This is a genomic window from Crossiella sp. SN42 (assembly GCF_023897065.1).
Classification (GTDB): Bacteria; Actinomycetota; Actinomycetes; order Mycobacteriales; family Pseudonocardiaceae; genus Crossiella.
In genome coordinates, this window is the sequence record NZ_JAMHIV010000002.1 from 288,358 (window position 1) to 396,434 (window position 108,077).

At 70.9% G+C, this 108,077-nt stretch carries 138 protein-coding genes and 2 pseudogenes (3 of these 140 cut by a window edge); 91 read left to right on the forward strand and 49 right to left on the reverse strand.

Features of this window, described 5'->3' with window-relative positions:
• Both M8C13_RS04015 and M8C13_RS04020 read left to right on the forward strand, forming a co-directional pair.
• Positions 1-451, forward strand: the 3' portion of a protein-coding gene (locus tag M8C13_RS04015) for an NAD-binding protein (protein WP_252479075.1). The gene continues 215 nt to the left of window position 1, outside the view; only the last 451 of its 666 coding nucleotides appear in the window; its start codon lies beyond the left edge, outside the window; its stop codon occupies positions 449-451.
• A complete protein-coding gene (locus tag M8C13_RS04020; protein ID WP_252479076.1) occupies positions 451-1,107 on the forward strand; it encodes a TrkA family potassium uptake protein in 657 nt (218 codons plus the stop codon). The genes M8C13_RS04015 and M8C13_RS04020 overlap by 1 nt, the downstream gene beginning before the upstream one ends.
• Before the next feature lie 55 nt (positions 1,108-1,162).
• Here the strand turns inward: M8C13_RS04020 and M8C13_RS04025 are convergent, their stop codons facing one another.
• The 4 genes from M8C13_RS04025 to dut all read right to left on the reverse strand — a co-directional run bounded on the left by M8C13_RS04025 (position 1,163) and on the right by dut (position 3,641).
• Positions 1,163-1,876: a DUF3159 domain-containing protein gene (locus M8C13_RS04025; RefSeq protein WP_252479077.1), complete on the reverse strand. Its 714-nt coding sequence runs from the start codon at positions 1,874-1,876 to the stop codon at positions 1,163-1,165.
• 10 nt (positions 1,877-1,886) lie between these two features.
• Positions 1,887-2,261: an OB-fold nucleic acid binding domain-containing protein gene (locus M8C13_RS04030; RefSeq protein ID WP_252479078.1), complete on the reverse strand. Its 375-nt coding sequence runs from the start codon at positions 2,259-2,261 to the stop codon at positions 1,887-1,889.
• A 230-nt stretch (positions 2,262-2,491) separates the two neighbouring features.
• On the reverse strand, positions 2,492-3,133 hold the full coding sequence (locus tag M8C13_RS04035; RefSeq protein ID WP_252479079.1) for a DUF3710 domain-containing protein: 642 nt from the start codon (positions 3,131-3,133) through the stop codon (positions 2,492-2,494).
• 4 nt (positions 3,134-3,137) lie between these two features.
• A complete protein-coding gene (gene dut / locus M8C13_RS04040; protein WP_252479080.1) occupies positions 3,138-3,641 on the reverse strand; it encodes a dUTP diphosphatase in 504 nt (167 codons plus the stop codon).
• A 25-nt stretch (positions 3,642-3,666) separates the two neighbouring features.
• Between dut and M8C13_RS04045 the strand changes: the two genes are divergently transcribed.
• A complete protein-coding gene (locus tag M8C13_RS04045; RefSeq protein ID WP_252479081.1) occupies positions 3,667-4,161 on the forward strand; it encodes a DUF3093 domain-containing protein in 495 nt (164 codons plus the stop codon).
• Positions 4,162-4,241: 80 nt separating this feature from the next.
• Here M8C13_RS04045 and M8C13_RS04050 read toward each other — a convergent pair whose 3' ends face one another.
• Positions 4,242-4,541: a DUF4193 domain-containing protein gene (locus tag M8C13_RS04050; RefSeq protein WP_252479082.1), complete on the reverse strand. Its 300-nt coding sequence runs from the start codon at positions 4,539-4,541 to the stop codon at positions 4,242-4,244.
• Positions 4,542-4,915: 374 nt separating this feature from the next.
• Here M8C13_RS04050 and cei point away from each other — a divergent pair, with 374 nt between their 5' ends.
• A complete protein-coding gene (gene cei / locus M8C13_RS04055) occupies positions 4,916-5,578 on the forward strand; it encodes an envelope integrity protein Cei (RefSeq protein ID WP_252479083.1) in 663 nt (220 codons plus the stop codon).
• 1,071 nt (positions 5,579-6,649) lie between these two features.
• On the opposite strand, the gene M8C13_RS04060 is transcribed toward cei, so the two are convergent.
• Positions 6,650-7,630, reverse strand: a complete 981-nt coding sequence (locus M8C13_RS04060) for an inositol monophosphatase family protein (protein WP_374213023.1) — start codon at positions 7,628-7,630, stop codon at positions 6,650-6,652.
• Positions 7,631-7,732: 102 nt separating this feature from the next.
• Between M8C13_RS04060 and ppgK the strand changes: the two genes are divergently transcribed.
• A complete protein-coding gene (gene ppgK / locus M8C13_RS04065) occupies positions 7,733-8,491 on the forward strand; it encodes a polyphosphate--glucose phosphotransferase (RefSeq protein WP_252479084.1) in 759 nt (252 codons plus the stop codon).
• Positions 8,492-8,647: 156 nt separating this feature from the next.
• Positions 8,648-9,970, forward strand: a complete 1,323-nt coding sequence (locus M8C13_RS04070; RefSeq protein ID WP_252479085.1) for an RNA polymerase sigma factor — start codon at positions 8,648-8,650, stop codon at positions 9,968-9,970.
• Between the two features lie 82 nt (positions 9,971-10,052).
• Here M8C13_RS04070 and M8C13_RS04075 read toward each other — a convergent pair whose 3' ends face one another.
• Positions 10,053-10,250: a hypothetical protein gene (locus M8C13_RS04075; protein ID WP_252479086.1), complete on the reverse strand. Its 198-nt coding sequence runs from the start codon at positions 10,248-10,250 to the stop codon at positions 10,053-10,055.
• 232 nt (positions 10,251-10,482) lie between these two features.
• On the opposite strand from M8C13_RS04075, the gene M8C13_RS04080 reads away from it, so the two are divergent.
• On the forward strand, positions 10,483-11,100 hold the full coding sequence (locus tag M8C13_RS04080) for a hypothetical protein (RefSeq protein WP_252479087.1): 618 nt from the start codon (positions 10,483-10,485) through the stop codon (positions 11,098-11,100).
• A gap of 19 nt (positions 11,101-11,119) precedes the next feature.
• On the opposite strand, the gene M8C13_RS04085 is transcribed toward M8C13_RS04080, so the two are convergent.
• Complete coding sequence (locus tag M8C13_RS04085) at positions 11,120-11,992, reverse strand: alpha/beta fold hydrolase (protein WP_252479088.1); 873 nt, start codon at positions 11,990-11,992, stop codon at positions 11,120-11,122.
• A gap of 460 nt (positions 11,993-12,452) precedes the next feature.
• On the opposite strand from M8C13_RS04085, the gene M8C13_RS04090 reads away from it, so the two are divergent.
• Positions 12,453-12,632: a hypothetical protein gene (locus tag M8C13_RS04090; protein WP_246492521.1), complete on the forward strand. Its 180-nt coding sequence runs from the start codon at positions 12,453-12,455 to the stop codon at positions 12,630-12,632.
• Positions 12,633-12,839: 207 nt separating this feature from the next.
• On the opposite strand, the gene M8C13_RS04095 is transcribed toward M8C13_RS04090, so the two are convergent.
• The 5 genes from M8C13_RS04095 to M8C13_RS04115 form a co-directional block, all read right to left on the reverse strand.
• Complete coding sequence (locus M8C13_RS04095) at positions 12,840-14,015, reverse strand: ROK family transcriptional regulator (RefSeq protein WP_252479089.1); 1,176 nt, start codon at positions 14,013-14,015, stop codon at positions 12,840-12,842.
• A 72-nt stretch (positions 14,016-14,087) separates the two neighbouring features.
• A complete protein-coding gene (locus M8C13_RS04100) occupies positions 14,088-15,509 on the reverse strand; it encodes a sugar ABC transporter permease (protein ID WP_252479090.1) in 1,422 nt (473 codons plus the stop codon).
• A gap of 53 nt (positions 15,510-15,562) precedes the next feature.
• Complete coding sequence (locus M8C13_RS04105; protein ID WP_252479091.1) at positions 15,563-16,333, reverse strand: ATP-binding cassette domain-containing protein; 771 nt, start codon at positions 16,331-16,333, stop codon at positions 15,563-15,565.
• A gap of 125 nt (positions 16,334-16,458) precedes the next feature.
• The gene (locus tag M8C13_RS04110; RefSeq protein ID WP_252479092.1) at positions 16,459-17,586 is read right to left on the reverse strand and encodes a sugar ABC transporter substrate-binding protein; all 1,128 of its coding nucleotides are present in this window, start codon (positions 17,584-17,586) and stop codon (positions 16,459-16,461) included.
• Positions 17,587-17,982: 396 nt separating this feature from the next.
• Positions 17,983-19,707, reverse strand: a complete 1,725-nt coding sequence (locus tag M8C13_RS04115; RefSeq protein ID WP_252479093.1) for a DEAD/DEAH box helicase — start codon at positions 19,705-19,707, stop codon at positions 17,983-17,985.
• 220 nt (positions 19,708-19,927) lie between these two features.
• On the opposite strand from M8C13_RS04115, the gene M8C13_RS04120 reads away from it, so the two are divergent.
• Positions 19,928-21,151 carry a YihY/virulence factor BrkB family protein gene (locus M8C13_RS04120; RefSeq protein WP_252479094.1) on the forward strand — a complete coding sequence of 408 codons (1,224 nt, stop codon included), beginning with the start codon at positions 19,928-19,930 and terminating at the stop codon, positions 21,149-21,151.
• A 15-nt stretch (positions 21,152-21,166) separates the two neighbouring features.
• Here the strand turns inward: M8C13_RS04120 and M8C13_RS04125 are convergent, their stop codons facing one another.
• The 3 genes from M8C13_RS04125 to M8C13_RS04135 all read right to left on the reverse strand — a co-directional run bounded on the left by M8C13_RS04125 (position 21,167) and on the right by M8C13_RS04135 (position 23,835).
• Positions 21,167-21,967 (reverse strand): IclR family transcriptional regulator, encoded by an 801-nt coding sequence (locus M8C13_RS04125; protein ID WP_252479095.1) that lies wholly within the window; start codon positions 21,965-21,967, stop codon positions 21,167-21,169.
• 59 nt (positions 21,968-22,026) lie between these two features.
• Positions 22,027-22,590, reverse strand: a complete 564-nt coding sequence (locus tag M8C13_RS04130; RefSeq protein WP_252479096.1) for a DJ-1/PfpI family protein — start codon at positions 22,588-22,590, stop codon at positions 22,027-22,029.
• Positions 22,591-22,662: 72 nt separating this feature from the next.
• Positions 22,663-23,835 carry an MFS transporter gene (locus M8C13_RS04135; RefSeq protein ID WP_252479097.1) on the reverse strand — a complete coding sequence of 391 codons (1,173 nt, stop codon included), beginning with the start codon at positions 23,833-23,835 and terminating at the stop codon, positions 22,663-22,665.
• Positions 23,836-23,929: 94 nt separating this feature from the next.
• On the opposite strand from M8C13_RS04135, the gene M8C13_RS04140 reads away from it, so the two are divergent.
• A complete protein-coding gene (locus tag M8C13_RS04140) occupies positions 23,930-24,313 on the forward strand; it encodes a MerR family DNA-binding transcriptional regulator (protein ID WP_252479098.1) in 384 nt (127 codons plus the stop codon).
• Here the strand turns inward: M8C13_RS04140 and M8C13_RS04145 are convergent.
• Both M8C13_RS04145 and M8C13_RS04150 read right to left on the reverse strand, forming a co-directional pair.
• Positions 24,303-25,727, reverse strand: a complete 1,425-nt coding sequence (locus M8C13_RS04145; protein WP_252479099.1) for a S8 family serine peptidase — start codon at positions 25,725-25,727, stop codon at positions 24,303-24,305. The two genes, M8C13_RS04140 and M8C13_RS04145, sit on opposite strands and share 11 nt — an antisense overlap.
• A 24-nt stretch (positions 25,728-25,751) precedes the next feature.
• Positions 25,752-27,272, reverse strand: a complete 1,521-nt coding sequence (locus M8C13_RS04150) for a right-handed parallel beta-helix repeat-containing protein (RefSeq protein ID WP_252479100.1) — start codon at positions 27,270-27,272, stop codon at positions 25,752-25,754.
• A gap of 148 nt (positions 27,273-27,420) precedes the next feature.
• Here M8C13_RS04150 and M8C13_RS04155 point away from each other — a divergent pair, with 148 nt between their 5' ends.
• A complete protein-coding gene (locus tag M8C13_RS04155; RefSeq protein ID WP_252479101.1) occupies positions 27,421-27,681 on the forward strand; it encodes a hypothetical protein in 261 nt (86 codons plus the stop codon).
• Here M8C13_RS04155 and M8C13_RS04160 read toward each other — a convergent pair.
• Together M8C13_RS04160 and M8C13_RS04165 are read right to left on the reverse strand one after the other, a co-directional pair.
• Positions 27,678-27,983 (reverse strand): antibiotic biosynthesis monooxygenase, encoded by a 306-nt coding sequence (locus M8C13_RS04160; protein ID WP_252479102.1) that lies wholly within the window; start codon positions 27,981-27,983, stop codon positions 27,678-27,680. The two genes, M8C13_RS04155 and M8C13_RS04160, sit on opposite strands and share 4 nt — an antisense overlap.
• On the reverse strand, positions 27,980-28,228 hold the full coding sequence (locus M8C13_RS04165; protein WP_252479103.1) for a DUF3039 domain-containing protein: 249 nt from the start codon (positions 28,226-28,228) through the stop codon (positions 27,980-27,982). Before M8C13_RS04165 ends, M8C13_RS04160 begins: the two co-directional genes overlap by 4 nt.
• Positions 28,229-28,280: 52 nt before the next feature.
• Here M8C13_RS04165 and M8C13_RS04170 point away from each other — a divergent pair, with 52 nt between their 5' ends.
• Positions 28,281-29,192, forward strand: a complete 912-nt coding sequence (locus M8C13_RS04170) for a pseudouridine-5'-phosphate glycosidase (protein ID WP_252479104.1) — start codon at positions 28,281-28,283, stop codon at positions 29,190-29,192.
• 1 nt (position 29,193) lies between these two features.
• Positions 29,194-30,093, forward strand: coding sequence for a carbohydrate kinase family protein (locus M8C13_RS04175; RefSeq protein WP_252479105.1), 900 nt, complete (start codon positions 29,194-29,196; stop codon positions 30,091-30,093).
• Positions 30,094-30,413: 320 nt separating this feature from the next.
• On the opposite strand, the gene M8C13_RS04180 is transcribed toward M8C13_RS04175, so the two are convergent.
• The 3 genes from M8C13_RS04180 to M8C13_RS04190 all read right to left on the reverse strand — a co-directional run bounded on the left by M8C13_RS04180 (position 30,414) and on the right by M8C13_RS04190 (position 31,992).
• Positions 30,414-30,977 carry a DUF2017 family protein gene (locus tag M8C13_RS04180; RefSeq protein ID WP_252479106.1) on the reverse strand — a complete coding sequence of 188 codons (564 nt, stop codon included), beginning with the start codon at positions 30,975-30,977 and terminating at the stop codon, positions 30,414-30,416.
• 120 nt (positions 30,978-31,097) lie between these two features.
• Positions 31,098-31,415: a DUF3099 domain-containing protein gene (locus M8C13_RS04185; protein WP_252479107.1), complete on the reverse strand. Its 318-nt coding sequence runs from the start codon at positions 31,413-31,415 to the stop codon at positions 31,098-31,100.
• 19 nt (positions 31,416-31,434) lie between these two features.
• A complete protein-coding gene (locus M8C13_RS04190; protein WP_252479108.1) occupies positions 31,435-31,992 on the reverse strand; it encodes a hypothetical protein in 558 nt (185 codons plus the stop codon).
• 1,381 nt (positions 31,993-33,373) lie between these two features.
• On the opposite strand from M8C13_RS04190, the gene M8C13_RS04195 reads away from it, so the two are divergent.
• A complete protein-coding gene (locus tag M8C13_RS04195) occupies positions 33,374-33,967 on the forward strand; it encodes an ABATE domain-containing protein (RefSeq protein ID WP_252479109.1) in 594 nt (197 codons plus the stop codon).
• Positions 33,954-35,501 carry a CdaR family transcriptional regulator gene (locus M8C13_RS04200; RefSeq protein ID WP_252479110.1) on the forward strand — a complete coding sequence of 516 codons (1,548 nt, stop codon included), beginning with the start codon at positions 33,954-33,956 and terminating at the stop codon, positions 35,499-35,501. Before M8C13_RS04195 ends, M8C13_RS04200 begins: the two co-directional genes overlap by 14 nt.
• A 145-nt stretch (positions 35,502-35,646) precedes the next feature.
• On the opposite strand, the gene M8C13_RS04205 is transcribed toward M8C13_RS04200, so the two are convergent.
• Positions 35,647-36,690, reverse strand: a complete 1,044-nt coding sequence (locus tag M8C13_RS04205; protein WP_252479111.1) for a C45 family peptidase — start codon at positions 36,688-36,690, stop codon at positions 35,647-35,649.
• Between the two features lie 78 nt (positions 36,691-36,768).
• On the opposite strand from M8C13_RS04205, the gene M8C13_RS04210 reads away from it, so the two are divergent.
• The 3 genes from M8C13_RS04210 (at position 36,769) to M8C13_RS04220 (ending at position 39,948) form a co-directional block, all read left to right on the forward strand.
• Positions 36,769-38,277 (forward strand): methyltransferase, encoded by a 1,509-nt coding sequence (locus tag M8C13_RS04210; protein WP_252479112.1) that lies wholly within the window; start codon positions 36,769-36,771, stop codon positions 38,275-38,277.
• Positions 38,274-38,699 carry a D-aminoacyl-tRNA deacylase gene (gene dtd / locus M8C13_RS04215; RefSeq protein WP_252479113.1) on the forward strand — a complete coding sequence of 142 codons (426 nt, stop codon included), beginning with the start codon at positions 38,274-38,276 and terminating at the stop codon, positions 38,697-38,699. The genes M8C13_RS04210 and dtd overlap by 4 nt, the downstream gene beginning before the upstream one ends.
• Before the next feature lie 262 nt (positions 38,700-38,961).
• Positions 38,962-39,948 (forward strand): sigma-70 family RNA polymerase sigma factor, encoded by a 987-nt coding sequence (locus M8C13_RS04220; RefSeq protein ID WP_252479114.1) that lies wholly within the window; start codon positions 38,962-38,964, stop codon positions 39,946-39,948.
• Positions 39,949-40,129: 181 nt separating this feature from the next.
• Here M8C13_RS04220 and M8C13_RS04225 read toward each other — a convergent pair whose 3' ends face one another.
• Positions 40,130-40,840, reverse strand: coding sequence for a tyrosine-protein phosphatase (locus tag M8C13_RS04225; RefSeq protein ID WP_252479115.1), 711 nt, complete (start codon positions 40,838-40,840; stop codon positions 40,130-40,132).
• A 55-nt stretch (positions 40,841-40,895) separates the two neighbouring features.
• Between M8C13_RS04225 and M8C13_RS04230 the strand changes: the two genes are divergently transcribed.
• Complete coding sequence (locus tag M8C13_RS04230; RefSeq protein WP_252479116.1) at positions 40,896-41,783, forward strand: LysR family transcriptional regulator; 888 nt, start codon at positions 40,896-40,898, stop codon at positions 41,781-41,783.
• Here the strand turns inward: M8C13_RS04230 and M8C13_RS04235 are convergent, their stop codons facing one another.
• A complete protein-coding gene (locus M8C13_RS04235) occupies positions 41,784-42,572 on the reverse strand; it encodes an aldo/keto reductase (protein ID WP_252479117.1) in 789 nt (262 codons plus the stop codon).
• Between the two features lie 168 nt (positions 42,573-42,740).
• Between M8C13_RS04235 and M8C13_RS04240 the strand changes: the two genes are divergently transcribed.
• The 3 genes from M8C13_RS04240 to M8C13_RS04250 are packed head-to-tail and all read left to right on the forward strand — an operon-like array spanning position 42,741 to position 46,757.
• Complete coding sequence (locus tag M8C13_RS04240; protein ID WP_252479118.1) at positions 42,741-44,402, forward strand: fumarate hydratase; 1,662 nt, start codon at positions 42,741-42,743, stop codon at positions 44,400-44,402.
• A gap of 30 nt (positions 44,403-44,432) precedes the next feature.
• On the forward strand, positions 44,433-45,470 hold the full coding sequence (locus M8C13_RS04245; protein WP_252479119.1) for a TRM11 family methyltransferase: 1,038 nt from the start codon (positions 44,433-44,435) through the stop codon (positions 45,468-45,470).
• Positions 45,471-45,518: 48 nt separating this feature from the next.
• The gene (locus tag M8C13_RS04250; RefSeq protein WP_252479120.1) at positions 45,519-46,757 is read left to right on the forward strand and encodes a hypothetical protein; all 1,239 of its coding nucleotides are present in this window, start codon (positions 45,519-45,521) and stop codon (positions 46,755-46,757) included.
• Positions 46,758-46,820: 63 nt separating this feature from the next.
• Here the strand turns inward: M8C13_RS04250 and M8C13_RS04255 are convergent, their stop codons facing one another.
• The 7 genes from M8C13_RS04255 to M8C13_RS04285 form a co-directional block, all read right to left on the reverse strand.
• A complete protein-coding gene (locus M8C13_RS04255; protein WP_252479121.1) occupies positions 46,821-47,294 on the reverse strand; it encodes a hypothetical protein in 474 nt (157 codons plus the stop codon).
• Between the two features lie 126 nt (positions 47,295-47,420).
• Positions 47,421-48,569, reverse strand: a complete 1,149-nt coding sequence (locus M8C13_RS04260) for a hypothetical protein (protein ID WP_252479122.1) — start codon at positions 48,567-48,569, stop codon at positions 47,421-47,423.
• Complete coding sequence (locus M8C13_RS04265; RefSeq protein ID WP_252479123.1) at positions 48,566-49,837, reverse strand: glucarate dehydratase family protein; 1,272 nt, start codon at positions 49,835-49,837, stop codon at positions 48,566-48,568. The genes M8C13_RS04260 and M8C13_RS04265 overlap by 4 nt, the downstream gene beginning before the upstream one ends.
• Positions 49,834-50,733 (reverse strand): 5-dehydro-4-deoxyglucarate dehydratase, encoded by a 900-nt coding sequence (locus M8C13_RS04270; protein WP_252479124.1) that lies wholly within the window; start codon positions 50,731-50,733, stop codon positions 49,834-49,836. The genes M8C13_RS04265 and M8C13_RS04270 overlap by 4 nt, the downstream gene beginning before the upstream one ends.
• 53 nt (positions 50,734-50,786) lie before the next feature.
• A complete protein-coding gene (locus M8C13_RS04275) occupies positions 50,787-51,731 on the reverse strand; it encodes a carbohydrate ABC transporter permease (protein WP_252479125.1) in 945 nt (314 codons plus the stop codon).
• Entirely contained in the window at positions 51,731-52,678 is a 948-nt protein-coding gene (locus tag M8C13_RS04280; protein WP_252479126.1) for a carbohydrate ABC transporter permease, read from the reverse strand. Before M8C13_RS04280 ends, M8C13_RS04275 begins: the two co-directional genes overlap by 1 nt.
• Positions 52,675-54,006 carry a sugar ABC transporter substrate-binding protein gene (locus tag M8C13_RS04285; RefSeq protein ID WP_252479127.1) on the reverse strand — a complete coding sequence of 444 codons (1,332 nt, stop codon included), beginning with the start codon at positions 54,004-54,006 and terminating at the stop codon, positions 52,675-52,677. Before M8C13_RS04285 ends, M8C13_RS04280 begins: the two co-directional genes overlap by 4 nt.
• 175 nt (positions 54,007-54,181) lie before the next feature.
• On the opposite strand from M8C13_RS04285, the gene M8C13_RS04290 reads away from it, so the two are divergent.
• From M8C13_RS04290 to M8C13_RS04305, 4 genes and pseudogenes are all read left to right on the forward strand, one after another.
• Positions 54,182-54,988: an IclR family transcriptional regulator gene (locus tag M8C13_RS04290; protein WP_252479128.1), complete on the forward strand. Its 807-nt coding sequence runs from the start codon at positions 54,182-54,184 to the stop codon at positions 54,986-54,988.
• A gap of 64 nt (positions 54,989-55,052) precedes the next feature.
• Positions 55,053-55,877 carry an NAD(P)-dependent oxidoreductase gene (locus M8C13_RS04295; protein WP_308202761.1) on the forward strand — a complete coding sequence of 275 codons (825 nt, stop codon included), beginning with the start codon at positions 55,053-55,055 and terminating at the stop codon, positions 55,875-55,877.
• On the forward strand, positions 55,874-57,388 hold the full coding sequence (locus M8C13_RS04300; protein ID WP_252479129.1) for an aldehyde dehydrogenase family protein: 1,515 nt from the start codon (positions 55,874-55,876) through the stop codon (positions 57,386-57,388). Before M8C13_RS04295 ends, M8C13_RS04300 begins: the two co-directional genes overlap by 4 nt.
• Positions 57,389-57,493: 105 nt before the next feature.
• Positions 57,494-58,306, forward strand: a pseudogene (locus M8C13_RS04305) (RtcB family protein); the annotation flags it as partial.
• Between the two features lie 85 nt (positions 58,307-58,391).
• Here M8C13_RS04305 and M8C13_RS45275 read toward each other — a convergent pair.
• The 3 genes from M8C13_RS45275 to M8C13_RS04320 all read right to left on the reverse strand — a co-directional run bounded on the left by M8C13_RS45275 (position 58,392) and on the right by M8C13_RS04320 (position 60,638).
• The gene (locus M8C13_RS45275; protein ID WP_252479130.1) at positions 58,392-59,615 is read right to left on the reverse strand and encodes a tyrosine-type recombinase/integrase; all 1,224 of its coding nucleotides are present in this window, start codon (positions 59,613-59,615) and stop codon (positions 58,392-58,394) included.
• A 44-nt stretch (positions 59,616-59,659) separates the two neighbouring features.
• Positions 59,660-59,929 carry a hypothetical protein gene (locus M8C13_RS04315; protein WP_252479131.1) on the reverse strand — a complete coding sequence of 90 codons (270 nt, stop codon included), beginning with the start codon at positions 59,927-59,929 and terminating at the stop codon, positions 59,660-59,662.
• A gap of 244 nt (positions 59,930-60,173) precedes the next feature.
• Positions 60,174-60,638, reverse strand: a complete 465-nt coding sequence (locus M8C13_RS04320; protein ID WP_252479132.1) for a helix-turn-helix domain-containing protein — start codon at positions 60,636-60,638, stop codon at positions 60,174-60,176.
• Between the two features lie 169 nt (positions 60,639-60,807).
• On the opposite strand from M8C13_RS04320, the gene M8C13_RS04325 reads away from it, so the two are divergent.
• From M8C13_RS04325 to M8C13_RS04605, 58 genes are all read left to right on the forward strand, one after another.
• Positions 60,808-61,068 carry a helix-turn-helix domain-containing protein gene (locus M8C13_RS04325; protein WP_252479133.1) on the forward strand — a complete coding sequence of 87 codons (261 nt, stop codon included), beginning with the start codon at positions 60,808-60,810 and terminating at the stop codon, positions 61,066-61,068.
• A gap of 101 nt (positions 61,069-61,169) precedes the next feature.
• Positions 61,170-61,292 (forward strand): hypothetical protein, encoded by a 123-nt coding sequence (locus M8C13_RS44340; protein WP_256508536.1) that lies wholly within the window; start codon positions 61,170-61,172, stop codon positions 61,290-61,292.
• Between the two features lie 413 nt (positions 61,293-61,705).
• Positions 61,706-61,918 carry a hypothetical protein gene (locus tag M8C13_RS04330; RefSeq protein WP_252479134.1) on the forward strand — a complete coding sequence of 71 codons (213 nt, stop codon included), beginning with the start codon at positions 61,706-61,708 and terminating at the stop codon, positions 61,916-61,918.
• Position 61,919: 1 nt separating this feature from the next.
• The gene (locus M8C13_RS04335; protein WP_252479135.1) at positions 61,920-62,180 is read left to right on the forward strand and encodes a hypothetical protein; all 261 of its coding nucleotides are present in this window, start codon (positions 61,920-61,922) and stop codon (positions 62,178-62,180) included.
• Complete coding sequence (locus M8C13_RS04340) at positions 62,177-62,461, forward strand: hypothetical protein (RefSeq protein WP_252479136.1); 285 nt, start codon at positions 62,177-62,179, stop codon at positions 62,459-62,461. The genes M8C13_RS04335 and M8C13_RS04340 overlap by 4 nt, the downstream gene beginning before the upstream one ends.
• Positions 62,458-62,655, forward strand: a complete 198-nt coding sequence (locus M8C13_RS04345) for a hypothetical protein (protein WP_252479137.1) — start codon at positions 62,458-62,460, stop codon at positions 62,653-62,655. Before M8C13_RS04340 ends, M8C13_RS04345 begins: the two co-directional genes overlap by 4 nt.
• Positions 62,652-63,101: a hypothetical protein gene (locus M8C13_RS04350; protein ID WP_252479138.1), complete on the forward strand. Its 450-nt coding sequence runs from the start codon at positions 62,652-62,654 to the stop codon at positions 63,099-63,101. Before M8C13_RS04345 ends, M8C13_RS04350 begins: the two co-directional genes overlap by 4 nt.
• Positions 63,098-63,280 carry a hypothetical protein gene (locus tag M8C13_RS04355; RefSeq protein ID WP_252479139.1) on the forward strand — a complete coding sequence of 61 codons (183 nt, stop codon included), beginning with the start codon at positions 63,098-63,100 and terminating at the stop codon, positions 63,278-63,280. Before M8C13_RS04350 ends, M8C13_RS04355 begins: the two co-directional genes overlap by 4 nt.
• Positions 63,277-63,681, forward strand: coding sequence for a hypothetical protein (locus M8C13_RS04360; RefSeq protein WP_252479140.1), 405 nt, complete (start codon positions 63,277-63,279; stop codon positions 63,679-63,681). The genes M8C13_RS04355 and M8C13_RS04360 overlap by 4 nt, the downstream gene beginning before the upstream one ends.
• A complete protein-coding gene (locus M8C13_RS04365; protein ID WP_252479141.1) occupies positions 63,678-63,839 on the forward strand; it encodes a hypothetical protein in 162 nt (53 codons plus the stop codon). The genes M8C13_RS04360 and M8C13_RS04365 overlap by 4 nt, the downstream gene beginning before the upstream one ends.
• Positions 63,836-64,192: a hypothetical protein gene (locus tag M8C13_RS04370; protein WP_252479142.1), complete on the forward strand. Its 357-nt coding sequence runs from the start codon at positions 63,836-63,838 to the stop codon at positions 64,190-64,192. The genes M8C13_RS04365 and M8C13_RS04370 overlap by 4 nt, the downstream gene beginning before the upstream one ends.
• Positions 64,189-64,671, forward strand: coding sequence for a hypothetical protein (locus M8C13_RS04375; protein WP_252479143.1), 483 nt, complete (start codon positions 64,189-64,191; stop codon positions 64,669-64,671). The genes M8C13_RS04370 and M8C13_RS04375 overlap by 4 nt, the downstream gene beginning before the upstream one ends.
• Positions 64,668-65,669 carry a hypothetical protein gene (locus M8C13_RS04380; protein WP_252479144.1) on the forward strand — a complete coding sequence of 334 codons (1,002 nt, stop codon included), beginning with the start codon at positions 64,668-64,670 and terminating at the stop codon, positions 65,667-65,669. Before M8C13_RS04375 ends, M8C13_RS04380 begins: the two co-directional genes overlap by 4 nt.
• Positions 65,666-66,112: a hypothetical protein gene (locus M8C13_RS04385; RefSeq protein ID WP_252479145.1), complete on the forward strand. Its 447-nt coding sequence runs from the start codon at positions 65,666-65,668 to the stop codon at positions 66,110-66,112. The genes M8C13_RS04380 and M8C13_RS04385 overlap by 4 nt, the downstream gene beginning before the upstream one ends.
• Positions 66,105-66,443 (forward strand): hypothetical protein, encoded by a 339-nt coding sequence (locus tag M8C13_RS04390; protein WP_252479146.1) that lies wholly within the window; start codon positions 66,105-66,107, stop codon positions 66,441-66,443. The genes M8C13_RS04385 and M8C13_RS04390 overlap by 8 nt, the downstream gene beginning before the upstream one ends.
• A complete protein-coding gene (locus M8C13_RS04395; RefSeq protein ID WP_252479147.1) occupies positions 66,440-67,315 on the forward strand; it encodes a DUF2303 family protein in 876 nt (291 codons plus the stop codon). Before M8C13_RS04390 ends, M8C13_RS04395 begins: the two co-directional genes overlap by 4 nt.
• Complete coding sequence (locus M8C13_RS04400) at positions 67,312-67,527, forward strand: hypothetical protein (protein ID WP_252479148.1); 216 nt, start codon at positions 67,312-67,314, stop codon at positions 67,525-67,527. Before M8C13_RS04395 ends, M8C13_RS04400 begins: the two co-directional genes overlap by 4 nt.
• Before the next feature lie 103 nt (positions 67,528-67,630).
• Positions 67,631-68,428, forward strand: a complete 798-nt coding sequence (locus M8C13_RS04405; RefSeq protein WP_252479149.1) for a hypothetical protein — start codon at positions 67,631-67,633, stop codon at positions 68,426-68,428.
• Entirely contained in the window at positions 68,425-69,045 is a 621-nt protein-coding gene (locus M8C13_RS04410) for an ERF family protein (RefSeq protein ID WP_252479150.1), read from the forward strand. Before M8C13_RS04405 ends, M8C13_RS04410 begins: the two co-directional genes overlap by 4 nt.
• Positions 69,042-69,458, forward strand: a complete 417-nt coding sequence (locus M8C13_RS04415; protein ID WP_252479151.1) for an HNH endonuclease — start codon at positions 69,042-69,044, stop codon at positions 69,456-69,458. The genes M8C13_RS04410 and M8C13_RS04415 overlap by 4 nt, the downstream gene beginning before the upstream one ends.
• The gene (locus M8C13_RS04420) at positions 69,455-69,733 is read left to right on the forward strand and encodes a hypothetical protein (protein ID WP_252479152.1); all 279 of its coding nucleotides are present in this window, start codon (positions 69,455-69,457) and stop codon (positions 69,731-69,733) included. The genes M8C13_RS04415 and M8C13_RS04420 overlap by 4 nt, the downstream gene beginning before the upstream one ends.
• A gap of 65 nt (positions 69,734-69,798) precedes the next feature.
• A complete protein-coding gene (locus M8C13_RS04425; RefSeq protein ID WP_252479153.1) occupies positions 69,799-70,335 on the forward strand; it encodes a helix-turn-helix domain-containing protein in 537 nt (178 codons plus the stop codon).
• The gene (locus M8C13_RS04430; RefSeq protein ID WP_252479154.1) at positions 70,332-71,294 is read left to right on the forward strand and encodes a MarR family winged helix-turn-helix transcriptional regulator; all 963 of its coding nucleotides are present in this window, start codon (positions 70,332-70,334) and stop codon (positions 71,292-71,294) included. Before M8C13_RS04425 ends, M8C13_RS04430 begins: the two co-directional genes overlap by 4 nt.
• The gene (locus tag M8C13_RS45280; protein WP_252479155.1) at positions 71,291-71,944 is read left to right on the forward strand and encodes an ATP-binding protein; all 654 of its coding nucleotides are present in this window, start codon (positions 71,291-71,293) and stop codon (positions 71,942-71,944) included. Before M8C13_RS04430 ends, M8C13_RS45280 begins: the two co-directional genes overlap by 4 nt.
• Before the next feature lie 250 nt (positions 71,945-72,194).
• Entirely contained in the window at positions 72,195-72,680 is a 486-nt protein-coding gene (locus M8C13_RS04440; protein ID WP_252479156.1) for a RusA family crossover junction endodeoxyribonuclease, read from the forward strand.
• A gap of 36 nt (positions 72,681-72,716) precedes the next feature.
• The gene (locus tag M8C13_RS04445) at positions 72,717-72,929 is read left to right on the forward strand and encodes a hypothetical protein (protein ID WP_252479157.1); all 213 of its coding nucleotides are present in this window, start codon (positions 72,717-72,719) and stop codon (positions 72,927-72,929) included.
• A complete protein-coding gene (locus M8C13_RS04450; RefSeq protein ID WP_252479158.1) occupies positions 72,929-73,249 on the forward strand; it encodes a hypothetical protein in 321 nt (106 codons plus the stop codon). Before M8C13_RS04445 ends, M8C13_RS04450 begins: the two co-directional genes overlap by 1 nt.
• 58 nt (positions 73,250-73,307) lie before the next feature.
• Entirely contained in the window at positions 73,308-74,201 is an 894-nt protein-coding gene (locus M8C13_RS04455) for a hypothetical protein (protein ID WP_252479159.1), read from the forward strand.
• On the forward strand, positions 74,201-74,398 hold the full coding sequence (locus M8C13_RS04460) for a hypothetical protein (RefSeq protein WP_252479160.1): 198 nt from the start codon (positions 74,201-74,203) through the stop codon (positions 74,396-74,398). Before M8C13_RS04455 ends, M8C13_RS04460 begins: the two co-directional genes overlap by 1 nt.
• 45 nt (positions 74,399-74,443) lie before the next feature.
• A complete protein-coding gene (locus tag M8C13_RS04465; protein ID WP_252479161.1) occupies positions 74,444-74,785 on the forward strand; it encodes a hypothetical protein in 342 nt (113 codons plus the stop codon).
• Between the two features lie 2 nt (positions 74,786-74,787).
• Complete coding sequence (locus tag M8C13_RS04470) at positions 74,788-74,982, forward strand: hypothetical protein (RefSeq protein ID WP_252479162.1); 195 nt, start codon at positions 74,788-74,790, stop codon at positions 74,980-74,982.
• A gap of 161 nt (positions 74,983-75,143) precedes the next feature.
• Entirely contained in the window at positions 75,144-75,350 is a 207-nt protein-coding gene (locus M8C13_RS04475) for a hypothetical protein (protein ID WP_252479163.1), read from the forward strand.
• 51 nt (positions 75,351-75,401) lie between these two features.
• Complete coding sequence (locus M8C13_RS04480) at positions 75,402-75,926, forward strand: hypothetical protein (RefSeq protein ID WP_252479164.1); 525 nt, start codon at positions 75,402-75,404, stop codon at positions 75,924-75,926.
• Entirely contained in the window at positions 75,916-77,202 is a 1,287-nt protein-coding gene (locus M8C13_RS04485) for a PBSX family phage terminase large subunit (protein ID WP_252479165.1), read from the forward strand. The genes M8C13_RS04480 and M8C13_RS04485 overlap by 11 nt, the downstream gene beginning before the upstream one ends.
• Positions 77,202-77,450, forward strand: coding sequence for a hypothetical protein (locus tag M8C13_RS04490; RefSeq protein ID WP_252479166.1), 249 nt, complete (start codon positions 77,202-77,204; stop codon positions 77,448-77,450). The genes M8C13_RS04485 and M8C13_RS04490 overlap by 1 nt, the downstream gene beginning before the upstream one ends.
• Positions 77,450-77,665 carry a hypothetical protein gene (locus M8C13_RS04495; RefSeq protein ID WP_252479167.1) on the forward strand — a complete coding sequence of 72 codons (216 nt, stop codon included), beginning with the start codon at positions 77,450-77,452 and terminating at the stop codon, positions 77,663-77,665. The genes M8C13_RS04490 and M8C13_RS04495 overlap by 1 nt, the downstream gene beginning before the upstream one ends.
• Position 77,666: 1 nt before the next feature.
• Positions 77,667-79,259, forward strand: a complete 1,593-nt coding sequence (locus M8C13_RS45285; protein WP_252479168.1) for a phage portal protein — start codon at positions 77,667-77,669, stop codon at positions 79,257-79,259.
• 3 nt (positions 79,260-79,262) lie between these two features.
• Positions 79,263-80,390: a phage minor capsid protein gene (locus M8C13_RS04505; RefSeq protein WP_252479169.1), complete on the forward strand. Its 1,128-nt coding sequence runs from the start codon at positions 79,263-79,265 to the stop codon at positions 80,388-80,390.
• A gap of 65 nt (positions 80,391-80,455) precedes the next feature.
• Entirely contained in the window at positions 80,456-81,001 is a 546-nt protein-coding gene (locus M8C13_RS04510) for a hypothetical protein (protein WP_252479170.1), read from the forward strand.
• A 23-nt stretch (positions 81,002-81,024) separates the two neighbouring features.
• The gene (locus tag M8C13_RS04515; protein WP_252479171.1) at positions 81,025-82,044 is read left to right on the forward strand and encodes a major capsid protein; all 1,020 of its coding nucleotides are present in this window, start codon (positions 81,025-81,027) and stop codon (positions 82,042-82,044) included.
• The gene (locus tag M8C13_RS04520) at positions 82,041-82,316 is read left to right on the forward strand and encodes a hypothetical protein (RefSeq protein WP_252479172.1); all 276 of its coding nucleotides are present in this window, start codon (positions 82,041-82,043) and stop codon (positions 82,314-82,316) included. Before M8C13_RS04515 ends, M8C13_RS04520 begins: the two co-directional genes overlap by 4 nt.
• The gene (locus M8C13_RS04525; protein ID WP_252479173.1) at positions 82,313-82,921 is read left to right on the forward strand and encodes a hypothetical protein; all 609 of its coding nucleotides are present in this window, start codon (positions 82,313-82,315) and stop codon (positions 82,919-82,921) included. Before M8C13_RS04520 ends, M8C13_RS04525 begins: the two co-directional genes overlap by 4 nt.
• 65 nt (positions 82,922-82,986) lie before the next feature.
• Positions 82,987-83,217 carry a hypothetical protein gene (locus M8C13_RS04530; RefSeq protein WP_252479174.1) on the forward strand — a complete coding sequence of 77 codons (231 nt, stop codon included), beginning with the start codon at positions 82,987-82,989 and terminating at the stop codon, positions 83,215-83,217.
• A gap of 3 nt (positions 83,218-83,220) precedes the next feature.
• Positions 83,221-83,724 carry a hypothetical protein gene (locus tag M8C13_RS04535; RefSeq protein ID WP_252479175.1) on the forward strand — a complete coding sequence of 168 codons (504 nt, stop codon included), beginning with the start codon at positions 83,221-83,223 and terminating at the stop codon, positions 83,722-83,724.
• Between the two features lie 3 nt (positions 83,725-83,727).
• On the forward strand, positions 83,728-84,156 hold the full coding sequence (locus M8C13_RS04540; protein WP_252479176.1) for a hypothetical protein: 429 nt from the start codon (positions 83,728-83,730) through the stop codon (positions 84,154-84,156).
• Between the two features lie 2 nt (positions 84,157-84,158).
• Positions 84,159-84,473, forward strand: coding sequence for a hypothetical protein (locus M8C13_RS04545; protein ID WP_252479177.1), 315 nt, complete (start codon positions 84,159-84,161; stop codon positions 84,471-84,473).
• Positions 84,470-84,820 carry a hypothetical protein gene (locus M8C13_RS04550; RefSeq protein WP_252479178.1) on the forward strand — a complete coding sequence of 117 codons (351 nt, stop codon included), beginning with the start codon at positions 84,470-84,472 and terminating at the stop codon, positions 84,818-84,820. The genes M8C13_RS04545 and M8C13_RS04550 overlap by 4 nt, the downstream gene beginning before the upstream one ends.
• The gene (locus M8C13_RS04555) at positions 84,817-85,239 is read left to right on the forward strand and encodes a minor capsid protein (protein ID WP_252479179.1); all 423 of its coding nucleotides are present in this window, start codon (positions 84,817-84,819) and stop codon (positions 85,237-85,239) included. The genes M8C13_RS04550 and M8C13_RS04555 overlap by 4 nt, the downstream gene beginning before the upstream one ends.
• Before the next feature lie 70 nt (positions 85,240-85,309).
• On the forward strand, positions 85,310-85,759 hold the full coding sequence (locus M8C13_RS04560) for a phage tail tube protein (protein ID WP_252479180.1): 450 nt from the start codon (positions 85,310-85,312) through the stop codon (positions 85,757-85,759).
• On the forward strand, positions 85,759-86,232 hold the full coding sequence (locus M8C13_RS04565; protein ID WP_252479181.1) for a hypothetical protein: 474 nt from the start codon (positions 85,759-85,761) through the stop codon (positions 86,230-86,232). The genes M8C13_RS04560 and M8C13_RS04565 overlap by 1 nt, the downstream gene beginning before the upstream one ends.
• A gap of 201 nt (positions 86,233-86,433) precedes the next feature.
• Positions 86,434-88,893 (forward strand): hypothetical protein, encoded by a 2,460-nt coding sequence (locus M8C13_RS04570; protein WP_252479182.1) that lies wholly within the window; start codon positions 86,434-86,436, stop codon positions 88,891-88,893.
• A gap of 6 nt (positions 88,894-88,899) precedes the next feature.
• Entirely contained in the window at positions 88,900-89,787 is an 888-nt protein-coding gene (locus M8C13_RS04575) for a phage tail family protein (protein WP_252479183.1), read from the forward strand.
• A gap of 12 nt (positions 89,788-89,799) precedes the next feature.
• Positions 89,800-91,077, forward strand: a complete 1,278-nt coding sequence (locus M8C13_RS04580) for a hypothetical protein (protein ID WP_252479184.1) — start codon at positions 89,800-89,802, stop codon at positions 91,075-91,077.
• 3 nt (positions 91,078-91,080) lie between these two features.
• Positions 91,081-92,223 (forward strand): hypothetical protein, encoded by a 1,143-nt coding sequence (locus M8C13_RS04585; RefSeq protein WP_252479185.1) that lies wholly within the window; start codon positions 91,081-91,083, stop codon positions 92,221-92,223.
• Positions 92,223-92,957, forward strand: coding sequence for a hypothetical protein (locus M8C13_RS04590; RefSeq protein WP_252479186.1), 735 nt, complete (start codon positions 92,223-92,225; stop codon positions 92,955-92,957). Before M8C13_RS04585 ends, M8C13_RS04590 begins: the two co-directional genes overlap by 1 nt.
• 48 nt (positions 92,958-93,005) lie before the next feature.
• Complete coding sequence (locus tag M8C13_RS04595; protein ID WP_252479187.1) at positions 93,006-93,275, forward strand: hypothetical protein; 270 nt, start codon at positions 93,006-93,008, stop codon at positions 93,273-93,275.
• Between the two features lie 44 nt (positions 93,276-93,319).
• Positions 93,320-94,099, forward strand: coding sequence for a peptidoglycan recognition family protein (locus M8C13_RS04600; RefSeq protein ID WP_252479188.1), 780 nt, complete (start codon positions 93,320-93,322; stop codon positions 94,097-94,099).
• Positions 94,096-94,311 (forward strand): holin, encoded by a 216-nt coding sequence (locus M8C13_RS04605; RefSeq protein WP_252479189.1) that lies wholly within the window; start codon positions 94,096-94,098, stop codon positions 94,309-94,311. Before M8C13_RS04600 ends, M8C13_RS04605 begins: the two co-directional genes overlap by 4 nt.
• A gap of 81 nt (positions 94,312-94,392) precedes the next feature.
• Here the strand turns inward: M8C13_RS04605 and M8C13_RS04610 are convergent, their stop codons facing one another.
• The 6 genes from M8C13_RS04610 to M8C13_RS04635 form a co-directional block, all read right to left on the reverse strand.
• Positions 94,393-94,785: a hypothetical protein gene (locus M8C13_RS04610; protein ID WP_252479190.1), complete on the reverse strand. Its 393-nt coding sequence runs from the start codon at positions 94,783-94,785 to the stop codon at positions 94,393-94,395.
• Between the two features lie 85 nt (positions 94,786-94,870).
• Positions 94,871-95,035, reverse strand: a complete 165-nt coding sequence (locus tag M8C13_RS04615; RefSeq protein ID WP_252479191.1) for a hypothetical protein — start codon at positions 95,033-95,035, stop codon at positions 94,871-94,873.
• Positions 95,032-95,862, reverse strand: coding sequence for a hypothetical protein (locus tag M8C13_RS04620; protein ID WP_252479192.1), 831 nt, complete (start codon positions 95,860-95,862; stop codon positions 95,032-95,034). The genes M8C13_RS04615 and M8C13_RS04620 overlap by 4 nt, the downstream gene beginning before the upstream one ends.
• A gap of 175 nt (positions 95,863-96,037) precedes the next feature.
• Complete coding sequence (locus M8C13_RS04625; protein WP_252479193.1) at positions 96,038-96,268, reverse strand: hypothetical protein; 231 nt, start codon at positions 96,266-96,268, stop codon at positions 96,038-96,040.
• The gene (locus tag M8C13_RS04630) at positions 96,265-96,519 is read right to left on the reverse strand and encodes a hypothetical protein (RefSeq protein WP_252479194.1); all 255 of its coding nucleotides are present in this window, start codon (positions 96,517-96,519) and stop codon (positions 96,265-96,267) included. Before M8C13_RS04630 ends, M8C13_RS04625 begins: the two co-directional genes overlap by 4 nt.
• Positions 96,520-97,308: 789 nt before the next feature.
• Entirely contained in the window at positions 97,309-97,482 is a 174-nt protein-coding gene (locus M8C13_RS04635; protein WP_252479195.1) for a hypothetical protein, read from the reverse strand.
• Between the two features lie 311 nt (positions 97,483-97,793).
• On the opposite strand from M8C13_RS04635, the gene M8C13_RS04640 reads away from it, so the two are divergent.
• Together M8C13_RS04640 and M8C13_RS04645 are read left to right on the forward strand one after the other, a co-directional pair.
• Positions 97,794-98,648, forward strand: a complete 855-nt coding sequence (locus M8C13_RS04640; protein WP_252479196.1) for a helix-turn-helix transcriptional regulator — start codon at positions 97,794-97,796, stop codon at positions 98,646-98,648.
• Positions 98,649-98,664: 16 nt separating this feature from the next.
• Positions 98,665-98,865, forward strand: coding sequence for a DUF397 domain-containing protein (locus M8C13_RS04645; protein ID WP_252479197.1), 201 nt, complete (start codon positions 98,665-98,667; stop codon positions 98,863-98,865).
• A 73-nt stretch (positions 98,866-98,938) separates the two neighbouring features.
• On the opposite strand, the gene M8C13_RS04650 is transcribed toward M8C13_RS04645, so the two are convergent.
• Entirely contained in the window at positions 98,939-99,328 is a 390-nt protein-coding gene (locus tag M8C13_RS04650) for a hypothetical protein (RefSeq protein WP_252479198.1), read from the reverse strand.
• A gap of 132 nt (positions 99,329-99,460) precedes the next feature.
• Between M8C13_RS04650 and M8C13_RS04655 the strand changes: the two are divergent.
• Positions 99,461-99,862: pseudogene (locus M8C13_RS04655) on the forward strand (RtcB family protein); the annotation flags it as partial.
• Between the two features lie 44 nt (positions 99,863-99,906).
• Here the strand turns inward: M8C13_RS04655 and M8C13_RS04660 are convergent.
• The 5 genes from M8C13_RS04660 to M8C13_RS04680 are packed head-to-tail and all read right to left on the reverse strand — an operon-like array spanning position 99,907 to position 103,246.
• Entirely contained in the window at positions 99,907-100,668 is a 762-nt protein-coding gene (locus tag M8C13_RS04660; RefSeq protein WP_252479199.1) for an SGNH/GDSL hydrolase family protein, read from the reverse strand.
• A complete protein-coding gene (locus tag M8C13_RS04665; RefSeq protein WP_252479200.1) occupies positions 100,665-101,072 on the reverse strand; it encodes a type II toxin-antitoxin system VapC family toxin in 408 nt (135 codons plus the stop codon). Before M8C13_RS04665 ends, M8C13_RS04660 begins: the two co-directional genes overlap by 4 nt.
• Positions 101,065-101,310, reverse strand: a complete 246-nt coding sequence (locus tag M8C13_RS04670) for a hypothetical protein (RefSeq protein WP_252479201.1) — start codon at positions 101,308-101,310, stop codon at positions 101,065-101,067. Before M8C13_RS04670 ends, M8C13_RS04665 begins: the two co-directional genes overlap by 8 nt.
• A 32-nt stretch (positions 101,311-101,342) precedes the next feature.
• Positions 101,343-101,990, reverse strand: a complete 648-nt coding sequence (locus tag M8C13_RS04675) for a response regulator transcription factor (RefSeq protein WP_252479202.1) — start codon at positions 101,988-101,990, stop codon at positions 101,343-101,345.
• Positions 101,987-103,246, reverse strand: coding sequence for a sensor histidine kinase (locus tag M8C13_RS04680; protein ID WP_252479203.1), 1,260 nt, complete (start codon positions 103,244-103,246; stop codon positions 101,987-101,989). Before M8C13_RS04680 ends, M8C13_RS04675 begins: the two co-directional genes overlap by 4 nt.
• 157 nt (positions 103,247-103,403) lie before the next feature.
• Between M8C13_RS04680 and M8C13_RS04685 the strand changes: the two genes are divergently transcribed.
• The 4 genes from M8C13_RS04685 to M8C13_RS04700 form a co-directional block, all read left to right on the forward strand.
• The gene (locus tag M8C13_RS04685) at positions 103,404-103,817 is read left to right on the forward strand and encodes a hypothetical protein (RefSeq protein ID WP_252479204.1); all 414 of its coding nucleotides are present in this window, start codon (positions 103,404-103,406) and stop codon (positions 103,815-103,817) included.
• A 283-nt stretch (positions 103,818-104,100) separates the two neighbouring features.
• Positions 104,101-105,675, forward strand: a complete 1,575-nt coding sequence (locus M8C13_RS04690) for a hypothetical protein (protein ID WP_252479205.1) — start codon at positions 104,101-104,103, stop codon at positions 105,673-105,675.
• Positions 105,676-105,691: 16 nt separating this feature from the next.
• Positions 105,692-106,936, forward strand: coding sequence for an aldehyde dehydrogenase family protein (locus tag M8C13_RS04695; RefSeq protein WP_252479206.1), 1,245 nt, complete (start codon positions 105,692-105,694; stop codon positions 106,934-106,936).
• Positions 106,930-108,077, forward strand: the 5' portion of a protein-coding gene (locus M8C13_RS04700; protein WP_252479207.1) for an MFS transporter. The gene runs 1 nt beyond the window's last position; 1,148 of the gene's 1,149 nt are visible here — the first part of the coding sequence; it begins with the start codon at positions 106,930-106,932; only part of the stop codon is in view: it crosses the right edge, with 2 bases visible at positions 108,076-108,077. Before M8C13_RS04695 ends, M8C13_RS04700 begins: the two co-directional genes overlap by 7 nt.
• Positions 108,044-108,077, reverse strand: partial view of an ABC transporter permease gene (locus tag M8C13_RS04705; RefSeq protein ID WP_252479208.1) — the final stretch only. It continues 764 nt past the right edge of the window; the window shows 34 of its 798 coding nt (coding positions 765-798); its start codon lies off the right edge, out of view; the stop codon is at positions 108,044-108,046. The two genes, M8C13_RS04700 and M8C13_RS04705, sit on opposite strands and share 35 nt — an antisense overlap.

Genomic DNA, 108,077 nt, shown 5'->3' on the forward strand with positions numbered 1-108,077 from the left:
CTCCAACGGCGACAACTCCAACATCATCTCCGCCAGGGTGGCCAGCGAGACCTTCGGCGTCGAGCACGTGGTCGCCCGGATCTACGACCCCAAGCGGGCCGCGGTGTACGAGCGGCTGGGCATCCCCACCGTGGCCACCGTGCCCTGGACCACCGACCGGTTCCTGCGGATGCTGCTGCCCGACGGGGTGGCCACCGCCTGGCGCGACCCCTCCGGCACGGTGGCGGTCTTCCAGCTGCCGCTGCACGAGGGCTGGGTGGGCAAGGGCGTGCGCGAGGTCGAGGCGGCCGTCGGCGCCAGGGTGGCCTTCGTGATGCGCTTCGGCACCGGCGTGCTGCCGGACCGGGACACCGTGGTGCAGTCCGGTGACCAGATCTACGTGGCCGCGCTGTCCGGCACCGTCACCGACGTGAGCGCCGCGGCGGCGCAGGCTCCCGAGGAGAACAACTGATGCGCGTCGCCATCGCCGGGGCCGGGGCCGTCGGCCGGTCCATCGCCCGCGAGCTGCTGGACTCCAACCACCAGGTGATGCTGATCGAGCGGGACCGCGACCACTTCGACCCGCACGCGGTCGAGCAGGCCGAGTGGGTGCACGCCGACGCCTGCGAGCTGTCCTCCCTGGAGGAGGCCGGCATGGAGCTGTGCGACGTGGTGATCGCCGCGACCGGGGACGACAAGGTCAACCTGGTGGTGGCGCTGCTGGCCAAGACCGAGTTCGCGGTGCGCCGGGTGGTGGCCAGGGTCAACGACCCGCGCAACGAGTGGCTGTTCACCGAGGCGTGGGGGGTGGACGTGGCGGTGTCCACCCCGCGGATGCTGGCCGCCATGGTCGAGGAGGCGGTCACCGTCGGCGACCTGGTCCGGCTGCTGACCTTCCGCCAGGGCCAGGCCAACCTGGTCGAGGTCACCCTGCCCGAGGACACCCCGCTCTCCGGCCGCGCGGTCAAGGCCCTGCGCCTGCCCCGGGACGCCGCCCTGGTGACCATCCTGCGCGGCGGCCGGGTCATCGTGCCGCAGCCCGACGACACCCTGGAAGCGGGCGACGAGCTGCTGTTCGTGGCCACCAGCGACGTGGAGAACGAGGTCCAGCAGGCCCTGCTCAGCTGACCAGGACACAAGAACGGCCCCGGGTGATCTCCCGGGGCCGTTCTTCTTGGTCTGCTCAGGCCGGGCTTGGTTGCGCCGGGGCGTGTTCGTCCTCGATGCGCTTGGCGCGGCGCACGGCCCAGACGGTGACCAGCAGCGCGATCGCGGTCAGCGGGTAGCCCATGGCCAGGCGGGTGATGCCCAGCAGGGTGGTCTGGTCGCCCTCGTAGAGCCAGTTCTGCACCACGAACCGGGCCGCGAACACCAGCGTCCAGAACACGGTGGCCAGGTCGTAGCCGAAGCGGGCCTTGGGGTGCTCGCGCCAGCCGAAGCCGTGGCCGTTGAGCCCGGACCAGATGACGCCCACCAGCGGCCAGCGCACCAGCAGCGAGACCAGGAACAGGCCGCCGAAGATCAGGCTGACCCAGATGCCGTAGAGGAAGAAGCCCTTGGCCTCGCCGACCCGGTAGGCGATGAACGCGGCGATGCCGACGCCCATCACGCCCGAGATCGCGGGCATCATCTTCTCCTTGCGGACCAGGCGCCACACGCCGATCAGCACGGCCACGCCCAGGGCGCTCCAGATGGCGGGCCACATGCTGGTGGCCCAGTTGACGAAGACGAACACCGCGACCGGCACGGAGGCGGAGATGAAGCCGACCAGGCCGCCCATCTGCTCCCACATGGTCGGCATGGGCTCGACGGCGTCCTCGGCGGGTTCGACAGCCGGGGACTCGGTTTTCTCCAGCTCGGCGGACTGACCGGCCTGCGGAGTGGTGGGTTCGCTCATACGCTCACGATCAGGAGGTGGTCTGTAGCTCGTAGTACGGGTTGTAGAGCACTTTACGCCCGTCCCGCACCGCGATCCGCCCCCGCGCCTTGATCGTGCGTCCCGGCTCGATACCGGGGATGCGGCGCCTGCCGAGCCACACCAGGGTGACTCCTTCGGTGCCGTCGTACAGCTCGGCTTCCAGGGTCGCCACCGCGTCGCGCGGGCACAGCTCGACGCTGCGCAGCCGCCCCAGCACGGTGACCTCCTCGCCGGATCGGCAGTCGCACGCCTTCACGGCGCCCTGTGCCTCGGCTTTTCGGGACAGGTCGTCGGCGTCCAGCTCGCTGACGTCACTCGTCAGCCTGCGGACCATTCGCCGCCAGTAGCCCCCGGTGCCACTCATTCCGGCGCTCCCCATACGAAAGGGGCCCTCGGTTGTGGCCCCGTTTATCGCCAGAGTAACCATCTGGGGGTGGTTTTACTCCAGCTGGTTTGACCGGCGGTTTCACCGTTTAGAACGCCCCAGAAGGGGACAAAGTTCCCGGTCTGTCAGGCCTGTTCGGCGGGGGTGTGCTTGGGCACAGCAGGCCAGATCACACCCGGGTCCGGAGCCGAACCCGGGTGCGCTGTTCTCTAGCCCTGTTCCTGGGCGAGGTGCTTGGCGATCGCCTCCGGCAGCTCCACCGGCAGCGGCGTGCGCACCGGCATCGGCTGGTCGCCCCGGACCACCACGGTGCCGCGCACGATCTCGCGCAGCGCCTCACCCGCGGCGGCGGACTGCTCGGCGGAGGAGGCGGCCACCGCGCGCAGCATCCAGCGCGGCCCGTCCACCCCGACGAAGCGCAGCGACATCTCCGGCGAGGAGGCCACCAGCTCGGTGCCCCAGTCGCCGCCCTCCAGCACCACCCTGGCGCCGTCGCCGCGCAGCTGCTCGGCCAGCTCCTTGCTGACCTCCTGCCACAACCCACCCGATCGGGGGGCGGCGAAGGCGCTCACGGTGAGCCTGGCCACCGGGGTCACCAGGTGCACGGCCTGCACCGCGCCCTCCGGCGCCACCTCGACCTGGAGCTGGGTGCCGTCGGGCACCGGCACCCGGACCGAGCCCAGGTCGAGCCGGGACACCTGGTCGGCGGGCGCTTCCTTCTCGTCGTAGGGCCCGTCGAAGCCGTCCTCGGCAGGCAGGTCGTCGTGCTCGCCGCCCTGCCCCGCGCCGAGGGCGTGCCCCTGCTCGCCTGCCGCCTTGCGCCGCTTGCCGCGACGCCCGAACCCGAACATCCCCTCAGACCTCCGTCACTTCAGGCGAGCCGCCGTTGTGCCCGGCTCGCTGACCGGCCAGTACCGCGGCTCCCCCGGTCGACCCGTAGCCACCCGCGCCGCGCACGGACTCCGGCAGCTCGCCGACCTCGCGGAACTCGGCCTGTTCCACCCGCTGGATGACCAGCTGGGCGATCCGGTCGCCGCGGTGCAGCGTGATCGGCTCGCGCAGGTCGTGGTTGACCAGGCAGATCTTGATCTCGCCCCGGTACCCGGCGTCGATGGTGCCAGGTGTGTTGACCACGCTGAGCCCCGCTCTGGCCGCCAGCCCCGACCTCGGGTGCACAAAGGCGGCGAACCCGATGGGCAGGGCGATCGCGATCCCGGTGCCGACCACCGCGCGCTCCCCCGGTGGCAGCACCAGGTCGCTGGTGGTCACCAGATCGGCGCCCGCGTCGCCGGGGCGGGCGTAGGAAGGGACGGGCACATCCGGATCGAGCCGGGTCAGGAGCACCTCAACGCTGGGCACGGCGGGCGACATTACCCTGGTGCCCGTGAGCAGGAACGCGCGCGCGGTCGATACGACCGGGGATGTCCTCTTCAGTGAGCGGCTCTACGTCCCGTGGTGGGGCTGGCCGCTGCCGCTGGCCGGTGCGGTGCTGCTGGCCGCGGAGATCCACATGGGGTACCCGGGAGTGCGCTCGTGGTTGCCCTACCTGCTGCTGGTGCCGCTGGTCGTGGTGACCATGCTGTGGCTGGGCAGGCAGCAGGTGCAGGTCAAGGGCGGCGAGCTGTGGGTGGGCGAGGCGCACCTGCCGCTGGAGTTCGTCGGCAGGGTCACCGCCCTGGATGTCAACGAGAAGCGCCCGGCGATGGGCCGGGACCTGGACCCGGCCGCGTTCGTGGCGCACCGGGGCTGGGTCGGGCCCGCCGTGCTGGTCGAGCTGACCGACCCGGAGGACCCCACGCCGTACTGGCTGTTCAGCACCAGGCGGGCCGAGCAGCTCGCGGAGCTGCTGCGCGCCGAGGCGGCCAAGCGCGCCAGTTAGCCCTCCCGGTCAGAACCCTTGGTCAGGACACCAGCCGTCCCCGGACTGGTGCCTGACCTCGTTGGCCGTGGAAGCCTTGCTCAGTCGCAATCGCGGCAGATGTACTGCCCGTCCTTCTCCCGGGACAGCCTGCTGCGGTGGTGCAGCAGGAAGCAGCGAGAGCAGGTGAACTCGTCGTCCTGCTTCGGGAGCACCTTGACGGTCAGCTCCTCGCCGGACAGGTCGGCCCCGGGCAGCTCGAAGTTCTCGTCCGGCGCGTCGATGTCGACGTCGACCACCCCGGACTGCGTCTCGTTGCGCCGCGCCTTCAGCTCTTCAAGCGAGTCCTCGGCGAGTTCGTCGGTCTCGCCACGGCGCGGTGCGTCGTAGTCGGTCGCCATCGTGTAGTCACCCCTGCGTTTTACTCAAGATGGTGGTTCGTGCCGCTGGTTAACGTTCCAGCGCACCGATTTGTGCCCGCCGTCCCCAGTGACGGCCGTCTCTTCTCGAGAACCCGGCGCCCCTGGCGAAGTCGATCAGGTAAATCGGCTTACCGGCGGGCCGGAGCGCCGAGAGGGTAGCCCATCGCGGTCCGGTGCGTTCACTGGGTCACCCGGAAGCGCGGTGGATGTGGTCAGTAGCACCCCATCGGCCGACAAAGGAAGACGAATCTGGTCACGCATGCTGAGCCGTTACCGCCTAGGCTGATCGTCGACGTGTGTACAGGCGATGGCGGACAACGCCGGGGAGGGCGGAGGACGTGGCTGCGGGGAGCGTGAGGCAGGGCCTCGGACGTTATCGGAGGCGACGCCCGCTGCCGGCGCTGGTCATCCTGGTCCTGCTCGGCGTGATAGCGACTTTTGTGTGGAGCAAGGTCTTCGGCAACGTGGGCGACGCCGAGGCCGCGGTCCGCTGCGACCCACCGCCCGCGGTGGAGGCCGGCAAGAAGCCGTACGAGGGCGTGGGCCAGCCCAGGGACGCGCTGGACAAGACCGACCCGTGGCCGGCCTCGGACATCAAGCTCCGCGTGCTCAACGGCGGTGGCCTGCGCGGACAGGGCAAGCTGGTCAACGAGGAACTGATGGGCTTCGGCTTCAACAAAGCGGGCGAGCCCAGCGACGACCCGGTCTACGACAGCAAGCTCACTTGCCACGGCCAACTCCGCTACGGCCCCAACGGCGCAGGCGCGGCCCGCACCCTGAGCCTGCTGGCCCCGTGCGTGCAGCTGGTCAGGGACGAGCGCCAGGACTCCACTGTGGACGTCGTGCTGGGCAAGAAGTTCGACGGCATCAAGCCCTCCTCCAGCACCCGCCAACTCCTGGAAAAGCTCAAGGAGTGGGCCGACCAGCAACCAGAACGAGGCGGCCAGCAAGCCGCTCCCCCACCGCCGCAACTCGACGCCGAACTGCTGGCGGCGGCCCGCAACGTGCACTGCTAGGCCGGGACTCGCGCCCGGCGCATTACCGCTCGACTGACGCCCGTCCGGGGATTCTCCGGGCGGGCGTCGGGGTGTGAGTGGTCTGCCACTCATGCTTGGCTGGGTGGGGTCGTTCGGGGTGGCGGAATGGTCGGGGGGCGGGAGTTGCGGGAGACCGCAGTCGCCGGGCGCGTCAGTCAGCGGAGGCGGCAGTTCTCGGAGGCGACAGTTCTCGGCGACAGCAGTTCCAGCAGGCGGCAGTGTTTGAAGGCGGCAGTGCTCGAACGCGGCAGTGCTCGCAGGCGGCGTACTCGAACGCGGCAGTCACAACCATCGGCAGTTGCCTGGCATTGCAGCCCCCGGCGTCACAGCAGCTTGGCCCGCGGTCAATGACATCGCGGCCACCTGACACCGCAGTCGCCAGTGCCATCGCCGACGGCGCATCCGCCGCACCTCGCAACGAATGAGTGGTCAACCACTCACAGCTTGCCGCGCTCGACTTGATCCTTGCCCATGCGATCACCACTACCCACCCCACCCCACCCCGCGCCGCGCGCGCCGCGTGCCGCGTGCCGCGTGCCGCTACAGCCACTTCCCGCATCGGAGTGAGTGGTCGACCAATCACTCCAGGGAACTCGAGCTTCACCAATTCGGGCCTCCGTACCGCTTAGGCTTCCGCACCGTTCAGGACCGCGCATCGTTCAGGACCGCACGCGATTCAGGACCGCGTAGTTCAGGGCCGCACGCAGCCCGGGCTGCACGATTCAGGGCCGCACGGTTCGGGACTGCGGGCGGTCCGGGACTGCGGGCGGTCCGGGACTGCGGGCGGTCCGGGACTGCGGGCAGTTCGGGGCTGCCTGCGGTTCGGGGCCACCTGCGATTCGGGCCGCCTGCGGTTTCCGGGCCGCTCGACTCAGGGCTCCGCGTCTGCCACCACCGTCCGGCCACTCAGCCGTTCGACCCGCCGCAGCGCCACCAGTAAGTGGTCAACCAATCACTCTCCCGCAAGTCGCAGCAGAACCTGCGATGACTGAGTGGCCTACCACTCACAACCTGACAGCCCGAGTCAGCCGACAGTGAGTGGTTGGCCAATCACACCTCTGACGCCCCGGACCGCCGCAGCAGTTCTGTCAGTTCTGCCGCCACCCCGGGCGCAACAGCAAGCGTGATGTCCGCACCCAGGCCGTCCGGATTCGCCGCACGCGGATCCGCCCCACGTCGGTCCGACCCCCGCGGATCCGCTCCAGCCGGATCCGACCCAACCCGATCTGGCCCAACCCGATCTGGCCCAACCGCATCCGGCCCAACCGGATCCGACCCAGTCCGACCGGCCTCAACCCGATTCGCCCCAGCCGAGCTCACCCCATACCCGCTCGGCCGCCGCACCACCGCCCCAGCCTCCTCGGCGATCAACCCACCGCCCGCCCAGTCCCAATGCCCAAGCCCATGCTCGAAATACGCGTCCACCCACCCCGCCGCCACCGAGCACAAATCAATCGCCGCCGACCCGCTCCGCCGCAGATCCCGCACCTCCCGAGCCAGCCGGGCAGCCAAATCGGCCTGCCGGGATCGCCGCTCCACCTGGTACGCGAACCCGGTCGCGAGCAGTGTCAGCGACAGCTCCGTCGTGGCCGAGGCGCGCAGTGGCTCGCCGTCCAGGGTGGCGCCCTGGCCGCGGGCGGCGCTCCATACCCGGCCCGCGGCGGGTTCGACCACGGCGGCGGCCACTGCCAGGCCGTCGACCTCGGCGGCGACCGAGACCGCGTACTGGGGCAGGCCGTAGAGGTAGTTCACCGTGCCGTCGATGGGGTCGACCACCCAGCGCACCCTGGCGCCTGCCGCGTCGTCGCCGGCTTCCTCGCCCAGGACCCCGTCCTCGGGACGCAGTTTCGCCAGGCGGGACCGGATCAGTTCCTCTGCCGCCCGGTCTGCGGCGGTGACCACGTCGGTGGCCGTGCTCTTGGTGTCCACCGCGCCCGAGAACCGGCGCTGACCACCTCTCATGGCCGCGACCAGCTCCCCGGCCTCGCTCGCCACCTCGATCGCCACGGTGCGCAAACGGGACACGTCCACCAACGTCGGTACCTCATCAGCCAGACCCACGGGACCATACGACCACATCAACGTTATGGTCTGCGCACCACGTTTCTGAATCGAACAGGAAGGACCACGGGGATGAGCGCTACCCGAGGGTTCGGAGTCGATATCGGCGGCTCCGGCATCAAGGGCTGTGTCGTGGACCTCGAAACCGGTGTGCTCGAGGGCGAGCGGCTACGCATCCCCACCCCGCAGCCGTCGACGCCGGAGGCGGTCGCCGACGTGGTCGCGGAGATCGTCGGGAAGTTCGGCTGGGAGGGGCCGGTCGGTGTCACCCTGCCCTGTGTGGTCAAGCGGGGTGTCGCGCACAGCGCGGCCAACGTCGACCCCGGCTGGATCGGCACGGACGCGGCCGCCCTGTTCGCCTCCAAGCTGGGCCGCTCCACCGCCGAGGTGGTCGTGCTCAACGACGCCGACGCGGCCGGGCTGGCCGAGATGCGTTTCGGCGCGGGCGCGGGCAAGGACGGCACGGTGGTCCTGCTGACCTTCGGCACCGGTATCGGCAGCGCGGTGTTCCTGGACGGCAAGCTGGTCCCGAACACCGAGTTCGGCCACCTCGAGGTCGACGGGCACGACGCGGAGAAGCAGGCCGCGGCCTCGGTCAAGGAGGACCTGGACCTGTCCTGGGAGGAGTGGGCGCCCAGGGTGACCCGGTACCTGCGGGTGCTGGAGGACCTGGTGTGGCCGGACCTGGTGATCGCGGGCGGCGGGGTCAGCAAGAAGGCGCACAAGTGGCTGCCGCTGCTGGAGGCGCGCACCGAGGTGGTCGCGGCGACGCTGAAGAACGACGCCGGAATCGTGGGCGCGGCCAGCGCCGCGGCCCGGCTGCACGGCTGATTTCCCGGTCCCGGCCCGCAACGGCCGGACCGCTGTCGTCGTTACAATGGTGGGCGCCCGCGGCACTCTGCGCCGTGGGCACTCCCCCGAACACTTCCGGCGGCCTAGGTTCGCGCCCTTGGTCTGCCAGTGAACGAACCCCGCGAAAGGGCGTACGTGGCCACCGCAGACACCGCTACCCGGCCTTCCCCCGCACTCGAGGCCGACGAGCAGGCGACTACCCCGGCCCGCAAGGCCCCGGCGAAGGCGGCGGCCAAGACCGCCGCCAAGAAGCCCGCGGCCCGGACCACCAAGGCCGCGGGCAAGACCGCGGCCAAGGCCCCGGCGAAGAAGACCGCCGCGAAGGCCGGCAGCGGAGCCAAGGCGGTGGCCACCAAGGCCGCCGACGGCGACGAGCCGGTGCTGGAGGACATCGAGGAAGAGATCGACCTGGAGGCCGACCTCGTCGTCGACGAGCCGGAGCCGGTGGCGGAGGAGCCGCAGAAGTCGGGTGACTTCGTCTGGGACGAGGAGGAGTCCGAGGCGCTGCGGCAGGCCCGCAAGGACGCCGAGCTGACCGCTTCGGCCGACTCGGTCCGCGCCTACCTCAAGCAGATCGGCAAGGTCGCCCTGCTCAATGCCGAAGAGGAAGTGGCCCTGGCCAAGCGCATCGAAGCCGGGCTCTACGCCGCCGAGCGCTACCGCCAGATCGAGGAGGAGGGCGAGCAGCTCTCCACCCAGATGCGCCGCGACCTGCGCTGGATCATCCGGGACGGCGAGCGCGCCAAGAACCACCTGCTGGAGGCCAACCTCCGCCTGGTGGTCAGCCTCGCCAAGCGCTACACCGGTCGCGGTATGGCGTTCCTGGACCTGATCCAGGAGGGCAACCTGGGCCTGATCCGCGCGGTGGAGAAGTTCGACTACACCAAGGGTTACAAGTTCTCCACCTATGCCACGTGGTGGATCCGGCAGGCCATCACCCGTGCCATGGCCGACCAGGCCCGCACCATCCGCATCCCGGTGCACATGGTGGAAGTGATCAACAAGCTCGGTCGCATACAGCGTGAGCTGCTCCAGGACCTCGGCCGCGAGCCCACCCCCGAAGAGCTCGCCAAGGAAATGGACATCACGCCCGAGAAGGTCCTGGAGATCCAGCAGTACGCCCGCGAGCCCATCTCGCTGGATCAGACCATCGGCGATGAGGGCGACTCCCAGCTCGGGGACTTCATCGAGGACTCCGAAGCCGTCGTGGCCGTGGACGCGGTGTCGTTCACGCTGCTGCAGGACCAGCTCCAGTCGGTGCTGGCCACCCTCTCCGAACGCGAGGCCGGGGTGGTGCGGCTGCGGTTCGGGCTCACCGACGGCCAGCCGCGGACGCTGGATGAGATCGGTCAGGTCTACGGCGTGACCCGGGAGCGGATCCGCCAGATCGAGTCCAAGACCATGTCCAAGCTCCGGCACCCCTCGCGGTCCCAGGTGCTGCGCGACTACCTGGACTGAGTCCCGGCACAAGCAAGGAGGCCGCCGATCCCGCCCCACGGGATCGGCGGCCTTCGCCGTGCCGGTCTCAGTTCCCGGTTGCTCAGTCCTTGAACGAGCCGTCGGCACGGCGGCGGTGGTTGGCCAGGATGTGGCCGCACTGCGGGCAGTGGCGGCGCAGGAAGTGCTTGAGCAGGTAGAGCAGGCCGAGGGTGAGCAGGTAGGCGGCGGTGATGAACAGCCGCTTCACCAGCCAGACCAGGCCAGGATCGGTGCAGGTGCGGCAGTCACGGCAGGACACGGGCGCTCCTCGGCGGGGCTGGGTTGTTGCTTCCAGGCTGCCGATCGGCGGGCTCGGGTGGCTCGGGAGCGGGACCCGAGGCGTCCCGGATTTGTCCCCTAGGGAATGACTTGGGCGAACGGCGGAAGCCGTACCCCCACTCGGCGGTGCACGAGTGGTGACCGCTACCGTACTCCGCGTGACGAAGCGGAAGACTCAGACTCGGCGGAGTGACCGCCCCCTCGGTAGTTCGGTGTGGCTCCGGCCCGCGCGCCCCGGTGAGGGCCGCCAGGTCGAGCAGCTTCTGGTCTCGGACCCGGTCACCGGGAAGGCGCTGCGGGCCTCGGTGGACGCCGACCGCGCGGACGGCACCGACGGCTCGCACGGGCTGGTGCTGGTGGCGGCCGACCGGCGGCACGAGGAGAAGCTGGTCGGGGTGGCCGCGGCGGGGGTGCCGCGCGCGCTGATCGGCGGGCTGGGGCTGCCCGCGGAGGCCAACCGGCTGCTGGTGCGCTCGATCATCGCGGTGAACGGGGTCTCGGTGCTGCCGGAGACCGTGCAGCACGGGCTGGTCGGGCGGCTGCTCACCGGGATGGCCAAGCACTACCGGACCGCCGGGTTCCAGTGGGTGTTCGGGCAGTGCCGGATGGGCAACGACGCCTGGCTGACCCACCTGCGCGGGCTCGGTTTCACCGTGGGCGCGGCGGGGGTGGACATCCGGCTGAACTCGGCGCTGTGGCCGCACAACTCGACCATCCGCACCCAGTCCGACCTGCACGCCTTCTACCAGCCGCTGACCGAGGAGCCCTCGGTGCGGATGGCCATGATGCCGGTGCCCAACGGCATCGCGCGCCAGCCCGTCGCGGTCTGAGCGGCTCGCAGCCGCCCCTTCAGGGCAGGAAGCGGGTCAGGGCATCGGCGAGCTCCGCCGGGGCCTCCTCGCTCATGTGGTGGCCGCAGTCGATGCCGTGGCCGAGCACGTCCAGCGCCCACTCGCGCCAGACGCCGAGCACGTCGCCGTTGTAGAGCTCGGGCAGGTTGTCCCGCTCCGCCCACAGCACCAGGGTCGGCGCGGTGATCCGGCGGCCGGCCGCTCGGTCGGCCTCGTCGTGCGCGCGGTCGATGCCAAGGCCGGCCCGGTAGTCCTCGCACATCGCGTGCACGGTCGCCGGGTCGTGGATGGCGCGCTGGTAGTCCGGCCAGGCCTCGCCGAGCTGGTCCCGGCCGTGCGCCGGGCCGTAGCGGTCGCCGTACCAGGCGTCCGGGTCGGCGTTGATCACCCGTTCCGGCAGCTCCGGCTGGGCCAGGAAGAACCAGTGCCACCAGGCCGCGGCGAACCGGGCGTCACAGCGGGCCAGCGCCGCGCCGATCGGCACCACGTCCAGCACCGCCAGCGCGGAGACCGCTTCCGGGTGGTCCAGGGCCAGCCTGGTGGCCACGTACGCGCCCCGGTCGTGCCCGGCCACGGCGAAGCGGTCGTGGCCGAGCAGGCGCATCAGGCCCACCTGGTCCAGGGCCTGGGCGCGCTTGCTGTACGGCTCGTGGTCCGGGGTGCTGAGCGGTTTGTCCGACTCGCCGTAGCCGCGCAGGTCCGGGCAGACCACGGTGAACCGCTCGGCCAGCAGCGGCGCGACCCGGTACCAGGTGGCGTGCGTCCGGGGATGGCCGTGCAGCAACAACAACGGCGGGCCCGAACCGCCGTGCCGGACCCGCAACGACACGCCGCCGACCTGGAGCCGCTCCAACTCGAAACCCTCGAACATGCCGCGCACATACCCGAGAGGAATACAACAAAACAGACACACGACGGACTTCGAACCGCATCAGGGCAGGCGTCGCCCACTGGTTGCCCTAGCGCTGACCAGCACCGTTACCCACAGCGACGAGCACACCACCGCAGTTTCACAAGGTCAGCCCTAGCCTGGGCGCGAGTTGTCCCGATGTCACGGTTATTGAGGACGAACGGCGGCAACTTGATAAGGCATCTGGATGTCGATGAGCGATCTTCACAACGGGCCATGGACACTCGTAGTGTTCAACCCTGCGACAACCGGGTAGTTCGGACGTGACCGGCATCGCCACGAGGCCGGGAACACTGACGAACCGCCGGACGTCTGCATAGAGTGGAACCAGCGCGACACCGCGGCAGCAGCCACCGCCTCGGAGTTTCGCTGGCAACAACGGGCACCGGATGAGCCGGTGCCGGGACGGAGGGAGATTCACATGCCTGGAACACTCACCCGCCCCGAGCTGACCGCTGCCGACCGTTGCGACCGTTGCGGGGCCGCTGCTCGAGTTCGTGCCGTTCTGCAGTCCGGGGGCGAGCTCCTGTTCTGCGGTCACCACGCCAGGGAACACGAGACGAAGCTGAAGGAGCTGGCGGCGAACATCCAGGAAGGATGATCGGCGCACAGTCCCTGATCCGACGAGCCCCACGGGCGGAGATCCTTTGACCGGGATCTCCGCCCGTGACACATCTCGGAACTTTTTCAGCTCTCAGCGAACACGCAACGGGCCAACGGCGGCCGACAGCAGGGTTGCCGATGAACGAGCAGGTGTTGACGGACGGCGGTGCGCGGGACTGGCACCGGATCAGCGGAGGCCGCTGGTTCAGCCGTTGGCGAACACCTGCTCGAAGGCCAGTTCGGCCGCGCCGACGAGTGCGGCGTCCGCGCCCAGCGTGGACGTCACCATGCGCAGTCGTCCCGCGGCCCGTCCGACCAGGCTGCGCCGGGACACCGTCTCGGCCACCTCGGTCACCAGCACGGGCGGCAGCGCGGCCAGCAGTCCACCCAGCACCACCAGCTCGGGCGCGACCACGTTCACCACGTTGGTCAGACCAAGGGTGAGCCAGCCGGCGAACCCCTCGAGCCGGTGCCTGGCGTCCTCGGACCGCTCGGCCAGTGAGGCCAGCTCCGCCACGATCTCCGCGCGCGCGGCGCCCGCGGAGAGGTTCAGCGCGCGGCACAGCGCGTCCTCGCCGATCTCGGTCTCCCAGCAGCCCCGGCAGCCGCAGTAGCAGGACCGGCCCTGCGGGTTGACCACCATGTGCCCCAGCTCGCCGACGTAGCCGCCGGTGCCGCGCAGCGGCGCGCCGCCGACGATCACCCCGCCGCCGACGCCGACCTCCGCGGACAGGAACACCATGTCCGCGGCGCCCCTGGCCGCGCCGCGCACGTGCTCGGCCAGCCCGCCCAGATCGGCGTCGTTGCCCACCTGGACCGGCAGCCGCAGCTCGGCGGAGAGCATCCGGCCGAAGGGCACCGCGCTCCAATGCAGGTTGGGCGCCTCGTGCACCAGGCCGTCCGAGCGGCGCACCACGCCCGGCACGGAGACCCCGATGCGCACCGGCGGCCTGCCCAGCTCGGCGGCCAGCTCCCGGCAGGCCGCGGCCACCCTGGCCAGCACCTTCTCCGGCGTGCCGCTGCCCCTGGCCTGGGCCCAGTGCCTGCCGCCGAGCACGGTGCCGCCGATGCCGACCGCGGCCACCGTGACCTGCTCCACGCCCACGTCCACCGCGAGCACCGGCACCGCCCGCGCCTGCGGCAGCACCAGCAGCGAGGGCCTGCCCGCGCCCTGGCGCTGGGTGGGCACCTGCTCGGTGACCAGGCCGAGCGCGGTCAGCTCGTCCACCAGCGCCTTGATCGTGCTGCGGTTGAGCCCGAGCTCGGTGGCCAGTTCGGCGCGGGTGCTCGGGCCGTCCACGTGCAGCCTGCGGAGCAGCGCGGCCCGGTTGTGCCTGCGGACCTCGTCCGGTCTGGTGCCCGCGGTGGGCGCGCTGCTCAACGTCACTCCCCTGCTCGACGCACGCGGGGGACGTCATCGGCCCCCGCCGAACCCGGTCCGATCAGCGTCGGCTCAGCGCACGCCCGCGGGCGCCCGCCGCCGGGACAGCGCGTCCACGCTGGCCGCCAGCAGCAGCACCAGACCGGTGACGATCGAGACCACCGCGGCGGGCTCGCCGAGCAGCCGCAGACCGTTCTCGATGGTCGCGATCACCGCGCCACCCACGACCGCGTCGCGCACCCGGCCCTTGCCACCGAACAGCGAGGTGCCGCCGATGACCGCGGCGCCGACCGCGAACAGCAGGGTGTTGCCGCCACCGGCCTGCGGGTCGACCGAGCCGACCTTCGACGAGTAGATGATCGCACCGATCGCCGCGATGGTGGAGGCGATCACGAACACCGACATCCGCACCTTCCGCACGTCGATGCCGGCCCGGCGGGCGGCCTCGGCGTTGCCGCCGACGGCGTAGACGTGCCTGCCGTAGCGAGTGCGGTCGAGCACAAAAGTTCCCAGGACCAGCAGGAACAACACGATCGGGACCACGTAGGGCACGCCGGAGATGGTGATCGAGTCGTTCAGGCTGCGGTTGAGGGTGAGCAGGTAGGTGCCGATCGCGCCGAAGACGACCACCGCGCCGACCTTGACCAGCACCAGCGAGGTGGGCTGGGCCACCAGCTTGCGCTTGAGCCTGCCGAAGTGCCTGGTCAGCACGACCGCGGCGTAACCACCGGCGACCAGCACCAGCAGCAGCCAGCTCAGGCCGGTGGACAGGTTGCCGTTGGCCACCTCGAACAGCACGCCGTCGCCGACGCCGAGGGTGCCGCCCTCGCCGATGTACTGCAGCACCACGCCCTGCCAGGCCAGGAACAGCGCCAGGGTCACCACGAAGGACGGGATGCCCACCCTGGCGACCAGGAAGCCGGTGAGGCAGCCGATCGCGGTGCCGAAGCAGATCGCGAGCAGGATCTCCACCCACGGGTTGGCCGGCACGCCGATGATCATGATCCCGGCGGCCAGCACCGCGGGGACCGCGGCCACCCACAGCCTGGTCAGCACCGCCATCACCGCGGCCAGCAGCAGCCCGGCGATGGTGATCAGGAAGACCGCCAGGCCCATCTTGCCGAGCAGGTTGCCGCCGGTGGACAGGTGCAGCGCGAAGATCGCCGCGGTGACCCCGGAGGCGGTGCCAGCGGAGAGGTCGATCTCGCCGAGCAGCAGCACGAACACCAGGCCCATGCCGATGACCACGGTGCCCGCGCCCTGGGCGAGCAGGTTGGAAAGGTTCCCCAGCGTCAGGAAGTCACTGGACTGGGTGGCGAAGAAGATGAAGAGCACGGCGAGGCCGCCGAGTGCGGGCAGCACGCCGAGCTGGCCCCCGCGCAGCCGGGCGCCGTAGTCGCCGACGGCCTGGCCGAAGCTGCGCTGGGTGTTGTCGATGCCGAAGTCGGCGACGGCGGTCGAGGTCGAGCCTGGCTCGGCCTGGGTCTCGGTCATCCGGAGTTCCTTGCAGATCAAAAGGTGCGCGGGAAGGAGTCGGTGGCGGATCGCTAGATCGTGGCGGCTTCCGGCTTGGCGATGCCGAGGTCGCCGGTGCGACCGGAGGTGATCAGCTCCACGGCCTGGGCGTGGGTGAGGCTCTTGGTCGGCACCTGCGCGGCCAGCCTGCCCAGGTAGAGCGCGGCCACGGTGTCGGAGACCTCGAACACGTCGTTCATGTTGTGGCTGATCAGCACCACGCCGAGCCCGTTGTCGGCGAGCCTGCGCACCAGGTCCAGGACCTGGCGGGTCTGGGCGACGCCGAGCGCGGCGGTCGGCTCGTCGAGCAGCACCACCTTGCTGTCCCACAGCACGGACTTGGCGATCGCCACCGTCTGCCGCTGGCCGCCGGAGAGCGAGGCCACCGGGGTGCGCACCGACTTCACCGTGCGCACGGACAGGTCGGCGAGCACCTTGCGGGCCGCCTGCTCCATGGCCGCGTCGTCCAGGGTGAGCCCGTTGGTCTTCTCCCGGCCGAGGAACATGTTGTCCACGATGTCGAGGTTGTCGCACAGCGCGAGGTCCTGGTACACGACCTCGATGCCCAGCGCGGCGGCGTCCCTCGGGCTGCCGATGGTCACCGGCTCGCCGTTGAACAGGATCTCGCCTGACTCGGTCGGGTGGATCCCCGCGATGCACTTGACCAGCGTGGACTTGCCCGCGCCGTTGTCGCCGACCAGCGCGGTGACCTCGCCGGCCTTGACCGCCAGGTCCACGTCGTGCAGCACGTGCACCGGGCCGAAGCTCTTGTTCACGCCACGCAGTTCGAGAATGTTGCTCACTGCTGGAACTCCAGATTTCGAGAATGTGCCTGGAAGACATGAGCCGACGGCAGGGCGGGTCGGGGGCGCCGCCCTGCCGTGGCGTTCAAGCAATCGGATCTCTCCGACTGAGTCTCATGGTCGGCTCAGCCGACGGTGATTCCCGCTTCCTTGCACTTCGCGACCAGGTCGTCCTTGCAGAACTCGGACGCCTTGACGAAGCCGGAGTCCACCACGACCTTGACGTTGGCCTTGGTGATGGTCTGCGCGGACAGCAGCACCGACTTCACGTCGCGCTTGCCCTCCGGGTCCTTCTCCACGCCCGTGGCCAGGGCGTCGGCGGAGGCCTTGTCGTTCTTGGCCAGCGCGATCGCGATCTTGGCCGCGTTGGTGGCCTCCTCGGCGATCGGCTTGAACACGGTCATGCACTGGTCGCCGCGCAGGATGTTGGCCAGCGCGGCCGGGTCGGCGTCCTGGCCGGTGACCGGCACCTTGCCGTTGAGGCCGTTCTTCTTCAGCACGGTGATCACCGCGGAGGCCAGGCCGTCGTTGGCGGCGAGCACGCCGTCAACCTTGCCGCCGTTGCGGGTCAGCTCCTGCTCGAAGATGGTGTTGCCCAGCTGGTTGTCCCACTTCTGGACCCACTGGTCGCCGCCGAGCTTGGCCTTGCCGGACTCATACGCCGGCTTGAGCACCTTCTCCGCGCCGTTCTTGAACAGCGTGGCGTTGTAGTCCTCGGGACCGCCGTTGATCTGCACGATGGTCGGGTTCGGCTTGTCCTTGAGGCAGTCCAGCAGGCCCTGCCCCTGCAGCTCGCCGACCTTGGTGTTGTCGAAGGAGACGTAGTAGTCCGCGGACCCGTTCAGGGTGAGCCGGTCGTAGTCGATGGTCGGGATGCCGGCGGCCTTGGCCTTCTTCTGCACCGCGGCGCCGCCCTCGTTGCTCAGGCGGGCGATCATCAGGACCTTCACGCCCTGGCTGATGAACGAGTCGGCGATGGTGGAGAACTTGCCGGGGTCGTTCTCGGCGTTCTGGATCAGCGGGGTGACCCCCGCCTCCTTGAGGGCCTTCTCCAGCAGGGGCCGGTCGAAGCCCTCCCACCGGGCCGAGGACTTGGTGTCGGGGAGGATCACTCCGACCTTGGGGCCGCTGCCTTCGGACCCACTCGCGCCGGTGGTGCTACCGCCACCACCGGCACTGTTCGCGCCACACGCCGAGAGCGCCAGGGCAAGCCCCGAGCCGACGGCGATCAGGCCAAGCGTCTTGCTCCGCATCCGCCCGTTCCTCCTACTGCCGTGGCCGTGACACTCCGCGACGAGCGTCACAGCCCGGAAATGTTGTGGGTCACAACGTATGCCCCGGATAGGCGAGACGGAAGGCTTCTGAATCCTTACAGAAGGCCAGAAGAGACACGATGGTGGCACGGCGAGGTAACCGCCCCGTAACCCTGGTGAGAGCGCATTCACACAGCTAGCAGGCCCTCGCGCCGCGTGTTGGCCGATACTGGACAACGTGTTGGCCGCACTGGTGCCTCCGGTTGGCCGCAGGGATAGCCCGGATGGTGGATCGACGGGTCTGGCGGCTTAGGCCGGGCATGTCAGGAACGGACAAGAGGCGTCCTGGAACGGCCACCGAACCGGGCCGACAGCGGGCCACAGCTCCGCGCGGGGTCACCAGGTGCGCAGGGTGACGATCCGTTCTTCGAGCTCTTCGATGCTGGCCATGGGGGTGGGCGGGCCACCGCACTGGCGGCGCAGCTCGTTGTGGATCACGCCGTGCGGCTTGCCTGTCCGGTGGTGGATCATCGCGACCAGGGTGTTCAGCTCTTTGCGCAGGCTGTGGATGCGTTCGGCGACCGAGACCGAGCGCGGCGGCGGGGGTGCGGCCACCGGCTGGCTGTTCTTGCGCTTGGTCGCGTTGGCCAGCTGCTGCTCCTGGCGCTGGCGGAGCAGGGTGCGCACCTGGTCGGGTTCGAGCAGGCCGGGCAGGCCGAGGTAGTCCTGCTCCTCCTCGGTGCCCGCCATCGCGGCGGTGCCGAAGGACGAGCCGTCGTAGATCACCTGGTCCAGCTCAGCGGAGGCGCCCAGCGAGGTGAAGGCCTTCTCGTCCTCGCCCAGCTCGTCCTGCTGCTGGTTGGCCTGCTGGAGCAGCTCGTCGTCCCAGCCGTCCTTCTCCCGGTGCGGCTTGCCCAGCACGTGGTCGCGCTGCGCCTCCAGCTCGCTGGCCAGGCCGAGCAGCACCGGCACGCTGGGCAGGAACACGCTCGCGGTCTCCCCCGGCCGCCGCGCCCGCACGAACCGGCCGATGGCCTGGGCGAAGAACAGCGGGGTGGAGTGGCTGGTGGCGTAGACGCCCACGGCCAGCCGGGGCACGTCCACGCCCTCGGAGACCATCCGCACCGCGACCAGCCAGCGGTCCTGCGACTCGGAGAACTCGCTGATCCGGCCGGAGGCCTTGGGGTCGTCGGAGAGCACCAGGGTCGGCTCCTGGCCGGTGACCTGGGTCAGGATGTTCGCGTACGCCTTGGCCGTGACGTGGTCGGTGGCGATGACCAGGCCACCGGCGTCGGGCACCACGGTGCGCTTCTGGGTGAGCCGGATGTCGGCGGCCTTGAGCACCGCGGGCATCCACTCGCCGTTGGGGTCCAGCGCGGTGCGCCAGGCCCGCGCGGTCTGCTCCTGGGTCAGCGGCTCGCCGAGCCGGGCGCTGAACTCCTCGCCCGCGTTGTTCCGCCAGCTCGCCTCGCCCGAGTAGGCCAGGAAGATCACCGGCCGGACCACGCCGTCGCGCAGCGCGTCGGCGTAGCCGTAGGAGTGGTCGGCCTTGCTGCGCTGCAGGCCCTCGCCATCCCGTTCGTAGGTGATGAACGGGATCGGCGAGTCGTCGCTGCGGAACGGCGTACCGGTCAGCGACAGCCGCCGCACCGCCGGGGTGAAGGCCTCGCGGACCGCGTCGCCCCAGGACTTGGCGTCGCCGCCGTGGTGGATCTCGTCCAGGATGACCAGCGTCTTGCGATTCTCCGTGCGCACCCGGTGCAGCGTGGGGTGCGCGGCGATCTGGGCGTAGGTGACCGCGACACCCCGGTAGTCCCGCGAGGTGACGCCGGTGGTGTTGCGGAAGTTCGGGTCGATCGGGATGCCGACCTCGTTGGCCGCGGCCGCCCACTGGTGCTTGAGGTGCTCGGTGGGCGTGACGATGGTGACCGCCTCGACGGTGCGGTCGGCCAGCAGCTCCAGCGCCACCCGCAGCCCGAAGGTGGTCTTGCCCGCGCCGGGGGTCGCCACGGCCAGGAAGTCCTGCGGTTTCGCGGTCAGGTACTTGGTCAGCGCGCGCCGCTGCCAGGCCCGGAGCGGACGGGTGGCTACCGGCGGCGCAGCCTCCAGTTGCTCTGTCACAGCCCGCGCGCTCCCCTCCCGCTCGAAGATCCACACCCATTGGGTCACATGCGAAAGCCCTCCGCGACAGTGGTCCCCGAGGGCTCTGCGAGCCTACCCCGCCGGAGGGGGTGCTCCGTTCCACGACCCGGCCGGTGGGTAACCGATGAGGGTGACGACACACCCGTTTTGCGGGGTTCCGCATCGCGACGGCAGGCCATGCAGCATGCTTGGCACTGCGATGACTTCGCCGCAAGCAGACCCCGACGAGCGCGGTACGAGCGCCGCGAAGCCGAAGCGTGCTCGACGCGGGCCGCTGCGGCTGTTGGCGCGCACCTTGCAGAAGGCGTGGGACGACTCCATCTTCAGCGAGGCCGCCGAGGCCGCGTTCTGGCAGACGCTGTCCCTGCCGCCGCTGCTGCTCGGGCTGCTCGGCTCGCTGGGCTTCGTGGCGGAGTGGATCGGCCCGGACGTGATCAAGATCGTGCAGGGCCGGATCATGGAGCTGTCCGGGAAGGTCTTCACCTCCAACGTGGTGGACGGGGTGATCGGTGACACGGTCACCAACATCCTGACCAAGGGCCAGAGCGAGATCGTCTCCATCGGCTTCCTGATCTCGCTGTGGGCGGGTTCCTCGGCCACCGCCTCCTTCGTGGACGCGATCACCGTGGCGCACGGCCAGTACGGCGCGCGCAACCTGGTCTGGCAGCGCATCCTGTCCCTGCTGCTGTACCTGGTCACCCTGGTGCTGCTGATCATCGGCCTGCCGGTGCTGGCCCTGGGTCCCGAGCTGCTGCCGGAGGTGTTCCCGGAGAGCTGGAAGCCCACGGTGAGCCTGTGGGTGAACCGGTTCTACTACCCCGGCACCGGTCTGCTGCTGGTGCTCGCGCTGGCCACGCTGTACAAGGTCGCGCTGCCGCGCAAGCTGCCCTGGCACCGCGGCCTGCCCGGCGCGGCGCTGGCCATGGCGTTCTTCCTGATCTCCAGCTACGGCCTGCGGGTCTACATCTCCTGGGTGACCGGCACCGGGTTCACCTACGGCGCGCTGGCCACGCCGATCGCGTTCCTGCTGTTCGCCTTCTTCATCGGCATCGCGATCGTGCTGGGCGCGCACTTCAACGCGGCGATCCAGGAGCTGTGGCCGGCCAACATGACCCGGCGGGAGCGGCGGCGCTGGCGGCGGCTGGAGATGGTGCGCACCGCGGAGAAGCTGCGCAGCCAGGCCGAGCAGGAGGCGTGGCGGCAGGTCACCGAGGACGGCGACCGGGCCGAGCGGCCGGCGCACCCGGCCGCCGGACCGGGCGCGACACCCGCGCCGGAACCAGCGGAACCGCCGCCGGGGCCGGGCGTGTCGCCGCTCGGGCCGACCGCGGAGCTGCCGCCGGTGAGCTCGCCCGCGGACACCAACCCGACCGTGCGGGTGCCGCGCGGGCAGAACCCGCCGGGCGGCACGCCGGAGCAGTGAGCGGGGCCGCCCGGTTCAGCCCAGCGTCGCGCGCAACGCCAGCAGGTGGCCCAGGCGCGCCGCCCCGGCCATGGCCAGCTCGGTCAGCTCCGCCTGCCGCGGCGCGAACTCCGGCAGCGGCACCGAGAAGGCCAGCGCCCCGCCGACCCGCCCCTGGCAGTCGCGCACCGGCGCGGCCACGCAGGCCAGCTCCGGCCGGAACTCCTCCACCTCGGTCGCCACCCCGCTGCGCCGGACCTCGGCCAGCTGCTCCTCCAGCTCCGGCAGCGAGGTCAGCGTGCGCTCGGTGGCCCGCCGCATGCCCGCCCCGGCGAAGTACTCGCGCCGCCGCTGCGGGGTCATCGCGGCCAGCAGCACCTTGCCGAACGCGGTGCCCTGCGCCGCCTCGTGGAAGCCCACGTCCAGCGGCTCCACCCTGGGCGCGGCCACCGAGTCGGCCACCTCGGCGACCACGATGTCGTTGTCCCGCGCCACGGCGTAGTACGCGGGCACGCCTGCCTGCTCGTGCACCTCGCGCAGCAGCCCCGATGCCTCCGGTGAGACCTCCAGCTGGCTGCGCAGCGCTCTGTCCAAAGTGGTCAGTTTGTAGCCGAGGCCGTAGCCGCGCTGCTGGTTCAGCCGGACCAGATATCCCTCGTAGACCAAGGTGTTCAGCAGGTGGTAGGTGGTGGACAGGTTCAGCCCGAGCCGCCGGGCGACCGCCTTGGCGGTGACGCCGTCGCCGAAGTCGGCCACCGCCTCCAGCACCTGCAGGGCCCGGCGGACCGAGCCGAGCAGTCCGGCCGGGGTGGCCAACGGTGGTTCCGGGTCGGGCATGCCCGACAGGGTCGCCGCCCGAAGGGGCCCGGCACAAGGACCTTCCGGGCAGTTCCCGCTCACCCGATGGGCGCCCTGACCCGCAGCAGAGCCACGAACTCGCGCATCCAGGCCGGGTGGTCCGGCCAGGCGCGGGCGGTCACCATCGGGCCGTCCACCACCACCTCGTCGTCGACGAACTCCCCGCCACCGGCCACCACGTCCGGCGCGCACTCCGGGTAGGCCGCGGTGCGCCGGGCGATGAGCAGACCGGCCGCGGCGGGCACCAGCGCGCCGTGGCAGAGGTGGGCCACCGGCTTCCCGGTGTCGAAGAAGTGCGCCACGATCCGCCGCACGTGCTCGTCGTTGCGCAGGTACTCCGGGGCGCGGCCGCCGGGGATGACCAGTGCCACGTAGCCCGCCGGGTCCACCTCGCGGAAGGCGAGGTCGGCCGGCCAGGTGTAGCCGGGCTTCTCGGTGTAGGTGTCGTGGCCGTCGACGAAGTCGTGCACCACGAACTGCAAGCGCTTGGCCGAGGGCGCGGCGATGTCGACGTCGTAGCCCTCCTCCCGCAACCGCTGGTACGGGTAGAGGACCTCAAGCGACTCGGCGGCGTCGCCGGTGACGATCAGGACCTTCGGCATGGTCCTGATCGTGGGCACCGGCGGCGCCGACGGTCAACGAGCGAGTTTCCGCCCAGCGATAATCCGGACAAATCAGGCAGGCACTGGCACCGGCTCCGGCGCCACCGGCTGCCGCCTGGCCAGTCCCCGCACCAGGAACGCGACCCCGAGCCCGGCCAGCGCGGGCAGCGCGGCCACCGGACCGACCAGGTCGAAGCCCAGGCCGTTGGCGATCACCGCGCCGCCGAGCACCGGGCCGAGCGCGGCGGCCACGTTGAAGGCGGAGATGTTCACCGAGGCGACCAGGCCGCCGGCCGGTTCGGCCTGCCGCATCAGCCAGGTGTGCAGCAGCGGGCCGGTGGCGAAGGCCGAGGCGCCGAGCAGGAACAGCGCCACCACACTGGTCGCCTTGGTGTGCATGGCCAGGCCCTGCACCAGCAGCACCAGGCTCAGCGCGGTGATGGTCACCGGCAGCACCCTGGGGATCAGTTCGGGCCGGACCCGCCCGGCGATGTTGCTGCCCACCACCGTGCCCAGTCCGTAGACCAGCAGCACCGCGGTCGCCCAGCCCGGCGAGAAGCCGGTGACCTCGCGCAGCGCCGGGGTGACGTAGGTGAAGGTGGTGATCATGCCGGTGAAGGCCAGCACGGTGGTGCTCAGGCCGAGCAGGATCGAGCGGCGGCGGAAGACGTGCATGCTGGCCCGGAAACCGGCGTCCGGCTCGTGCGCGACCTTGGGGCAGGCCAGGATCACGCCCAGCATGCCGACGAAGGCCAGCGCGGTCACCAGCACGAAGGAGGCCCGCCAGCCGTAGGCCTGGCCGACCAGGGTGCCCACCGGCACACCGGCCACAGTGGACAGTGCGACGCCGTTGACCACCTTGGCGATGGCCGCGGTCTGGCGTTCCGGCGGCACCGAGGCGGTGGCCACCTGGGAGGCGACCGCGAAGAACAGGCCCTGGGCCAGCGCGGCCACCATCCGGGCGCCCATCAGCACGGTGTAGTTCTCGGCCAGCGCGGAGAACAGGCTGCCGCCGACCCCCAGCGCCATCACGCCGATCAGCAGCGGCCGCCTCGGCAGGCGGCGGGTGAACACGGTCAGCACGGGGCCACCGACAGCGACGGCGATGGCGTAGCCCGTGACCAGCAACCCGGCCACGGACAGGGGGACGCCCAGGTCGGACGCGACCTCCGGCAGCACGCCGACCACGACGAACTCGGAGGTCCCCACAGCGAACGCGCACAACATCAGGACGAAAGCGATCACGGGAAAAGACGCTAAAGTCTGACATGAGTGTGAGGGTCAAGGTCGCCGTGACCCTTGGCTCTCTTGTGCCGGACCGGGAATAACGGGAGGTCAGATGCGGATCGGGGAGCTGAGCAAGCGTACCGGGGTGAGCGTCCGCATGCTCCGGTACTACGAGGAACAGGGACTGCTCCAGCCGAACCGCACCGAGACCGGGTACCGGATCTACGCCGAGGCCGACGTGGAGCGGGTCGGCAAGATCCGCTGCATGATCTCCTCGGCGCTGCCCTCGCACCTGGTCGGGCCGGTGCTGCAGGCGATGGACGGGCAGGAGTGCGCCTACCCGGTCAGCGCCGAGGAGTGCCCGCCGCTGATGGAGATGCTGGACGCCCAGCTGGCCACCATCAACACCCGCATCGAGGATCTGGTGACCAGCCGGGACCAGCTGATCCGCTTCATGGCCGACCTGCGCGAACGGTTCGACTGCGTCAGCGGGTGAGCGCGGCCCCGGCGTGGCTGAGGCCGGTGCCGTAGAAGCTGGTGCGCTCGCCGTCGGCGACACAGGTGGCATCGGCCTTGCCGTCACCGTTGGGGTCGTAGAACTCGGGGCAGGGCAACGGTTTCGCGCGGTCCAGGAGTTCGGCGCGCAGCCGGTCGCCGCGCCAGGACGGGTGCCGGGAGGCCAGCAGCGCGGCCACTCCGCTGACGTGCGGGGCGGCCATCGAGGTGCCGCTGTAGGCCGCGTACTGCCCGTTCGGCACAGTCGACCAGACCCGCACGCCGGGCGCGGCCAGGCCGATCGGGCCGATGCCGTGGTTGGAGAAGCGCGCCTTGAGCAGCTGTTCGTCCACCGCGCCCGCGCCGAGCACGCCGGGCAGCTCGTGCGGCAGCCGCACGCAGTCGTTGCCGATCTCCCTGCGCACCGGGGTGCCGTCGGCCGGGCTCTCGGTGTCCACCGTGCGGTTGTGCAGGTCCAGCGCGCCGTTGCCGCCAGAGGCGACCACCAGCACGCCGCGGGACTGGGCGTGCGCGACCGCGCGGCCCACCGCGGCGCGGATCGCGGACTGGTCGGCCTGGTTCGGGCAGTGGTAGCGCCACGGCGCGGCGCGGTAGCTGTTGTTGGTGATCCGGAAACCGTGCTCGGCGGCCCACATGAAGCCGCAGACCATGCTCTCCGCGCTCTCGGTGTCGTCCTTCTCGGCCAGTTTCACCGCGGCCAGCCGCACGCCCGGCGCGACGCCGAGTACGCCGGATCCGTTGCGGGCCGCGGCGATGGTGCCCGCCACGTGCGTGCCGTGGCCGTCCAGGGTCGGCCGCCAGCCGCCGGGGCTGCGGTCGGCCCAGCCGGAGACGCAGGAGACCGACCGCCGGGTGTCCACCGCCTCGGCGAGGTCGGGGTGGGTGTCGTCGACGCCGGTGTCCAGCACGCCGACCACCACCCGGCGGCTGCCGGTGGTCACCCGGTGCGCCTCGGCCAGGCCGAGCGCGGGCACGTCCCACGCGGTGCCCTCCGGCGGGACCTGCCCGCTGGCCGGCGAGCCGGGGCCGGTGTAGCGCAGGTCGCGGCGCGGCTTGAAGTGCTCGACCGGGAGCTTGACGGTCCGGGTCGCGCCCGCCGCCAGCACTCCCCTGGCCCCGCGCACGGTGGCCGCGAAGTCGTCCCGGGGCGAGTACGCCACCACGACGCCGATCCGCGGATAGCTGGCGACCACGGTGCCCCCGGCGGCGCGCACCGCCCGCTCGGCGAACCAGGCCCCGGCCGGGTTCGCCTTGCCCAGCACCACGTGCGGCAGCACCAGCTGGCCGGGCGCCGGGTCGGCCGCCGCCGCCTCCGGAGAGGCCAGCACGCTGCCCAGTCCGGCGAGCACGCCCGCGGTGATCCCGATCCGCCGTGTCCATCCACCCAGTCGCACGCGCTGAGCATAGGGGCCGGAGGCTCAGTCCCCGTTCACTCCCGGCCCCTGGTACGCGCCGATGTTGGGCACGCTGGGCATCGGGTTGCCGAAGACGTCCCGGTTGCCTGCCGCGGGCACCGGTTCCCCGGCGCGCAGCGCGGGCGAGCCCGCGCGCAGCCGGTAGCCGCCCAGGTCCAGCAGCCCGCTGGCCGAGCCGGGGTTGACCAGCCGAGGATCCCCGGTCACCGCGCGGGCGTCCCGCTCCGGCACCGGCACGTTGAGGTAGGCGTTGGCCAGGTAGCGGCCGTGCTGGTCCTCGATGGCGGAGTTGCCGTCGGCGCGGGCGAAGACGTTGTTGGCCGCCACCACCTGGGTGTCCTTGTAGTTGGCCACCATCCTGGTGTTGCGGGCGGTGAAGAAGGTGTTGTGGTGGATCCGCACGTTGGTCGCCCGCGCGCAGGCGATGTTGATCACCGCGACATCCGGGTGCCCGTCGTGCTGGCTGATGTTGTGCCGGAAGACGCCGCCGTCGTTGACCGCGCCCTCGGCGTTGCACACCAGCAGCGCGCCGCCGTCGTTGTCGTGGCTGTAGTTGTACTGGTACAGCACGTTCCTGGACGCGCCGTCGAAGTCGAAGGCCATGCTGTCCCTGACACCGAAGCCGCCGGAGACCTCGTTGTACTGGATCACCGTGTCATCGGAGTTCCAGGCCCAGATCCCGGCGTTCCAGCCGCTGGAGCGCATGTTGAACTTGTGCACCCGGTTGCGCTCCACCAGCGCGCCCAGGGTGTTCTGCGGCACGATCCCGTCGCCGCCGACGTCGGTGACCACGTTGTCCCGCACCACCAGGTCGCGGATCGGCGCGAAGGAGCTGCCGGGCCCGTCCGGGTGCTCGGAGCGCTTGGCCCACAGCGAGGTGGTGCCGATCCCGGTGCGGTCCACCCTGGTGACCTTGTTGCGCTCGATCAGCACGTCCTGGAACCGGGTCGGCCGCTGCGAGCCGAGCGCGCTGAACAGGATGCCGCCGCTGGGGTCGGGGTCCTTGTGGTCGGAGCCGTTGACGTCGTGCACCTCGACGTCGGCGACCACGTAGTGGTGGCCGACCCCGAAGTCGGTCAGCGTCACGTGGATGCCAGCGCGGCGCTCCTCGGGGCCGGGCTGCGGGCCGGAGTTGCTCACCCGCAGGTCCCTGATCTCCCAGTACTGCACGTTGTTCAGGTGCACCGCGGCCCGCGCGCCGCCACCGGCGATGTGCGGCTTGGCGCCCTCGCCGTAGGCGCCGAGCCGGATCGGGCTGGTCGAGGAGCCGGAACCGCGCGGCTTGAGCACGCCGGCGCACTCGGTGCCGCGGCGCAGCAGCAGCCGGTCACCGGGGACGAAGGTGAACGCGTTCGCCTGTTCCAGCCGGTTCCACGGCGCCTCCGCGGTGCCCTGGCCAAAACTCTGCGCCGAGCAGTCCAGGTGGAACTCCCGGGTCTGCGCGGCCGCCGAGGGCGCGTTGAGCACCGAGGCGGTCAGCGCCACGGCGCCGAGTGAGGCGAGCACAGCACGACTGGCAGGCATTCGCGTCTCCTTCCGTGGACCGATGTTGATCACCATCGGCACCGGCGGGGAAACGATTGAGTCACCGATCGGGCAAAGATCTCGACCGGAGGAGCGGAATCCCTGATGTGGTGACAGCGCAGCGTGTTCGACGACTACCGTCATCCGGGTGGACGATCTGATCGGCGTGGCGGGCCGCCCGGCGCGCGCCTGGGGATGGTCGGTGGTCGTGCTCGGTGTGCTGCTCGTCATCGCCGCGGGCGTGACCGGACCCCTGGCCGCGACCCTCGCGGGCGCGAGCAGCGGCGTGGCCGCGTCCCTGTTCGGCTCGGCGGCGCTGCTGGACCCGGCGCGCGGCCAGTGGTGGCTCGTGGTCGGCGGGACCCTGCTCGCCTCCGGCACCGCGGCCTGCGTGCTACTCCGCGCCTAAGCGCTGGGGAGCGCGTCGAGGTAGTGCTCGACCACCGGGAACGGCTGATAGAAGTGGTGCAGCAGCTCGCGCCACCTCGGGTACTCCGGCGAGCGCCGGAAGCCCTCCTCGTGCGCGGCCACGCTGTCCCACTCCACGAGCAGCAGGAACTCGCTGGGCCGCTCCACACAGCGGGACAGCCGCAGCGAACGGAACCCGGGCTGGCCGGTGATCAGCGGCCGGGCCTGGGCGAAGGCGTCCAGGAAGGCCGCCTCCGCACCTGGCCGGACCGAGAGCTGAGCGTGTTCGAGAACCGCGCTCACGCACCGCCGCCGGGCGGCAGGCTCTCGTAGATCTTCTTGCAGTCCGGGCAGACCGGCGAACCGGGCTTGGCCGACTTGGTCACCGGGAACACCTCGCCGCACAGCGCCACCACGTGCGTGCCCATGACCGCGCTTTCCGCGATCTTGGCCTTGCGCACGTAGTGGAACATCTTCGGCGAGTCGTCGCTGGTGCTGTCGGTGGCGTCCGGGGTGGTGTCGACCTCGGGAAGAGTCTGGGTACTCACGTGCACCATGATGCCTCACGGACAGACGGAGTTCAGCGAGAAGGAGGCAGCGGTGCTGCGGGTGAGTGACGAGGTGCGATCGGCGCTGGCAGACGGGGGCGCCGTGGTCGCGCTGGAGAGCACCATCCTCGCGCACGGACTGCCGCCCGGCCGCAACCTGAGCGTGGCCAGGGAGCTGGAGGACGTGGTGCGCGCCGCGGGCGCGGTGCCCGCGACCATCGCCGTGCTGGACGGCACACCGGTCGTCGGCCTATCCCCGACCGAGCTGGAACGGGTCTGCGATCCAGCCGCTGACCTGGCCAAACTCTCCCGCCGGGACCTGGGCGTGGCGATCGGCCTCGGCCGCAGCGGGGCGACCACGGTGGCCAGCACGGCCGCGCTGGCGCAGCGGGCCGGCATCGGCGTGTTCGCCACCGGCGGGCTGGGCGGGGTGCACCGCGGCGCGCGGGAGACCTGGGACGTCTCCGCCGACCTGGCGGTGCTGGCCCAGACCCCGGTGCTGGTGGTGTGCTCCGGGGTGAAGTCGGTGCTGGACATCGCGGCCACCCTGGAGCTGCTGGAGACCTCCTCGGTGCCGGTGCTCGGCTACCGCACGGACCGCTTCCCCGCCTTCTACCTGCGCGAGTCCGAGCTGGACGTGCCCTGGCGGGTGGACACCCCGGCCGAGGCCGCCGCGGTGGTCGCCGCGCACCGCACCCAGGTGCCGGGTTCGGCCGGGGTGCTGCTGGCCAACCCGATCCCGGCCGAGGCGGAGATGGACCGCGCCCTGCACGACCGGCTGCTCACCGAGGGCCTGGCCCTGCTGGCCGAGCGGAACGTGCACGGCAAGGACGTCACGCCGGTGCTGCTGGCCCATTTCCACCAGGCCAGCGCGGGTGTGAGCCTGGACGCGAACGCGGCGCTGGTGCTGTCCAACGCGGAGCTGGCGGCGCGGGTGGCGGTCGAGCTGAGCGGAGCGAACTGAGATGGCGCGGATCGTGGTGGTCGGGGACGCCGGCCTGGACGTGGTGGCCCGGCACGACGGACCCCTGGTGCACGGCGGCGACACCCGCTCGGCGGTGCGCATGGTGGTCGGCGGCGCGGGCGCGAACACCGCGGCCTGGCTCGCCCACTGCGGGGCCGAGGCGGTGCTGATCGGCCGGATCGGCGGCGACATCGCCGGTCACCGGGTCGGCGCGGAGCTCGACGCGGCGGGCGTGACCACCGCGCTGGTCGTCGATGAGAGCGCTCCGACGTGTTGCGTGGTGGTCCTGGTGGACGAGGCGGGCCAGCGCACCATGCTGCCCGACCGCGGCGCCAACGCCCGCCTGTCCCCCGCCGACATCGCCCCCGCCGCCCTGCTCGGCGCGGACCACCTGCACCTGTCCGGCTACGTCCTGCTCGACGAGGGCTCGCGCCCGGCAGGTGTGGCGGCGCTGGCCGCGGCACGGGCGGCGGGCCTGACCACCTCGGTGGACCCGCAGGCCGCCACGCTGATCACCCGGCTGGGCGCGACGAGGTTCCTGGAGCTGGTGGCCGGGGTCGACCTGCTGCTGCCGAACGCCGATGAGCTGGCGGTGCTGACCGGGTCCACGGATCCGGAGTCGGCGCGGGACTTGCTGGCGGTGGTCGGCGCGGTGGCGGTGACCTCCGGCGATGGCGGGGCGCACTGGGTGGCGGCCGGCGCGACGGTGAACGCGGACGCCCCGGTGGTGGACTGCGTGGACTCCACCGGCGCGGGCGATGCCTTCAACGCTGGGCTGCTGGCGGCCTGGCGGGGCGGGGCGGAGATCGCGGCGGCGCTGGCGGCCGGTGTGGCGGCTGGGGCGCAGGCGGTGCAGGTGGTGGGTGCGCAGCCACCGAGCCCGCTGAACGTGCGGGGCTGAGCGGGAGGTTGCGGGGCTGATCGCAGCTTGTGGCGTGGCCCGCCTGACGGGGCGGGCGGCGCGGCCCTGGCGCTGGCTGCCGACGGGCGCGGGCGGCGCGACCGCGGAGCGGGCGATGCGGGCGGTTCCGCGCGATCCGGGCGGCGGGTGATGCGGTGCTGGCCGCTGGGCCGGTGGCGACCGCGGGGCGTGCGGCCCGGTGCGATCCGGGCGGCGGGTGATGGCGGGGCGCTCGGTGCGGGCGGGGCATCGAGCGCGGCCGCGACGTCAGTGTGCGCTGGGTGCTACAGCGGATACCCGGGCGGAGAATCCGCGGTGCGTCAGCGCGAAACGGTGATCTTGCTGATCTCGGCCAGTTCGTGCGCCACGTCCCACAGCCAGGTGGTGAGGTAGAACGCGCGGCCGAGCTCGTCGCCTGCCTCGGGCTGTTCCCGGCGCAGGTCGTAGATCGCATCCGGCACCCGCCAGCTGATCGCGGCGGTGATCCGGTAGTCGAGCAGCACCCGGAACCAGGCGCGCATGTGGCGTTCCTCGCGCAGCACGACCATGCCGCCGCGCTCGGGCAGCGTCGCCCACACCAGGTTGATGTCCTTGTACAAACCGGCGAACAGGTCCGGCTCGTGCCAGAGGCGGACCTCTTCTGACTCTTCCTCGCAACAGTGCCAGTCCAGGATCGCGTTCAGCCTGCGGTCCTCGGTGGCCTCGGTCGGCAGCGGCAGGCCCAGCTCAGCACCGAGCGGGTAGTCCGTGTGGTACTGATCCATTCGCCACTGCACCAGTGAGGCGAACCCGGACAGGTGCCGCCGGAGCCAACTGGCCTGCGCCGCGGTGAAGTTCCCGACGACCAGGTCGTTGGTCCGGTCCCAATGGATCGCTCCGCACATCCCTGACCTCGGACTCTGACCAGTTTCCGTACCTACAACTACTGGGCGAGTTTCCGCACCGTCCACCTGAGCCCCCTGTGATTGAGCGGAACGTAACCATACCGCCACTCCGGGTGGAGATCAGCCCTCGATTACAGGATGTTGTTTCGATTCGATGGCGGTATCGTCACGCACCCGCCGGAACCGGTTCACCTTCTCCGCCTTTCGCGGCGGGCGGTCGTTGGCGATCAGCACCGCCATCCACGGCAGCGGCACCGACAACACCAGCAGACCGATCGCCAGCCACGGGATCTGGTAGCAGGCCGCGGCCGCCACCAGGCACGGGATACGCATCGACATCATCAAGAAGTACTTGCGCTTCCGAGCCGCGAACTGGTCCTCGTAGGACTGCTGCGCCTCAGTGATCAGGACCGGGGTGCCGTCCCGATGTGTGGTCATCCGACACCACCTCCTTTCGTCATCTTTCCACCAGGTCGGGCCGGGCGGGAGAGCCTTTGGGATCGACAGCTTCGAAGCCGAGATCCGACCGCATGAGATTGCGCAGTCGCGCATAGGCGTCCTGGGCTTCGGACCAGTACTTTTCGACCAGCTCCAGCCGGATGTCCGCCTTGTTGGGCCGGGTCAGTTCACGGGAGAGCCGGGACCGTGAAATCATTGCGGTGCGCAACAAATCCCGAATCTCGCGGGTACCCACCAGATTGATCAGGCCAAGCACATTCTTGGCTTCGATCCAGGCTGTGCGCAGATCGACAAGTTCGAGTTCGCCGGTATCCAAGTCCACCCCGCGCGCCTTGTCCTTGTGCGGGTGCATCACCCAGTCCCAGGACTCCAGTGCGCCGATCACCTGGGCATAAGCCTCACGCCGGGCGTCAAATCGTTTGTTGTCCTCATCCCGGCGCTTCTCCCGGTTCCACCGGCGGTCCTCCCGCCAGGCGGCGATGAACTGGGCGCCGAGCACACCGAGGAGCCCCAGCAGCCCCACGACCACCGGCACCCAGACCGGAACCTGTGTCATGTCCGCGACAGTAGGCCGGTGGCGCGGGGGTGCTTGCGGGTGGGGCGGGGATCGGCAGGGGCGGGATCGGCAGAGTGGGGCGTTGCGGGTGAGGGCGGGGCGGGGTCAGGGCGGGGCTCGGGCGGGTGGGACGAGCGGGGCAAGCGGGCGGCGGACGGCGGAGCGAGCGAGCGCGGTCAACGGCGGCGGGCGGCTCGCGACTGGTGACGGCGGGCGGCGGCGGGCGGCAGCGACCGGCGACCAGCGGCGGGTGGCGGGTGGCGGGTCGCTACGGCGGGTGGCGGCGGGCAGGCCACAGCGGGTGGAGGCGGGCGGGCGGGCGGCGGCAGGCCATGGAGGGGGCGGCGGCAGGCCACGGCCAGTGTTCGGCGGCGGGCGACGGCCGCGGACAGACGGGGCAAGCGAGGCAGGCCGGGCTGCCCGGGGCCGACGGGCAGCCGGGGTGGACGGGACAGGTGGGCAGGCGGGCGCCTTGGGAGCGCCGGAAGTACCGGTTCAGCCAGGGCGCTTTGGTCGACCGGGCGTGCCCGGTTCGACCGGGACCCACCGCTTTGACTAGTGGCCACCGGTTTAACCGGCTCACACCGGTCCAACCGGGGCGCCCCGGTTGGACCAGCGAGCACCGGTTTAACTGGTGCGCCCCGGTTTAACTGGTGCTCGCTGGTTTAACCGGTGGTTACCGCTTAAACCGGCGGGCACCGCTATGACTGGTGGCCACCGGCACGACCGGCGACCGACCGTACAAGCGATGATCAACCGGGCGGGGTGGCGGCCAACCTCGCGACCGCTGGCCAACCGCTCGAGGGCTGCCGACCCCGGCGATCGACCACACGGAGAGCGGCCAACTGCGCGGATGCGGGCCAGTCTCGCGAGTGGCGGCCAAGCGCTCGAGGGTGGAGATCAACGTCATGAGTGGAGGCCAACATCGCGAGTGGAGATCAACGCAGCGGATAGAGGCCAACGCCGCGGGCGGAGATCAGCGTCGCGGGTAGAGGTCAACGTCGCGGGTAGAGGTCAACGTCGCAGGTGGAGGCCGAGCCGAGGGTGGCGGCCAAGCTCGAGAACGGAGGACGGGCACGAGGGGCGGCCAAGCTCGCGGCGGAGGTCGGCGTCGCGGATGGAGGTCCCTGTCGCGGGTGGTGGCCGAGTGCTCGACTACTGACCAACCGTATGAGTGGTGGGCGGCGCGCTGAGTGGCGGCTGGCCTGGTGAGTGGCGGTGGGTGCACGAGTGGTGGTCGCTCTGGCAAGTGGTGTTCACCTGTATTGGCGGTGGTCGCCTGTACAGCCGGTGGTCACCGGTTTAAGTGGGGACTACCGGTTTAAGTGGTGGGGGCCGGCTTAAGGGGTGGGTACCGGTTATACCGGTTAGGCTGGCTGGTATGGGTGAGGAGGCGGCTGGGCTGCCGATGGTGGGGCATGACGGGCAGCGGTATCGGTTCAATCCTGGGGCGTTGTGTCTGGAGCTGCTGGTCAGCAGCGGGGAGGATGAGCGCGGTACCTGGGAGGTGCTGGGTGCGGTTGAGGACTTCCGGCGTTGGTTGACCGACACGCGGTTTGGCAAGGCTCGGATCGAGCTGAGTGCTGCGGAGCTGGGTGAGCTGAAGAAGTTGCGGGAGTCCGTCTGGCAGTGTGCGGTTCGGGCTGCGCGGCGGGAGCCGATCCGGCGGGTGCACTTCTCCGACTGGAACCGGTTGGCCGCCGCGCCGCCGCCGGTGCCCAAGTTGACCAGCAATGGGCGGCAGTGGCAGGAGCCGGTTGCCGGATCCGCTGTGTTGTCCGCCTTTGCCAGGGATGCCATTGAGTTGTTCGGGGGGCCCTACCTCGACCGGGTTCGGCATTGTTCGGGCGGGGACTGCGAGCTGATCTTCGTGGACACCTCCCGGCCCGGTCAGCGGCGCTGGTGTTCGATGCAGCGGTGTGGCAACCGGGCCAAGCAGCGCGGACGGCAGGGAGCCGCGCATGGTCACGCTTGAGCGGTTGGTCGACGTGCTCGGTGGGCTGGGCACGCGGCTGGGGTGTGCGCCTCGGGGGCGGGAGGTCGAGCTGCGGGGACTGTCGCTGCATGATCCGACCGAGTCGCATCCGACCAGTCCGACCGACGTGTTGCTGGGCATCGGCACCGGGTCGGTGACCGCGGCGGCCCGGCTGGTGCGCGGGACCACCGCCGCGGCCGTGGTGTTGCACGGGCCGCCGGAGCTGGATGAGCGGGTGCTGGCCGCGGCTCGGAGTTCGGGGGCCGCGGTGTTGATGGTTGATCCGGCGGTGCCGTGGAGTCATCTGGCGGGGCTGATTCACACGTTGGTGCTCAGTGGGCAGGGGCCCAGCCGGGATGTGCCGGGGGATCTGTTCGCGGTGGCGGATGCGATCGCGGCGGTGGTGGGCGGGCCGGTCACCATCGAGGATCTCCAGTCCAGGGTGCTGGCCTACTCCAACCGGCAGGAGGACGTGGACGCGGCGCGGGTGCAGACCATCCTGGGGCGGCGGGTGCCGCCGGATGTGCTCAAGGCCCTGGAAGAACACGGCGTGTTCAAGCATCTGGCCAACTCTGACGAGCCGCTGCTGGTGCCGGCGCTGACGCCTGGGTTGCTGGGTCGCCTGATCGTGGCTATTCGGGCTGGGCGGGAACTTCTTGGGTCGGTGTGGGTCGAGGTGACGCCGCCGGTGCGGCCGCAGGCGCACTCGGCCATGGTGGACGGGGCGCGCACCGCGGCACTGCACCTGCTGCGCGCCCGTGCGGGGGCCGATCTGGAGCGGCGGGCCGAGGCTGATGCCGTGCTGAGTCTGTTGGACGGCACCGCGGACGCGCCGGGCACGTTGTCCCGGCTCGGGCTGGCCGCCGGGGCGTTGCGGGTGGTGGCGTTGCACGCGCACGCCGGGATGAACGAGCACGGGGCCGCGCTGCTCGCCTTCGAGCGGGCCACCTCCGGGTTCGGCTGGTCGCGGCCCGGCCGCAGCGCGTTGCTCGGCAACGTGCTCTACACCGTGCTGCCCGATGACAACCCGGCCCGCGACTGGCTGCGTTCGCTGCTGCGCGAGCTGCCCGCCGACGTGGCCGTGCACGCGGGTATCGGCGGCCGGGCCAATCCCGGCGACCTGCCGGCCAGCCGCTTGGAGGCCGAGGAGTGTCTGGCGGCGCGGGTGGCGGGGCTGGTTGACACCGACACCGTGGACTACGACGAGCACTGGGCGCAGGTGTTGCTGCTGCGGCTGCGCACCGCGGCCGAAGCCGGGCGGCTGCCCACGCGCGGGCCGGTGGCCGACCTGCTCCGGCAGGACACCGAGCACGGCACCGACTACCTGGCCACGCTGCGCGCCTGGCTGGCCGCGGGTGGGGACGGCAAGGCCGCCGCGCGCAGGCTCGCCGTGCATCCCAACACCCTGCGCTACCGGCTGCGCAAGATCGAGCAGCTGACCGCGCTGCGCCTGGACGAGGCCGACCAACGGCTGGCCCTGACCGTCGCGCTGGCCGCGCTGCCGGCGCAAGGATCGCGTCAAGATCGCTGGTAGCGGCGTCAACGAGGCGTGAACGGGGGTTCTCCGCGACCGGTCCGCGGCCCGACCATTCCGGTCGTGGCCAACCTGCCTTACACCCTCGCGCTGATCGGCGGCTTCGTCTTCCTCGCGCTGGCCGTCCGCGCGGTCCAGTGGCGCGTCACGGTCCGGCCAGCGCGGCGGCCACCGAACAGGTGAAGCGCTTTCCGCTGCTGGGCACCACGGTCAGCTCCGCCGCGGCCAGGTCCACCACGCAGGTGGCCAGGGTGGCCGAGTCGCCCTCGGCAGGCTGACGGCAGACGCCGCGCGGGTGCGGGCTGGTCAGCACGTCCAGGAACCACTCCACATCCGGCTCGGCGGGCGGTTCAAGGGCGTCCAGGACCTTCGCCCGCTCGCGGCTGGACCGGGTGACCAGCTCGGGCAGGTCCAGGTGGCGCAGGTGGTTGGTGTGCCAGAGCGGGCCCTGGCCCGCCTCCTCGACCGCGCTCGACCCGGCCGCGGCCTCCACGTGCGCCACCCGGCCGGTGCGCAGCTCGGCCAGGTTGTAGGCGAACCCGCCGGCGGAGGGCAGCTCGGTGAGCAGCCGGACGGCCTCGTCCAGGTCCCGGGCCCGGTGCACCGCGCGGGCCACGAAGTGCCTGCCCGGCGCGATGGCCGGTTCGGTCACCGGCAGGTGGTCCAGGCCGAAGACCAGGCCGTGGCCGGTCAGGGTGAAGGCGTTGCTGGGCAGCATGCCCGGGTACCAGAGCGCGGTGACCGGGACCTCGCCCGCGCAGTCCAGGGTGACCAGCAGCAGGCGGCCGGCCAGCTCGGCGCCGCCGTCCTCGTTGTGCGCGAACACCCGGCCCGGCCAGGCCAGGTCCGAACAGCCCGCGCTGCTCGCCTGCGCGGGCAGGTCGCCGCGCAGGTTGACCAGCAGCAGGGTCCGCTCGGACTGGTTCGCGCCCTGGGCCATCGCCGCGAGCTCGGCATATTCCTGAGCGTGGTTCACCCTGGTCAGCGCACTGATTCTGGACAGCCGGACCAGGCCGGTGTCGGTGCGGGCGTAGCGGTCCAGCGCGGGCCACTCCGGCAGCGAGTGCACCGCCTCGGCGATCTCGGCCCGGTACTCCTCGCCGAGCGCGCGGAAGACCTCCAGGCGGGGTCCGGTCAGCCCGGCCCAGCGCAGGCCGTCCAGCTCGCGGTGCGCGTGCGCCACGGACATGGGATCTCCCCTCCTGCGTTTCAACATAGGGGGACGGGCGGAGGAGTGGGGATCGGCGAAACGTGTGAGGATCTTCGCGTGTTCGGCATTGGGATCGATGACCAGGTATGCGACCGGCTGCGGACGGCTTTCCTGTCCGCGGACTACCACGCCGACGGCGTGCTCGAACTGCTCGGCCCGGCCGCGCACGCCGCGCTGGGCCGCGGTGAGCTGGAACCGGCCGCGCGCGCCTGCGCCGACGGCGGTGCGCTGGGCGCGCTGGTCCGGCTGTTCCTGCTGAACGAGCCGGTGCGGGAGAGCGAGGCCGCGGCGGCGCTGCGGCCGCTGCCGGTGGCCGAGGCGATCACCGCCGGAGTGCTGCGCGCTGACGGCGAGCAGGTGCGGGCCGCGCTGGACATCCGGCCCTACGGCGACGACCAGGGCTCCTGGTGGGTGATCTCCGACCTGGACTCCGAGGCCCTCGGCGGCCCGGTGCCCACTGACCACGTGCTCGGTGTCGGACACGCCTCGATCAGCCTGGCCAGGGCCACCGCGCGCCGCCCGGTCGGCACCCTGCTCGACCTGGGCACCGGCTGCGGGGTGCAGTCGCTGCACGCGAGCAGGCACGCCGAGCACGTCACCGCCACCGACCTCTCCGGCCGGGCGCTCGCGCTGGCCTCGGCCACCTTCCGGCTCAACCAGCTGGACGTGGAGCTGGCCCGCGGCGAGTGGTTCGCGCCGGTGGCCGGTCGACGGTTCCAACAGGTGGTGTGCAACCCGCCGTTCGTGGTCGGGCCGCCGAGGGTGGACTACGTCTACCGCGACTCCGGGCTGTCCGGGGACTCGGCCAGCGAGCTGGTCATCCGGCAGCTGCCCGCGCACCTGGCCGACGGCGGAGTGGGGCAGCTGCTCGCCTCCTGGCTGCACGTCAAGGGTCAGGACTGGGCCGAGCGGGTCGCCTCCTGGCTGCCCGGGACCGGGCTGGACGCCTGGGTGGTGCAGCGCGATGTGGCCGATCCGGCGCTCTACGTCGGCACCTGGCTGCGCGACGCCGGGGTGGACCCGCGCTCGCCGGAGGGCCGGGAGCAGGCGGGGCGCTGGCTGGACTGGTTCGCCGAGAACCAGGTCGAGGGCATCGGGTTCGGCTTCGTGACCCTGCGGCACACCCAGTCCGGGCCCGCCGACATCGTCTGCGAGGACCTGCGCCAGGCCTACGACGACCCGCTGGGCCCGGAGACCGCGGGCTGGCTGGACCGGGTGGCCTGGCTTCGTCAGCACAGCGCGGATGAGGACCTGCTCGCCGCCCGGCTCACCGTGCCGGCCGCGGTGCTGCTGGAAGAGGTGTCCAGCCCGGCCGAGGACGGCTGGACCTCGGTGGTGCGCCGCCTGCACCGCCAGGACGGGCCGGGCTGGCAGCACGACCTGGACGAGCTCGCCGCCGCGCTGCTGGCCGGCTGCCGGGGCCACCTGGACCTGGCCGACCTGCTCGGCCTGCTGGCCGCCGCGCACGACCTGCCGCCGCAGGTGCTGGCCATGGGCGCGCTGCCCGCGGTGCGCAACCTGATCCGGCACGGGATGCTGGTGCCCGCCGACTGGGTGGTCACGTGAGGGCGGTCGTCTCCCGGGTGAGCCGGGCCAGCGTGACCGTGGACGGCGAGGTGGTGGGCGCGATCGACGAGCCGGGACTGCTGGTCCTGCTCGGCGTCACGCACACCGACACCGAGGCGACCGCGGCCACCATGGCCCGGAAGCTGCACGAGTTGCGCGTCCTGCGGGATGAGCAGTCCTGTGCCGAAACCGGGGCCCCGCTGCTCGTAGTGAGCCAGTTCACTCTGTACGGCCAGACCCGCAAGGGCAGGCGGCCCTCCTGGACCGAGGCGGCCCGGCCGGAAGCCGCCGAACCCTTGGTGGCCGCGGTGGTAGAAGCCCTGCGTAACCGGGGTGCGCGAGTGGAGACCGGGCGGTTCCGGGCGGCCATGGCGGTGGAAAGCGTGAACGACGGCCCATTCACCGTGCTGGTCGATCTTTAAGGGTTCTCTTTACGCCTTCTCAGCGAATCCTCAGCCTGCGGAAGCAACCCCGCAGGAGCGCCTGACGTCTTGCAAATAGAGAGTGGGTACCGGGAACGAAACCGCGATCGGCTTCGTTATCCAAGTGTCCAGCCAGGACAGGACGGGGAATCCGAACAGGGACGGAACCCCGCACTGAAGGGGCCGCCGCGCAACGGGGCGTCGGCTTGGTGACGCATGCCCGCATGACGCCTGTTTGCCCGCGACCAGGGAGGGAGCTCCGATGACCGTCCCACTGAAGCTTACTGAGCAGGAGCCGCAGGAGGCTGTTCTCGAGGCGCACGACCTCGACGCGCAGAGCCCCGCGGCTGACCTGGTTCGAGTCTACCTGAACGGAATCGGCCGCACCGCGTTGTTGACCGCCGCGCAGGAAGTCGATCTCGCCAAGCGGATCGAGGCAGGTGTATTCGCACGGCACATGCTGGATGAGGACAAGTCGTTGTCCCCGCAGCGCCGCGCGGACCTAAGGACGCTGGTCCGGGACGGGCACACCGCGAAGAACCACCTGCTGGAGGCGAACCTCCGCCTGGTGGTCAGCCTCGCCAAGCGCTACACCGGCCGCGGCATGCCGCTGCTGGACCTGATCCAGGAAGGCAACCTGGGCCTGATCCGCGCGGTGGAGAAGTTCGACTACAGCAAGGGCTTCAAGTTCTCCACCTACGCCACCTGGTGGATCCGCCAGGCGATCACCCGTGGCATGGCCGACCAGGGCCGCACCATCCGGCTGCCCGTGCACCTGGTGGAACAGGTGAACAAGCTGGCCAGGATCAAGCGCGACCTGCACCAGCAGCTGGGCCGCGAGGCCACGCACGAGGAGCTGGCCGCCGAGTCCGGCCTGCCCGCTGACAAGATCGCCGACCTGCTCGACCACGCGCGGGACCCGGTGAGCCTGGACATGCCGGTGGGCGCCGAGGAGGACGCCCCGCTGGGCGACTTCATCGAGGATTCCGAGGCCACCGACGCGGAGAGCGCGGTCATCTCGGGCCTGCTCCAGGACGACCTGCGCCGGGTGCTGGCCACCCTGGACGACCGGGAGCAGCACGTGATCCGCCTGCGCTACGGCCTGGACGACGGCCAGCCCAGGACGCTGGACCAGATCGGCCGCCGGTTCGGCCTCTCGCGGGAGCGGGTGCGCCAGATCGAGCGGGAGGTCATGTCCAAGCTCCGCCAGGGTGACCGCGCCGAACGTCTGCGCGCCTACGCCAGCTGACGCTGAGTAGTCCCCCGGCTCACCCAGATAGCCGCGTTGACTTGTGACCTGCCTCACGGCACGGTTCTCAAGAACCAACACAGACTGCGCAGCCCGGACGTACCACTGCGACCGGACTGCACACCCCGGGAGGTCGGACCCGTCGGGGGCGGGTCCGGCCTTCCGACATGTCCGGGGCCGGTCAGTCCGCCAGGATGCGGGCGACCCAGCGGTTGATCTCGTCCTCGGTCGCGCCGTGCGCGAGCAGCCAGCCCCTGGGGCCGCCTTCGTGGTTGTCCAGCACGTCCAGCACGCCCTCGATCGCCGGGGCGGGCGCGGCCAGCAGGTGCTTCATCGCGGCCAGCTGCTCCTCGGTGGGCTCGGGGCGGCCGAGGCTGAGCGCGACCCGGCGGATCACCCCGCTCATGTTGGCCTCGGTGCGCACGTAGTCGGCGATGACGGTGTCCCTCGGCACCCCGGCCACCCGCAGCAGCAGCGCGACCGACACCCCGGTGCGGTCCTTGCCAACCGAGCAGTGCACCAGCACCGCGCCCGGCGCCGAACCGGCCAGCCGGACCACCTCGACCAACCCGTCCGCGGACTCCTCCAGCAGCTGCAGGTACAGCTTGCCCAGGTCCAGCGCGGCGGGGTCGGTGGCCGCGGCGGCCATCACCAGGTCCAGCATCGGGATGCGGTGCACCTGCGCGCCGTCGACGAGCAACGGGTGCTCCGGGTTGCCCTCCTTGGCGCCGCGCAGGTCGAGCACGACCGCGGGCGGCCAGCCGGCCAGCTCCGGCACCGGGTCGCCGGCCAGCGGCGCCTCACTGCGCAGCAGCACGCCGGGGCGGGTCTGCCTGCCGTCCTCGGTGGGCAGTCCGCCCAGGTCCCTGCCGTTGGCCAAGCCGGTGGTCATCATGTCCCCCTCGACTAAGTTGAGTTGACCCCCAAACCTACGCGGGAGATCAGCGGTGCTCGACCTGCCCCAGCTGCAAGCCCTGCACGCGGTGCACGCCCAGGGTTCGGTGCGGGCGGCCGCGCGGGTGCTGCACCTGACCACCTCGGCGGTGTCCCAGCGGCTGGCCAGGCTGGAGCGCGAGCTGGGGCGGCCGCTGCTGGAGCGCACCGGGCGCGGGGTGCGGCTGACCGAGGCCGCGCTGGTGCTGGTCGAGCACGCCGAACGCATCCTGGCCGCGGTCGCCGAGGCGGAGGCCGCGGTGGAGGACCAGGCCGGGGCGGTGCTGGGCGGGGTGTCGGTGGCGGCCTTCTCCACCGCGGCCCGCGCCCTGCTGCCACCGGCGCTGGCCCTGCTCCGCGCCCGGCACCCCGAGCTGCGGGTCCGGCTCGGCGAGCTGGAACCGCACGAGTGCCTGCCGCTGGTCGCCCGCGCCGAGCTGGACCTGGCGATCCTGCAGGACTGGCCGGACGAACCCTTGGACCTGCCCGCCGGTCTGGACCGCGCGCCGCTGCTGGACGACGTGGTCGACCTCGCTGTGCCAGTGGGGCACAGACTGACCGGCACCGTGTCCCTCGCCGAGCTGGCCGGGGAGGGCTGGGTCAGCTGGCCGGACGGGACCGGCTGCCACGCCTGGCTGCACCGGATCACCGGCGGCGCGGACGTGCTGCACACCGCGGGCGAGCACCACACCCAGCTGGCGCTGGTGGCGCGCGGGCTGGGGGTGGCGATGATGCCGAGGCTGGGCCGGGGCGAGCTGCCGCCGGGCGTGCGGGTGGTCGAGCTGGACCCCGCGCCGCACCGGCACGTGTACGCGGTGTGGCGGCCGGAGTCGGCGCGGCGACCGGCGATCAGGGCGGTGCTGGAGGCGGTCGACCTGGCCGCGCTGGAGCTGGCCGGTTGATCACCCGAGCTTGGCCAGCTGTGCCGCGGTCAGCGTGATCTCCCGCGCGGCCACGTTCTCCGCCAGGTGCGCGCGCGAGCTGGTGCCGGGTATCGGCACCATCACCGGCGAGTGGTGCAGCAGCCAGGCCAGCGCCACCTGCGTGGGCGTCGCGCCGAGCTCGCGGGCCACCTCGGTCACCGGCTGGGGCAGCGCGCCGTTGGCCACCGGCAGCCAGGGCACAAACGCGATCCCCGCCGCCTCGCAGTAGGCCAGCACGTCCTCGTGCCGCCGGTCAGCCAGGTTGTACCGGTTCTGCACGCTGGCGATCTCCACCTGTTCCCTGGCCAGCGCCAGCTGCTCCACGCTCACCTCGGACAGCCCGACCCTGGCCGCCTTGCCCTCGCGCACCAGGTCGGCCAGCACGCCGAACTGCTCCCGCGCCGGGACCTCCGGGTCGATCCGGTGCAGCTGGAACAGGTCCAGGCGGTCCACCCGCAGCCGCCGCAGGCTCAGCTCGACCTGTTGCCGCAGGTACTCGGGGCGGCCCAGCGGCACCCACTCCCCCGGTCCCGGCCTGCATTGGCCTGCCTTGGTGCCGATCACCAGGTGCGCCGGGTAGGGGTGCAGGGCCTGAGCCAGCAGCTCCTCGTTGGCGCCGAGTCCGTAGGCGTCGGCGGTGTCGATGAAGTCCACGCCGAGCTCCACCGCGTGGCGGGCCACCGCGATCGCCTCGGCGGGGTCGGCGGGCCGGTCCCAGCCGGTGAGCCGCATCGCGCCGAAGCCCAGCCGGAAGTCACTGATCGTCATGCCTGGAGACTCTGCCCAGCTCAGCCGGGCTGTGGGCGCACCGTCAGCGGACTGGCCCGTCCAGCGCCGCTGCACGATCCGGACGTGGATCACACCCGGTCAGCGCGGGGCGGCCGAGCGCACGCGGTAGTTTCATGAGATACCCGAACCGCAGGCAAGGGAGCCGGCGTGACTGCCACCACCACGGCGTTTGAGTACACCGACGTCCTGCCGCTGGGCCCGGACCAGACCGAGTACCGCCTCGTCACCACCGAGGGCGTGCGGCTGGTCGAGGCGGCCGGGCGGCGCTTCCTCGAGGTCGACCCCGAGGTGCTGACCCTGCTCGCCCGGGAGGCGATCAAGGACATCCAGCACCTGCTGCGGCCCTCGCACCTGGCTCAGCTGCGCGCGATCATCGACGACCCGGAGGCCAGCGGCAACGACCGGTTCGTGGCGATGGACCTGCTGCGCAACGCCTGCATCGCCGCGGGCGGGGTGCTGCCGATGTGCCAGGACACCGGCACCGCGATCGTGATGGGCAAGCGCACCGAGACCGTGCTCACCGGCGGCGCGGACGAGCAGGCGCTGTCCAAGGGCATCTTCGACGCCTACCAGGAACTGAACCTGCGCTACTCGCAGATGGCCCCGGTGACCTTCTGGGACGAGAAGAACACCGGCTCCAACCTGCCCGCGCAGGTGGAGATCTTCACCAAGCCCGGCCAGGAACCCAAGTACGAGTTCCTGTTCATGGCCAAGGGCGGCGGCAGCGCGAACAAGACCTTCCTGTACCAGGAGACCAAGGCGCTGCTGAACCCGGCGCGGCTGGCCAAGTTCCTGGACGAGAAGCTGCGCAGCCTGGGCACCGCGGCCTGCCCGCCCTACCACCTCGCGGTGGTGGTCGGCGGCCTGTCCGCGGAGCAGAACCTCAAGGTGGCCAAGCTGGCTTCCGCGCGCTACCTGGACGAGCTGCCCACCGAGGGATCGGCGCTGGGGCACGCCTTCCGCGATGTCGACCTGGAACAGCAGGTGCTGGAGCTGACCCGGCAGTTCGGCATCGGCGCGCAGTTCGGCGGCAAGTACTTCTGCCACGACGTGCGGGTGATCCGGCTGCCCCGGCACGGCGCCTCCTGCCCGGTCGGCGTGGCGGTGTCCTGCTCGGCGGACCGGCAGGCCAAGGCGAAGATCACCCCGGAGGGCGTGTTCATCGAGCAGCTGGAGCGGGACCCGGCGCGGTTCCTGCCCGAGATCGGCGACGGCGAGCTCTCCGACGAGGTGGTCAACATCGACCTGACCCGTCCGATGGCGGAGATCCGGGAGACGCTCTCGCAGCTGCCGGTGAAGACCAGGGTGTCGCTGACCGGTCCGCTGGTGGTGGCCCGGGACATCGCGCACGCCAAGATCAAGGAGCGGCTGGACGCGGGCGAGGGCATGCCGCAGTACCTGCGCGACCACCCCGTCTACTACGCGGGCCCGGCCAAGACGCCGGAGGGTTACGCCTCCGGTTCGTTCGGGCCGACCACCGCGGGCCGGATGGACTCCTACGTCGAGCAGTTCCAGGCCGCGGGCGGCTCACTGGTCATGCTGGCCAAGGGAAACCGGTCCAAGCAGGTGACCGAGGCCTGCCAGAACCACGGCGGGTTCTACCTCGGCTCGATCGGCGGCCCGGCCGCGCGGCTGGCCCAGGACTGCATCCGCAAGGTCGAGGTGCTGGAGTACGCCGAGCTGGGCATGGAGGCGGTGTGGAAGATCGAGGTCGAGGACTTCCCCGCGTTCGTGGTGGTCGACGACAAGGGCAACGACTTCTTCGCGGGCACCAGCCAGCCGACGCTGCAGGTGTCCTTCCGCCGCTGATTTTCCTTACTCCAGAACGATTGTGAGCACATGGCAAGGTACGCGCTGCTGATTCTGCCCGCGTTCAACCGGGTGTACGGGGAGTCGGCCGTCCGGCTGACCCGCACCGAGCTGGCGGTGTTCAGCGAGACCGCGTTGCACAGCGAGCTCGGGGAGGTCGCCGAGACGGAGATCGGCGGCGTCCCGTACGTCACCTTCGAGGCCGGCGAGCTGGACGAGTACGACATCTCGTTGCTGTCCAACCTGTCCTCGGTGTACGCGCTGTTCGCGGTGGAGGGCGAGCTGCTGCGGCCGCTGCGAGTGTCCCCTGTGGACAAGTTCAGCAGCGACCTGCTGACCATCCAGAAGTACTCGGGCAAGACCAACGAGCACTTCACCAAGCTGCTGCTCAACGTCACCCTGCTGGCCCGCGCCGAACCCACCGAGCTGCTGGAGAAGCGGCTGGCCGTGTTCGACCCGATGTGCGGGCGTGGCACCACGCTCAACCAGGCGCTGATGTACGGCTACGACGCCTACGGCATGGACCTGGACGGCAAGGACTTCGACGCCTACGCGCACTTCCTGGCCACCTGGCTGAAGAACCACCGGATCAAGCACCAGCACGAGGTCACCCCGATCCGCCGGGACAGGGCGCTGATCGGCAAGCGGCTCAGCGTGAAGCTGGGGCTGACCAAGGAGCTGTACAAGGCCGGTGAGGTCAACCAGCTCATGGTGGTCAACGCCGACACCGTGCGCAGCAGGGAGTTCTTCCGCGCGGAGACCGTGGACGCGATCGTCACCGACGCGCCCTACGGCGTCCAGCACGGGTCCCGGCCCACCCAGAAGCACCTGTCCCGCAGCCCGCTGGATCTGCTGTTCAACGCGGTCCCCGGCTGGAGCAAGATCCTGCGGCCCGGCGGTGCGATCGGCATCTCCTGGAACACGCACGTGGCCGGCCGGGAGGATCTGGTGAAGATCCTGGCGGACAACGGTTTGCAGCCGCTTGATGACGGTCCGTGGCGGGAGTTCGAGCACCGGGTGGACCAGTCGATCATCCGCGACCTGGTGGTGGCGCGCAAACCCGGCTGAGCCGATATCCGGCTGCCCGCGCGGGGGTGGTGACCGCATACTGTCGCGGTGCGCAAGTTCCCGAGCTACCGCTGGCTGCCCAAGGGCGCGGTGCCGTTCAGCCATGGCGAACCCGAGGGCAGGCCGGTCGGCCGGTACCTCGGTCTTGGCGTGGCCACGCTGGTGCTGATGGCCCAGCCGCTGGTGCTGCCGCGCTGGGCCTGGTTGCTGGTGGTGGCCAGCTTGGCCGTGCTCGCCACGGTGGCCTTCGCCTACGGGCGGCGGCCCGCCTACCCGACCACCTGGCTGGTCCGCCAGCCCGAGCGGATCGGGCTGGTCCGCGCCGGCGACGAGGACGTCACCGGTCCGGCGCCGGCCACGGTGACCTGGTTGCACAGCGCGGAAACCCAGATCTGGCAGCGGTCCTGGGCGGTGGCGGTGGAAGGCGCGGCCGAGCGGGTACTGGACGCGGCCGGGCAGGCCGACCCGGCGAACATCACGGCCTGGGACGAGGACGACGACGAACCCGGCCCGCTGCCCGGCTACGTGTTGCGCGACCGGCGGGGCGCGGTGGGCGTGCCGGGGTACCACCTGCCGCCCAGCGCCGAGGACCGGACCGGGACGCTGCCGTTCGAGTGGCTGGGCGTGCCGCGGGAGGAGCTGCCCGCGCAGCGGCACGCGCCCACGGTCACCAGGGTCACCTTCGACGATGTCCGCGCGCTGGCCAGGGCCGGGGTCGCGCCCGCGCACCGGCTGGAGGCGGCCTTCGACCGGTACGCGCAGCCGACCGAGGCGGATCTGGTGCTGGAGCTGGGTTTGCCGCGTTCCTGGGCGTCCATTCTGGACACGTTGCCGCCCGCGGAGGTGCGGGCGCTGCCGGTGGCCGAGCGGATCGCGGTGCTGCGCGCGGAGGTCCTCGCCCAGAGTGAGCGGGATCTGGCCTGGGAACGGGAACGCGGCGTGGCGGTCCCGCTCACTCCACAGTGGACTGACCGGTGGCTGCGGCGGCTGGACACACTGGGCCCGGCGGCGGAACAGGCGCCTCAGCTGACGGCCGGCGCGTGGCCGGAGCTCTCCGGCACCGCGCGCACCGCGCTGCTGCTCGCCGCGACCGGGACCGACCTGTCCGACCGGCCGCTCCGCCCGGCGCTGGAAAGCCTCGGCGTGCCAACGGAGTCACCGGTGGAACGGCTGTCCTGGGGTCCAGCCCACCGCTTCTGGCAGGTGATGGACCGGGTGTCCCTGCTCGCCTGCTGGGCGGTGACGATCGCCGCCAGCGCCTCGGTCGCGTTCTGGGCGCAGAGCTGACTCAACACGGCGCCCCGGCTGGGGTCCGCGCCTGCCGGGGCGCCGTGCATGTGGGTGGTCGGGTTACTTGGTCTCCTGCTTGGCCGTCACGCTGACCGTGCGCTCGCCCAACGGCTTGGCGAGCTTCACCGTGACCGGCGGGAAGCGCAGGTCCATCGTGCAGGCCTCGCTGTTGGCCGGCGTGGTCTCCACCAGGGTGATCTTCACCGCGGTGTCGGTCTGCTCGGTCAGGTCGGCGCGCACCTTGCTGCAGCCGCCTTCCTTGCCGAACGTGCCGACCACGCTGCCGTCACCCTCGGTCCACACCCGCTTGGGGAAGTCCGCGGGCAGCGCTGACAGATCGGCCTTGTTCTTCGCCAACGGTTTTCCGCCCTGCGGCGGTTCGGGTTCGGGTCCTGCCTCTGACGTCGGCTGCTGGGCGGAGGAGGAGGGCGGCGGGGTCGGCTGTCCGCCGAATCCCGCCGTGGGCTCCGCACAGGCACTCAGTGCGAGCACCAGCGCCGCCCCGGCGCCGACCACGGTTGCTAGACGTCTCATGTGCACAGGACGGAACGGTAGCCACGGCGGGTTGCACGCGCGGGTTAAACAGAAAAACAGCCGTGGGATCGACCGCCCGGCAGGAGCGGTCGATCCCACGGCATCGCCGGGGCAGGCGTCAGGGCGCTACCTCAGCGAGTCCAGTGCTTCCCGGACCACGGCCAACCTGGCCCCGGAGGCGAGTCCGGCGTGGTAGAGGTGGAACTCCTCCACCCCGGCCGCGGCCAGTGCGGCCAGCTCCGCGCGCATGGCCGGGGCGTCGATCGGCTTGGGCGGCAGGGCGAGCACGTAGCCGGCGATCCTGGTCTGCGGGGCCAGTTTCCGCAGCGCCTCGATACCGGGGATGCTCGCTTCCGGGCCGGGCCAGCACATGGCCACCACCGCGTCCACCTCCACCCCCAGCTCGGGTGCGGCGGTGGCGAACGGACCGGTGGCCCACGGGTCGGCGTTGGCGTGCACGATGACCCTGGCTTCCGGCGCCAGCTCGCGGACCTCGCCGACCAGCAGCGCGCGCAGTCGCGCGACCACACTGGTCCGTACGGCGGCCAGCGCGCTGGCCAGTTCGACGCCCAGCGCGGACTCCACGCTGTCCGGCTCGCCCGCGTCCACCGCGGTGCGCACCTGGGCACGCAGCGTGTCCACCTCGATACCGGCCTCGGTGTAGCGGGCCGCACAGGCGGCGCAGAAGCAGATCGACAGCAGCGCCTGGCGGACCTTGCCCCAGTCACCGCCCTCGGTCTTCTCGTGGTGCCCGCCGTGGAAGAAGCCGAGCGGCCCGCAGGCCTCCAGCACCACGCCGTCCGGCCGCCCCTGCTCGACGATCTCGCGCACCAGGGTCAGCGCGTACTCCACCACCTCCGGCTGCGTGGTGCACAGCGCGTACGGGTAGCGGTCGCCGAAGGCGTTGCGCACCACCAGCTCTGGTGCGAGGTCGCCGAGGCGGCTGCTGTGCGTGAGCACGGTCCAGGCGTACACCGGCAGGCCGGCGGCCTTGAGCGCGTCCCGGGCCTGGCCGTAGGAGTCCGGACCGTCCACCCAGGACGGTTCGGCCGGGGTGAGCCTGCGCCCGCCCCAGGCCTGCTCGCGGACCGGCACGTACAGCGCGGCGTGCCGGGCGTCGACGAGGCGGTGCTCCGGGTGCAGCGGGGTGGCGGCCCGCACGGTGTGGTAGGAGGCGGCCAGCGCGACCGCGTCCACCCCGAGGTCGAGGATCCGTCGCACCGCACCGGGATCGCCGATGATGTCCCACGGGTAGGCGTGGGCTACGGAGGTCACCACCGGGGCCGCTTCCTCTCGTAGTCAGGCTGGAACTTCTGCATGTAGCCGGTGTCGTCCCGCACCGTCTGGCCGCAGCTCAGGTAGTTCTCGTGCAGCCGCGCCAGCTGGTCGCGGTCCAGGGTGACGCCCAGGCCCGGCGAGGTCGGCACCGGCATCGCACCGTCCACAAAGGACACAACCCCGGGTTCGACCACGTCGTCCTGCGCGTTCCACGGGTAGTGCGTGTCGCAGGCGTAGGACAGGTTCGGCGTGGCCGCGGCCAGGTGGGTCATCGCGGTCAGGCTGATGCCCAGGTGCGAGTTGGAGTGCATGGACAGCCCGATGCCGAAGGTCTCGCAGATCGCGCCCAGGTGCCGGGAGCGGGTCAGGCCGCCCCAGTAGTGGTGGTCGGAGAGGATGACCTGCACCGCGTCCTTGGCCACCGCCTCGGGCAGGTGGTCGAAGGAGACCACGCACATGTTGGTGGCCAACGGCATCGTGGCCTGCTTGGCCACCTCGGCCATGCCGTCGATGCCGGGGGTCGGGTCCTCCAGGTACTCCAGGACGCCGTCGAGCTCCTTGGCCACCCGCAGCGAGGTCGGCACCGACCAGGCGCAGTTCGGGTCGATCCGCAAGGGGTGGTTGGGGAAGGCCTCGCGCAGCGCGTGCATGGCGGCGATCTCCTCCTCGGGCGGGAACACCCCGCCCTTGAGCTTGATCGAGCCGAAGCCGTACTCCGCGAACATCTTCCGGGTCTGCTCGACCATCCCGGCCGGGTCGAGTGCCGCGCCCCACTCGTCGTCCTCGGCGCCGGGGTGCCCCGCCCACTTGTAGAACAGGTAGGCGCTGTAGGGCACCGCGTCGCGGACCTTGCCGCCCAGCAGGTCGTGCACCGGGCGGCCCAGGATGTGACCCTGGATGTCCAGGCAGGCCACCTCGAACGGCGAGAACACCCGGTCCACGGTGCCGCCGGAGGTGAAGTCACCGGTGAGGCCGTGGTGGTCCCAGCCGGTCGCGCCGCCGAGCCCCTCGGCCACCAGCGCGTGGATCCGGTTGAGCGCGTAGACGTCCACGCCGATCAGGCGCGGCACCACCTGCTCCATCCTGGCCAGGTGCCCGGCGTCGCCGTAGCTCTCGCCGAGGCCCAGCACGCCGTCCTCGGTGACCACCTCGATGATCGAGCGCAGCGCCCACGGCTCGTGCACGCCCGCCGAGTTCAGCAGCGGCGGGTCGCGGAAGGCGATCGGGGTGATGGTGATCCGCTGGATCCGGGTGCCCGTGCTCATACCAGCTCCAGTCCGGCCGCCACGATCTTCTCCAGTTCGGCGAGGTGTTCCGGCACCGGGTCGGTCAGCGGGGCGCGCACGCCGCCGCAGTCCAGGCCGCGCTGCTTGACCGCGGCCTTCACCAGCGACACCGCGTAGCCGGGGGACTTGTCCCGCAGCGCCACCAGCGGGCCGTAGAAGCCGTGCAGCAGCGCGCCGACCTTCTCGGTGTCCCCGGCCTCGACCGCGCGGTAGAAGGCCAGCGAGATCTCCGGGGCGAAGCAGAACACCGCGGAGGAGTACAGCGCCACGCCGATGCCGCGGTAGGCGGGCACGGTCATCTCCGCGGTGGGCAGGCCGTTGAAGAACTGGAACGGGGTGTCCACCTCGGCCCGGACCGCGAGCACGATGCGGTGCATCAGGTCCAGGTCGCCGAGGCCGTCCTTGAAGCCGACCACGTTGGGCAGCTTGGCCACCTCCACCGCGGTCTCCGGGGTGAAGATCGCGTTGTTGCGCTGGTAGACGATCACCGGTAGGTCGGTGCTCCCGGCCACCTGGCGCACCCACTCGGCCAGGCCCTCCGGCCGCGAGCCCACCAGGTACGGCGGGAGCAGCAGCAGGCCGTCCGCGCCTGCCCGCTTGGCCGCGGCGGCGAACTGCTTGGCCAGCGGCAGCGAACCGCCCGCGCCGGCCAGCACCGGCACCCGGCCCGCGGTGGCCTCCACCGCCACCTGGACCACGCGCTCGTACTCACCCGGTTCCAGCGCGTGGAACTCGCCCGTGCCACAGGCCACGAAGACGCCACCTGGCCCGGCGTCCACCCCACGCTTGACGTGCTCGGCGAGCACGTCCTCGGCCACCTCGCCGGTCCCGGTGAACGGGGTCACCGGGAAGAACAGAACTCCATCCAGCTGCATGTCAGACCTCACGACGTCGAGACCGGCGATGGCGGGAACTCATACAGGGTCCCCTATCCCTTCACAGCACCACTGGTGATGCCGCGCAGGAACGATTTCTGCAATGACAGGTACACGATCAGGCTCGGCACCAGGGCGAGCAGCGCACCGGCCAGCACCACGCCAGGCCCGACCATGTCGTCGGAGCGCAGGGTGGCCAGTGCGACGGTGAGCGTGTAGTCGCCGGGATCGGTGGCCACGATCAACGGCAGCAGGTACTGGTCCCAGATCATGGTGAAGCCGAACACCGCGACCACGCCGAGGGCGGGGCGGCACAGCGGCACCACGATCTGGGCGAAGATCCGGAGCTCGCCGGCGCCGTCGACCCGGGCGGCCTCCTCCAGCTCCAGCGGGATCTCCCGCATGAACTCGGTCATCACGAAGATGGAGAAACCCCAGGCGCCCAACGGCAGGATCACGCCGAGCAGGGTGCCCTTGAGGCTGAGGTTGAGCAGCGGGAGGTCGCCGATCACCATCGACAGCGGGATCGCGATGACCTCCTCCGGCAGCATCATGGTGGTCAGGATGGCCAGCATCACGATCGCCTGGCCGCGGAACTTCTTGCGTGCCAGCGCGTAGGCGGCGAACACGCTGACGCTCACCTGGAGCAGCAGGCCGCCACCGGCGATGATCAGCGAGTTGAGCAGGTAGCCCCAGATGCCCTTCTCGGTGGCCACGTCGAAGTTGACCAGCGACGGGCGGTTGGGCAGCAGGGACAGCTTGGTCGGGTCCGGGCTGAAGTCGAACGCGCCGGAGATCACCGTGATCAGCGGCCCGCAGAAGACCAGGAACACCGCCACGCACAACAGGATCCGGCCGATCCCGCCGCCGGGCGAGGCGCGCAGGCCCGCCCAGCCGAGCGCGGTCTCGCAGCGCTGGGCCACCCCGATCGGCTTGCGCACCGAGGCCGGGGAGTCCGAAGTGGACGGTGTGGCCGGACGGAGCTCGGTGGTGGTCATCACGCCTCCCGACGCCGGCGCAGCAGCTGCACGAACAGGGTGAGCAGCAGGGTCACCAGGAACAGCACCACCGACCCGGCCGAGGCCACGCCCAGCTCGCTGGTCTCGAAACCGAGGGAGAACACCCTGGTCATCCAGACGTCGGTGGAACCGGCGGGACCGCCGCCGGTGAGCACGTAGACCTCGGTGAACACGCGCAGGCCGCGGATCGAGGCCAGGGTAAGGAGAATCGTGATCGCCGGGCGCAGCGCGGGCAGCGTGATGTAGCGGACGCGCTGCCAGGTGGTGCAGCCGTCGATCGCGGCGGACTCGTAGAGCTGGCGGTCGATCCCGGCCAGGCCGGCCAGCAGGATCACCATGTCGTAGGGCGCGCCCTTCCAGATGCCCACCGCCATCACCGACCACAGCGAGGTGTCCGGGTGGTCCAGGAAGGTCGACGGGCCGAGGCCTGCCCAGGACAGCAGCGAGTTGAGGAAGCCGCCCTCGGCCGGGTAGTACAGCAGCCGCCAGATCTCACCGACCACCGCGGTGGCCGCGACCACCGGCAGGAACACCGCCGAGCGCACGAACCACAGCGAGCGCGCGGTGCCCTCCAGCAGCAGGGCCAGGCCGAAGCCGATCAGCATCGCGCCCGCGGTCTGCCCGACGGCCAGGACCAGCGTGTTGTTCAGCGCGTTGTGGAAGCGCTCGTCGCTGAGCACCCTGGCGTAGTTGTCCAGGCCCATCCACAGGTCGCCCAGGAACGGGCGCACCTCGAACAGGCTGAGCCGGATGCCCTCGGCCATCGGGATGTACTTGAAGACCAGGAACAGCAGCAGCGCGGGCAGCAGGAACAGCCACGGGACCATGGTGACCGCGAGGCGGCGCCGAGGAGGGCGCCGCCTCGCGGTGTGGAACTCGACGGCACCGCCGCCACTAGCCGCCGAGCCCACGTCTGTGATGGTCACTGAACCGCCTTCTGCGACTTCAGCTCCTTGTCCAGGTTGCCCGCGAGCTTGTTCAGCTCACCGGCGACATCGTTGCCGCACTTGGCGAACAGGCTGTTCAGCGTCTCCGCGGTCTGCTGCCGGAAGGGCTGGAAGTTGGGCACGTTCGGGAACGGCCGGGCGCTGTCGGCGTAGACCTTGGCCACGGTGTCCCAGCGCGGGTCCTGGTACACCGCGTTGATGTCCACGTTCTTGTTCACCGACAGCCGCACCACCGGGCGCTGGCCCGACTCCGGCTTCATGCCCAGCTGCTGCGCCTCCGGGGAGACCAGGAACTCGGCCAGCTTCTCCTGCTCGGCGGTCTTCACCGAACCGGCCATCTGGTAGATGACCTCGCCCTCGCCCAGCACGGTGGAGCCGCTGGGCCCGGCCGGGGACGGGATGACCTCGTACTTGTCCTTGCCCGGCGACTTGTCGAAGCGGGTGAACATGTACGGCCCGGTCAGGTAGATGCCGGCCTTGCCCTGCTCGAAGTAGTTGTGCGCGTCGTTGGTGACCATGGTCAGCGCGTTGGGCAGGGTGACCTTGCTGTCGCAGAACAGGCCCTTGAGCCAGTTCACCGCCTGCACGGTCTGCGCGGAGCTCACCGCGACCTTGTACTCGCCACCGGACTCGCTGAGGATGTCGCCGCCGGCCTGCCAGATGTAGTTGGCCGCCCACCAGGCCAGGTAGCCGCGGTCGGTGGAGCCGGGCGCGACGATGCCGAAGGTGTCCTTGGCGTCGCCGTTGCCGTCGGGGTCCTTGGTGGTGAAGTCGTTGGCCAGCGCGGCCAGCTCGTCCCAGGTCTTGGGCACCGGCTTGCCCAGCTTCTCCCGCCAGTCCTTGCGCACCAGCAGCACCTGGGCCTGGGTGGAGAACGGGACGCCGAAGTACTTGCCGTCAGCGGTCTTGCCGTTGTTCCAGGCCCGCTCGACCAGGTCGGCCTGGCCGGCGAAGGCGTTGCGGTCGACCTCCAGGAGGAAGCCCTGCTTGCGGTACGGGCCAAGGGATCCGGTGTCGGTGATCACCAGGTCCGGCAGGTCCTTGGCCTGGGCCCGCTCCTGCACCCGCTTGTCGAAGTCGTTGTAGGGCGGCGGGTTGTAGTTGACCGGGATGCCGGTCTTCTCGGTGAACGCCTTGAAGATCTTCTCGTAGACCTTCTTGGTGTCGTCCTGGCTGCGCGTCCACACCTCGATCGGCGCGTTCGGATCGCCCTGCGGCGCGCCACCCGAGCAGGCGGAGAGCACCAGCCCAACGGCCATCGCGCCCGCGGCGAACGCGACGCGTGTTCTGGCGGTGCGACGCTGCATGCCCGGCTCCATTCGACTTCGGTGGTGGGTTCACCCGAACTGCCCACTGGACAGATCCGTTCAGATATGTGAATCTGAGTCGTACTTGTGAACCTTGCTGCCGGACTGTAAAAATCAAGCCGTGCGCCTGTCAAGAGGGCGGCACGGGAGAACCCGATCGGACCTGGAGGCCGAGATGACGGAAGCCGTCAAGGACGCCGCGGTCGCCCCCACCCGCCCGGCGGCGGTCAAGTCCGCCGACCGCACGGTGGAGCTGCTGGAGGTCCTCGCCTCCTTCGACCGCAGGCTGACGCTCACCGAGCTGCACCGGGAGCTGAACTACCCGAAGTCCAGCCTGTACATGCTGCTGCAGACCCTGGTCAACCGCGGCTGGGTCGAGGTCGAACCGGACCGGGGCACCTACGGCATCGGCGTGCGCGCGCTGCTGGTCGGCACCTCCTACCTGGACCACGATCCCGTGGTGCGCACCGCGATCCGGGTGATGGAGCAGGTCCGGCAGGAGATCAACGAGACCGTCCACCTCGCCCGACTGGAGGGCGATGACGTGGTGTACCTGGCCAGCCGCGAGTCCGAGCACCACCTGCGCGTGGTCTCCCGCGTCGGCCGCCGCCTGCCCGCGCACAGCACCGCGCTGGGCAAGGCGCTGCTCTCCGCCCGCCCGGCCGCCGACGCCGCGGTGCTGGTGCCGGAGGCGATCACGCCGCTGACCGCGAACACCATCACCGACCGGGACGCGCTGCTGGCCCAGCTGGAGGAGTTCCGCCGGGTCGGCTACTCCTTCGAGCGCGAGGAGAACACCCCCGGCCTGGGCTGTTTCGCGGTCGCGCTGCCCTACCGCAACCCGGTCACCGACGCGATGAGCTGCTCGGTGCCGGTCGCCCGGCTCACCCCCGAGCACGAGAAGCAGATCGTGGACGCGCTGCTCGGCGCGGCCCGCACGCTCACCGAGCTGCTCCGCCAGCCCGGCCTCACCCCGCTGTGAGCCCGGCCACCGGCGCACCGTCCATTCAGGACAGTCAATTCCCTGACGCACGAAGGGCTTCGGAGTGACCGAACGCATTCTGATCACCGGCGCGGCCGGTGGCGTTGGCACGCTGATGCGGCCGCGCCTGGCCCGCGAAGGCCGCATCCTGCGCTTACTGGACATCGCCGAGCAGCCACCAGCCGGTGAGGGCGAGGCGGTCGAGCTGGTGACGGCCTCGGTGACCGACCTGGCGGCGATGGAGGCGGCCTGCGCCGGGGTGTCCGCGGTGATCCACCTCGGCGGGCACAGCCTGGAGCGGCCGTGGGCGGACATCATGGACGTCAACATCAACGGCACCTACACCGTGTTCGAGGCGGCCCGGCGGCAGGGCGTGCCGAGGGTGGTCTTCGCCAGCTCCAACCACGCGGTCGGCTTCGCGCCGCGCGCCGAGGGCGAGGTGGCCGGGAACGCCTTCCCGCGCCCGGACACCAACTACGGCGTGAGCAAGGTGGCCGGCGAGGCGATCGCCAGCCACTACGCCGACCGATACGGCATCGACGTGCTGTGCGTGCGCATCGGCTCCTGCTTCGAGCGGCCGAAGGACCTGCGCATGCTCTCCACCTGGCTCTCCCCCGCCGACGGGGCAAGGCTTTTCGAGGCATGTCTGTCCACTCCGGACCCCGGCTTCCGGGTGCTGTGGGGCGTCTCGGACAACACCCGCCGCTGGTTCTCCCTGGAGGAGGCCAAGGCGATCGGCTACGTCTCCCAGGACGACTCGGAGACCTACGCGGCGGAGCTGATCGCCGAGCACGGCGAGCCGGATGTGACCGCGCCGCCGCACAACCTCGTTGGCGGCATCTGGTGCTCCGCCGACTACGACACCGCGAAGAAGGAGGCCGGACGGTGACCGTCCAGGGCGTGCAGGGCTACAACCCGAGGACCGGGGCCACCTACGGCGAGCCGGTCCCAGCCACCCCGGAGGCCGAGGTCGACCGGCTGGCCAAGGCCGCGGCCGAGGCTTTCCCGGTCTTCGCCGGGCTTTCCGGTCAGCGCCGGGCCGAGGTGCTGGAGCAGATCGCGGACGCGCTGGACGCGCGGAGTGAGCGGCTGATCGAGATCGCGGACACCGAGACCGCGCTCGGCGTGCCCCGGCTGACCGTGGAGCTCAAGCGCACCACCAACCAGCTCCGCCTCTTCGGCGAGGTGCTGCGCGAGGGCAGCTACACCGAGGCCACCATCGACTCGCCCAACCCGGACATCATCCCGCCGCGACCCAACCTGCGCCGGATGCTGCAACCGCTGGGCCCGGTCGCGGTGTTCTCCGCCAGCAACTTCCCGTTCGCCTTCTCGGTGGCCGGTGGCGACACCGCCTCCGCGCTGGCCGCGGGCTGCCCGGTGCTGGTGAAGGCGCACTCCGCGCACCCCAACACCTCGGTGGCCACCGCCGAGGTGCTGATCGAGACGATCACCGCGGCCGGGCTGCCCGCCGGGGTGTTCAACATCGTCTACAGCACGCCTGCCGGTTCGCTGCTGGTCAAGCACCCGGAGATCAAGGCGGTCGGCTTCACCGGGTCCACCGGTGGCGGGCGGGCGCTGTTCGACCTGGCGGTCGGCAGGCCGGACCCGATCCCGTTCTACGGCGAACTGGGCAGCGTCAACCCGACGGTGATCCTGCCCGGCGCGGCCGCCGAGCAGACCGAGGAGCTGGCCACCGGCTTCGCCGCCTCGCTCACCATGGGCGTCGGCCAGTTCTGCACCAACCCGGGCCTGGTGTTCGCACCGGAGTCCATTGTGGACGCTCTCGGCAAGGCGATCGGCGGGGCGAACGGCGGCGCGATGCTGACCGCCCGCATGCGCGACTCGTATGAGTCCATTGTGGACGGACTGGCCTCGGCGGAGGGAGTCGAGCTGGTCGCGGCCGGCGAGGCGCCCGAGGGCGGCTGGACGGTCGCGCCGCGGCTGTACCGCACCACGGTGGCGAACTTCGCCGCCAACCAGGAGAAGCTGGGCGAGGAGTGCTTCGGCCCGGCAGGCATCGTGGTCACCTACACCGACCCGGCCGAGCTGGTTCCGGTGCTGGCCAAGCTGGCGGGCACGCTGACCGCGACCGTGCACGCGGCGGAAAGCGACCACGAGGCGGCCGGCGCGCTGTCCACCGTGCTGCGCCGCATCGCGGGCCGGCTGGTGTTCAACGCCTGGCCGACCGGCGTCGCGGTGAGCTGGGCCCAGCACCACGGCGGTCCGTGGCCCGCCACCACCTCCGCGCTGCACACCTCGGTGGGCGCCACCGCGATCCGCCGCTGGATCGCGCCGGTGACCTTCCAGTCCTGGCCGGACGCCCTGCTGCCGCAGGAGCTCCAGGACGCCAACCCGCTGGGCATCCCGCGCCGAAGGGACGGCGTGCTCGGCACCGACTGAGGCACTGAGCCAGGCCCGGTTCGCGCGGTGACCCCGACCCCGCGCGAACCGGGCCTTTCACTTATTCACGAGCGGTTTCCCGCCACCGCCCTTAGCCTCTAACGCATGGCACAGAAGTCGTTCCAGGGAGACGTGATCCCTGGCAGGCACGTCGACATCCGGCTGTGGACCAAGGCCGCCGAGGTCGAGGACCAGGCCATGCGTCAGCTGCAGAACATCGCGGCGCTGCCCTGGGTGTACAAGCACGTCGCCGTGATGCCCGACGTCCACTACGGCAAGGGCGCCACGGTCGGCTCGGTGATCGCGATGCAGGGCGCGGTGTCCCCGGCCGCGGTCGGCGTGGACATCGGCTGCGGCATGACCGCGGTCCGCACCTCCTTGCGCGCCAACGACTTGCCGGATGACCTGCGCCGCCTGCGGTCCGGGATCGAGAAGGCGGTGCCGGTCGGTTTCGGCATGCACAAGGAAACCGCCTTCGGGAACAAGGACGCACAGGACTGGAAGCAGTTCTGGGCCGGTTTCGACAACCTCACCTCCGCGGTGCGCAACGAGACCGACCGGGCGCTGCGCCAGATGGGCACCCTGGGCGGTGGCAACCACTTCCTGGAGGTCTGCCTCGACGAGGACGACCAGGTCTGGCTGATGCTGCACTCCGGTTCCCGGGGCATCGGGAACCTGTTGGCACAGCACCACATCGAGGTCGCCCGCGGCCTGGCGCACAACGCCGCGCTGCCCGACCCCGACCTGGCCGTGTTCATCGCGCAGACCCCGCAGATGGCCGCCTACCGGCACGACCTGTACTGGGCGCAGGACTACGCGCGCCGGAACCGGTCGGTGATGATGCGGCTGGCCTGCGAGGTGCTGCGCAAGCAGTTCCCCCAGGCGAAGTTCGAGGAGCCGATCTCCTGCCACCACAACTAGGTGGCTAAGGTTCTCTGACCTGGGCTTTTGTGTTTTTCAGCGGCTTTCAGTCTAGCTCAGTCTGCGCCGGTGTTCCGGCAGGTCAGCCGGTCTTTCTGTCACTGGTTCCTTCAGCCGCTTTCAGCGGCTGCAAGTCTGGGGTTGTCCCAGATCCTGTCCCAAGCTCCGCGCCACCGGGCAGCACCCTCAGGGCCTGCGGATCTCCTGCTGCCGCAAGGAAAGCAGCCCGCTCGTCCTCGGTCTCCTGGACGTACTCGTTGGCCAGGTTGATGTCCTTCCAGCCAGCCATGCGCGCCAGCCGGAACGGGTTCAAGCCACCGGCCGCCAGCTTCGTGAACGCTCCGCGGCGAAGCCCGTAGCCGCCCATCGTGGCCAAGCCGAGCGCCTTCAGGGCGTTTCGGATGTGGTAGCCGAGCGTGCCTGGATCGAGGGGCCGGTCTCGCCGGGTGCGCAGCAGCACATCGCTTGGGCAGGGATTGCCGTCGGCATGCGGGATGCCGCATCCGCGGGTTGGGTCGCGACCGTCGAGTTGGCGGTCCACGATCTCCATTCCTTTGGAGGTAAGCCAGATCTTCCGCGTATCGTGATCCTTCGGCACTGGTTTAATCAGACGCTTTCGCCGGACCCTAACCTCTTCGACTTCGAGGTAACCTTCTTCACGATTCACGCGGTGAATGTGAAGCCCACACAGTTCACCTGGCCGCAGACCTGTCTCCATTCCCAAATCAATCGCATCTTCGTAACCCTTGCTAATCTTCCCTTTGACCTTCTCCGCTCGCGAGACCGAAAGGTAGGCCTTCGGGCGCTTGCTGCGCTTTGGCAGGCCAACATCAACGCACGGGGACGCGACAAGTATCGGCTCTTTAAGTGCCCGTTTAATTGAAACATTGAACACTGAGAAGATGCGGTGCACGTACCCCGGCGAGTACTTCGAACTCAAGTCCTCGACCCAGTTGCGAACAGCAGCGTTGCTAATCTGATTAAGTGGGACCTCGCCCCAAACGGGGCGAATATGCCCCTCAACGATGTATCTTTCCGTGATGCTTGTGTCGGACGCGGACACTCTCTTCGGAGCCAACAGGTCCCACCAGACTCCCCACTTGGTGGTTGCCGGGAGCGTCCCCTGCACGCGCGCGGCTTGTTTTCGCGCCTTATCCTCCTCCGCGTTTGCGTACCGCTTGGCATCGCCTTCACGGTCGAAGTAGGGGGCTTTGCTGTTCTGCTTGTTCCCGGCGCTGTCGCGCCACACCGCGCGCCAGCGCCTCTTGCCGTTCTTGCCCGGCGTCATCTCTTCGACACTCGCCACCTCTCCTCCCTCCTCTTCTGCACGGCCCACACTGGCCGCGTGGCTTAATCCCCGGCCACCGAGTGCAGGTGACGCGGCGGGAAGCCCTGCTCGCGCATCGCTCGGTCGTAGGCGTTCGCGCGCGCCAACTCGCGCGCGGCGTTGGCCACGTCCCGGCGCAGCTGAGCGTGACGCTCGGCGGCCCGCGCCTCGGCCTGCGCCGCTCGGCCGGCCGCTCGCGCCTCCCGTTCCCGCTCGCGGCGATCCGCAGCCGCACGATTCGTCGCGGCGAGCCACGCGCACCAAGCAACCACTGCGGCGAGGCCGACGACCATGGCCCCCAGCTTGGGTCCGGCCTGCATGGGGTGGACCGCGGCGTAGTAGGCGAGGGCGATGCACAGGCCTGATAGGACGAGGGCCGCACACAACACGGCTACCCGGAGTGACATCCGTACCTCCCAGACGGCTGATCCTCCGCCGATCGGATGACGCTGATCGGCCTAGGCTGGGAGTCTGTGCTTCAGCTTCTTTAGAGTGCAACCGGTCACACTGAACTGGGAGCACGTTCCCTCGTTCGGCCTAGCTGGCGGCCGCCTCATCGCGGTCAATCGTGTCTTGACCTGTTACTTTTCGGTGCGCAGCGGCGATGTTGTACAGGCCCTCCCAGAAGGCCGCCGGCGAGAACCGGCTCAGGGTTCCGAGGGTGTCGACCACGGCGCCGGGAGTCCACTGAGCCGGGTCAGGCCCCAGCACCTCGAAGTCCTCGGAGACGACTTCGGCTGACGGGTTCTCCTCCAGCAGTTGCGGAGCGCCACCGGCGAGCACTGCGCGGACGCTGCCCGGCGCCCAGCCGAGGCCTTGCTCCAGCCCGTTGACGGTCTTGTTCTGGAAGCTCGTGCGCGTCCCAGCCTCGACCACCTGCACGGAGGCGAGGCTGACGCTGCCCCGCGCCACCACGTCAGCCTGCGTCCAGCCCCGCTCTTCCCGGCGCGCACGCACTGCTGCGGCCAGACGCTGCGACTGCTCGATCGTTCCCCGAAGCATGTCCGAATGATGGCCACCCTAACTAGGTGCTGTCTACCTTTTCCAAGCCTAGAGGTGACTTTTGAACCACTTGGCCTAGGTCTTCTGTGGGTAACTACCTAGGTCAAAGGTAGGTAACAGGCCCATCCAAGACTTGTTCTAGACCTAGAACAGACCTAGAGTTCGTCCCATGCAGACCGCGAAAGCAAACGGACCCGCCATCCGGGCGGCGCGCGAGGACGCGGAGCTGACCCTCCGGAAGTTCCACTCCAGGCTCACCGCCGAGCACGGCCCGGTCCACATCGACACCCTGCGCAAGATCGAGCAGGGCGCCCGCCAGCCCGGCGTGGAGCTGTTCGGGGCGATCTGCCGCATCCTCGGCCGCACGCGAAGCGAACTCAGTACCCCGCGGGCCAGCGTCCCGCGCGGCAGCCAGGCGAGCGCGGCATGAGTACCGAGTCGGCCACCACGCCTGAGCCGTCGCCCTGGTTGACGATCAAGGAAGCCGCCCTCCGTGCCCGCCGCCACCCACAGACCGTGTGGTCCGCGCTCGTGAGCAAGAAGTTGGCGGGCTACCAGCCCAACGGCGCGGGTTGCACCTGGACGGTCCACATCGAGGACGTGGACCGGTGGGTGCGCGGCGAGCCCGCGCGCTTCGGCCGCCGCGCCGCCTGACTCGCCGGGCTGGTCGCCGTGCTTCCCCCGACGACCAGCCCGGCACCCCAGACCCGGGCCGGGTGTCGCCCAGCCGCCGTCCGGCACCCGGCCCGGCCTTCCCGGAAGGACATCCCGATGACCAGCCCTGACGAGGAGATCGCCGAGGCCATCCGCCTCAAGGCGATCAACACCGTCTCCGACCTGCTCCGCGACACCGACGACGAGGAGGACTGACCCGTGACCAGCCCTGACGAACTCCGCGCCGAGATCGCCCGCAGCGTCGCCGAGCACGCGGACGCCGACTGGGCCGCGCGCACGAAGAACTCGATCGCGGACGCGATCACCGAGGACTGACCCGCACAAACAGCGCGGGCCGGGGCTGCGTCAACAGCCACCGACCCGCTTCCGACCACGAGGAGACGAGACCTCCCATGGCCAGCAAGCAGAACGGTACCGGGTCCGAAACCCAGGCCAACCGCCACGTCAACCGCCGCCAGCCGCACCTCTCGGAGGGCAAGCCCTCCTTCCGTGCCAACACGCACAACCAGCGCGAGGGCGGCCAGTCCGTCGACGAGATCCGCGCCGAGATCGAGAAGCGCAACCAGCCCCCCGCCGAGCAGCCGAACCCCTGGTTTGGAGCCTGAGATGGCCGCCCACCGACTGACCGCCCCCGGCCGCCGTGCCGGGGGCTCCCCCACCGAGCGCTGGCTCGCCCGCGCGCAGTTCATCTGGGCCGCTGCGGCCTCGTTCCTCGGCCTGCTGGCGATCGGGTTCACCGGGTGGTGCGTGTTCCGGCTGCTCGCCGAGGCCGGTCCGTACTGGCCGGTGCCCGCCGCGATCATGGCCACCACCGCGGCCGTTGCGCACGCCCTGCGCCAGTGGGCGCGGACGGGTGGTGCCCGGTGACCCCCGCCGAGCTGCGCCGCGCCGAAGAGCGCGCGGACCTGGTCATCGACGTGGCGACGCTGATCGCCGGAACGGTGCTCGGCGCCGGGCTGGTCGGGGCCGCGTTGTCGGTGGTCGGTGAGCACTTCGACCGCGCCGGGCCGCTGGCCGTGCTGCTGCTGTTGGTCGCCGGGATGTCCGGTGCCCTCGCGGTCGGTGGTCTGGCCCAGCGCGTGGTGTCCCGGCTGCTGCACCCGGTGCGGGTCGCGCCGACCCGCTGCACCAACCGGCGGCCGCGGTGAACCCGACCCGGCTCGGTGTCCCGCTGGCCTACGCGGTCGGTGCGGCCTGGTGGCTCGCGCTGGCCCCGCTCCTCGGCCGCGACCTCGCGACCTCGCTCGTGCCGGTGCTGGCTGGCATCTCGGTCTGGGCCTGGTGGTCCGGGCCGGCCCTCGGCCGCGCCGTCCTCATCGTCGTGTCCAGGAGGACCCCGTGAACCGTTCAATCACGTTGCTCCGCGACCTCGCCGACCACGTCGACCAGCACCGGCTCGCCGAGCACGAAGTGCTGAGCGCCGGTGTCGACCTCAACGGGCTCCGCGTCCACGTGCGCAGGCCCCAGGACAAGAGCATGCCGTCGCTGCTGCGCTGGCACGACACGCTCGCTGCACCATCGCTCACCGCGCAGGTGGTAGGCGAGTCCGTGCACCTCCACGCCCACGGGTTGCTGGGCAACACCAAGACCCAGATCGTCGCAGTCATCGCGGATGACACCGCTGACCTGCTGCGCGCGAACTTCACGCTCACCGACAAGCCGACCCAGGTCCCGGTGCACAAGCTGCGCCGCCTGGTGGACGCCGAGGCCTTGATGCGCCAGCCCCTGATGGAACTGCCGGGCGCGGACGTCCCGCCAATGCGGACCACTGTGGACGGTGCCCGATGAGCGTCGACCCGCTCGCGACCCTCGTGGTCGGTGACCTGCTTCCCGAGGCCGAGGGCGACATCTGCCGGGCCTACCACCGGTACGAGTGCTGCCGCGACGAGAACCACCCCGGCCAGCACATCGCCGCGGACGCCGAGTGGAGCGTCCTCGACGTGTGGCCACAAGGCGGTGCGGCGTGAGCTACGAGTCCCGCGCCTACGACAAGCAGACCGCTGACGGTTTCGGCCCGGACCCGGTGGTGGTGCTCGTCGTCACCGGCACTCACGATGTGTCTCGCCTGGTCCACCTGTTCTCGCGCGGCCTCATCGAGCACGTCGCGGTCGGACAGCGGATGCGGCGGCAGGTGCGCCGACACAACGGCGGACGGACTGCACTCGAACTGCTCAAGGCGCACGGCGGCCCGGACTTCACCGCCGAACTACAGCCGAGTGCCGCTGCCGAGCTACGTGCTCAGGCCGACAAGTTCGAGAAGCAGATCAACACGATCATGCTGACTGCACCGGGTGCCGCATCGGTCGTGACGCTGTCGAGCGTGGTCCACGAGCTGCGTGACCGCGCCGACGAACTGGACTCCGCGTGACGCCGCGTTGGTGGTCCCGGCTCACCCGCCGGGCCACCACCGCCCGCTACAGCCGCGACACCCGCTGGCCGCCACCGGCACTGCCCGCCGAACTCCTCGGCCGCTGCCCCGACTGCGGCCACACCCCCAAAACCTGCGAGCACTGGAGGACCCAGTGACCGACCCCGAGATCATCCCCCACCCGCTGCACGACGCGATCCTCAAGCACGCCAAGCACCGTCCGATGCGAAAGGTCAAGGCCGACTGGTGGGTCCGCACGTACCGGGCGGTCGGGGACCACTTCGATGACCCGGTTCAGGAGCGGTGGAGCCCAGTCCTGGCTCCCACGTCCGGGGAGAACCTGCTGACTGGCAAGCGGTTCGTGCGCCTGGTGATGCAGGACCAGGAGTCCCCGCTTGACGGGCTGGAGGTCACGGACAAGCCGGGCCGAGAGGTGCTGTGCTGCACCGCGGCGGAGGCGAAGCGTGCCGGGCTGGTCGCGGTTGAGGTGCCCGCTGGTGGTGCCCGGTGAACGCCGAGACCCCGCAGCACGACGTCCGCGCACTCGCTGAGGCCGTGCGCGGGCTTCAGCCAGCCGTCGAGCAGGCATTCGCCCTGCTGTCCGAGCGCACCCCCGCACCGTCCACACCGGACACCGACCTACGGGACCGCATCGCCGCCGTGCTGGCTGAGCAACTCCCCGGCTACGACGTCTCCAACGCGTTCATCGTGCAACTGCTGATGCAGGTAGTGCAGCCGGAGCTGGACCGGCTGGCCGCCGAAATCAGCCGCCTGGACGACGCCTTCAGCCGGGAGATCTGCACATCCGAGCAGCACGTCAACAACTGGATGGACGACCTCAACCGCCTGTCGACCGCGCTGCGGGAGATGGCCCGACGGGTCACCGAGCAGCGGCGTCTCCGGCGTGGGCGGATCACCCTGGGCGAGTCCAAGTTGATGAACGAGTACCTGGGCAAGGTGCTCGCCGAGCGTGGGGACGGTGCGCTGTGAGAGCCCGGCGGTGGGCTGACACCCTCGGCGACCTGTGGCGCGACACCGGATGCCGTCACGGCGGCGAACCGGTGCTCGAACTGCTCGACGGCACCGGCGTGTGCTTCGTACGCAGTCACGCTGTCCGGGTGTGGGGGCCGCTGCGCCCCTACTACGGGCCTGCCGCACTGGACTTCCTGCTGGGCTCGCACCAACCGGCTTGGCTGGAAGCCGCAGCGGTGCCGCTGTTCATCTCCGACACCAGGCTCCAGGACCGCATGACCCTGCCAAAGGCCAGCGGCAGGTGGGCGCTGGACTCCGGCGGCTTCACGATGATCCAGCGCTTCGGGCACTGGACCGGCACCGCCCAGGGCTACGTCGACCGGGTCCGCCGCTACCACGACGAGATCGGGCACCTGGCCTGGTGCGCACCGCGCGACTGGATGTGCGAACCCGAAGCGATCCACGGTGGACAGATCGGCCCCTTGACCTTCGTGGGCACCGGCTTGTCCGTCGAGGAACACCAGCGCCGCACCGTGGCCAGCGTGCTCGAACTGCGCGAGCTGGCACCGGAACTGCCGTGGATTCCGGTGGTGCAGGGCTACACCCCGGCCGAGTACGAGCACTGCGTCGGGCTGTACGACCGCGCCGGGATCGACCTCACCCGCGAACCCCTGGTAGCGCTGGGCTCGGTGTGCAGGAGGCAGGGCACAGCGGAGGCGCACCGGATCATCCGCGCCCTGCGCGCCCACGGCATCCACCGCTTGCACGGCTTCGGTGTGAAAACGACCGGCCTGCTGCGGTACGGGCACCTCCTGTCCTCCGCAGATTCCCTGTCCTGGAGCGACCGCGCTCGCCACGAGGACCACCCGATCTGCGGCGAGATCCACCCCCGCGGCGGCCAGCGGTGCAACAACTGCCTGCCCTGGGCGCTGGACTGGCGCAACCGCCTGCTGACCCGGCTGGCCTGCCGACCACGGCAGACCGACCTGGTCGAGGCGCTGGAGTGTGCGTCATGACCGGCCGCGACCAGCCTGCACCGCTGTTCGACGTCGAACCGGTGCCCACCGAAGCACTCAGCGGCGACCGGCGGCGGACCCAGCGACAGGCCGCGGCACTGGCCGGCGGTGCGCACCCGCTCAGCGCTGCATTCGCCCGGCACATCCGGCTGCACGCCGAGGCCGCACCCGCCGATGACCGGGCGGCGCCGGGCCGCCGCTGCGGTAACTGCCGCTTCCGCCAGGTGCTGCGGTACCACGCCCGGTCGTACCCGAAGTGCGTGCTGGGCCAGGAATCGACGTCCCCTGGCGTGCTGCCGCCCCGGATCACCCACGGCGGCGGCACCGACGTCCGGGCCTGGTGGCCCGCCTGCATCGACCACGAGCACGGCGACCCGGCACTGAGCCCCGACGCCGCCCGCTACGTCCCGCACACCGATCGAGAGGACACCAGCAGTGCCTGACACCCAACCCGAAGAGGACCGCCGTCCATTCGCGACGTTCCTCATGGAGACCAACCGGGGTCGCACCCACCGTGAGCTGACCGACGCGCTCTACGAGCTGGTGGCCGAGGTGAAGCGCACCGGCAAGCCCGGGGCCGTCTCCCTGGCCATCACGGTCAAGCCGCAGGCCGGGAACGACGGTCTGGTCATCGTCACCGACCAGATCACCAAGAAGCTGCCCAAGGGCGAGCGCGGCACGTCGATCTTCTTCGTCGACAACGACGGTGGCCTGCGCCGCGACGACCCCAACCAGAACGTGCTGTTCTACGCCGAGGAGAAGCCCGCCCGATGAACCCTTACGACGACGAGCACACCGCCGCCTCCGGCACCGAGGCCGCCGCCGCGCTTGGCCGCCTCACCACCAAGGTCGAGCCCTACGTGCTGACCCCGGACACCTCGATCGTGGTCACTCGCATCCGCCATGACGAGCGCGTGGTTGTCACCGACCTGGAGAACCACCTCACCGAGCCGGTGGCCCCGCGCGGCCAGGCGCTGCTGCGTGAGCACAAGCACTTCGCCGCCTACGTCAACCGCTTGGCCAAGCCCGCCAGCACCACCCTGTGGGCCGAGCGCACCGCCGCCACTGTGACCGCGATCCTTGACGACCACGTCAGCCACGTGACCGCCGGGTGGCGCGAGCACCGCGTTGTGCTGGATCTGGTCCACGACCTGGACTGGAAGACCTGGCAGAAGTACGACGGCAAGCTGCTGAGCCAGCACGAGCTGGCCGACCTGCTGGAGTCCCTGGCCCACACCGTGGTGTCCCCGGACGCGGCCACGATGATCGAGGTCGCGACCTCGTTCCGCGCCAAGAGGAACGTGAGCTTCGACAGCGCGGTACGGCTGGACTCCGGCGACACCCAGCTCACCTACGCGGAGGAGACCACAGCCACCGCGGGCCGCAAGGGCAACATCGAGGTGCCCTCGCAGTTCCTGTTGCGGCTGCCAGTGTTCGAGGGCAGCGAGCCCGCCGACCTGCTGGCGCGGCTGCGGTACCGGATCGACGGTGGCCGCCTGTACATCGGCTACGCGCTGCACCGGCCCGACGTGGTGGTCACCGCGGCGTTCGAGCGGGTTCTTGCAGAGATCCACAAGGACTGCCCGGACCTGCCGATGCTGATGGGCACCGCACCGGACCCGCTGCGCAGCACGGAGCGGAAGTGAGCGAGACCGGGGGCCCGTCGACCGGGCGGGCCCCCGCCCCCAGCCCGGCCCCCCACCAGCTCGGCGAACCGCTGAACATCGTCACCTGCCGCACCTGCCCGGCTTGCGACTTCCCCGGGGCGATGTACGTGCACACGGACTACCGGGTGTACCGGCCGTGCGGCCATGCCTACCGGCTCCCGCCGCTGCCGACACGGCGGCTCTCCCGGTGAGCGCCCCGCTCTCCCCCGCTGACCGGGCCTGGATCGCCGAGGACGCCTGGTACGAGCGGACCGCCGACGCCGCCACCCCCTACGACGACAAGGAGTGACCACAGTGGACACCACCGCTGCCGTGAAGAACGCCGGCATCCGCCGGGTCGACACCGCGAAGAGCCACTACTACACGATCAACGGACGGCGCGCGGTTGGCGTGACCACCGCGCTCAACGCCCTGCCAAAGCCGATGTTGGTGCGCTGGGCCGCGCGCACCGTGGCCGAGCACGTCGCCGACCACCTCGACACCGTGGGGGCGATGCTGGTCGAGGGCGGGCGTCAGCCCACGATCGACTACCTGTCCGGCCTTCCGAACCAGGTCCGGGACAGCGCGGCCGAGCGCGGCACCGAGGTGCACGACCTGGTGTTCCGGCTCGCCGCAGGCGACGCGGTGGACGTGCCGCACGACGTCGCGCCCTACGTGCGGGGCGCGCTGCGCTACCTCGACGACTACCAGCCGGAGCCCGTGCTCGCTGAGACGGTGGTGGCCTCCTACGAACACCTCTACGCCGGGCAGCTCGACTCGATCCAGCGCATCAACCAGCGGGGCACGGTGCAGGTGGACTGGAAGACCGGCCGCGGCGTCTACGGCGAGCACGCACTCCAGCTGGCCGCCTACCGCTTCGCCGAGGTCTACCTCGACGCCGAGGGCACCGAACACGACATGCCCGAGATCGACGGCAACTACATCCTGCACATCAAGCCCGATGACTACGAGCTGATCCCCGTGCAGGCCGAGGCCGAGCAGCACGACATCTTCCTTGGCGTGCTGGACATGTACCGGCGCGCAGTCCAGTCGGACAAGCTCAAGAAGCTGATCGGCACGCCGCTGCCGAAGCCCTCGGCGGTGGCCGCATGATCGAACAGTCCACCGCTGCACCGACCGTGGTTCAGCTCATCGGCGCCGTGATGCGCGAGGTCACCGCGGTGAAGAAGCGGGACACCAACAGCCACTTCGGCTTCACCTTCCGCGGCATCGACACCGTGCTGGACAGCGTTGCACCCGCGCTGCGGGACCACGGCGTGGTCATCATTCCCACCGTCCGCGACAAGACCATGGAGAAGGACGGGAAGAACAACCGGGTCGTGCTCACCGTGGACTACACCTTCTACGGCCCCGCCGGTGACCACATCACCGCCACCGTGGTCGGCGAGGCCATGGACGCCCAGGACAAGGCCACCAGCAAGGCGATGTCCGTGGCATTCCGGATCGCACTGCTCCAGTGCTTCGCCATCCCCACCGGCGAACGCGACCCGCACGCCGGTGCGCCGATCACCACCAAGCTCGCCGCGCTGAAGACGAAGGTGTGGAAGCAGGCCCAGAGCCGCGGCTGGGACATGAACCAGCTCCGGGAGGAGTTCACGCTCTGGTCCGGTGGCGCCGACATCGAGGTCGCCACCGAGAAGGACCTCACCGACTACCTCAAGCACCTCGACCCGTCCACGGTCACCACGATGCAGCGGCGGCAGCCGTGAACGAGCACGCCGCCCGCCGGACCGTCCGCGAGCGCGCCGCCGGGCTGTGCGAGGTCCGCGTCATGGACGTGTGCACCGGCGGCGGGCAGGACTGGCAGCACCGCAAGAACAGGTCGCAGGGCGGCAGGTGGGAGCCCAGCAACGGCCTGCTCGTCTGCCGGGCCTGCCACCACCACATCCACACCAACCCGGCCGAGGCTATGCGCTGCGGGTGGACCGTCTCGGCCTCCGCCGACCCGGCCACCACGCCCGCCCTGATCCACACCGTGACCCTCGGCCACGACTGGATCGTGCTGGACGACGCCGGGTTCGTCTTCCGCGCACCGTGGCCGTCGAGCGCGGCCGGTATGCCGGACGACCTGCCCGCTGTTGCCGCGCTGGCGGCGGCCCGGCCGGAAAGGACCGCCTCATGAACCCGACCCAGCACCGTGCGCAGTGCGGCACCAGAGCCGGGTACCTGCGCCACCACAGCAACAAGGAGCTGGCCTGCGACCCCTGCCTGGCGGCCGCGAACAAGTTCCACACCGCCTACCTCATCCGCCAGGGCACGCAGCGGAGCTGCCGCATCAGCGTCTCCACCCTGCGGCTGCTGCTGGACGACCCGACGGCCGGACGTGACGCGCTCGCCGCCGAACTCGGCGACCTGGTGGTCTCGGCCATCAGCGGTACCGCACCCAGCACGCCGTGACCGCCCGGTGGCCGCCGCAGCGTGACCTGCGGCGGCCACCCGCACCACCCCGGAAGGAGGCGGACATGCGCCGCACCAGCACAACCCCCGTGGCCAGCACCACGCCGAGCAAGACGCACTACGCGACGCAGATGGTGCCGCTGGCCGCGCGCATCGTGGCCGCGGTGCACGACGACGGCCCCGACGAGCTGCGCGAGGCCCTCGGCCGCGCGCTGGCGGTGACCCCAGCCGCCGGGGTCGACCCCTACGTCACCCTGACGGTGATCCTGGCCGCCATGGTCGACCCGGCCCGCAGCCCGCAGCAGCTGCTGGCCTGGACCGGCCCGCTCGGCGGTGTCGACGCGGTCACCCCGCCCCCACCGTCCACTGTGGACATTGGAGCGGATCGCGCCCGGCTGGACCCACGCGTCGTCGAGTTCTGCGTGGACGGCCTGATTCCGGCCTCCCGGCTGCGCCCGCGTGAACGGGCTGAGGCGGTGCGCATCCTCAGCGAACGCGGCTTCCAGGTGCCCGAGATCGCCGGGAAGCTCGGCGTCACCATCCGGACGGTCCAGCGCCTGCGCGCGGCCGCCAGGCAGCAGAACGGCTCGGTGGCCGCGTGACCCGCGTGTCCGTCTTCGCCCCGGTTCGCTGGGCCAAGACGGTCCCGCCGATCCTGCGCAGCGACGGGCAGCCGGACCAGACCGCGCACTACGTCCTACTCGCGCTGGCGACGTGGGCCAACGCCGACGGCACCGGCGCGCGCCCCAGCGTGCGCCAGCTGGCCCAGGCCACCTACAGCGACACCACCACCGTCGAGCGCGCCCTCGACCGCATCCAGGCCGCCGGGCTGATCTCCAAGACCTGCGACCTCAACGGCACCTCGGTGTGGACGCTGCACCTGACCGTCGTCCACGACGGACCGACGATCACCGACCGGCGGATCGAGCGGCGGCGTGCGACCGATGCTGAGCGGCAACGGCGACGGCGTGCCCGGCGCGCCGGGCAGGTGGGCCGTCACGCAGTGGGAGAGCGTGACGTCACGCCCTCGGACACCGTGACAGCACCTGTGGATAACCCTGTGGACAACCCCGATGTCACGCAGTCCCACACCGTGACCTACCCGGTAGGTCACGGTGTCCCGCCCCGTGACGTCACGGGGTCCGACACCGTGACGTCACGCACCCAGGACCGTGACACCCGCAGGTCAGAGGTGGTGTACCAGCCATTACTAACCAGCCATCTTAACCAGCCAATAACCCTCTCCCCCGACGCTGCGCGCCGGGAGGACTTCGACGAATTCTGGTCGATCTACCCCCGCAAGGTCGGCAAGACCGCCGCACGGAAGGCCTGGGATCGAGCACTCCGGGACGCCACCCCCGAGGCGATCCTCACCGGCGCCGCCCGCTTCGCCGCCCAGCGCGCCGGGCAGGACCCGAAGTTCACCCCCCACCCGGCCACGTGGCTCAACGCCGGGCGCTGGGACGACGAGGACACCCCCGGCCTGCGCGCGGTTTCCGGCGGCTACCGGCCCTGGGCCAACCCGGCCAACCACGACGCCTACGACGAGGAGCTGCTGTGAACACCCCCGCCACCCTCACTGAGCGGTTCCCCCACCTCGACCTGGACCCGGTCTGGATCGCCGAGAACATCGAGCGCGGTCGCGAGCGCATCACCAAGGTGCCCCCGCGCTACACCACAGCCGCCGCCACCGAGCCCACGGTGCAGGCCTGGGTCGCTGAACTGCTCGACCTGGCCGTCGAGCGCTCCCACGTCGGCTGTGTGTCGGTGCGCTCCGGGCCGTCCCTGCTGATCCTCGGCCCGACCGGCACCGGCAAGACCTTCCAGGCCTACGGCGCGGTCCGCGCCCTGGCCATCTCCGGTGCGCAGTGCCCGTTCAAGTTCGCCACCGCGGCCGACCTCTACGCCGAACTGCGGCCCCAGTCCCGTGTGGACACCGAACGGCTGTTTCAGCGGATCGCCGACGCGCGCCTGCTCGTCATCGACGACCTGGGGGCCGCCAAGGGGTCGGAGTGGACTGAGGAGATCAACTACCGGTTGATCAACCACCGCTACGAGCACGAACTGCCGACCCTGATCACCAGCAACATCCCGGCCCGCGAGCTTGGGGCCGCGGTTGGCGAGCGGGTCGCCTCCCGGCTGGTGGAGATGTGCCGCCGGGTCACCCTCCGCGGCGAAGACCGCCGCCGGGCCGCGGCGGCCCAGTCGTGACCGGCCGCCGGAAGATCGCGTTGGCCTGGGTGACCTGCGGTGCGTGCGGCAGGCGCTCCTACCGCACCCGCAGCTTCGCGCGCCGGGTCGCCAAGCTCGCCCACCCCAGCCAGCACATGCGCCCCTACCCCTGCCGCTACGGCGGCACCGGCTGGCACCTCAGCCCTTGGAAGCCCCCGGCTGATCAACACAAGCCAGAGACCCCCGCAACGGCCCCTGGCTTCCCCGTCAGCGAACGAACGGAGCAGACATGACCTCCCGGACCACTCCGACCACTGTGGACGATCTCAGCCACACCGCGGTGGTCCTGTTCGTCGCCGGTCTGCCCGCACCGCAGGGCAGCAAGCGCTACCTCGGCCACCGGCGCCCCGTCGAGGACTCCGCCGGCCTCCCGTCGTGGCGAGCTGACGTCCGTGAGGCACTGGCCAAGGCCTGGCGCACCACCGCCTTCGACGGCCGCGAGGTCGCCCGCGCCCCGCTCCAGTGCGCCGTCCAAGTCGGGCTGGAGTTCGTGCTCCGCCGCCCAGCCAGCACCCCGAAGCGGCGCACACCGCCCGCGGTCCGGCGCCCGGACCTGGACAAGCTCGCCCGCGCCGTCCTGGACGCCATCACCTCCGCCGGTGTCTGGGCCGACGACGCCCAGGTCATCCAGCTGCACGCCAGCAAGCGCCTCGCCGAGCCGGGCGAGCACACCGGCTGCCACATCCGGATCACCCCCATCACCCAGGAGGCGTGAATGAACAGCCATACCCACCCAGACCCTTTCCAGGGCATGGGAGCCAGCACACTCAAGGTCGACGGCCAGCCGATCGCCAAGGTCACCTCCTGCGAGATGGAGATCTCGAAGTACGGGCCGGCCACGCTGGCGATCGAGCTGGCGCTGACCCCCAAGTTCGAGCTGAACCGCCAGCTGCAACTGATCGTCGATCACGCCACCCGCGCCGCGCTGGTCGCGCTCGGCTGGACCCCGCCGGACGGTGCGTGATGCACACCGACCCGACCCGCTGCCCCATCCCTACCTGCAACATGGTGCTGCCCGACGGCCTGACCTGGTGCAGCGACAGCCACCACCGCCTGTGGCTGGCCGGGAAGTACAACATCCGCCAGCTCGACGGCACCGGCAGCTCGACCGGCGCGCACCGGTCCGCGCCCACGGCGACCGCGGCGGCCGGGATCGCCGTGGTCCGCCCGGAGCCGCCCGCCGCACCGCCGGTCACCACCGCGGTGCACCGCCCCGCCGAGCACCCCACCCCGGGCCTGCTCGCCCGCCTCATCGCCCGCAAGCTCGGCCGGCGGTCGGCATGAACGAGCCGACGCCCGCCGCGCTGGAGCGGATCGCCGAGTTCATCACCGGGAGGCCCCGTTGAGCACCTGCCCTGTCGAGGACTGCGACCGGCCCACCAACTCCGGCCTCTGCCACGACCACCGCGCCCAGCTCGCCGCCCAGCTCCGCGCCGTGGCCACTGGCCCACCCGACGCCAAGCACCGGCCCTCCCCCGGGCTGGCCGCCGAGCTGCGCACCACCGCGGCCCGCCTGGACCGCATCGGCTCCGGCTCGGTCGGCGTCATCTCCCGCGACGCCGAACGCCCGCTGCCCTGGGGAGAGCACGCCGCCCAGGCACTGGCCGCGCTCCACCACGTGATCACCGGCTGGATGCTGCTCATCCATGACGACCACCAGAACAGCGGCCCGCTCCAGCGAGCCGATCAGGTCGCCGACCGCACCACCGAGGGCGCCGCCCGCTGGCTGCTCGACCACTCGCGGTGGACCGTCGGCCGCCCAGACGCGGCCCGGCTGGTCGCCGACGTCAACCACGTCGTCCGCCGCGCCGAACGCACCATCGACCGCGCCCCGGACCGCTTCTACGCCGGACCCTGCGCCACCCCCGACCCCGACACCGGCCAGGACTGCACCGCCGACCTGTACAGCCGCCACGTCACCGGCTCGATCACCTGCCGGGCCTGCGGCGCCGAGCACGACGCTGGCGACCGCCGCGCGTGGCTGCGCGCCCACGCCCGCGACCACCTCGACACCGCCCCAGCCATCGCCCGCGCCCTCTCCGTGCTCTGTCTGGACCTGCTCGACGACACAGGCCTGTCCGTGCACCGCATCCGGCAGTGGGCCACCCGCGGCCACCTCACCCGCCGCGGCCAGCTCCCCGCGGTCGGTGACCGCCAACCCCAGCCCCTCTACCGTGTCGGCGACGTCGAACAGCTGCTCGTCGCCGCGGCGAACCGCACCCGGAAGGCAAGCTGATGCCGTACAAGCCCCCTTACCACTTGGTGGTCGCGTTGTCCTGCTTAACCTGGCTGGTGCTCCGGATGGCGTACGGCGCTTTCTGGCAGGACCACTTGTGGGATGTTGACGCCGCTGCGCTGACCGCGTTCATCGCCACCGGCCTCATCCAGTGGGGGCCATCGTTCATCACGGTGCTACGACGCAACCGGCGCTGACCAGCACCGGATGCCACCGGCCGCGACCTGAGCGACCATGGCACCGTGCAGACCGACGACGACCCCGACCTACCGCGACACCACTGGCCCCGCGACCGCCTCTACCGCGAGGCGGCGCGGCGCCTGCGCGAGCAAGCCCAGCGCTGCCAACGCGACCCCCTCGGCCCGGTGCAGTGGGAAGCCCACCTCGGCGCACACCCGGCGCTGGCCGCGCCGCTGGCCGACTGGCTCGACGGTGCCGCGGCCGCAGCAGCCAAGCACACCGCCTACGACGCGCGCTTCGTCCCGCCCACCCAGCTCGCCCACGCGGTGCTGGACTGGGTGCCCGTCAGCGCCGAAGCCCGCATCGCCGCGCAAGAGCCGCCACTCCCCGGCCCCCGGCGCTGACCATGAACCTCGACGAGCTGGCCGCAGCCGAAGCCGTCTACTACCAGCAGGCCCACCACCTCGGCGTCGACGAGCAGACCGCGCGCCGGGTGCTTGACCGCGCCTGCTGGGACATCACCGACCAGCGCACCACCGAGACCGACCCGTACGCCCTCGCCCTGGCCCGCCTGACCGGCCAGACTGCCGCAGGAGCATAGCCAGAACGGAATATACAATCTGACCTGCACAAACCTGTGGCCTTTGCACTGACCGGTCAGTCCATGTCATCATCGCGTGCAGTGGGCACAACTGTGCCCCCCAGCCCACGAACGGCCCGCGCCCATCCCGCGGGCCGTTCGTGCGTTCCGGGAGGTGCGCCGTGCGCCTGCTCCACAACCCCGAACCCCGCCCCGCCACCCTCGCCGAACTCGACGCCGCGCTCCACCAGGCCGAGACCGAGATGAACCGGGCCCTCGAACACCGCGACTGGCGCAGAGCCACCAAGGCCCGCCAAGCCCAGATCCGCCTGGCCATCGCCCGCGCCAACCTCGTTGACCAGCTGATCGCCGACGCCGCGAAGGGCTGACGGCCGCGACCAGTCGCGACCACTGGTCGCGCGCATCGGGAGGTGGTCGCCGTGGCCCGCCGCGAACTCACCGACGCCGACCGCGAGCGGGTGCGCGAGCTGCACGCCGAAGGGCTCGGCCGAAACGAGATCGCCAAGCAGGCCGGCCTGAGCGCGGCCACGGTGACGAAGCTGGCGAAGGAGCTGGAGCTGTCCTTCGACCGCTCGGCCACCGAGGTCGCGGTAGCCGCCCGGGTCGTGGACGCCAAGGCCAAGCGCGCCGAGCTGATGAACAACCTCCTCGACGACGCCGCCCGGCTCCGCGCCCAGCTCTGGGAGCGGGCACACGTCTACAGCTTCGGCGGGAAGGACAACACCTTCGCCGAGGCGCACGTCCCGCAGCCGTCCTTCCGCGACCAGCGCGACATCATGGGCTCGGTCTCCACCGCGCTCACAGCGTCGCTCCGGCTGGCCGAGCACGACAGCGACCCCGGCGTTGACGCCTCCAAGTCCATGCTTGGCGCGCTGGCAGGTGAACTGTCCCGGCTCGCCGAGCAGCTGCCGGCCGACGACCCGGTGCCCGACGATGAACCTTGAGGCGATCACCCGGATCTTGTCCCGCAAGCAGATCCGCTCGATCGCCGACAGCGCCCGCGTCCGCATCTCGATCTGGGCTGGGGCCGTGCGCTCCGGCAAGACCATCGCCAGCCTGATCGCGTTCCTGATCGCCCTGGCCGTCGCCCCCAACCACGGCCTGGTGGTCATCGTCGGCCGGACGCTCCAGACCATCGAACGCAACATCATCGAGCCGTTGCAGGACGTCAGCCTCTTCGGTGCCCTGGCCAACCAGGTGCACCACACCCGGGGCTCGACCACCGCGGTCATCCTCGGCCGCACCGTGCACCTGCTCGGTGCCCACGACGCCAAGGCCGAGGGCAAGCTCCGCGGCCTGACCGCCTGCCTCGCCTACGTCGACGAGGCCACCCTCATCCCGCAGGCGTTCTTCCAGCAACTGCTGGCCCGCCTGTCCGTCCCCGGTGCCCGACTGCTGGCCACGACCAACCCGGACTCCCCCGCGCACTGGCTGCGCAAGCACTACCTCCTGCGCGCCGGTGAGCTGAACCTGGCCAGCTGGCACTTCACGATGGACGACAACCCGTCCCTGAGCCCGGAGTTCGTCGCGGACCAGAAGCTGGAGAACGTCGGCCTGTTCTACCGGCGCAACATCCTCGGCGAATGGTGCCTGGCCGAAGGCGCGATCTACGAGGCGTGGAACCCCGACCGGCACATGGTCGACATCCTCCCGCGCATCCACCGCTGGTACGGCGTCGGCATCGACGTCGGCACCACCAACCCCTTCGCCGCCCTCGCCCTCGGCCTGGGCTACGACACCGACCGGCGCCCGCGGCTGTACCTGACCCACGAGTACCGGCATGACTCCAAGCTGGCCCGCCGCCAGCTGACCAACCCCGAGTACAGCGACAACGTCCGGACCTGGCTGGCCACCGCCGACCGTCCACACGAGACCGAGCGCGGCATCCGCCCGGAGTGGCTCTACATCGACCCGAGCGCCGCGGACTTCTCGTTGCAGCTCTACCGGGACGGGGTGTCCAACGTGGCCAACGCGATCAACGACGTGATCCCCGGTATCCGCACCCTGGCCGGTGTCATCGCCCGCGACCAGCTCCGCGTTCACCGCTCCTGCAAGGGCTTCCTCGACGAGGTGCCCGGCTACAGCTGGGACGACAAGGCCAGCGAGCGCGGCGAGGACGCACCGATCAAGGCCGATGACCACTCCCTGGACGCCGTCCGCTACGTCGTCCACTCCACCGAGACGCTATGGCGTCCTCAGCTCGCCCTGGAGGCAGCCTGATGTCCGAGCCCAAGCCGAGCGTCGGCCGGATCGTGCACTACGTCAGCTACGGCACCCCGGGTGGCGAGTACACCTCGCAGTGCCGGGCCGCCGTGGTCACCGAGCTGTGCGGCGACGGCGACCCCGAGCACGACGGCTGCGTGAGCCTGTGCGTGCTCAACCCGACCGGCCTGTTCTTCAACACTCACGTCGGGCACGACGAGGACGACAAGCGCGGTGGCACCTGGCACTGGCCGGAGCGCCTGTGATGGGCAACGACATTACCGTCGAGTTCAGCGGGCGCCCGCTCCCCGCGGTCAATGTCCTTCGGTTCCGCCGGCAGGTCGGCGAGCTGCCGCACTTGCTGCTCTCGATCGACCTGGATCGCCCCGCCGACATCGGCGGTGGCGTAGTCGAGCTGGACGAGCAGACCCGCGCCTTGCTGACCAAGCTCGGCTGGACCCCGCCCGGTGAGGACAGCTGACGTGGCACTCCCTCAGCCCGGTATCCCGTGGCCGCCGCCGGCCTTCGCCAGCGTGCTCGACCGCATGGCCGAGCATGACGCCTGGTACTGCGGCGACCCGGACCGGCTCAGCCGCATCTACCGGAACCGCTCGATCAACAACCACCCGGCCAACCGACCCAGCCAGTACCGCGGCGGCGTCGTCGGCGGGCTGGCCCGCTGGTGGTGGGGCGAGCCGACCCCGCCCGGGGAGAAGCGCACCAAGCTGCACCTCCCGCTGGCCTCCGACATCGCCACCGGCTCGTCCGATCTGCTCTTCGCCGAACCCCCGAAGATCACGTTCGAGGACTCGGCCACCCAAGACCGGTTTGATGAGCTGGCCGACGAGCTGAACCTGCACGCGATCCTGTCCGAGGCCGGCGAAGTCGGGGCCGCGCTGTCCGGCTACTACCTCCGCGCCACCGTCGCCCCCGACCTCGCCGACCACCCGCTGCTCACCGCGGTGCACCCCGACGCCGCGCTGCCGGAGTTCGCCTACGGGATGCTGACCGCGGTCACCTTCTGGTGGGTCATCCAGGAGGACAGCCAGACCCGCTACCGCCACGTTGAGCGACACGAGCTGGCCGGGCGTCAGGGCGTGGTGCTGCACGGGCTGTACAAGGGCACCGCCGACAACCTCGGCCAGCAGGTGACCCTGGACCAGCACGAGGCCACCAAGGACCTCCCGGAGGTGTGGGAGTCCGGTGTGGACGGCCTGATGGTCAGCTACACCCCGAACATCCGGCCCAACCGCCGCGACCGCGGGTCCTTGCAGGGCCGCTCGGACCTCGACGGCATCGAGGGCGTCATGGACGCCCTGGACGAGACCGCCACCAGCTGGATGCGGGACGTACGGCTGGCCAAGGCAAGGATCTTCATCCCCTCCGCCTACCTGGATTCGCAGGGCCCCGGCGCTGGCGCGCTCTTCGACCCTGACCGTGAGGCCTACGAGACGTTGTCCATCCCGCCCACCGCGGGCCAGGGCCTGACGCTCAACCAGTTCGCCATCCGGGTGCAGGAGCACAAGGACACCGCCGAGTTCCTGATGCTGCGCGGGGTGGAGGGCGCCGGGTACAGCGGCAAGTCCTTCGGCCTGGGCGGCAGCAACGGCGGCACCCAGACCGCCACCGAGATCCGCGCCGAGGAGCGTAAGAGCTTCATCACCCGCGGCAAGAAGATCCTCTACGTCAAGGCGGGGCTCCGGCACATCGTCCCGGTCCTGCTCGACCTCGACCGGGTGCACTTCAACGGCCGCGCCGAGCGCGCGGTTCCCAGCATCGAGTTCCCCGACGGCATCACCGACAGCCCGCTCCAGCTGGCCCAGACGTTGCAGGCGCTGCGCGCGGCCGAAGCGGCCAGCACCGAGACCCTGGTGCGGTCGCAGAACCCGGACTGGGACGACCTCCGGGTTGACCAGGAGGTCGAGGCCATCCTCAAGGAGACCGGCCGCTTCCAGCCGGTGGAGGACCCCGACACCTTCACCGGCACCCGCCCGCAGATCACCGCGGGCACCCCCGGCCGGCCACCGGCCGACGAAGACGACGCCGAGCAGGACGGCCCGCCCAGCGGGGAGTAGCCGATGCCGGTTGACCGCACCCTCGCCGAAGACCTCGCCTGGACCCTGGTCGAGCTGTACCTCGACGCGCAGACCCGCCTCGCCCGCGAGCTGGCCCGGGCGCTGGTCGAGGACATCGACGCCCCGGACTGGGCTGGGCGCAAGCTAACCCAGCTCGGCCTGATGAAGTCCTTCGCCGAGCGGCTGGTACAGCTGCTGGAGCAGGACGTCACCGGCAAGGTCGAGCAGACCGTCACCCTCGCCTACGCCCGCGGCGGCAAGGCCGCCACCGAGGAGCTGGTCAAGCTCGCCGGGGGCACGGTCCGGGAGCTGGGCGAGATCCTGCTCGCGTTGCCCGGCACCGTCGCACTCCAGCGGCTGGTGTTCGCGTTGACGAGCAAGCTTCTCGGCACGCACCTGCGCATCCTGCGCTGGCCGCTGGACGTCTACCGCGAGGTCGTCGCGCCCCTGGCCCTCGCGCCGGTGCTGATGGGCACCACCACCCGCCTCGCCGCCGCACAACGCGCGTGGGATGCGTTCCTCGCCCGCGGGATCACCGGCTTCACCGACAAGGCTGGCCGGAACTGGGAACTGGCCTCCTACGTGGAGATGGCCACCCGCACCGGTGTCGCCCAGGCCGCGGTGCAGGGACACCTGGACCAGCTCACCGGCCGCGGCATCGACCTGGTCATCGTGTCCAACGCGCCGCAGGAGTGCGTGCGCTGCCGCCCGTGGGAGGGCGAGGTGCTGACCGTCAACGGGGCACCCGGGATACGCACCATCGAGCGTGAGCACGAGATCCGCGACCACGAGATGGTCACCATCCAGATCGCCGGGTCCGTGACCGAGGCCATCGCAGCCGGGCTGATGCACCCCAACTGCCGCCACAGCCTCCAGGCCTACCTGCCCGGGGTGACCAAGGCCCCGATGCGCACCACCGACCCCGACGGCGACCGTGCGCGGCAGCAGCTGCGGGCGCTGGAGCGCAAGGTCCGCAAGGCAAAGCTCCAGGCAACTGCCGCGCTCGACCCCGCTGCGCGCAAGGCGCACGAACGGCGGGTCGCCGAGCTGCAACACGACATCCGCGACCACATCGCCGCGACCGACCTGCACCGCCAGCGACACCGCGAGCAGATCGGCGCAGCCCGCTGACTTCCGTCCACACCGGACGGACACCGCCGCACGGCGGACCCCATCCCGAAACGGGAGCACACACCATGTCCGACCAGCCTGACACCACGCCCGATCCGGGCGAGGACAAGCCCGACACCACCCCCGACGCACCCAAGGCCGACCCGCCCGAATCGACCGGCACGCCGGACGAGACGGACTGGAAGGCCAAGTCGCGGGAGTGGGAGAAGCGAGCCAAGGCCAACAGCAAGGCGGCCGAGGAGCTGGAGAAGTACCGCATGGCCTCGATGACCGAGCAGGAGAAGGCGGTCGCCGACGCCGAGGCCCGCGGCCGCACGGCCGCCGTCACCGAACTCGGGCGCGAACTGGCTCAGGCCAAGTTCGAGGCCGCCGCGGCAGCCAAGGGCATTGACCTCGGCGACGCGGCCGACCTGATCGACACCGCGAAGTTCCTCGACGACAAGGGCCAGGTCGACACCGAGGCCATCAAGACCGCCGTGGCCAAGCTCGCCAAGCTCGCGCCGAAGCCCGCCACCCAGCGCTCCAGCAGCGACAAGGGCGGCGGCTCCGGCGAAGGGGCCAAGCGCCCCACCTCCCTCAACGCAGCCGTCTCCCAGGCCTACGGCCGCTGACGGCCACACCCTAGGAGAGTCCCATGCCCGTCACCCTCGCTCAGGCGCAGGTGAACACCCAGTCCGATGTGGACTACAACGTGATCGACAACCTGCGCCGCTACAGCTGGCTGCTCGACCAGATCGTCTTCGACAACACGGTCACTCCCGGCACCGGCGGTGGCTCGCTGAACTACGCCTACACCCGGCTGACCGCCGCGGCCCCGGCTGGGTTCCGCGCGATCAACAGCGAGTACACCCCTGGCCAGGCCACCCGCGCCCGGCAGGCGGTGGACCTCAAGCCGCTGGGCGGAGCGTTCAACGTGGACCGGGTGCTGGCAAACCTCGGTGCCCAGGCCACCAACGAGGTTGCTTTCCAGATGCAGCAGCTCCTGACCGCGGTCCGGACCCGCTTCCAGCAGGAGGTCATTCTCGGCGACGTCGCGGCCGACCCGAACGGATTCGACGGGCTGTCCAAGGCCCTGGTCGGCACGAGCACCGAGAAGTCCGCGGGCTACGTCGCGGGTTCGGCAGACTGGACCCTCACCGGCGTCACCTCCCAGGCCGAAGCTCTCAAGCGGCTGACCGAGATCCGCAACTGGCTGTCCAACATCGTCCCGTCCCACACCGGCGGCGGCGACCAGGGCGAGCCCGGCGCGCTGCCGCCCGGTGTGAAGGCCATCCTCGGCAACACCGCCAGCATCACCGCCTTTGAGTCGCTGGCGCAGTGGGGCTCGATGTTCACCGAGTCCAAGGACGACCTCGGCCGTCAGGTCAAGAAGTACGGTGACTGGGTCCTCGTCGACCTCGGCGACCGCGTGGACGGCGCGACCCCGATCATCCCGATCTCCGGCGGCGGCACCACCGACCTGTACGCGGTGACCTTCGGCATCGACGCCTTCCATGGCGCATCGGTGGCCGGCGTCCCGCTGGTGCAGTCCTGGCTGCCGGACTTCTCCGTGGCCGGGGCCGTGAAGTCGGGTGAGGTCGAGATGGGCCCGATCGCGATGGCCTTGAAGAACACCAAGTCCGCCGCCGTGCTTCGGGGGGTGAAGATCGCGTGAGCGAGTACCGAGTCACCACCCCTGCAACGGGATTCACCGGCGTCAGCGCGGGCGTGAACTTCACCAACGGCGTGGCCGAGCCCGTCACCGACGGCCCGGCCCTGTCCTACTTCCGCGCCGCGGGATACGGCGTCGAGGAGATCGAGCCGCCGGAGACCGCCTCGGCGACCGAGCCGAACGACCCGCCGCCCGCCGACCCGCCCAAGCCCACCGACAAGCCGACCACCCCGACCAAGACCGGCGGCAAGCCCGACAAGGAGCCGACCCGATGACCCAGCTCGGACGCTTCACCGGCCTCGCCCGTGACGGCCTGGCCGTCGCGGACGACGTCGTGCGCCAGATGCTCGCGGGCGCCGACTACGCCAACCCGACCGGCCTGTACCGGTGCAACATGGCCCGCCTGAACGCCACCGCCGACACCGGCGCCCTGACCACCCAGGTCATGACCTCGGTGGCGCTGTTCCTGCGCAAGGGCGACGTGGTCACCAACCTGACCTTCCGGTCCGGCGCGACCGCCGCGGGCACGCCCACGAACTACTGGTTCGCGCTGTACAGCTCGGCGGCAACGCCGGCGCTGCTGGCGCAGACCGCCGACCAGCTCACCGCGGCGTGGGCGGCCAACACCACCCGCACCCTCGCGCTCGCCTCGCCGGTCACCATCCCGGCCGACGGGATCTACTGGGCCGCGGTCATGGTCAAGGCCACCACCGTGCCCACCCTGGTCGGCCAGTCGCCGCTGGCCTCCGCGCCGCTGCTCGCGGGTGCGGGCGAGAAGACCCTCGCCCAGACCTCCGGCGCGGCGCTGACCACCACGGCCCCGGCCACCATCGCCAGCCCGGCCGTGGCCGCCACCGTCCCGCTGGTGCTCGCGTCCTGACCCGTCCTTCCCGCGCCCGCCCGCACCACGCGGGTGGGCGCGGCACCGTCCGGAAAGGACACCCCATGCCCACCTACGAGAAGGTCGACAGCTGCCAGGTCGTCGAACGGGTCATCACCGTGGACGACCCGAAGGCCCAGCAGACCCAGCTCTACGAGGACTACGTCAACCGCGGTGTCGGCGGCTGGTGCCGCCTCGGCGACCCGGCCGCGCCCGCGCCCGCGCCGGTGGTCGCCTCGCCCGCGCCACACCCGCCCGCCAAGCCCGCTGCCGCCCGCGCCGAGAAGAAGGACTGACCGATGGCCCTGGACAGCCGCATCTCCCTCGCCGTGGCCGCCAACCTCACCGGCACCGGCGACCTCGCCACCCCGGCCGCGCCCCTGAGCTACCGCAAGGACATTCCCTTGCTCAACGGCACCGGGCTGGGCCAGGCCAACCGGGTCTTCTCCGACACCCGGACCGTCGTGGCCTCCGGCACCGACAGCCTCGACCTGGCCGGACCGCTGACCGACGCCTTCGGCGCGGCCCTGACCTTCGCCAAGATCAAGGCGGTGGTGGTCGTCGCGGCCGGGGGCAACACCAACAACGTGGTGGTGACCCGGCCCGCCGCCAACGGGCTGCCGCTGTTCGCCGCCGCCGGAGACGCCATCGCGGTGAGGCCGGGCGGGATGTTCGTCTGGGTCGCACCGGATGCCACCGCGGTCGCGGTCACCGCCGACACCGGCGACCTGCTCGACGTCGTCAACAGCGCGGGCGGCAGCTCGGTGACCTACGACGTCGTCCTCATCGGCACCTCGGCCTGACCCATGGCCAGGGTCTACGCCACCCAGACGCAGCTGACCGACTACGGCGCCCCGCAGGGTGTCCAGCTCCCGGAGGGCGCGGCGGCTGCCCGCGCGCTGCGGGTGGCGTCCACGCTGGTGGACAAGGCGCTCAAGTCCGCGGTCTACGACACCGACCCGGTCACCGGGCTGCCCACCGGTCCGACAGTCGCCGAGGCGATGGCCAACGCGACCTGTGCGCAGGTGGTGGCCTGGGCGGCCAGCGGGGTCGACGAGACCGGCGCCGCCGGCCAGTGGCAGAACGTCTCGATCGGCTCCGTCCAGCTCGGCCGCGGCACCACCAGCGGCTCCGAGCCGGCGCCCGGCACCGCGTTGTGCCAGCAGGGCCTGACCGAGCTGGAAGTGGCCGGGCTGCTGCCCGGCACGATCGGCCGTCCCGTGTGGACGTGGTGACCGTGGCCTCCGTCCCAGCCTGGTTGCTGCGGCACACCGCCACGATCGAGCCCTACCTCGGCACCACCGGCACCGGCCCGCGGTTCGGGCCACCGGAGCAGGTGCGCTGCTTCGCCGACGACAAGCGCCGTCTTGTCCGCTCGGCCACCGGCACCGAGGTGGTCTCCGAAACGACCCTGTACTGCCCGCCCGGCACCACCGCGCCGCCGGAGTCCCGGGTCACCGTCCAGGGCCGCGCGACCACCGTCATCGCCGCGCACCAGCGCGACGGCGGCGGCCTCCCGACCCCTGATCACGTTGAGGTGGTGCTGAAATGACCCAGAGCGTCCGCATGAAGTGGAACGGTGCCAAGGTCAGCGTGGTGACCCGCGGTGGCGCGGTCGAGGGCCTGGGCAAGGCCACCGAGCACCTGCTCGGCGTCGCCTCCCAGCTGGCACCGATCGAGGAGGGCACCCTCGAACGCTCCGGGGTGGCCTCGGTCGATGAGGTCAACCTGCGCGGCGCGGTGTCCTTCGACACCGTCTACGCGGTGCGCCAGCACGAAGAGCTGACCTGGCGGCACGACCCCGGCCGGCAGGCCAAGTACCTCGAAGAGCCCGCCGACACCGAGGCCGACACCATGACCGCCCTCGTCGCCGCGGCGATCCGCAGGGCCTACCGGTGAGCGTGACCGAGGAGTACGCCCTGCTGCTCGACCAGCTCGGCCTGGGCAACTACCGGCCAGAGGACACCACCGGGGACGTCTACCTCGACGCGCTGCCCCAGACCCCGGACACCGCGGTGGCCGTTGCCCGCTACGGCGCCGGTGAAGCCGACTCCACCCTGCCGTATGACCCGGTGCGCATCCAGATCCGCGTACGTGTGGCCGTAGGCGAGCGCACCGCGGGCGAGGCCCGCGCCCAGCGGATCTACGACAACCTGCACGGCATGGGATCCCGGTACCTGCCGGGCGGCACCTGGTCGCTGTACATCACCGGCGTCAACGGCGGCCCCGCCTACCTCGGAGTCGACCTCAACGGCCGTCCAGAGTGGACGGTCAACCTCCGCGGCGAGGTCCAGCGCCGCACCGCGCACCGCCCTTAACACCCCGATCACCCCGTCACCCGGTCGCCTCCCGACCGGGCCCTAGCCATGCCCGGAGGAGAGAACACCCATGGCACAGACCAAGATTTTGGCCAGAGACGTCATTTTCCAGGTGGAGACCACCACCCCGAACACCTGGCTGGCCGTCTCCTACCTGAACTCGGCCACCCTCAACCCGGCCGAGAACGAAGAGGTCGGCGACGCCACGACCTTCGAGAGCGCGGGCCAGTACGAGGGCGTGCCGATGCAGCGCGGCGCAGCCTTCGAGCTGGAAGGCCTGCTGTCCAAGGACAACATCACCGGCGTGCAGGACCCGGGCCAGGCCCGGGTGGAGGTGCTGGCCGCCGCGGTCGGCTACGCCGGCCTCGCGCGGGTGCGCTTCCGCCACCCCCTGGACACCGAGTGGCAGATTTGGACCGCGCTGTTCAGCCTCGGCGAGCAGGGCGGCGGCAACAACGACCTCTCCACGTGGGGCGCGACCATCACCCGCTCTGGCGCCAAGACCACGGCGGCCGTGTGATGACCGACCTGGAGCGCTACGAGCGCGAGCAGGAAGCCGACTTCAACGCCTTCTGGGCCGAGCACCAGGCCGTGCGCGAGGTGCCGCAGGCCGTCGTGCACATCCTCGGCGTGGACGTGGTGGTCCCCACCGAACTGCCGCTGCGCGTGCAGGTCCTCGCCGAGCAGCTGGCCGGGGAGGACACGCCCACGGCGCTGCGGCAGATGCTGGAAGCGCTCTTCGGCGAGGACGTCTTCGACACCTGGGTCGACAACGGGCTGACCACCGAGAAGTTCGCAACGCTGCTGATGTGGGGCATGGCCAACGCCCAGCGTGTCGACAAGACCATCCCGGTCAGCTTCGCCGAAGCCGCCCAGATGGTCGCTGACGCCGAGGCCAAGCAGGCCGAGGGAAAAGCGCCGGCGGGGCCGTCGAACCGGGCGGCTCGTCGAGCTGGCTCAAAGACACGCGCATCCGCCGCGGCTGGGCACTGATCGAGGGCGATTTCCAAGCCCTGTACGGCATCGACGCGCCCCGGCTCGCCGCGCTGGGGCATCGCCGGTTCCTGGCCCTGATGAAGGGCCTGGCGCACAACGAGCAGTCGACCTGGCGGCACTGGGCGTCCAAGCAGCCCAACGAGATCGAGGGCCACACCGCCGTGTCGGCGTTGCTGTCCCGAACATGAGGGGGTCTTGGTGGCGCTGACCGTTGGCGAGCTTGTCGCCTACATGGACGTCGATCAGACCCGGTTTTCCCGTGGGCTGGCGGCGGCACGGGCGGCGATGGCCAGCACCGCCAGCGCCATCACCAAGCACCTCAACGACATCGCCGACGACCAGCGGTTCCAGCGGTTTGCCGCCAGCCTGGACCGGGCCGCGGTGTCGGTGCTCAAGCTGCTCAACAACCTCTCCAACATCCCGACGGCCGTCCAGGGAATCGCCGGGCTGGCCAGCATCGCCAAGTCCGCATCCGGCGCGCTGGGCGTGCTGCCCGGCATCCTGGTCTCGGTGGCCGCAGCGTTCACCGCGGTCAAGGTCGGCGTCTCCGGCTTCGCCGACGCGCTCAAGGAGATGGGCGACCCGAAGGCCTTCGCCGAGGCACTGAAGCAGCTCTCGCCCGCGGCACGGGCGGCGGCCATCGCGATCAAGCAGCAGGCCCCGGCCTGGCGCGAAGTCAAGAAGGCAGCGCAGGAAGCCTTGTTCTCCGGGATCGCACCGCAGCTGACCAAGATCGGCAAGCAGTACGCGCCGGTCGCCCGCGATGGCCTGGCGGGCATCAACAAGGAGTTCAACACCGCGGTCAAGACCGCCTTGGCCTTCGGTTCCTCGGCCAGCTCGGTGAAGGACGTCGGCACCATCTTCGGCAACACCCGGAAGACGGTCGCCGAGCTGGTCGGCGGAGGCTTGAAGCCGCTGTTGCAGATCCTGCTTGACGTCGTCACCGTCGGCACGGAGTTCTTGCCGAACTTGACCGGAGGGTTCGGCAACGCCGCACAGGCCGCGGCAGATTTCGTCTCCAAGGCAAGGGAATCGGGCCGCCTCAAGGAGTGGATCTCCGGCGGGCTGTCCATCCTCGGTGACCTGTGGGAGCTGCTGAGCAACATCGGCACCATCGTCAAGACGGTGTTCGACAGCTTCCAGACCGAGGGCTCCGGGCTGCTGCCGATACTGCTCGACCTCACCGGCCGCGCGAAGGACTTCCTCAAGTCCGTTGAGGGACAACAGGTTCTGCACAACCTGGCGAGCGCGCTCAAGACCATCGGCGACATCGTGACCAACGTCCTGCTGACCGCGCTGCGGGAACTGGCCCCGCTGGTCGACGGCACCACGCCGGGGCTGACCGAGCTGGCCCGGGTCATCGGCGACGTGCTCACCGGCGCGATCACGACCCTGGCACCGCACCTGGTGGGCATCATCAAGTGGCTGTCCGACAACATGACCTGGCTCGGGCCGGTCACGGTGGGCATCCTCGGCCTGACCGTCGCCATCCGCGCCTGGGGCCTGGCCACGAGCGTGTTCGCCGCGCTGCACAGCGGCGCGGCAGGCAAGGTGATCGGCGACTACGCAGTCATGGTCGCCCGCGGCATCGCCGCCGCCGCAACGATGGTCGCCACCTGGGTGGCGGCTGCGGCCGGCGCCGTCGCCCAGGGCGCGATCATCGCCGCGGCGTGGGCAGCGACCGCGGCAAAGGTCGTCGCAGGCTGGGTCATGATGGGCGCCACGGCGCTCGCGCAGGCCGCACGCATGGCCCTGGCATGGCTAATCGGCATGGGCCCGGTGGGCTGGGCCATCGCCGCGGTGCTGGCCGTGGTCGCCGTGGTGATCACGTTCTGGGACGACATCGTGGCCGCCACCGAGGCCGCCTGGGACGCCGTGATCGAGGCCATCAACTCCGCCATCGACTGGGTCCTTGGCTTCGTTGAGCGGAACTGGCGGACGCTCCTGACGATCATCCTCGGCCCGCTCGGCATGATCATCGTCGCGGTGGTCGACAACTGGGAGAAGATCAAGGCGTATTTCCGGGCCGGTGTCGACGCCGTGATCTCGGCGTTCCAGTGGCTCGGCCGCCTGCCGGAGATGATCCGAGGCTGGATGTCGGATGCCCGCGACTGGGCCAACCGCAAGCTCCACGAAGTGATCGCGGACTTCAAGGCCTTCCCCGGCCGGATCGTCGACGGCCTGGGCAACCTGGGCAACCTGCTGATCGACACCGGGCGGGACATCGTCACCGGCCTGTGGAACGGCATCAAAGCCGCGGGCGCCTGGCTCATGAGCATGATCACCGGCTGGATCAAGAAGGTGATCCCCGGGCCGATCCTCCAGTTTTTGGGCATCGCCTCACCGTCGAAGCTCATGGCCGAGATCGGCCGGTGGATTCCGGCCGGCCTGGCCAAGGGCATCGACGGCAACATCGGCGCGGTCAGCCGCGCTGCGCTGGAGATGGCCGAGGCCGCCGCGGTCCCCATGCCGCGCAACGGCGGGCTGCCGTTCACACCACCCGGTCTGCCCGCCGGCACAGCCGGGCCGCTCGGCCTGGACGGCACCGCCGGACGGCAGGGGCCGCTGGTGGCCATCGAGAACTTCCACGCGGGCGGCGACCAGTCCCCCGACGCGATCGCCCGCGACCTCGCGTGGCATGCCAAGGCGAAGGGCTGATCCGCAGTGGCCGCTGGTGATCTGCTGGTCCGGGATGGACAGATCGAGTGGCGCGGAGTCCTGCTCGGCGCCGGAACCCCGTACAAGCTCAAGGAGCTGTCCGGCTGGTCGGACCTGCCGGGGATGCGCGGCGGGTCCACCGACCTGACCGGCTACCACGGTGCCCTGGCCGGCCAGCTGCACGCCGAGTCCCGCCGCATCGTCGCCGAGCTGCTACTCCCGGCCAGCATCCCCCTGGAACTGTTCCCCGCGGCCACAACGGAACTGCGCCGGATCACCGCCCCTGCTGAACAGCCGGCCGAGGAGCCGCTCGTCATCCGGCTGGACGGGCAGCGGCGGCAGGTGCTGGCGCGGGTGACCAAGCGCGCGCTCCCGACCACCCGGGAGTACGCGCTCGGCTGGACCGCACCCAGCATCGAGTGGGAGGCCAGCGACCCGCGGCTGCACTGGCTGCCGCAGCAGACCGGATCGACCCCGCTGGCCACCAGCTCCTCCACCGGCCTTGTCTTCCCGCTGGTGTTCCCGCTGGTGTTCGGCACCGGCCCGACCGGCGGATCGATGACCCTCCCCAACTCCGGCAACGCCACGGCATGGCCCAGGTTCCGGCTCACCGGGCCGCTGACCGGGCCAACTCTGTCCGACTTGGACACCGGCGCCCGGTTGCGCTTCGACCCCACGTGGACGCTGCCCGCCGGCCAGCAGGTCGACATCCACACCCGGCCCGGTGCCAGAGGCGCGTCGTTCGTCGGCTCCGGGGTGTCGGTGTCCGGCAGGTTGTTCGACCGGCAGTGGCTCTCCATCCCCGCGGGCGGCCAGCTGCGCCTGGGGTTCTCGTCCCTGACCTACGACGCCGCGGCGAGCTGCCTCGCCACCTGGCACCACACCGACCTGTGAAGGGACCTGTTGATGCCTGAGCGCTTCTCCTGGGCCGTGGCCGACGCCGGTGGCGACATCACCACCGTGGACGCCCGGCAAGCCCTGGACTCCCTGTGGACGCCCGGCCCGACGCCATGGACGCCGAGGCAGGGCCGCACCCCGGGCGGCAGCACCGAGCCGTGGAAGGTATCCGCCACCGCCCCCACCCCGGACGGCAACGTCACGGTCAACGGCGGCCACATGATCATGCGCGGGACGCGGTCGGTCGGCGGCTACACGATGACGATGGACGCGGCCAAGACCATCAACATCCTGAGCACGCCCGCGCACGGGTCGCTGACCCGCTGGGACCTGATCATCGCCCACCAGTCCGACACCCTGCACTCCGACGCCGACAACCAGATGCGCGTCCGGCAGGTGACTGGCACCCCGTCGGCCACCCCCGCGGACCCGTCCCTGACCAGCTTCCCGGACTGCGTCGTGCTGGCGCGGGTCATCGTCGGCCCGGCCGTCACCAGCATCACCCAGGGCAACATCACCGACTTGCGTCCACACAGGACGGTCGCGCTCGGTGGCGTCCTGCCGGTGCTCAACGCGACCGAGCGCACCGCGATCGAGTCTCCGTACGAGGGGATGACGATCTACCGGGAGGACTACGAGCAGATCGAGGTGTGGGACGGCTCGGCGTGGCGGGTGCGCAGCGAGGTCACCGCGGCCGATTCCGCTGACCTCGCCGCGCGGGTGTCCAGTCCGTACACCGGGCAGCGCGCGCTGCGCCTGGACACGATGATGCTCTACCGCTACGACGGCTCCAGCTGGACCAGTCCGCTCCCGCTGGGCGGGACCACAGCAGCGACCCGGCACGAGTGCCGGTACCGCGCAACCACCCCGGATCAGCAAATCCCGGACTTCGCCGACACCAAGGTGCAGTACCCGGTGGCCCTCTACGACTGCAACGACGTCAGCCCGAACGGCTCCTTCGACACCTTCACGATCAACAGGTCAGGCCTGTGGCTGGTCGAAGCCAGCTTCCGCTTCGATGCCACGGACCCCACCAGCGGCAACGGCGAGCGCGTGTTCTGGATCGCCAACGGCTCCGCGATCACCACCGGCCGCTACGGCGAGCAGGTCGCCCATCAGCGTGGGGACACCACTGCCTCGTCCACGGCGACGGTGACCGTGCTGCGACGCTTCACTGCCGGGGACACCGTCTCGGCCGCGATCTGGCACAACACCGGGTTCGCGATGGGCCTGGACAACACCTGGGCGGAGAGCAACAACATCTCCTTCGCCTACCTGCGAGCGTGACCGATGGTGCTGCCGATCTACACCTACACCGTCGCCGACACCCGCACCGGGGTCACCGGCGACGAGCTGCCGCTCACCGGCGTGAAGTACAGCAAGATCCTCAACGGCTCCGGCGCCTTCTCCGGGACGCTGCCGCTGGGCTCCCCTGAGGTGCAGCGCCTGGACCCCTACGAGCTGACCACCCCGGCGCACCAGTGCATCTACGTGTGGCGCGATGGCCGGCCGGTCTGGGGCGGGATCATCTGGACCCGCCGCTACTCCAAGTCCTCCAACGCAATCGAAGTCCAGGCTGGGGACTTCCTGTCCTACTTCGACCGCCGCAAGTTGCTGCACCCGCTCACCTCCGAGGCCTACTCCGATGCCCTCTACGTCCCGGGCCTGTCGCTGTCCTGGGCGGCGGTCGACCAGAACCAGATCATGCGCGAACTCATCGACAACGCCCAGGCGCACACCGGCGGCGACGTCGACATCGCGTTCGACCTGACCGTCAACACCGGTGTGTTCCGCGACCGCACCTATTACGGCTACGAGCTGGTCGACGTCGGCGAGGCGCTGCGCCAGTTGTCCACTGTGATCGGTGGCAGTGATTTCCGGTTCGACGTGGACTTCCCCGACAGCAACGGCAAGGTCGTGCGGCGGCTGATCCTCGGTGACCCGCTGCTCGGCCAGGCCGGGTCCCCGTGGGTGTTCGAGCTGGGCGCCAACATCCTCGACTACACCTGGCCCAGCGACGGAACGCGCATGGCCACCCGGACGTTCGCGGTCGGCCAGGGCCAGGAGAAGGACGGCCCGATCGCAGTCGCGGAAAACCTGGGCCGCTACGTCGACGGCTGGCCGCTGCTGGAGTCCGAAACCAGCTACTCCACCGTGCTGGAGACCAGCACCCTCTACGCACACGCGCAGGCGGACCAGGAACTCGCACGGCTGCCGGTGGCGCTGCCGACGCTGGTGGTGCGCGGCGACGCCGACCCCGCGGTCACCGACTACTCCCCCGGTGACGATGCTCGCGTGATCATCCGCGATGACTTCTTCACCGGGTCCGGTTTGGACACTCGCATGCGGATCGTGTCCATCGAGGTCGCCCCTGGCGAGAAGTCCGAGGAGGTCACCTTGACCATGTCGCCGATGCTTGAGGATGTGGCCTGATGGCCGGGATCAACGTGCCTGCCAACCTCATCGACGAGGTCCGCGCGCTGCGCCGCGAGGTGGCCGCGCTGTCCAAGAAGGCCGGGCTGTCGAGCGCGAGCATCACGCGCGGGCGTCTGCGCGTGGCCGAAGGCGCTGAGCTGGCCGTCGAGCACGACAGCGGGGACTACAACCTCTTCTTCGTTGGCCGCGGTGACGCTGGCCGCTACACGGTGAACATGCGGCGCTCCGACGGCAGCGTCTGTTTCGGCATCGGCGGGTTCGCTGCGCACCAGTTCTGGTCCTTCGCCGACCGCTCCGGCGCGGGCGGCGGAACCGCGCCGGCCATCGTCCTGTCCGACGACGCCACCAGCGGCTGGGGACTGGCCAACCCGAAGTTGCCCATCGCGATGTACGAGACGCGGCTTGATCGCATGCCGGTGGTGACGAACTCCTCCTACGAAGAGCTGTTCGTCGGCCGGTGGAAGGCGATGAACCCCTACGTCGCGGGCGAGATCCTGGTGCAGGCCGACTCCGGCACGGTCGGCCAGGCCCGCCTCAAGATCAACGACACCCAGGTGTGGGAATCGGCTACCTGGACGAACTTCGTCGGACGCATCTCGATCCCGAAGATCCCCATCACCAGCGGCCGCAACTTCGGCGACGACACCGAGGTCAAGCTCGATGTCAGGCGCGTCTCCGGCAGCGACAACGTCCGCGCCACCGTCATCGGCATGTACGGCCACCAGTCCTAAGTGGACAACCATCCCGCCGCGCTGCGGCACCAACCCCAAGGAGTGCCTGTGGCGCCCGATCCTGGCACCGGTGAGGCCGGTGTGGTCATCCCGTTGTCCGAGGTGTACCGCGAGGTCCGCGAGATGCACAACGAGACCAAGGAAGTCCGGAGCGAACTCGGCGCGCTGCGCACCGAACTGCGCGCCGAACTGCGCCCGGTCAACGACCACGAGTCCCGCATCCGCTCGCTGGAGCGCAAGGTGTGGATCGCCTCCGGCCTCGCCGCGGGCGCTGGCGCGGGCCTGACCAAGATCCTCAGCACCGTCTTGGGAGGCTGACCGTGATCCCGTCCCCGCACCACTCCAGCCGTGGTGGCGCGCGCGTGCGCCTGGTCGTCATCCACACCGCCGAGGGTGCCCGCACGGTCGAGTCCCTGGGCCGGTTCTTCCAGGGCAAGACCCAGGCGTCCAGCCACGTCGGCATTGATGACCACCGCGTCGAGCAGTACGTGAACTACGACCGCGCGGCGTGGACGCTGCGGTCGGGCAACCCGATCTCCGACAACGCGGAGCTGTGCGGCTTCGCCGCCTGGGATCGCGCGGAGTGGTTGCGGCACCCGCGGATGCTCGAGCTGGCGGCGGCCTGGATCGCCGGGCGCTGCCGGGCGCGGGGCATCCCGCTGCGCAAGCTCACCCCCGCCCAGGTCGCCGCGGGCGAGCCCGGCGTGATCGGGCACCACGACTGGACGGTGGGCAAGAAGGAGGGGTCCCACTGGGACCCCGGACCGCAGTTCCCCTGGGACCTCGTGATGGCCAAGGCCAGCGGGTCCCCGACGCACGGAGGTTTCCTCATGGCCCTGTCCGACCACGATCAGGCCGTCTTGCTGGAGGCCGCGAACGCGGTGCTGCTCGGCGAGGCCGGCAAGCGCAGCGCGGGCCGGACCGCGCTGGCCATCGACGAGGCCCGCAACGCCTCGCTGTCCACCCTCGGAGAGGTCGCCGGACTCCGCGCGGCCGTCGAGCGCCTGGCCGCGGCCGTCGGCGGTGACCCGGTCACCGCCGACGAGCTGAAGGCCGCGGTGCGCCAGGGCATCGCGGAGTCGACGTTCCGGCTCACCGGCGCCCAGATCACCCCCACCACCGGAGAGGACCCCACCGCATGACCGTCTTCCTAAGGGCCGCGCTTGAGCGCGCGCTCAAGACCTTCGCCCAAGTGCTCGGTGCGCTGCTCGCCATCGACGGCATCGGCCTGCTGGACGCCCCGTGGGGGGCGGCCCTGTCCACCGCGGGCATGGCCGCCGTGCTGTCGGTGCTGTCCTCGGTCGCCTCGCGGCCGGTCGGCGAGCCGGGCACGCCCAGCCTCACCCGCGAGTAACGCTGTCGGCCAGCTGGCCGACACAGCACTGCGGCCCCACCCTTCCCGCGCCGGGAGGGTGGGGCCGCTTTCGCGTTCCGGTCAGCTCGGCGTGCGCGTGCCGTTCAGCGGATCGCCCGCGACCTCCAGCGGAACCGGCACCCCGCCGAAGTCGGTGTCGTCGTCGGCCGCCCACTCCAGCCGGTACAGCTTCGTGCCCCAGTAGATGTGTTCTCGGCGGCAAGAATCCTCGTCACACTGGTAGACCCAGCACAGATCCTTGCCGGGGATTCGGTGGGCCTGGGTCAGCGTCAGGTGCCCACGACGGCACTCCGTGCACTTCGGCGCCGGGTGCGACGTCGGGTCGTATCCGAGACGTCGTCTGGTGCCGACGTTGATCCACACCGGTTGCGGCGGATCGACGTCGCAGCCGTCCTCCCCGTCCCCGTAGTAGCCCTGGTAGCCGTAGTCGTAGTCCACGTCCAAGGTGGCCATGGTCCTCTTCCCCCTTGCCATTGGGTCCCTGCCTGCTCGTCTGCGCGCTCGTGCGGGGCGTTACCACCGCCACCCGGTCGTGCGGTCAGCGGAACATCCACGTCACGCCGTGCCACAGCTCGTCGAACACCGAGCTGACGTACTCCAGCAGCTGCTGCGGATCGCCGCCCAGCAGCAGCCACACCACCACGGCCGCGGCGGTGGCCAGCACCAGGCCCACTGTCCACCACTTGCTTGGCGTGCCCGTCACGTCGTGGTCCCGCCACCGAGCAGGGTCACCTGGTCGGCTGGGACGGTGACCGTCCCACTGCCGTGCACCCGGATCACGTAGCTTGTCGGCGCGCCGATGGGACCCCACAGGCACCGATCAACGGCGCCCTCTGCCTGCTCGCCGTCGACCACGGCGACGACGCAGGCACCGGGCGGGTGCCCGTCGGCCGTGCTGCACACCAGCAAGTCCAAGACGTCCAGCGCCCCGTCCAGGTTGATGAAGCCCTCCACGGTGTAGCCGCGGTAGTCCGAGGGCTGGAGCGCCTGTTCGACGCGGTGCAGGAGGTGTGCGGCCAGCCGGGCATGCTTGCCGTCACCGGAGGCGAGCCCGGCCAGCACGTCCTGGGCATGCGTCACCGCGCCGGTGGCACCCAGGTGTCTGCGCGCAGCCCGGTCCAGCTCCGCGCACATGGCATCCACCACCGAGGGGTAGCCGGTGGCCACCAGCTCATCCAGCATCACGGGATTGGGAATGACCTTGGGCTGGTGGTGCATGGCCAGCACGAAGCCCAGCGCCAGCGCCAGCTGAGTCTGGCGGCCGGAGTGGGATTCGCCCGCCTCCGGGAACATGTCGACGAGGTGCCAGGCCCTGTTCGCAGGCGGGTTCGCGGCCAACCGGGTGTGGTGGGTGAGCATGGACTCCGTCCACCGACGGACGCGCGACCACTCCTTCTGTCGTCGTCGCCACACCCGCGCGTGTGTCGCCTCCCACCAGGTGCCCGCTGGCGGCGCCGGGGGCTGGGCGTACCAGTCCGACCAGTGCGCACCCTCGGCCACCGCCAGCCCGTCTGCTGCTTGCTGCTCCATGTCTCCCCCTCGCTCTGCGATCGGTGCCGGGTCAGGCGGGGACCCGGCCAGGATCCTGGCCAAGCCAGCGTCCATCACTTCTTGATCAACAGGCATCGCAGCGAAGCGCCGCCGGACCGTCTCCAGCGCCTCGGCGAACTCGTCGTCCGTGGAACCGTTCACCGCGCCCACCAGGTCACGGCTCCTCCCGCTGGTCGGGGTCCGGCTGCCAGGTGACGGTACGTCTCCACCGGCCGTTGCCGCGCGGTCGCAGCGGCACCCCGGCGGCCAGGACCGCGCGCCGGACCTTGTGCGGCTGCATGCCGGCGGCTGCGGCGAGGACGCCCAGCGGCTGCGGCACAGCACGGAACCGGCGGACCAGGTCCCTCGCCTCAAGAGCGGGGTGGGCGCGGCTGGGGCTGGTCATTCGACCACCTCACCGGGGACGACCCGGGGCTGCTTCGGGTTCCGCATCTCCTGGTGCAGGTCCAGCAGGTGCGCCAAGTTCACCGACGCGCTGGCCAAGCCCATCTCCTGGTGCTCGGTCAGGGCCGCCGCTACCGGGTCGCGCCGCTTCAGCCGCCTTGCGGTCTGCACCTTGGTGGCCGCTTCGACGATGGTCTCCAACGACATCAGGATCGACCCGACCAGCAGGGCGCGTTCTTCCTGCTCGGTCACCGCAGGCTCGTTCCCGTGGCGGAGGTGGGCGCCACCGCCACGGCTCGCAGCTCCACCTCCGCCACCTGAGCCCGGCCTTCGGGGGATGCGGCGCGGTCCACGCGCGCCGTGGCCGGGCCAGTGCGCGCCGACGGCCGGACTGCAACGGGCTGCCGGTGCGGTAGGTCAGCAGGGGCGGCGGGCGGGTTGTTGAATCCCTCCGCCGCCCCCACCCGGGCAGTTCGCGCTTGCCCGGGTCCACCAGCCTCGGGGGGTTGGCTGGGGTTCAGGGCGGGGACGGCTCGGCGGTCCGTCCCCGCAGTCCGGCGCTGGTCGGGAAGGACCACGCCCGCCACCGGGATGAGCACACCGGCTCGCACGAGGGCGAGGGCCTGCGGTTCCGGGCCGGGGGCAGCGGCCCCGACCGCCACCCCCGGTTGCCCAGCTGCACTGTGTGCGGGCGACAGCGATGGCCCGTGCAACAGGGACGGGTGGGCGGTGACGGCGGGCCCGGCTGGATGGGCGTCCGCCGCCACCGTTCCCCGGCGGACCGGCCGCGCGGCACTCGGTGCGCGGTGGGGGACCCAGTCGGGCCGGGGGTCTCGGTGCTGCTCGCGGGTCAGGTCGAGCAGCGGCAGGAGGACGAGCAGGCTCCAGACCAGCGCGGTCGCCCACCATGGGGTGCCGGGGATCATCGCCAGTCCCGCGGGTTCTGGCGGTCACCGGGGCCACCGCCGCGCCGGAACCACGCGACCAGGAACGCCGTCGAGACCACCACGGCGGCTGCCACCATCACCCACGCCTGGGTGCTCACGGCCGGGCCTGGGGACTGGGGGTGTTGCGCACGCGCCGGGCGATCCGGACGACCTCGGTCAGGTGCTCGCTGAGCGTGAGCGCGTCCTCATCGGTCAGGAGCGCGGGGTCACCGGTGCTGGCCTGGACGAACACCTGGCCGTCCGCGGTGACCCCCGTCCAGATCGCCACCTCGGCACCAGAGCGGCGGCGAGCGGGAGCCCATCTTTTCTCGATGTGTCGGCCGGCCACCGCTGCCTCCCTGGTCGTGGGGCCAGCGGCCCAGCCCGCTGACACCGGACCAGGCCGCTGGAGTGTTTGGCCCGCCCCGCAAACCTGTGAGAGTGCGGGGCGGGTGCCACCTGCCGAACATCCGGGAACAGGCGCAGAGGAAACGTACCGCAGGAATTTCCTCAGCGCGTTGCCCCCGTCGGGTGAACTCTCGCCGAGGTGCGATGGCGGACAGTGCAGGATGGGGATTACCGATCACGTGGAGGAGCACCATGGCGAGAAACCCGGGGCCGACGATCCGTCGCTGGCAGCTCGGTGAAGAGCTGCGCGACCTTCGCGAGCAGGCTGGTGTGACCGCGCGAGATGCAGCCAATGAGATCGAAGTGACCACCGGAACGCTGTCGAAGATCGAGGGTGGTCGCCAAGCGATCAAGGTCCCTTACGTCAAGCTGCTGGCGCTGAAGTACGGCGCGGCCGAAGACCGGCGGCAGCGACTACTCGCCCTCGCTGAAGAGGCGGCTCAGCCGGGATGGTGGGTGACCTACGGCCGGTTGGTGCCGGACTGGTTCAAGTTGTACTTGAGCTACGAGAGCGAAGCGTCGCAGATCCGCACCTACACGTCCGAACTCGTTGACGGCCTGCTTCAGACCGAGGACTACGTCCGCGCCCTGCTGCGGATCAACCGGCCGACCATCACCGATGCCGAGCTTGATCAGCAGGTTCGGCTACGGCTGGAGCGCCAGAAGATCCTGACGAGCGCCGATCCTCCGCACTTTCATGTCGTGTTCAACGAGGCCGTGCTGCGTCGCCCGGTCGGCGGCCGCGATGTGATGCGCTCGCAATTGCGCCGGATCAACGAGCTACTCGATCTGCCGAACGTCGAGGCGCAGGTGTTGATGTTCGACGCCGGGGAGCATCCAGCCATGACGTCTCCGTTCACCATGCTCGGGTTCGACGCCGAGCCACGGATGAACACGGTCTACCTGGAAAACGGCCGTGGATCGCTCTACTTGGAGAAGAAGCCCGACCTGGACCTGTACGGCGGGAAGTTCACCACGCTGACCAAGATGGCCCTCAGCGCGAAGGCGACGCGGAAGGAGATCGCTAGAGTCGCGGCGAACCTGTGAGAGAAAGGGGTGCGGGATGGCCCCGGACCTGGATCGCCTGGACTGGCGAAAGAGCAGCTACAGCGGAGGTGAAGGAGGTCAGTGCGTCGAGGTTGCGCGCACCTCCGAGATGGCTGCGGTCCGTGACTCAAAAAATCCAAGTGGCGGAGTGCTCGTGTTCAACCCGGCAGCCTTCCAGAGGTTCCTGGACGACCTGCCGGGACTCCCGAGCGCCTGACGAGAAAGCGAGGGCGGGGCGCGACGTGTGCGCCCCGCCCTCGCTCATGTCCGGACGGCTCCGAGCGTATCGACTACTTCGCCTCCCACCGCTGGCAGCCCCGCACCTCGAAGGCCTTGTCCCCCTTGGCGATCGTCACGGTCGCCGGGCCGCGGCCGTAGCCGTTGGCCACGATCCCCGACGTCTCGCCGGAGGTGTCGCGCCGCCGCGCCCAGTAGCAGCCGTCCGGGCGGCCCTGCGTGGCCCCAGCGGTCCGGTAGGTGCCCGGCTCGATGTCCTGGCCGACGAGGTAGAGGCCGTCTCCGTCGATGTGCCGCACGGGCCCGGCCTGCGTGGTCGCCTCGCTGGCCACCTGGGACGGCGTGGCCACGCGGAGCGTCGGCAGCAGTTGCCCGCCGCCCGGCTCGGCCGGCACCTGGCACCCGAGCGCGGTCAGCCCGACCAACGCGAGCACGGACAGCACGCCGAGCAGCCCCGGCCAGACCCGCTGTCGCCCCTGCTCTGTCCCAGATCTGTCCCAACGAAGATCCTTTTTCATGACCTGCGCTTCCCCTTCTGTCGCAGGTCAGAGTGCATGCACGAGATCAACTGCCCCGCGCTCCTTGGCCACCACAACTACGTCGCCGAGGAGACCCACTTCGGCGAGGACCTGCTGGTCACCCGCAAGGGCGCGATCCGCGCGGGCCAGGGCGACCTGGGCATCATCCCCGGCTCGATGGGCACCGGCTCCTACATCGTCCGCGGCCTGGGCAACCCGGACTCCTTCTGCTCGGCCAGCCACGGCGCGGGCAGGCGGATGTCCAGGAACCAGGCGCGCAAGCGGTTCACCGCCGAGGACCTGGCGGCGCAGACCGCGGGGGTGGAGTGCCGGAAGGACACCGGGGTGGTGGACGAGATTCCGGCCGCGTACAAGGACATCGACCAGGTCATCGCCAACCAGGCCGACCTGGTCGAGGTGGTGGCCAAGCTCCGCCAGGTCGTCTGCGTCAAGGGCTGAGCGACCGCCGTCGGCACCAGGTCCGGTGCCGGCGGTGGGCTGAGTCAGCTGGTCGCGGGCAGGGCGCGGTAGGTCGGGAGCTTCGCCACCCGGCCGTCGCCGCTGCTCTGCCCGCGCAACCGGCGCACCAGCCACGGCCACAGGAACGTGCGCAGCCACCGCAGGTGATCGGCGTCCACCGGCTCGGCCACGTTGACCTCCAGCGCGGGCGCCACCCCGTCCAGCACCGCCAGCCCCGCCGCGGCCATCGCCTGGTGCGCGTCCGGCCCCGGGTGCAGCCGGTCCTCGGCCCAGGCCGCCATGCCGGCCGGGGTCAGCGAGGCCAGGTCCATGCACAGCAGCCCGTGCCTGCGGGCGGCGGCGGTGATCACCGCGTTCATCCGGGTGATCCGGCGGTCCATCCGGCTGCGCAGGGCCGGCGGCAGCGGGGCGAACAGGCCGGGCGCGGGGATGGTCGCGGTGAGCACGGTGGCGCCGGTGGCGCGCAGGCCGCCGAAGAGGGCGTCCAGGTCCGCGGCCAGCTCCAGCGGGTTGAGGCTGGGCCGGATCACGTCGTTCATGCCGACCACCGCGGTGACCAGGTCCGGGGCCAGCTCCTGGGCCGGGGCCAGCTGGGTTTCCAGCACGCGCCGGGTGGTCAGCCCGCGCACCGCGAGGTTCGCGTACCGCACACTCCCTTGCCGGTCCGCGATCGCCTCGGCCAGCCGGTCCGCCCAGCCCCGGAAACCGCCGTCGGCGTCCGGATCCCCGAGCCCCTCGGTCACGCTGTCGCCCACGGCGACGAAGCGCTGCCATCCGGTGTTCAACACACCACCTCGACCTTGCAGGGCAGTCCATGCGCGTTGGCCAGCTTCGCGTCCGCGGTGAGCAGCGGCACGTCCAGCGCGGCGGCCAGCGCCACGTACAGCGCGTCGTAGTAGCTCACCGAGTGCCGCAGCTGCCAGGCGAGCTGGCCGATCGGTCCGGTGTGCGGATACCGGTGATCGACCAGGTGAGCCACCGAGGAAAGCACGGTCTCACCCATCTCCGCGGAGATCAGTCCCGACCTGGCGTGCTTGCGCACCGCCTGCCCGACCTCGGCGTCCACCAGGTGTGGCGCGTGACAGGTGGCATCGCGGAGCCGCTGCCGCAGCTCCTGCAGGTCCGGCATGATCAGGGTGTTGACCAGTGCCGAGGCGTCCGTGACGACGTGTTGAGCACCCTTATTCATCGCGCGACTCCCGGATCGCGGCCACCGTCTCGGCCGGAGTGGGCAGGCGGATGCCGGGCGGGTACTGGGCGTGCATCGCCTCGATCACGTCCATCACCTCGTCCTTGGTGCGGCGGTTCACCAACTGGATCAGTTCCTCTCGCATGTACGCCTGCAGGGACATGCCGGCCACCTGAGCCCTCTTGCGGAGTGCCTCATAGGTCTCATCCGGGACATCGCGGATCTGGATGGTCGCCATAGCGCTATTTTAGCGCTACCGTCGCCGGTGCCTCACCGAGGCGTGATGAAGCCGGACTCATAGGCCGCGATGACCGCCTGGGTGCGGTCCCTGGCCTGCAGTTTCGCCAGCACGTTGCCCACGTGCGTCTTCACCGTCTGCAAGCCCACGAACAGCTTCTCCGCGATCTCGGCGTTGGACAGCCCGGTGGCCATCAGCCGCAGCACCGCCTCCTCGCGCTCGGTCAGCTGCGCCCTGGCCAGGGTGTCCGCGGCCCGTTTGCTGTGGTGCTCGGCGGCCAGCGACCGGATCGCTGAGGGGAACAGCAGCGTGTCGCCACCGGCCACGATGCGGATCGCGTGCACGATCTCCTCCGGCCGGGCCCGCTTGAGCAGGAAGCCGCTGGCGCCGACCCGCAGCGCGTCGTAGACGTACTCGTCGTTCTCGAAGGTGGTCACCACCAGGATCTTCGGCGGTTCGGCCACCGTGTCCAGCAGGTGCCGGGTGGCCTGGATGCCGTCCACCGCGGGCATCCGCACGTCCATCAGCACCACCTCCGGCCGCAGCCGGTGCACCAGGCCGGGCACCTCGGCGCCGTCGGCGGCCTCGCCGACCACGGTGAGGTCGGGTTCGGCGTTGATGATCGCGCGCAGCCCGGCCCTGATCAGGTCCTCGTCGTCGACGAGCAGCACGCTGGTCATGAGGTGGCCGCCCGCATCGGCAGGGTGGCCGCGACCCGCCAGCCGCCCTCGCACTCGCCAGCGGTGAGCTGACCGCGCAGCACGGTCACCCGCTCCCCGATACCGCGCAGGCCGCGCCCGCCGCCCTGTCCGCGACCGGCAGGCCGCTCCCCCAACGGGTTGGTCATCTCCAGCTCCAGGTGGTCCGCGCGCACGGCCAGCCGCAGGGTCACCGGAACCTTGCCGGCATGCCGCATCGCGTTGGTGAGTCCTTCTTGGACGATCCGGTACGCCTCCCTGGACACGGCCTTGGGCACGCGGTCCAGGTCGGCGCCGAGTTCGGCGGTGATCTCCACCCCGGCCAGCCTGGTGGTGCGCAGCAGGCCGTCCAGGTCGGCGAGGGTGGGTTGCGGGGCGGTGCCGCGGGACTCCTCGCGCAGGATGCCGAGCACGTGGTCCAGGTCGGCCAGCGCGCTGCGGGCGGCCTCCTCGATCGCACCCAGGGCGGCCCGCGCGAAGTCCCGGTCGGTGTCCAGCACCCGTCCGGCGGCCGCGGCCTGGATGGTGACCACGCTGAGCGCGTGCCCCACCGAGTCGTGCAGCTCGCGGGCCAGCCGGTTGCGCTGGGCCAGCTGCTCGGCCTTGCGCTCCAGCTCGGCCAGCCGCTCGGCCGGGGTGGGGCCGAGGAAGAACCCGGCCAGCCGGGCCAGCAGCCAGCCGATCGCGGCCACCAGGTACACCGCGACCAGGGTCACGCCGATCGCGGCCAGCGGCGCCCACCACTTGTCGGGGCCGCCGGTGACCGGGAACGCCTGTGCGATGAACAGCGTGGTGTACCGGCTGAACGGCAGGGTAAACGCGCCGACCACGAACACCGGGATGATCAGCGTGAGCAGGCTGACCAGGAACCCGGTGATCAGGTGGATGATCAGCCAGGCCGCCACCCGCCACCGGATGCCCTGCCGGTGACCGCCCGCGAGGTCGGTGACCTGGACGCCGAGCAGGGTGCGCACCGCGGTGGTCTCCAGCACGCCCAGCGCCGGGATGAACGTGGTGAGCACCAGCGTGCCCAGGGCGAAGAAGGTGGCCAGCGCGCCCAGGGTCCAGCCCTCGGGCAGCGGCAGCGGCGGGATCTCGCCGCGCAGCAGCTCGGCTACCGCGGTGCCCGCGATGAAGTAGGGGGTCAGCAGCGCCCCGCCCAGCACGAGGTAGATCCACCGCAACAGGGTGGACCTGCTCGTCAGTGGCGTGAGCAGCTTGCCGAGGAGACCGGGCACACGGACGATCCTGACACGTCCGGCCGCCGCCGGGGCTCACTCCGGGGAAGCGCGGCGTTCCCCCGTGCGGGGGAGTTCGCTCGGCCGTCGGCGGGATGCCCCGGGATGGGGGCTGCGGCACCCTGGAGGCACACTGTGAACCGGAGGTCACGCCATCATGCCCACATCCCAGCGCTCGGCCCGCGGCACCCGCTGGCTCGGTTACGCGGCCTGCGTGTGGGCGCTCGGCTTCGCGGTGGTGGTGTTCCTGACCGGCTCGCCCGAGCACGGGTGGGGCCTGACCCTGCTGCCCGCCGGCGACTCGCCGACGCTGTGGCTGCTCCAGCTCGCGGCCAGCCTGCTGATCCCGGCGGGCGGGGTGATCGCGCTGGCGCTGACCCAGCCCTGGGGCGCGAGCTTCCCCCGGCCGCTGCTGCTGACCGTGGTGTGGACCGGAGCGGCGCTGGCCTTCGCGCAGGCGGGCTACGACGCGTTCGGCCCGATCGGCGCGGAGCCGCTGCACACCGCCTGGTTCGTGGTGCTGGGGCTGCTGCTGGCCGCCACCGGGCTGCTGCACCGCAAGCCGCGGTGAGACGTTTCACAGCCGCCGACTAAAGCAATTCTGGCTCCTTACGCGATCTTCACAGCTTTTCGCCGTTTACGCTGTCCGATTCGCGCTGTTGCGATCCATTTCGCCCGGATCACCCTGGCATGTCGGGTGGATTTCTTATACCAGTTCTTTACCTTCCCGGTTTCCTGACCAGCACCCGGCGGCTTACCCCGTTAGTGGGACGCCATGGACAGCGCGTGGAAAATCTGCGTAGATTTTGACTCATCCCATCACCCCATCGCGTAATTTCCGGGGAGCAGGTCCGATGCCGCCACGAGACTGGTGTGTCGCCGAGTCAGCCAAAGTCAGCGCGTTGCTGGACAAACGCGGGGAAACCGCCGGAGAGGTGCTTTTCGGCGCTGGGTTCGGTCCATCCGGGTTACCGCACATCGGCACGTTGTGCGAGGTCATGCGCACCGGTTTTGTCCGCACGGCCTTCGCGGAGACCACCGGCCGTCCGACCAGGCTGGTGCTGGTTTCCGACGATATGGACGCCCTGCGAAAAGTCCCGGACGGTTTTCCGAACCGCGAGCTTCTGGAACAGCACCTGGGTTTGCCACTGCATCGGGTACCTGACCCTTTTGAGCAGCATGAAAGCCTTTCCACGGGGATCAACGCCCGCTTGCGCCGCGTGCTGGATGCCTTCGAGCTGGACTACGAGCTGGTGTGCAGCTCCGCCGCGTACGCATCTGGTAAGTACGATGACACGATCCGTTCGTTGCTGGCCGACCTGGCCGGGTTCAACGAGCTGGTCGGCGCTTCGGTGGGTCCGGTGCGCCGTGGCTCGTACAGCATCCTGATGCCGGTGTCCGCGAGCACCGGCCGGGTTATCGAACACACCAGGGTTCTCGAAGTGGACCCGGTGGCGGGCACCCTCACCTACGAGATCCCGGCCGATGTGATCATCCAGCGACCGGGCCTGGACTACGGGATCGAGCCGCAGGAGTACTACGCGGGCGAGCCGATCGGCGAACCGGTCACCGTGTCCGCGCTGGGCGGGGCCTGCAAGCTCCAGTGGAAGGCCGACTGGGCGATGCGGCTGCTGGCCGGCGGCGTGGCCTACGAGATGCACGGCGAGGACCTGGCCGCCTCCGCCCAGGTGGTGCGGCGGATCTGCCACCGGTTGCGCCGGGAACCGCCGGTGCTGTTCGGCTACGGCCTGTTCACCGACGAACGCGGGCACAAGATCTCCAAGTCCCGCGGCAACGGCTTCTCCCTGACCGAGGCCCAGGACTACTTGAGCCAAGAGGCCCTGCGCCTGCTGCTCTACCGGAAACCGCGCCGCCCCAAGCGGTTCGGTCCCGCGCTGACGCCCCGGCTCAACGACGCGGTCCGGCAGGAGGCCCGCCGCGCGGCCGATCCCGAGCGGGGCGCGGGCGCCAGGGTCCGGCTGCACCGGATCGGTGCGACGGCCCGGATCACGGGGCCGGGCTTCGGGAAGCTGTGCCGGGTGCTGGACGCCTGCGCGCCGGTGGACTTCGCGGCAGCGGTGGAGTTCGCGCGGCGGTACTTCGGCGACGGGATCGAGCACGAGACGCTGGTGCGGGCCTGGAACTTCCACGAGGCGCGCAAACCCGTCGCGGAGCCAAGGGTTTTCGCGCCGGCGGAGGCCGCGTTGCTCGAACGCGCGGCGGAGGTCATCGAGCTCGCCCCGCCCGCCGAGCTCGCGGTCCGCCTGCACCTCCTGCTCACCGTCTCCCCGCTCGGCAGACCCGCCGCCTGCCGGGTCCTCTACCTGGCCCTGCTCGGCCGCCCGCACGGCCCGCGCCTGGCCACCTGGATCCGGATCACCGGACCCAAACGCTCTCTCCGCCTGCTCCGCGAGACCCTCGCCCGTTGACCCAAGGTGGTTCGCCGTGACCGTCACCTCCCTCCCCGTGTCCACTGTGGACTTCACCGAGCTCCGGCAGCGCGCCGCCGCCTTCGCCGCGCATCTTCAGACCCGCGCCGAGGACGTCGTGCGCAGCCTCTCCGGCTACCAGTGCGCCAACGTGGCGCTGGACGAGATCGACCGCTCGGTGGAGTTCCTGGCCAACCTGCACCGCAACCGGGAGTACTTCCAGGGGCGGGTGCAGGGCGTCACCAGCTTCCTGCCGCTCAACCAGCCGTTGTACGCCACGGTGTGCTTCGGCGTGATCCCCTCGCTGATGGCCGAGGAGGCCGCGCTCCGGCCGCCGACGGTGATGCACCCGCACTACCGCAAGCTCGCCGAGGTCCTCGACCTGCCGGCGTACTTCCCGAACCTGCGAGTGTCCTATCAGGACCGTGAGGTGTTCGTGGCCCAGCGCGCCCGGCGCACCGACGCGGTGGTGTTCACCGGCTCGCCGGACAACGCGGCCAAGGTCCGGCGGCTGTTCCTCAAGCGGACCCTGTTCATCCTCAACGGTTCCGGCCACAACCCCCTGGTGGTCACCGAGTCCGCGGACCTGGCGGCGGCGGTGGACAGCGCGCTGCGGGTGGTGCTCTACAACCAGGGCCAGGACTGCGCCGGACCCAACGCGATCCTGGTGCACCGGGCCCGGCTGGCCGAGTTCCGGGAGGCGCTGGTGCTCCGGCTGCGCGGCTTGGAGCACCGGGTCGGGCCCTACGCCGACCCGGACAACCTGGTCGGCCCGAACAGCGACCCCGACCACCCGGTGAAGATCATCCGGATGTTCAAGGAGGACCGGGAGTTCTGCGTCTACGGCGGCGACATCAACCCGGTCACCGGGATGATCCGGCCCACCGTCTTCCAGAAGGACCTCGCACTGGGCGGCAACTACCAGGAGTTCTTCGCCCCGGTGTTCTACCTCCAGCCCTACGACACCGACGGCGAGCTGGCCACCTACTTCACCGACCACCGCTACCGCAACAACGCCATGTACGTCTCGCTGTTCGGCGAGAGCCCGTACGTGGACTCGCTGCTGGACACCCCGCTGCACGAACCGGACTCGATCCTGCGGAACACCGACCTGCACCTGACCGAGAAGGGCTACCTGCCCTACGGCGGCCAGGGCCCGGCCGCCTCCTGCCGGTACGTGGACGGGGAACGGGTGCCGGGCGCGACCTCGCCGCAGCGGGACATCTTCCAGCACCTCGTGGCGCCGCGGCTGGCATGCTGAGCCGCCGCTGGGAGCCGGTCGCCGCGGTCAGCACGGTCGCGGTGGTCGGCCTGGCCACCGGACTGGCGATTCCGTTGGTGTCGCTGCGGTTGGCCGCCGCCGGGGCGGGCAGCGCGGTGGTCGGCGCGGCCGCCGCGCTGCCCGCGCTGGGCATCCTGTGCGCGGCCCCGCTGACCGGGCCGCTCACCCGGCGCTGGCCGGTACGCACCGTGCTGCTGGGCGCGTTGCTGGCCTCGGCGCTGAGCCTGCTGCTGCTCACCACCACCGCGGACCTGTTCGCCTGGCTGGTGCTGCGGTTCACCGTGGGCGCGGCCGCCGGCGTGCTGCTGGCGCTGGGTGAGACCTGGATCAACGCGGTGGCCGCCGACGGGGTGCGCGGGCGCTGGGTCGCGGTGTACACCTCGGTGTTCACCCTGTGCCAGGTGTCCGGGCCGGGACTGCTGGCCTGGCTGGGTTCCGGCGGGTCCGCGCCGATCCTGGTCACCGTGGCCGCGCACCTGCCCGGCCTGTTACTGCTCGCGTTCACCCGCTGCGAGATCGACGTCGAGCACGGGCCGCGGTCCTTCGGGCTGCTGGGTTTCGCCCGGGCCGCGCCGGTGATCGTGCTGGCGGTGCTGCTGTTCTCCTTCTTCGACAGCGTGGTGCTCGCGCTGTTCCCGTTGTACGGCATGGCCTACGGACAGCCGGAGCGGATCGCGGTGCTGCTGGTCGGCGCGGTCTTCGCCGGGGACGCGCTGCTCCAGGTGCCCCTCGGTTGGCTGGCCGATCGGGTGGACCGAAGTCGGCTGCACCTGGCCTGCGGAGCCGTGGTGCTGCTGCTGGCGCTGGGTTTGCCGCTGCTGATGCCGCACCCGGTGCTGCTGTGGCCCGCGCTGGTGCTGCTCGGCGGTGCGGCCGGTGGCGTCTACACCCTTGGCCTGGTGCGCATCGGCGAACGGTTCCGGGGCGCGGACCTGGTCACCGCGAACGCCTGCGCCACCACGCTGTGGGGCCTGGGCAGCCTGGCCGGGCCGCCGCTGGGCGGACTGGCGGTGGAGCTGCTGCGGCCGGACGGGCTGATGCTGGCGCTGGCCGCGGTGACCGTGCTGTTCCTGCTCTCCGGCCGGTTCAGCGTTGCACGCCACGGGGTTTCACCGCGCTG

Coding starts and splice junctions, on each gene's coding strand:
- M8C13_RS04090 (WP_246492521.1), top strand. CDS start 12,453: ATGCCTGGAACACTCACCCGCCCCGAGCTGACCGCTGCCGACCGTTGC.
- M8C13_RS04420 (WP_252479152.1), top strand. CDS start 69,455: ATGAACCCGACCCAGCACCGTGCGCAGTGCGGCACCAGAGCCGGGTAC.
- M8C13_RS04120 (WP_252479094.1), top strand. CDS start 19,928: ATGACTTCGCCGCAAGCAGACCCCGACGAGCGCGGTACGAGCGCCGCG.
- M8C13_RS04675 (WP_252479202.1), bottom strand. CDS start 101,990: ATGACCAGCGTGCTGCTCGTCGACGACGAGGACCTGATCAGGGCCGGG.
- M8C13_RS04355 (WP_252479139.1), top strand. CDS start 63,098: ATGAGCGTCGACCCGCTCGCGACCCTCGTGGTCGGTGACCTGCTTCCC.
- M8C13_RS04025 (WP_252479077.1), bottom strand. CDS start 1,876: ATGAGCGAACCCACCACTCCGCAGGCCGGTCAGTCCGCCGAGCTGGAG.
- ppgK (WP_252479084.1), top strand. CDS start 7,733: ATGAGCGCTACCCGAGGGTTCGGAGTCGATATCGGCGGCTCCGGCATC.
- M8C13_RS04540 (WP_252479176.1), top strand. CDS start 83,728: ATGGCCAGGGTCTACGCCACCCAGACGCAGCTGACCGACTACGGCGCC.
- M8C13_RS04270 (WP_252479124.1), bottom strand. CDS start 50,733: ATGCAGCTGGATGGAGTTCTGTTCTTCCCGGTGACCCCGTTCACCGGG.
- M8C13_RS04285 (WP_252479127.1), bottom strand. CDS start 54,006: ATGCAGCGTCGCACCGCCAGAACACGCGTCGCGTTCGCCGCGGGCGCG.
- M8C13_RS04505 (WP_252479169.1), top strand. CDS start 79,263: ATGCCGGTTGACCGCACCCTCGCCGAAGACCTCGCCTGGACCCTGGTC.
- M8C13_RS04140 (WP_252479098.1), top strand. CDS start 23,930: ATGCGGATCGGGGAGCTGAGCAAGCGTACCGGGGTGAGCGTCCGCATG.
- M8C13_RS04220 (WP_252479114.1), top strand. CDS start 38,962: ATGACCGTCCCACTGAAGCTTACTGAGCAGGAGCCGCAGGAGGCTGTT.
- M8C13_RS04255 (WP_252479121.1), bottom strand. CDS start 47,294: ATGAGACGTCTAGCAACCGTGGTCGGCGCCGGGGCGGCGCTGGTGCTC.
- M8C13_RS04050 (WP_252479082.1), bottom strand. CDS start 4,541: ATGGCGACCGACTACGACGCACCGCGCCGTGGCGAGACCGACGAACTC.
- M8C13_RS04550 (WP_252479178.1), top strand. CDS start 84,470: ATGACCCAGAGCGTCCGCATGAAGTGGAACGGTGCCAAGGTCAGCGTG.
- M8C13_RS04495 (WP_252479167.1), top strand. CDS start 77,450: ATGGGCAACGACATTACCGTCGAGTTCAGCGGGCGCCCGCTCCCCGCG.
- M8C13_RS04125 (WP_252479095.1), bottom strand. CDS start 21,967: ATGCCCGACCCGGAACCACCGTTGGCCACCCCGGCCGGACTGCTCGGC.
- M8C13_RS04385 (WP_252479145.1), top strand. CDS start 65,666: ATGACCGGCCGCGACCAGCCTGCACCGCTGTTCGACGTCGAACCGGTG.
- M8C13_RS04620 (WP_252479192.1), bottom strand. CDS start 95,862: ATGGAGCAGCAAGCAGCAGACGGGCTGGCGGTGGCCGAGGGTGCGCAC.
- M8C13_RS04085 (WP_252479088.1), bottom strand. CDS start 11,992: ATGTTCGAGGGTTTCGAGTTGGAGCGGCTCCAGGTCGGCGGCGTGTCG.
- M8C13_RS04190 (WP_252479108.1), bottom strand. CDS start 31,992: ATGACACAGGTTCCGGTCTGGGTGCCGGTGGTCGTGGGGCTGCTGGGG.
- M8C13_RS04585 (WP_252479185.1), top strand. CDS start 91,081: ATGGTGCTGCCGATCTACACCTACACCGTCGCCGACACCCGCACCGGG.
- M8C13_RS04200 (WP_252479110.1), top strand. CDS start 33,954: ATGGTCACGCTTGAGCGGTTGGTCGACGTGCTCGGTGGGCTGGGCACG.
- M8C13_RS04395 (WP_252479147.1), top strand. CDS start 66,440: ATGAACCCTTACGACGACGAGCACACCGCCGCCTCCGGCACCGAGGCC.
- M8C13_RS04445 (WP_252479157.1), top strand. CDS start 72,717: ATGGGAGCCAGCACACTCAAGGTCGACGGCCAGCCGATCGCCAAGGTC.
- M8C13_RS04645 (WP_252479197.1), top strand. CDS start 98,665: ATGGCCCCGGACCTGGATCGCCTGGACTGGCGAAAGAGCAGCTACAGC.
- M8C13_RS04535 (WP_252479175.1), top strand. CDS start 83,221: ATGGCCCTGGACAGCCGCATCTCCCTCGCCGTGGCCGCCAACCTCACC.
- M8C13_RS04565 (WP_252479181.1), top strand. CDS start 85,759: ATGACCGACCTGGAGCGCTACGAGCGCGAGCAGGAAGCCGACTTCAAC.
- M8C13_RS04670 (WP_252479201.1), bottom strand. CDS start 101,310: ATGGCGACCATCCAGATCCGCGATGTCCCGGATGAGACCTATGAGGCA.
- M8C13_RS04035 (WP_252479079.1), bottom strand. CDS start 3,133: ATGTTCGGGTTCGGGCGTCGCGGCAAGCGGCGCAAGGCGGCAGGCGAG.
- M8C13_RS04425 (WP_252479153.1), top strand. CDS start 69,799: ATGCGCCGCACCAGCACAACCCCCGTGGCCAGCACCACGCCGAGCAAG.
- M8C13_RS04515 (WP_252479171.1), top strand. CDS start 81,025: ATGCCCGTCACCCTCGCTCAGGCGCAGGTGAACACCCAGTCCGATGTG.
- M8C13_RS04330 (WP_252479134.1), top strand. CDS start 61,706: ATGGCCAGCAAGCAGAACGGTACCGGGTCCGAAACCCAGGCCAACCGC.
- M8C13_RS04110 (WP_252479092.1), bottom strand. CDS start 17,586: ATGCGGAGCAAGACGCTTGGCCTGATCGCCGTCGGCTCGGGGCTTGCC.
- M8C13_RS04510 (WP_252479170.1), top strand. CDS start 80,456: ATGTCCGACCAGCCTGACACCACGCCCGATCCGGGCGAGGACAAGCCC.
- M8C13_RS04195 (WP_252479109.1), top strand. CDS start 33,374: ATGGGTGAGGAGGCGGCTGGGCTGCCGATGGTGGGGCATGACGGGCAG.
- M8C13_RS04525 (WP_252479173.1), top strand. CDS start 82,313: ATGACCCAGCTCGGACGCTTCACCGGCCTCGCCCGTGACGGCCTGGCC.
- M8C13_RS04410 (WP_252479150.1), top strand. CDS start 68,425: ATGATCGAACAGTCCACCGCTGCACCGACCGTGGTTCAGCTCATCGGC.
- M8C13_RS04185 (WP_252479107.1), bottom strand. CDS start 31,415: ATGACCACACATCGGGACGGCACCCCGGTCCTGATCACTGAGGCGCAG.
- M8C13_RS04690 (WP_252479205.1), top strand. CDS start 104,101: ATGCCGCCACGAGACTGGTGTGTCGCCGAGTCAGCCAAAGTCAGCGCG.
- M8C13_RS04130 (WP_252479096.1), bottom strand. CDS start 22,590: ATGCCGAAGGTCCTGATCGTCACCGGCGACGCCGCCGAGTCGCTTGAG.
- M8C13_RS04320 (WP_252479132.1), bottom strand. CDS start 60,638: ATGCTTCGGGGAACGATCGAGCAGTCGCAGCGTCTGGCCGCAGCAGTG.
- M8C13_RS04245 (WP_252479119.1), top strand. CDS start 44,433: ATGGCAAGGTACGCGCTGCTGATTCTGCCCGCGTTCAACCGGGTGTAC.
- M8C13_RS04275 (WP_252479125.1), bottom strand. CDS start 51,731: ATGACCACCACCGAGCTCCGTCCGGCCACACCGTCCACTTCGGACTCC.
- M8C13_RS04325 (WP_252479133.1), top strand. CDS start 60,808: ATGCAGACCGCGAAAGCAAACGGACCCGCCATCCGGGCGGCGCGCGAG.
- M8C13_RS04335 (WP_252479135.1), top strand. CDS start 61,920: ATGGCCGCCCACCGACTGACCGCCCCCGGCCGCCGTGCCGGGGGCTCC.
- M8C13_RS04030 (WP_252479078.1), bottom strand. CDS start 2,261: ATGAGTGGCACCGGGGGCTACTGGCGGCGAATGGTCCGCAGGCTGACG.
- M8C13_RS04180 (WP_252479106.1), bottom strand. CDS start 30,977: ATGTGCGGAGCGATCCATTGGGACCGGACCAACGACCTGGTCGTCGGG.
- M8C13_RS04490 (WP_252479166.1), top strand. CDS start 77,202: ATGTCCGAGCCCAAGCCGAGCGTCGGCCGGATCGTGCACTACGTCAGC.
- M8C13_RS04175 (WP_252479105.1), top strand. CDS start 29,194: ATGGCGCGGATCGTGGTGGTCGGGGACGCCGGCCTGGACGTGGTGGCC.
- M8C13_RS04530 (WP_252479174.1), top strand. CDS start 82,987: ATGCCCACCTACGAGAAGGTCGACAGCTGCCAGGTCGTCGAACGGGTC.
- M8C13_RS04625 (WP_252479193.1), bottom strand. CDS start 96,268: ATGACCAGCCCCAGCCGCGCCCACCCCGCTCTTGAGGCGAGGGACCTG.
- M8C13_RS04610 (WP_252479190.1), bottom strand. CDS start 94,785: ATGGCCACCTTGGACGTGGACTACGACTACGGCTACCAGGGCTACTAC.
- M8C13_RS04450 (WP_252479158.1), top strand. CDS start 72,929: ATGCACACCGACCCGACCCGCTGCCCCATCCCTACCTGCAACATGGTG.
- M8C13_RS04590 (WP_252479186.1), top strand. CDS start 92,223: ATGGCCGGGATCAACGTGCCTGCCAACCTCATCGACGAGGTCCGCGCG.
- M8C13_RS04560 (WP_252479180.1), top strand. CDS start 85,310: ATGGCACAGACCAAGATTTTGGCCAGAGACGTCATTTTCCAGGTGGAG.
- M8C13_RS04440 (WP_252479156.1), top strand. CDS start 72,195: ATGACCTCCCGGACCACTCCGACCACTGTGGACGATCTCAGCCACACC.
- M8C13_RS04640 (WP_252479196.1), top strand. CDS start 97,794: ATGGCGAGAAACCCGGGGCCGACGATCCGTCGCTGGCAGCTCGGTGAA.
- M8C13_RS04580 (WP_252479184.1), top strand. CDS start 89,800: ATGCCTGAGCGCTTCTCCTGGGCCGTGGCCGACGCCGGTGGCGACATC.
- M8C13_RS04460 (WP_252479160.1), top strand. CDS start 74,201: ATGCCGTACAAGCCCCCTTACCACTTGGTGGTCGCGTTGTCCTGCTTA.
- M8C13_RS04205 (WP_252479111.1), bottom strand. CDS start 36,690: ATGTCCGTGGCGCACGCGCACCGCGAGCTGGACGGCCTGCGCTGGGCC.
- M8C13_RS04470 (WP_252479162.1), top strand. CDS start 74,788: ATGAACCTCGACGAGCTGGCCGCAGCCGAAGCCGTCTACTACCAGCAG.
- M8C13_RS04225 (WP_252479115.1), bottom strand. CDS start 40,840: ATGACCACCGGCTTGGCCAACGGCAGGGACCTGGGCGGACTGCCCACC.
- M8C13_RS04290 (WP_252479128.1), top strand. CDS start 54,182: ATGACGGAAGCCGTCAAGGACGCCGCGGTCGCCCCCACCCGCCCGGCG.
- M8C13_RS04315 (WP_252479131.1), bottom strand. CDS start 59,929: ATGGTCGTCGGCCTCGCCGCAGTGGTTGCTTGGTGCGCGTGGCTCGCC.
- M8C13_RS04020 (WP_252479076.1), top strand. CDS start 451: ATGCGCGTCGCCATCGCCGGGGCCGGGGCCGTCGGCCGGTCCATCGCC.
- M8C13_RS04235 (WP_252479117.1), bottom strand. CDS start 42,572: ATGACGATCAGTGACTTCCGGCTGGGCTTCGGCGCGATGCGGCTCACC.
- M8C13_RS04665 (WP_252479200.1), bottom strand. CDS start 101,072: ATGAATAAGGGTGCTCAACACGTCGTCACGGACGCCTCGGCACTGGTC.
- M8C13_RS04485 (WP_252479165.1), top strand. CDS start 75,916: ATGAACCTTGAGGCGATCACCCGGATCTTGTCCCGCAAGCAGATCCGC.
- M8C13_RS04605 (WP_252479189.1), top strand. CDS start 94,096: ATGACCGTCTTCCTAAGGGCCGCGCTTGAGCGCGCGCTCAAGACCTTC.
- M8C13_RS04150 (WP_252479100.1), bottom strand. CDS start 27,272: ATGCCTGCCAGTCGTGCTGTGCTCGCCTCACTCGGCGCCGTGGCGCTG.
- M8C13_RS04685 (WP_252479204.1), top strand. CDS start 103,404: ATGCCCACATCCCAGCGCTCGGCCCGCGGCACCCGCTGGCTCGGTTAC.
- M8C13_RS04265 (WP_252479123.1), bottom strand. CDS start 49,837: ATGAGCACGGGCACCCGGATCCAGCGGATCACCATCACCCCGATCGCC.
- M8C13_RS04100 (WP_252479090.1), bottom strand. CDS start 15,509: ATGACCGAGACCCAGGCCGAGCCAGGCTCGACCTCGACCGCCGTCGCC.